108 protein-coding genes, 2 pseudogenes and 1 other annotated feature (2 of these 111 only partly in view) are annotated in these 115,343 nt (G+C 52.8%); of the genes and pseudogenes, 35 read left to right on the forward strand and 75 right to left on the reverse strand.

Annotated elements, in window-relative coordinates; all coding sequences use genetic code 11:
* A protein-coding gene (locus INT84_RS16245; protein WP_194207627.1) for an SDR family oxidoreductase crosses the window boundary here: on the forward strand, positions 1-763 show its 3' portion. The gene continues 20 nt to the left of window position 1, outside the view; the window shows 763 of its 783 coding nt (coding positions 21-783); its start codon lies off the left edge, out of view; its stop codon occupies positions 761-763.
* 44 nt (positions 764-807) lie between these two features.
* Here the strand turns inward: INT84_RS16245 and INT84_RS16250 are convergent, their stop codons facing one another.
* A complete protein-coding gene (locus tag INT84_RS16250) occupies positions 808-2,793 on the reverse strand; it encodes a ligand-gated channel protein (RefSeq protein ID WP_194207628.1) in 1,986 nt (661 codons plus the stop codon).
* Positions 2,794-3,192: 399 nt separating this feature from the next.
* On the opposite strand from INT84_RS16250, the gene INT84_RS16255 reads away from it, so the two are divergent.
* Positions 3,193-4,971 (forward strand): diguanylate cyclase, encoded by a 1,779-nt coding sequence (locus INT84_RS16255; protein ID WP_194207629.1) that lies wholly within the window; start codon positions 3,193-3,195, stop codon positions 4,969-4,971.
* Here INT84_RS16255 and INT84_RS16260 read toward each other — a convergent pair.
* Positions 4,968-6,182 (reverse strand): diguanylate phosphodiesterase, encoded by a 1,215-nt coding sequence (locus INT84_RS16260; RefSeq protein ID WP_194207630.1) that lies wholly within the window; start codon positions 6,180-6,182, stop codon positions 4,968-4,970. The two genes, INT84_RS16255 and INT84_RS16260, sit on opposite strands and share 4 nt — an antisense overlap.
* 288 nt (positions 6,183-6,470) lie before the next feature.
* Between INT84_RS16260 and INT84_RS16265 the strand changes: the two genes are divergently transcribed.
* The 3 genes from INT84_RS16265 (at position 6,471) to INT84_RS16275 (ending at position 8,330) form a co-directional block, all read left to right on the forward strand.
* Complete coding sequence (locus INT84_RS16265) at positions 6,471-6,728, forward strand: type II toxin-antitoxin system Phd/YefM family antitoxin (protein ID WP_194207631.1); 258 nt, start codon at positions 6,471-6,473, stop codon at positions 6,726-6,728.
* A gap of 10 nt (positions 6,729-6,738) precedes the next feature.
* A complete protein-coding gene (locus tag INT84_RS16270; protein ID WP_194207632.1) occupies positions 6,739-7,041 on the forward strand; it encodes a type II toxin-antitoxin system RelE/ParE family toxin in 303 nt (100 codons plus the stop codon).
* Between the two features lie 233 nt (positions 7,042-7,274).
* On the forward strand, positions 7,275-8,330 hold the full coding sequence (locus tag INT84_RS16275) for an NAD(P)-dependent alcohol dehydrogenase (RefSeq protein WP_194207633.1): 1,056 nt from the start codon (positions 7,275-7,277) through the stop codon (positions 8,328-8,330).
* Positions 8,331-8,334: 4 nt separating this feature from the next.
* Here INT84_RS16275 and INT84_RS16280 read toward each other — a convergent pair whose 3' ends face one another.
* Positions 8,335-9,225 (reverse strand): LysR family transcriptional regulator, encoded by an 891-nt coding sequence (locus INT84_RS16280; protein ID WP_194207723.1) that lies wholly within the window; start codon positions 9,223-9,225, stop codon positions 8,335-8,337.
* A gap of 148 nt (positions 9,226-9,373) precedes the next feature.
* Between INT84_RS16280 and INT84_RS16285 the strand changes: the two genes are divergently transcribed.
* The gene (locus INT84_RS16285; protein ID WP_194207634.1) at positions 9,374-9,769 is read left to right on the forward strand and encodes a cupin domain-containing protein; all 396 of its coding nucleotides are present in this window, start codon (positions 9,374-9,376) and stop codon (positions 9,767-9,769) included.
* 163 nt (positions 9,770-9,932) lie between these two features.
* Here the strand turns inward: INT84_RS16285 and INT84_RS16290 are convergent, their stop codons facing one another.
* The 6 genes from INT84_RS16290 to INT84_RS16315 form a co-directional block, all read right to left on the reverse strand.
* Entirely contained in the window at positions 9,933-10,886 is a 954-nt protein-coding gene (locus INT84_RS16290; RefSeq protein ID WP_194207724.1) for a GlxA family transcriptional regulator, read from the reverse strand.
* Positions 10,887-10,901: 15 nt separating this feature from the next.
* Positions 10,902-11,678 (reverse strand): MBL fold metallo-hydrolase, encoded by a 777-nt coding sequence (locus INT84_RS16295; protein WP_194207635.1) that lies wholly within the window; start codon positions 11,676-11,678, stop codon positions 10,902-10,904.
* A gap of 93 nt (positions 11,679-11,771) precedes the next feature.
* Positions 11,772-12,953, reverse strand: a complete 1,182-nt coding sequence (gene nhaA, locus INT84_RS16300; protein ID WP_370529681.1) for a Na+/H+ antiporter NhaA — start codon at positions 12,951-12,953, stop codon at positions 11,772-11,774.
* Positions 12,954-13,067: 114 nt separating this feature from the next.
* Entirely contained in the window at positions 13,068-13,961 is an 894-nt protein-coding gene (locus INT84_RS16305; RefSeq protein WP_194207637.1) for a manganese-dependent inorganic pyrophosphatase, read from the reverse strand.
* A 65-nt stretch (positions 13,962-14,026) separates the two neighbouring features.
* On the reverse strand, positions 14,027-14,845 hold the full coding sequence (gene nlpA, locus INT84_RS16310) for a lipoprotein NlpA (protein WP_194207638.1): 819 nt from the start codon (positions 14,843-14,845) through the stop codon (positions 14,027-14,029).
* A gap of 41 nt (positions 14,846-14,886) precedes the next feature.
* Entirely contained in the window at positions 14,887-15,345 is a 459-nt protein-coding gene (locus INT84_RS16315) for a GNAT family N-acetyltransferase (RefSeq protein WP_194207639.1), read from the reverse strand.
* 88 nt (positions 15,346-15,433) lie between these two features.
* Between INT84_RS16315 and INT84_RS16320 the strand changes: the two genes are divergently transcribed.
* The gene (locus INT84_RS16320) at positions 15,434-16,339 is read left to right on the forward strand and encodes an EamA family transporter (protein WP_194207640.1); all 906 of its coding nucleotides are present in this window, start codon (positions 15,434-15,436) and stop codon (positions 16,337-16,339) included.
* 6 nt (positions 16,340-16,345) lie between these two features.
* Here the strand turns inward: INT84_RS16320 and nepI are convergent, their stop codons facing one another.
* Both nepI and INT84_RS16330 read right to left on the reverse strand, forming a co-directional pair.
* Positions 16,346-17,524 (reverse strand): purine ribonucleoside efflux pump NepI, encoded by a 1,179-nt coding sequence (gene nepI / locus INT84_RS16325; protein WP_194207641.1) that lies wholly within the window; start codon positions 17,522-17,524, stop codon positions 16,346-16,348.
* A 91-nt stretch (positions 17,525-17,615) separates the two neighbouring features.
* Positions 17,616-18,068: a DUF1198 domain-containing protein gene (locus tag INT84_RS16330; RefSeq protein ID WP_194207642.1), complete on the reverse strand. Its 453-nt coding sequence runs from the start codon at positions 18,066-18,068 to the stop codon at positions 17,616-17,618.
* A 282-nt stretch (positions 18,069-18,350) separates the two neighbouring features.
* On the opposite strand from INT84_RS16330, the gene INT84_RS16335 reads away from it, so the two are divergent.
* From INT84_RS16335 to INT84_RS16345, 3 genes are all read left to right on the forward strand, one after another.
* On the forward strand, positions 18,351-19,250 hold the full coding sequence (locus INT84_RS16335; protein WP_194207643.1) for a dihydrodipicolinate synthase family protein: 900 nt from the start codon (positions 18,351-18,353) through the stop codon (positions 19,248-19,250).
* Positions 19,251-19,271: 21 nt separating this feature from the next.
* Positions 19,272-20,789 carry a UxaA family hydrolase gene (locus INT84_RS16340; RefSeq protein WP_176916999.1) on the forward strand — a complete coding sequence of 506 codons (1,518 nt, stop codon included), beginning with the start codon at positions 19,272-19,274 and terminating at the stop codon, positions 20,787-20,789.
* Between the two features lie 63 nt (positions 20,790-20,852).
* A complete protein-coding gene (locus INT84_RS16345; RefSeq protein WP_194207644.1) occupies positions 20,853-22,163 on the forward strand; it encodes an MFS transporter in 1,311 nt (436 codons plus the stop codon).
* 195 nt (positions 22,164-22,358) lie between these two features.
* Here INT84_RS16345 and INT84_RS16350 read toward each other — a convergent pair whose 3' ends face one another.
* Genes INT84_RS16350 through rbsK form a run of 3 tightly spaced genes read right to left on the reverse strand, consistent with a single transcriptional unit; the run spans position 22,359 to position 25,645 of the window.
* Positions 22,359-23,369 carry an aldose 1-epimerase family protein gene (locus INT84_RS16350; protein ID WP_194207645.1) on the reverse strand — a complete coding sequence of 337 codons (1,011 nt, stop codon included), beginning with the start codon at positions 23,367-23,369 and terminating at the stop codon, positions 22,359-22,361.
* Positions 23,370-23,380: 11 nt separating this feature from the next.
* Positions 23,381-24,697, reverse strand: a complete 1,317-nt coding sequence (gene fucP / locus INT84_RS16355) for an L-fucose:H+ symporter permease (RefSeq protein ID WP_194207646.1) — start codon at positions 24,695-24,697, stop codon at positions 23,381-23,383.
* Between the two features lie 27 nt (positions 24,698-24,724).
* Positions 24,725-25,645, reverse strand: a complete 921-nt coding sequence (gene rbsK / locus INT84_RS16360; protein ID WP_194207647.1) for a ribokinase — start codon at positions 25,643-25,645, stop codon at positions 24,725-24,727.
* Positions 25,646-25,969: 324 nt separating this feature from the next.
* Here rbsK and INT84_RS16365 point away from each other — a divergent pair, with 324 nt between their 5' ends.
* Positions 25,970-26,755, forward strand: coding sequence for a DeoR family transcriptional regulator (locus INT84_RS16365; RefSeq protein ID WP_194207648.1), 786 nt, complete (start codon positions 25,970-25,972; stop codon positions 26,753-26,755).
* A gap of 3 nt (positions 26,756-26,758) precedes the next feature.
* Here the strand turns inward: INT84_RS16365 and INT84_RS16370 are convergent, their stop codons facing one another.
* The 4 genes from INT84_RS16370 to ivbL form a co-directional block, all read right to left on the reverse strand.
* Complete coding sequence (locus INT84_RS16370) at positions 26,759-27,793, reverse strand: glycosyltransferase family 52 (protein WP_194207649.1); 1,035 nt, start codon at positions 27,791-27,793, stop codon at positions 26,759-26,761.
* Between the two features lie 267 nt (positions 27,794-28,060).
* Entirely contained in the window at positions 28,061-28,351 is a 291-nt protein-coding gene (gene ilvN / locus INT84_RS16375; protein WP_176918494.1) for an acetolactate synthase small subunit, read from the reverse strand.
* A 3-nt stretch (positions 28,352-28,354) separates the two neighbouring features.
* The gene (ilvB, locus tag INT84_RS16380; RefSeq protein ID WP_194207650.1) at positions 28,355-30,043 is read right to left on the reverse strand and encodes an acetolactate synthase large subunit; all 1,689 of its coding nucleotides are present in this window, start codon (positions 30,041-30,043) and stop codon (positions 28,355-28,357) included.
* Between the two features lie 103 nt (positions 30,044-30,146).
* Complete coding sequence (ivbL, locus tag INT84_RS16385; protein ID WP_176918496.1) at positions 30,147-30,245, reverse strand: ilvB operon leader peptide IvbL; 99 nt, start codon at positions 30,243-30,245, stop codon at positions 30,147-30,149.
* A 521-nt stretch (positions 30,246-30,766) separates the two neighbouring features.
* On the opposite strand from ivbL, the gene tisB reads away from it, so the two are divergent.
* Both tisB and INT84_RS16395 read left to right on the forward strand, forming a co-directional pair.
* Positions 30,767-30,856, forward strand: coding sequence for a type I toxin-antitoxin system toxin TisB (tisB, locus tag INT84_RS16390; RefSeq protein WP_103676286.1), 90 nt, complete (start codon positions 30,767-30,769; stop codon positions 30,854-30,856).
* 119 nt (positions 30,857-30,975) lie between these two features.
* Positions 30,976-31,809 (forward strand): DMT family transporter, encoded by an 834-nt coding sequence (locus INT84_RS16395; protein ID WP_194207651.1) that lies wholly within the window; start codon positions 30,976-30,978, stop codon positions 31,807-31,809.
* 11 nt (positions 31,810-31,820) lie between these two features.
* Here INT84_RS16395 and INT84_RS16400 read toward each other — a convergent pair whose 3' ends face one another.
* The 5 genes from INT84_RS16400 to INT84_RS16420 form a co-directional block, all read right to left on the reverse strand.
* The gene (locus tag INT84_RS16400) at positions 31,821-32,330 is read right to left on the reverse strand and encodes a radical SAM protein (protein ID WP_194207652.1); all 510 of its coding nucleotides are present in this window, start codon (positions 32,328-32,330) and stop codon (positions 31,821-31,823) included.
* A gap of 14 nt (positions 32,331-32,344) precedes the next feature.
* Positions 32,345-32,707, reverse strand: coding sequence for a DUF202 domain-containing protein (locus INT84_RS16405; RefSeq protein ID WP_176918501.1), 363 nt, complete (start codon positions 32,705-32,707; stop codon positions 32,345-32,347).
* The gene (locus INT84_RS16410; protein ID WP_194207725.1) at positions 32,697-33,044 is read right to left on the reverse strand and encodes a YidH family protein; all 348 of its coding nucleotides are present in this window, start codon (positions 33,042-33,044) and stop codon (positions 32,697-32,699) included. Before INT84_RS16410 ends, INT84_RS16405 begins: the two co-directional genes overlap by 11 nt.
* A 222-nt stretch (positions 33,045-33,266) precedes the next feature.
* Positions 33,267-34,760 (reverse strand): sulfatase-like hydrolase/transferase, encoded by a 1,494-nt coding sequence (locus tag INT84_RS16415; protein ID WP_194207653.1) that lies wholly within the window; start codon positions 34,758-34,760, stop codon positions 33,267-33,269.
* Positions 34,757-36,472 (reverse strand): solute:sodium symporter family transporter, encoded by a 1,716-nt coding sequence (locus INT84_RS16420; protein ID WP_194207654.1) that lies wholly within the window; start codon positions 36,470-36,472, stop codon positions 34,757-34,759. Before INT84_RS16420 ends, INT84_RS16415 begins: the two co-directional genes overlap by 4 nt.
* A gap of 170 nt (positions 36,473-36,642) precedes the next feature.
* Between INT84_RS16420 and INT84_RS16425 the strand changes: the two genes are divergently transcribed.
* Complete coding sequence (locus INT84_RS16425) at positions 36,643-37,515, forward strand: AraC family transcriptional regulator (protein ID WP_194207655.1); 873 nt, start codon at positions 36,643-36,645, stop codon at positions 37,513-37,515.
* A gap of 22 nt (positions 37,516-37,537) precedes the next feature.
* Here INT84_RS16425 and INT84_RS16430 read toward each other — a convergent pair whose 3' ends face one another.
* Together INT84_RS16430 and INT84_RS16435 are read right to left on the reverse strand one after the other, a co-directional pair.
* Positions 37,538-38,860 (reverse strand): 6-phospho-alpha-glucosidase, encoded by a 1,323-nt coding sequence (locus INT84_RS16430; RefSeq protein WP_194207656.1) that lies wholly within the window; start codon positions 38,858-38,860, stop codon positions 37,538-37,540.
* Positions 38,857-40,476, reverse strand: a complete 1,620-nt coding sequence (locus INT84_RS16435) for an alpha-glucoside-specific PTS transporter subunit IIBC (protein WP_194207657.1) — start codon at positions 40,474-40,476, stop codon at positions 38,857-38,859. Before INT84_RS16435 ends, INT84_RS16430 begins: the two co-directional genes overlap by 4 nt.
* Positions 40,477-40,750: 274 nt before the next feature.
* Between INT84_RS16435 and INT84_RS16440 the strand changes: the two genes are divergently transcribed.
* Positions 40,751-41,443 (forward strand): GntR family transcriptional regulator, encoded by a 693-nt coding sequence (locus tag INT84_RS16440; RefSeq protein ID WP_194207658.1) that lies wholly within the window; start codon positions 40,751-40,753, stop codon positions 41,441-41,443.
* A gap of 41 nt (positions 41,444-41,484) precedes the next feature.
* Here the strand turns inward: INT84_RS16440 and INT84_RS16445 are convergent, their stop codons facing one another.
* Together INT84_RS16445 and INT84_RS16450 are read right to left on the reverse strand one after the other, a co-directional pair.
* A complete protein-coding gene (locus INT84_RS16445) occupies positions 41,485-42,807 on the reverse strand; it encodes a 6-phospho-alpha-glucosidase (RefSeq protein ID WP_194207659.1) in 1,323 nt (440 codons plus the stop codon).
* The gene (locus INT84_RS16450; protein WP_194207660.1) at positions 42,804-44,423 is read right to left on the reverse strand and encodes an alpha-glucoside-specific PTS transporter subunit IIBC; all 1,620 of its coding nucleotides are present in this window, start codon (positions 44,421-44,423) and stop codon (positions 42,804-42,806) included. The genes INT84_RS16445 and INT84_RS16450 overlap by 4 nt, the downstream gene beginning before the upstream one ends.
* Before the next feature lie 274 nt (positions 44,424-44,697).
* Here INT84_RS16450 and INT84_RS16455 point away from each other — a divergent pair, with 274 nt between their 5' ends.
* The gene (locus INT84_RS16455; protein ID WP_194207661.1) at positions 44,698-45,405 is read left to right on the forward strand and encodes a GntR family transcriptional regulator; all 708 of its coding nucleotides are present in this window, start codon (positions 44,698-44,700) and stop codon (positions 45,403-45,405) included.
* Positions 45,406-45,408: 3 nt separating this feature from the next.
* On the opposite strand, the gene INT84_RS16460 is transcribed toward INT84_RS16455, so the two are convergent.
* The 5 genes from INT84_RS16460 to ibpA form a co-directional block, all read right to left on the reverse strand.
* Entirely contained in the window at positions 45,409-47,070 is a 1,662-nt protein-coding gene (locus tag INT84_RS16460) for a putative transporter (protein ID WP_194207662.1), read from the reverse strand.
* 109 nt (positions 47,071-47,179) lie between these two features.
* On the reverse strand, positions 47,180-47,641 hold the full coding sequence (locus INT84_RS16465; protein WP_194207663.1) for a PIN domain-containing protein: 462 nt from the start codon (positions 47,639-47,641) through the stop codon (positions 47,180-47,182).
* A complete protein-coding gene (locus tag INT84_RS16470) occupies positions 47,638-48,768 on the reverse strand; it encodes an AAA family ATPase (RefSeq protein ID WP_194207664.1) in 1,131 nt (376 codons plus the stop codon). The genes INT84_RS16465 and INT84_RS16470 overlap by 4 nt, the downstream gene beginning before the upstream one ends.
* Before the next feature lie 119 nt (positions 48,769-48,887).
* Positions 48,888-49,316: a small heat shock chaperone IbpB gene (ibpB, locus tag INT84_RS16475; protein ID WP_194207665.1), complete on the reverse strand. Its 429-nt coding sequence runs from the start codon at positions 49,314-49,316 to the stop codon at positions 48,888-48,890.
* 110 nt (positions 49,317-49,426) lie between these two features.
* Entirely contained in the window at positions 49,427-49,840 is a 414-nt protein-coding gene (gene ibpA, locus INT84_RS16480; RefSeq protein WP_176918515.1) for a small heat shock chaperone IbpA, read from the reverse strand.
* Positions 49,834-49,911, reverse strand: a sequence feature (ROSE (Repression Of Heat Shock gene Expression) occurs in the 5'-region of heat shock genes and acts as an RNA thermometer to modulate expression.). (Overlaps the previous gene by 7 nt.)
* A gap of 241 nt (positions 49,912-50,152) precedes the next feature.
* On the opposite strand from ibpA, the gene INT84_RS16485 reads away from it, so the two are divergent.
* Positions 50,153-50,482: a YceK/YidQ family lipoprotein gene (locus INT84_RS16485; protein WP_194207666.1), complete on the forward strand. Its 330-nt coding sequence runs from the start codon at positions 50,153-50,155 to the stop codon at positions 50,480-50,482.
* A 1-nt stretch (position 50,483) separates the two neighbouring features.
* Here INT84_RS16485 and INT84_RS16490 read toward each other — a convergent pair whose 3' ends face one another.
* A complete protein-coding gene (locus tag INT84_RS16490; protein ID WP_194207667.1) occupies positions 50,484-51,710 on the reverse strand; it encodes a DUF3748 domain-containing protein in 1,227 nt (408 codons plus the stop codon).
* Between the two features lie 114 nt (positions 51,711-51,824).
* On the opposite strand from INT84_RS16490, the gene INT84_RS16495 reads away from it, so the two are divergent.
* Positions 51,825-52,277 (forward strand): acyltransferase, encoded by a 453-nt coding sequence (locus INT84_RS16495; RefSeq protein ID WP_194207668.1) that lies wholly within the window; start codon positions 51,825-51,827, stop codon positions 52,275-52,277.
* A 58-nt stretch (positions 52,278-52,335) separates the two neighbouring features.
* On the opposite strand, the pseudogene INT84_RS16500 reads toward INT84_RS16495, so the two are convergent.
* The 5 genes and pseudogenes from INT84_RS16500 to dgoR form a co-directional block, all read right to left on the reverse strand.
* Positions 52,336-53,672: pseudogene (locus INT84_RS16500) on the reverse strand (MFS transporter).
* An 84-nt stretch (positions 53,673-53,756) separates the two neighbouring features.
* Positions 53,757-54,905 carry a galactonate dehydratase gene (dgoD, locus tag INT84_RS16505; protein WP_194207669.1) on the reverse strand — a complete coding sequence of 383 codons (1,149 nt, stop codon included), beginning with the start codon at positions 54,903-54,905 and terminating at the stop codon, positions 53,757-53,759.
* Positions 54,902-55,519 carry a 2-dehydro-3-deoxy-6-phosphogalactonate aldolase gene (locus INT84_RS16510; RefSeq protein WP_194207670.1) on the reverse strand — a complete coding sequence of 206 codons (618 nt, stop codon included), beginning with the start codon at positions 55,517-55,519 and terminating at the stop codon, positions 54,902-54,904. The genes dgoD and INT84_RS16510 overlap by 4 nt, the downstream gene beginning before the upstream one ends.
* The gene (locus INT84_RS16515) at positions 55,503-56,381 is read right to left on the reverse strand and encodes a 2-dehydro-3-deoxygalactonokinase (protein ID WP_194207671.1); all 879 of its coding nucleotides are present in this window, start codon (positions 56,379-56,381) and stop codon (positions 55,503-55,505) included. Before INT84_RS16515 ends, INT84_RS16510 begins: the two co-directional genes overlap by 17 nt.
* Entirely contained in the window at positions 56,378-57,067 is a 690-nt protein-coding gene (gene dgoR / locus INT84_RS16520; RefSeq protein ID WP_176918522.1) for a D-galactonate utilization transcriptional regulator DgoR, read from the reverse strand. Before dgoR ends, INT84_RS16515 begins: the two co-directional genes overlap by 4 nt.
* 274 nt (positions 57,068-57,341) lie before the next feature.
* On the opposite strand from dgoR, the gene INT84_RS16525 reads away from it, so the two are divergent.
* The gene (locus INT84_RS16525) at positions 57,342-58,403 is read left to right on the forward strand and encodes an FAD-binding protein (protein WP_194207672.1); all 1,062 of its coding nucleotides are present in this window, start codon (positions 57,342-57,344) and stop codon (positions 58,401-58,403) included.
* Here INT84_RS16525 and yidA read toward each other — a convergent pair.
* The 5 genes from yidA to dnaA form a co-directional block, all read right to left on the reverse strand.
* A complete protein-coding gene (yidA, locus tag INT84_RS16530) occupies positions 58,400-59,212 on the reverse strand; it encodes a sugar-phosphatase (protein ID WP_194207673.1) in 813 nt (270 codons plus the stop codon). The genes INT84_RS16525 and yidA overlap by 4 nt on opposite strands.
* A 212-nt stretch (positions 59,213-59,424) precedes the next feature.
* Entirely contained in the window at positions 59,425-61,839 is a 2,415-nt protein-coding gene (gene gyrB / locus INT84_RS16535; RefSeq protein ID WP_194207674.1) for a DNA topoisomerase (ATP-hydrolyzing) subunit B, read from the reverse strand.
* A 28-nt stretch (positions 61,840-61,867) separates the two neighbouring features.
* The gene (recF, locus tag INT84_RS16540; protein ID WP_194207675.1) at positions 61,868-62,941 is read right to left on the reverse strand and encodes a DNA replication/repair protein RecF; all 1,074 of its coding nucleotides are present in this window, start codon (positions 62,939-62,941) and stop codon (positions 61,868-61,870) included.
* Positions 62,941-64,041, reverse strand: coding sequence for a DNA polymerase III subunit beta (dnaN, locus tag INT84_RS16545; protein WP_176918527.1), 1,101 nt, complete (start codon positions 64,039-64,041; stop codon positions 62,941-62,943). The genes recF and dnaN overlap by 1 nt, the downstream gene beginning before the upstream one ends.
* A 3-nt stretch (positions 64,042-64,044) precedes the next feature.
* The gene (dnaA, locus tag INT84_RS16550) at positions 64,045-65,442 is read right to left on the reverse strand and encodes a chromosomal replication initiator protein DnaA (RefSeq protein ID WP_176918528.1); all 1,398 of its coding nucleotides are present in this window, start codon (positions 65,440-65,442) and stop codon (positions 64,045-64,047) included.
* Positions 65,443-66,033: 591 nt separating this feature from the next.
* On the opposite strand from dnaA, the gene rpmH reads away from it, so the two are divergent.
* The 8 genes and pseudogenes from rpmH (at position 66,034) to INT84_RS16590 (ending at position 73,259) form a co-directional block, all read left to right on the forward strand.
* Positions 66,034-66,174: a 50S ribosomal protein L34 gene (rpmH, locus tag INT84_RS16555; RefSeq protein WP_003023858.1), complete on the forward strand. Its 141-nt coding sequence runs from the start codon at positions 66,034-66,036 to the stop codon at positions 66,172-66,174.
* A gap of 15 nt (positions 66,175-66,189) precedes the next feature.
* Entirely contained in the window at positions 66,190-66,549 is a 360-nt protein-coding gene (rnpA, locus tag INT84_RS16560) for a ribonuclease P protein component (protein ID WP_176918529.1), read from the forward strand.
* A complete protein-coding gene (gene yidD / locus INT84_RS16565; RefSeq protein ID WP_103676252.1) occupies positions 66,513-66,770 on the forward strand; it encodes a membrane protein insertion efficiency factor YidD in 258 nt (85 codons plus the stop codon). Before rnpA ends, yidD begins: the two co-directional genes overlap by 37 nt.
* Before the next feature lie 2 nt (positions 66,771-66,772).
* The gene (gene yidC / locus INT84_RS16570; protein ID WP_194207676.1) at positions 66,773-68,416 is read left to right on the forward strand and encodes a membrane protein insertase YidC; all 1,644 of its coding nucleotides are present in this window, start codon (positions 66,773-66,775) and stop codon (positions 68,414-68,416) included.
* A gap of 109 nt (positions 68,417-68,525) precedes the next feature.
* Positions 68,526-69,890 (forward strand): tRNA uridine-5-carboxymethylaminomethyl(34) synthesis GTPase MnmE, encoded by a 1,365-nt coding sequence (gene mnmE / locus INT84_RS16575; RefSeq protein ID WP_194207677.1) that lies wholly within the window; start codon positions 68,526-68,528, stop codon positions 69,888-69,890.
* A gap of 257 nt (positions 69,891-70,147) precedes the next feature.
* A pseudogene (locus tag INT84_RS16580) lies at positions 70,148-71,367 on the forward strand (tyrosine-type recombinase/integrase).
* A 143-nt stretch (positions 71,368-71,510) separates the two neighbouring features.
* The gene (locus INT84_RS24240; RefSeq protein ID WP_228066298.1) at positions 71,511-72,128 is read left to right on the forward strand and encodes a hypothetical protein; all 618 of its coding nucleotides are present in this window, start codon (positions 71,511-71,513) and stop codon (positions 72,126-72,128) included.
* Positions 72,129-72,131: 3 nt separating this feature from the next.
* Positions 72,132-73,259 carry an ImmA/IrrE family metallo-endopeptidase gene (locus tag INT84_RS16590; RefSeq protein ID WP_194207678.1) on the forward strand — a complete coding sequence of 376 codons (1,128 nt, stop codon included), beginning with the start codon at positions 72,132-72,134 and terminating at the stop codon, positions 73,257-73,259.
* Between the two features lie 142 nt (positions 73,260-73,401).
* Here INT84_RS16590 and INT84_RS16595 read toward each other — a convergent pair whose 3' ends face one another.
* From INT84_RS16595 to INT84_RS16605, 3 genes are all read right to left on the reverse strand, one after another.
* Positions 73,402-74,547 (reverse strand): reverse transcriptase family protein, encoded by a 1,146-nt coding sequence (locus INT84_RS16595; RefSeq protein ID WP_194207679.1) that lies wholly within the window; start codon positions 74,545-74,547, stop codon positions 73,402-73,404.
* A 202-nt stretch (positions 74,548-74,749) separates the two neighbouring features.
* Entirely contained in the window at positions 74,750-75,976 is a 1,227-nt protein-coding gene (locus tag INT84_RS16600) for a hypothetical protein (protein WP_194207680.1), read from the reverse strand.
* A gap of 1,033 nt (positions 75,977-77,009) precedes the next feature.
* Positions 77,010-77,267 (reverse strand): helix-turn-helix domain-containing protein, encoded by a 258-nt coding sequence (locus INT84_RS16605; protein ID WP_194207726.1) that lies wholly within the window; start codon positions 77,265-77,267, stop codon positions 77,010-77,012.
* 163 nt (positions 77,268-77,430) lie between these two features.
* Between INT84_RS16605 and INT84_RS16610 the strand changes: the two genes are divergently transcribed.
* The 3 genes from INT84_RS16610 (at position 77,431) to INT84_RS16620 (ending at position 79,400) form a co-directional block, all read left to right on the forward strand.
* On the forward strand, positions 77,431-77,868 hold the full coding sequence (locus INT84_RS16610; RefSeq protein ID WP_194207681.1) for a hypothetical protein: 438 nt from the start codon (positions 77,431-77,433) through the stop codon (positions 77,866-77,868).
* Between the two features lie 182 nt (positions 77,869-78,050).
* Complete coding sequence (locus INT84_RS16615; protein WP_194207682.1) at positions 78,051-78,809, forward strand: 4'-phosphopantetheinyl transferase superfamily protein; 759 nt, start codon at positions 78,051-78,053, stop codon at positions 78,807-78,809.
* 24 nt (positions 78,810-78,833) lie between these two features.
* Positions 78,834-79,400: an NADPH-dependent FMN reductase gene (locus INT84_RS16620; protein ID WP_194207683.1), complete on the forward strand. Its 567-nt coding sequence runs from the start codon at positions 78,834-78,836 to the stop codon at positions 79,398-79,400.
* Positions 79,401-79,447: 47 nt separating this feature from the next.
* Here the strand turns inward: INT84_RS16620 and adeP are convergent, their stop codons facing one another.
* Complete coding sequence (adeP, locus tag INT84_RS16625; RefSeq protein WP_194207684.1) at positions 79,448-80,785, reverse strand: adenine permease AdeP; 1,338 nt, start codon at positions 80,783-80,785, stop codon at positions 79,448-79,450.
* Positions 80,786-80,952: 167 nt separating this feature from the next.
* On the opposite strand from adeP, the gene yieH reads away from it, so the two are divergent.
* The gene (yieH, locus tag INT84_RS16630) at positions 80,953-81,618 is read left to right on the forward strand and encodes a 6-phosphogluconate phosphatase (RefSeq protein WP_194207685.1); all 666 of its coding nucleotides are present in this window, start codon (positions 80,953-80,955) and stop codon (positions 81,616-81,618) included.
* Between the two features lie 114 nt (positions 81,619-81,732).
* Here the strand turns inward: yieH and INT84_RS16635 are convergent, their stop codons facing one another.
* A complete protein-coding gene (locus INT84_RS16635; protein ID WP_194207686.1) occupies positions 81,733-82,905 on the reverse strand; it encodes an esterase in 1,173 nt (390 codons plus the stop codon).
* A 148-nt stretch (positions 82,906-83,053) separates the two neighbouring features.
* On the opposite strand from INT84_RS16635, the gene cbrC reads away from it, so the two are divergent.
* Entirely contained in the window at positions 83,054-83,641 is a 588-nt protein-coding gene (gene cbrC / locus INT84_RS16640; protein ID WP_194207687.1) for a PF03691 family colicin E2 tolerance protein CbrC, read from the forward strand.
* Between the two features lie 29 nt (positions 83,642-83,670).
* Positions 83,671-84,576 (forward strand): ADP-ribosylglycohydrolase family protein, encoded by a 906-nt coding sequence (locus INT84_RS16645; RefSeq protein ID WP_194207688.1) that lies wholly within the window; start codon positions 83,671-83,673, stop codon positions 84,574-84,576.
* Between the two features lie 42 nt (positions 84,577-84,618).
* On the opposite strand, the gene phoU is transcribed toward INT84_RS16645, so the two are convergent.
* The 25 genes from phoU to asnC all read right to left on the reverse strand — a co-directional run bounded on the left by phoU (position 84,619) and on the right by asnC (position 110,820).
* Complete coding sequence (phoU, locus tag INT84_RS16650; RefSeq protein WP_176918541.1) at positions 84,619-85,344, reverse strand: phosphate signaling complex protein PhoU; 726 nt, start codon at positions 85,342-85,344, stop codon at positions 84,619-84,621.
* 14 nt (positions 85,345-85,358) lie between these two features.
* Positions 85,359-86,132 carry a phosphate ABC transporter ATP-binding protein PstB gene (gene pstB / locus INT84_RS16655; RefSeq protein WP_228066299.1) on the reverse strand — a complete coding sequence of 258 codons (774 nt, stop codon included), beginning with the start codon at positions 86,130-86,132 and terminating at the stop codon, positions 85,359-85,361.
* Positions 86,133-86,238: 106 nt separating this feature from the next.
* On the reverse strand, positions 86,239-87,129 hold the full coding sequence (gene pstA / locus INT84_RS16660) for a phosphate ABC transporter permease PstA (protein WP_176918542.1): 891 nt from the start codon (positions 87,127-87,129) through the stop codon (positions 86,239-86,241).
* On the reverse strand, positions 87,129-88,088 hold the full coding sequence (gene pstC, locus INT84_RS16665; RefSeq protein WP_176918543.1) for a phosphate ABC transporter permease PstC: 960 nt from the start codon (positions 88,086-88,088) through the stop codon (positions 87,129-87,131). The genes pstA and pstC overlap by 1 nt, the downstream gene beginning before the upstream one ends.
* A 121-nt stretch (positions 88,089-88,209) precedes the next feature.
* Entirely contained in the window at positions 88,210-89,250 is a 1,041-nt protein-coding gene (gene pstS / locus INT84_RS16670; RefSeq protein WP_194207689.1) for a phosphate ABC transporter substrate-binding protein PstS, read from the reverse strand.
* A gap of 246 nt (positions 89,251-89,496) precedes the next feature.
* Positions 89,497-90,549: a fimbrial protein gene (locus tag INT84_RS16675; protein WP_194207690.1), complete on the reverse strand. Its 1,053-nt coding sequence runs from the start codon at positions 90,547-90,549 to the stop codon at positions 89,497-89,499.
* Positions 90,550-90,558: 9 nt separating this feature from the next.
* Positions 90,559-93,030, reverse strand: coding sequence for a fimbria/pilus outer membrane usher protein (locus tag INT84_RS16680; protein WP_194207728.1), 2,472 nt, complete (start codon positions 93,028-93,030; stop codon positions 90,559-90,561).
* 41 nt (positions 93,031-93,071) lie between these two features.
* On the reverse strand, positions 93,072-93,755 hold the full coding sequence (locus INT84_RS16685) for a fimbrial chaperone (protein ID WP_194207691.1): 684 nt from the start codon (positions 93,753-93,755) through the stop codon (positions 93,072-93,074).
* Between the two features lie 97 nt (positions 93,756-93,852).
* Positions 93,853-94,377 (reverse strand): fimbrial protein, encoded by a 525-nt coding sequence (locus INT84_RS16690; protein ID WP_194207692.1) that lies wholly within the window; start codon positions 94,375-94,377, stop codon positions 93,853-93,855.
* A 337-nt stretch (positions 94,378-94,714) separates the two neighbouring features.
* Entirely contained in the window at positions 94,715-96,544 is a 1,830-nt protein-coding gene (gene glmS, locus INT84_RS16695; protein ID WP_194207693.1) for a glutamine--fructose-6-phosphate transaminase (isomerizing), read from the reverse strand.
* Between the two features lie 223 nt (positions 96,545-96,767).
* Complete coding sequence (glmU, locus tag INT84_RS16700; RefSeq protein WP_194207694.1) at positions 96,768-98,138, reverse strand: bifunctional UDP-N-acetylglucosamine diphosphorylase/glucosamine-1-phosphate N-acetyltransferase GlmU; 1,371 nt, start codon at positions 98,136-98,138, stop codon at positions 96,768-96,770.
* 275 nt (positions 98,139-98,413) lie between these two features.
* Positions 98,414-99,112, reverse strand: a complete 699-nt coding sequence (locus INT84_RS16705; RefSeq protein ID WP_176918551.1) for a Bax inhibitor-1 family protein — start codon at positions 99,110-99,112, stop codon at positions 98,414-98,416.
* A 218-nt stretch (positions 99,113-99,330) separates the two neighbouring features.
* A complete protein-coding gene (locus tag INT84_RS16710; protein WP_176918552.1) occupies positions 99,331-99,750 on the reverse strand; it encodes a F0F1 ATP synthase subunit epsilon in 420 nt (139 codons plus the stop codon).
* A gap of 20 nt (positions 99,751-99,770) precedes the next feature.
* Positions 99,771-101,153: a F0F1 ATP synthase subunit beta gene (gene atpD, locus INT84_RS16715; RefSeq protein ID WP_176918553.1), complete on the reverse strand. Its 1,383-nt coding sequence runs from the start codon at positions 101,151-101,153 to the stop codon at positions 99,771-99,773.
* A gap of 26 nt (positions 101,154-101,179) precedes the next feature.
* Positions 101,180-102,043 carry a F0F1 ATP synthase subunit gamma gene (atpG, locus tag INT84_RS16720; protein ID WP_176918554.1) on the reverse strand — a complete coding sequence of 288 codons (864 nt, stop codon included), beginning with the start codon at positions 102,041-102,043 and terminating at the stop codon, positions 101,180-101,182.
* A 50-nt stretch (positions 102,044-102,093) separates the two neighbouring features.
* Positions 102,094-103,635, reverse strand: coding sequence for a F0F1 ATP synthase subunit alpha (gene atpA / locus INT84_RS16725; RefSeq protein ID WP_176918555.1), 1,542 nt, complete (start codon positions 103,633-103,635; stop codon positions 102,094-102,096).
* 12 nt (positions 103,636-103,647) lie between these two features.
* Positions 103,648-104,181, reverse strand: a complete 534-nt coding sequence (atpH, locus tag INT84_RS16730; protein ID WP_176918556.1) for a F0F1 ATP synthase subunit delta — start codon at positions 104,179-104,181, stop codon at positions 103,648-103,650.
* Positions 104,182-104,195: 14 nt separating this feature from the next.
* Positions 104,196-104,666: a F0F1 ATP synthase subunit B gene (atpF, locus tag INT84_RS16735; RefSeq protein WP_103676215.1), complete on the reverse strand. Its 471-nt coding sequence runs from the start codon at positions 104,664-104,666 to the stop codon at positions 104,196-104,198.
* 61 nt (positions 104,667-104,727) lie between these two features.
* The gene (atpE, locus tag INT84_RS16740) at positions 104,728-104,967 is read right to left on the reverse strand and encodes a F0F1 ATP synthase subunit C (protein WP_049839447.1); all 240 of its coding nucleotides are present in this window, start codon (positions 104,965-104,967) and stop codon (positions 104,728-104,730) included.
* 47 nt (positions 104,968-105,014) lie between these two features.
* Positions 105,015-105,833 (reverse strand): F0F1 ATP synthase subunit A, encoded by an 819-nt coding sequence (gene atpB, locus INT84_RS16745; protein WP_176918557.1) that lies wholly within the window; start codon positions 105,831-105,833, stop codon positions 105,015-105,017.
* Between the two features lie 8 nt (positions 105,834-105,841).
* Entirely contained in the window at positions 105,842-106,222 is a 381-nt protein-coding gene (gene atpI, locus INT84_RS16750) for a F0F1 ATP synthase subunit I (RefSeq protein ID WP_194207729.1), read from the reverse strand.
* Between the two features lie 615 nt (positions 106,223-106,837).
* Positions 106,838-107,461, reverse strand: a complete 624-nt coding sequence (gene rsmG, locus INT84_RS16755) for a 16S rRNA (guanine(527)-N(7))-methyltransferase RsmG (protein ID WP_194207695.1) — start codon at positions 107,459-107,461, stop codon at positions 106,838-106,840.
* A 99-nt stretch (positions 107,462-107,560) separates the two neighbouring features.
* A complete protein-coding gene (mnmG, locus tag INT84_RS16760; RefSeq protein WP_194207696.1) occupies positions 107,561-109,450 on the reverse strand; it encodes a tRNA uridine-5-carboxymethylaminomethyl(34) synthesis enzyme MnmG in 1,890 nt (629 codons plus the stop codon).
* A 373-nt stretch (positions 109,451-109,823) separates the two neighbouring features.
* Positions 109,824-110,273: an FMN-binding protein MioC gene (gene mioC / locus INT84_RS16765; protein WP_194207697.1), complete on the reverse strand. Its 450-nt coding sequence runs from the start codon at positions 110,271-110,273 to the stop codon at positions 109,824-109,826.
* An 88-nt stretch (positions 110,274-110,361) separates the two neighbouring features.
* Positions 110,362-110,820, reverse strand: coding sequence for a transcriptional regulator AsnC (asnC, locus tag INT84_RS16770; RefSeq protein ID WP_194207698.1), 459 nt, complete (start codon positions 110,818-110,820; stop codon positions 110,362-110,364).
* A gap of 150 nt (positions 110,821-110,970) precedes the next feature.
* On the opposite strand from asnC, the gene asnA reads away from it, so the two are divergent.
* On the forward strand, positions 110,971-111,963 hold the full coding sequence (gene asnA, locus INT84_RS16775; RefSeq protein ID WP_194207699.1) for an aspartate--ammonia ligase: 993 nt from the start codon (positions 110,971-110,973) through the stop codon (positions 111,961-111,963).
* Position 111,964: 1 nt separating this feature from the next.
* Here the strand turns inward: asnA and viaA are convergent, their stop codons facing one another.
* Positions 111,965-113,416, reverse strand: a complete 1,452-nt coding sequence (gene viaA / locus INT84_RS16780) for an ATPase RavA stimulator ViaA (protein WP_194207700.1) — start codon at positions 113,414-113,416, stop codon at positions 111,965-111,967.
* Entirely contained in the window at positions 113,410-114,906 is a 1,497-nt protein-coding gene (ravA, locus tag INT84_RS16785; protein WP_194207701.1) for an ATPase RavA, read from the reverse strand. Before ravA ends, viaA begins: the two co-directional genes overlap by 7 nt.
* 220 nt (positions 114,907-115,126) lie before the next feature.
* Here ravA and kup point away from each other — a divergent pair, with 220 nt between their 5' ends.
* Positions 115,127-115,343 carry the 5' end (the start) of a low affinity potassium transporter Kup gene (kup, locus tag INT84_RS16790; RefSeq protein WP_194207702.1) on the forward strand. It continues 1,652 nt past the right edge of the window, so the window shows 217 of its 1,869 coding nt (coding positions 1-217); its start codon is at positions 115,127-115,129; the stop codon falls past the right edge of the window.

Here is a 115,343-nt window from a genome sequence, read left to right on the forward strand (position 1 = left end):
GATTTTAATTACCGGCGGCGGCTCCGGCATCGGGCGCGGTCTGGCAGAAAGACTGCATGCTTCAGGGAATAAGGTGATTATTGCCGGGCGCAGGAAAGCGGCGCTGGATGAGGTGGTAGCATTGAATCCCGGCATGGCCGCAGTGACGCTGGATCAACGCGATCCGCAGGCGATCGTGGAATGTGCCCAACAGACAATCCGCGATTATCCGGCGCTGAATATGATCATCAATAATGCCGGGGTTCAGCGCGTGGAAAATCTGCATCTTGGTCAGGTAGAGCGGGCGGAGGAGCAGGTTACCAGTAATTTTCTTGGCCCCGTCAGGCTTATTGCGGCGTTTATGCCGCATCTGCTGGCGCAGCCTTCTGCGACCATTATCAACGTCACCTCGGCGTTAGGGTTTGTGCCGCAGGCGATGATACCGACCTATTCAGCGACCAAAGCGGCGCTGCATGCTTATACCCTTTCGCTGCGCTATCAGTTGCAGGATACGCCTGTCAGGGTGCTGGAGATTATTCCGCCGTGGGTCCAAACCGCGCTTCAGGGGGAGCGGGGTTTTGATGAACGGGCGATGCCGCTGGAGGACTATCTCGATCAAACGATGGCTCTGCTGGCGCAGCCGCCGGAGAGTGGGGAAATCGTGGTGGACGCGGCTAAAGGACTGCGTTTTGCGGAACAGGCGCAGAAGTTTACGGCTGTGTTTACCGCGCTGAATGACGGGCGAGCGGAGGAATTTGGTAACCCGCCGCGTCGGCCGGATTAAGGCAATTCGCAGGGCGGGTGCTGTCGCTCCCGCCTTTCACCTCGTCAGAAGTTATACGTCAGCCCCACCGTATAACGACGACCGTCGAGCACCGTATCATACGTGTCATAGTCAATCTGCTTATCCAGCACGTTATACACCCCGGCGGAGACCAGCAGGTTTTTATTGGCGTTGTAACGCAGACCAAGATCGATTTGCGTATAGGACGGCGTGCCCTGGGCCATTGACGTCCGGCTCAGGTACTCCGAGGTTTTGCCGCGCAGGTTCAGACGGCTCCAGAAACCGACATCCTGCGTGGCCTGCCAGTCCAGGGTGGTGTTGAACATGTGTTTTGGCATTTTGTTCAGCGGCTGGCCGGAGAACTGACCGCTTTTCTGCTCGGACTCGGTATAGGTATAGTTCGCCGTCAGGTTAAGATCGCGCACGATTTCCCAGCCGAAGCTGGATTCCACGCCGCGCATATTTGCCTTATCGACGTTGACGCGATCGCTGACGAAGTCGTAGCTATGGTTGCCAATCGTACAGGCTGGATCGGCACTGCTGTTGCAGCGGCGAACTTCGGTGATCTTGTCTTTAAAATCGGTATTGAACAGGGTAATGCCCGCGTTGAGATTGTCGTTGTTATCCCACAGCAGCGCGATCTCTTCGCTCAGGCTTTTTTCTGGTTTGAGGTCCGGGTTGCCGACGATGATGCCGTCGAGCCGTCCGCCGCCGGTCACCTGGCCCCAGCTGGCCGAGGACTGACGCAGATCCGGTGCGCGATAGCCCGCAGAGACGCCGCCTTTCAGGGTCCACTGTTCAGCAAGATGCCAGACGCCATAGCCGCGCGGGGTCCAGTTAGTGCCGTAGTTTTCGTCCTTGTCCATGCGCAGGCCGCCGGTCAGGGTAAAGCTGTCGGTCATCGCCCACTCATCTTCGGTAAACAGCGCCCAGCTCCAGCGGGTCAGTTTATTCAGACCATCCGCCGCTTCCAGCTGGTTGCCGTTATCGTTCAGTTTTTCATAGCGATACTGCCCGCCCACCGTCAGGGTGTGATCGCCGAGGAAAATCTGGTTCTGGTTGTTAAAGGTGGTGTTGTACGACTTCATTTCACGACCGGGGTTGGTCGATTTTTCCTGCTGGAGATAACTGGTGGTGTTGAAGTCGTCGTAATAGCCGTTGTGGGTGAGCGCATAGGTCGTATGCTCATAGCGGCTGTTGCTCGGGCTGTTGGGCGTACAGGTGTTGCCGCGGCAGGTCTCCGCAGCCATCGACTTGCCCGGCGTGCTGTTACGATCCTGTAATTCACGCGCCACGTCGAGGTCAAAGTCGTTTTTCTCATCCGGGGTGAAATTCAGCGTCACGCCGCCGTTACGTAATTTCTGCTCGTTATAGCCGTTGACGATCTGGTCTTCGGCGCGGCGCGACAGCAGGCCGGTAATTTTTGCTCCCAGCAGGCCGTCGATAATCGGGCCAGAGGCATAGGCGTCGGTCTGGAATAAGTCGCCTGAATTATTATCTTCCTGGAACGTTGCGTCACCGTGCAGAGAACCGGTCCAGGCCTGCGTATTTGATACCTTTTTGGTAATGATGTTAATTACGCCACCCATCGCATCGGAACCATATAACGATGACATCGGCCCGCGAATAACCTCAATACGTTCGATGGATTCCAGCGGCGGAAGCCAGCCTTGTTCGATACCGGAATTATCGCTGTTCGGGCGCGTACCGCGGGTGCTAATACGCTTACCGTTGACAAGGAATAAGGTGTACTGGGAAGCCATGCCGCGAATACTAATATCGCTGCTGCTGGCACCGCCAGTGACCACGACACCTGGAACATCTTTTAGCGCATCGGTAACGTCGCGATAGGCTTTATCTTCTATTTGGGCTTTGGAAATAACGGAAATAGATGCGGGCGCATTCTGGATTTTTTGTTCAAAGCCGGTGGCACTGACCACCATCGTATCCTGATCGGCGGAATAGACGCTGGCTGAGAACGTGGCGAGAGAGACCGCTGCGGCAAGTAAATTAACGCGAGATATTGTCATTTTCATTCCTTAGAATAAAAAGCACTGGCAAAAGAGCGTGCTGTAAAAAAGTACAAAATTTTTATAAAAAGCATTTATGTAGAGCGAAACGGCGCGATTTTAGGCAACAAAGATGAGAATGTAAACATTAATGAGAATTGTTAGCGTTTGTAACGTGATCCAGATCACTCTTTTCCCGGGCGCGCAAATAACCACTTATTTTAACGGGGTTATTATTTGGTAACGGTTCATCGCGTAGCATTATTTAAGGGGAAATCATCTTTTACGCGCGTTTTAATAGGGTGATGCGCCCTATCTTCTTTATTTCCTTAAAAGCAGTCATCCTTCAATTCCCGTGCTTTCTCAAATTTAAAGTAAACTGATAATAATCCACTCGTTATTTGCCCCTGTGAGGCCGGTTTGCGCATCGCAACGATTACTAATTTCGCCTACATCGCCACCGTCGTGTTGACGCTCGCCTCCGGCGTGGCGTTGTTTATGGCCTCCAGTGCGGACAAGGCGGAGCGAGCCGCCGTGAAGCAAAGCCGGGATTTTGATGCGGCAACGGAACAACTGGAGAAAGATGCATTTGCGCAAACCGATCTTGCCCGCTTATCGGTCATCAAAAAAGCGCCGGAAAATATTCAGGCCTGGAAGGCCGGAATGGCACAGGAGTCCCGGCTGGAGCAGCATGTAGCGAAGTTGAATGACATAGGCGCTTCCGCGGAAGAACTTATATTGCTGCGCGACGGTATTTCTCTGCTAAAAACGCTGGAAGACGAACAACAAGAGGCGATCACCGCACTTGAACAAGGACGAAATACGGAAGCTGTTGAACTGTTATTTGGCGAGAATTATGAACAGCAATTATCGCAGGTCGAGTACCGGTTTACCCATTTTGAGAGCCTGATTACTCAGCGAACCGAAGCGACGATTGCCGAAGCAACCCACCTTTCACAGCGTCTGCGTACCCTGTCAGAAATCATGGTCGCGCTGACTGCGCTGCTGTTTCTGTTCGTGCTGGGATTTATTATCAAGCACCGGATTTTACGCCCGGTAGTGACCCTGAGCGATGTGGTTAACCGGCTGGCAACACAGGATTATGCCGTGGAAGCCCCCCTCTATGCGCAGGTCGATGAGATTGGCGATATGGCGCAGGCGATACGCATCTTTCGGGAAAATGGCATGGTCCGGCAACAACTGGAGCAGGAGCGCGATGCCGACTGGGTGACACGCAACTTACTCGCGCGGATGACGCAGCGCCTTCAGGGATGCGAATCTCACCGCAGCATCATCAAAGTTGTCAGCCTCTTCGCGCCGAAAATCGTGCCGGAGATGGGCGGACGGCTCTATATTCTCGATCCGCAAAACAATACCATGAAATGCATGGCCAGCTGGCTGTCACCGGCGGGAGAAGATACCCCTTTTCAGCCAGAGTGTTGTTGGGCGCTCAAGCGCGGACAGTTGCATAGTCCGTCCAGAGACAGTGTGGATATGCCCTGTGAACATTACCCGCCGCAGATAGCGACAAAAGCGATTTGCGTGCCGCTGATCGCGCAGAATAAAACCATCGGACTGCTGACCTTTGATAATCATATCAATGAGAAAGCGCCGCCGTATATCTACCTTGAACTGATGGCCGAGACGCTCTCGCTGGCGCTGGTGAACCAGAAACTGCGCGATACGCTGACCGAAAAAGCGATGTACGATCCGCTGACCGGCCTGCGTAATCGTCATAATCTGGAAGAGTTGCTGCGCGGCCTGATCGAACGCGCCGAGACCAAAAAAAGCTGCGTTAGCTGCCTGATGATCGATATTGATTATTTCAAAAAACTCAATGATACCTGGGGCCACGGCGCGGGCGATAAAGTGCTGCGGGAAACCGGGCGCATGATCAGCGAACTGCTGGATGAAGCCAGCGTGGCGTTTCGTTACGGTGGAGAAGAGTTTTTAATTCTGCTGCCGGATATCGACGAGGCGCAGGCCAAAAGCATCGCCGGGCAGATCCTGCATAATGTTGGTCAGCACCGGATGTTGTATGAACTTCACGATGTCGGGCCGATCTCGGTGTCTATCGGGCTGGCAACCTGGCCGACGCACGCCCGCGAAAGTAATCTGGTCAGGGCGGCGGATCTCGCCCTGTATCTGGCAAAAGAGCGCGGCAGAAATCAGATTGTGGTCGCCAAAAAAGCGTCTTAAAGCTTAAAGGTTGGCCAGTGAATATCATTGACGCCGTTCAACAGCGGGCGGGCGAACAGGAATCCCTGGAAGCGCCGGATGCCCGCAGATTCCAGCCAGCACCACTCTTCCAGCCGCTCAATGCCTTCAGCAACAATAGTAATTTCCAGCTCGGAGCAGCACTTAATAATCGAATTCACGATCGCCTGCTTGGGGCCACTGAGGTGAATGTTGCTGACGATCTCGCGGTCGATTTTGATTTTATCGGGCTGGAATTTGGTCAGCAGCGAAAGGCCCGCATAGCCGGAACCGAAATCATCGATCGCCAGACCAATGCCGGCGGCACGCAGTTTTTTTATCGCGTGAGTAAATTCCCGGACTCCTGAAATCACTTCGTTCTCGGTCACTTCCACAACCACCTGCTCCGGGCTAAGCCTGTACTCCGCGATTTTTTCCAGCAAAAACTCGACCGCGCCAGGCACATACACCAGCGACATCGGTAGCAGATTAATGGCGATCTTGTGGTTGCCAATGCCGATCTTCTCGGCCAGTGCAAACGCGTAAGCTTTGGTTTGCAGATCGACTTCGTAGATTTGATCGTCGGGGATCGCTGAAAAGAAGTGTTCCGGACTGCCGCCATTATTGCTGCGCACCAGCGCTTCCAGCGAACTGATCGTACGCCCCAGCGGCTCGACAATCGGCTGAAGCGCGAACTGACACATCTGCCCCGGCCACAGCTGCGGCGATGGCGGCTGAAACGGTGCTTTTTTCGGTTCCATTACCCAGCGGTTCGGGTCAAAACGTACTTCGGCTTGCGGTCTGTGCTCGGTAGTCGCAAATCTTTCAATAAATTTGAACACCCTGTCGTCCGCAGCAAGGTAGCTTTCCAGTTTCCCGTAGCGTAAAACGGAATCCAGAATGACTTGCGGTGACTCCAGTCGCAGGTCGAACAGTACCATTCCTACAGTGGCAAAGCGCCGCCGGGGAGCGTAATCCCGCATCAGCTCTACCACGTTTTGATGTCGGATATCCTGACTAATTTTAGAAAACAGCGCATCAAGCGTCTCTTCCGGGCCTTCCAGCACCTGTAAAAAGTGCGCACCGTCAAACAGCAGCATGCCCGTGACGTCAACCGCCGCGTTGCTCCGTTTCGCTTTCTCGACCAGCACATCAAGAGGAAACGTCTCGCAGGATAAATTTAACTGGCTTCGGTAGATGAGCGTCGTAAGCACCGTGAAGCGTCCCTGAGTAGTGTTAAAAGGTCATATAACATATTTAACACACAGCCAGAGATGTCACACGATGAATACGCGTTTTCTGCGGATTCAGGCATGGGGGGCACAAGATCCAGCGAATATTTGCGAGGCATCTTCCTGAATTCAGGTTCGGGCGTTGAACGCTACTCCAGGCAGCCCATAATCACTGCTAGTAACAGGACGGCGAGATAAAAGAGGTACAGCATGCAGGGCAACACGATTATAATAAACGAATCGAACGATTCAATCGAAAGGGCCAACCTTATGCATAGGCTTACCGCTAACGAAGCGAAAACCCAGTTTGGCGATCTACTGCTTAAAGCGCAGCGTGAGCCCGTTCAAATTAGCCGGAACGGTAAGCCCGTTGCGGTAATGATTTCTATTGAAGACTATGAACACATGGAAGCGCTAAAACGTCAGCTTTTACAGGAGAAGCTTCACCGCGCCCAACAGGATATTGCAGCCGGTAATACCGTTGATGGAGACGCTTTCTTCGCTCACCTCAGGGATCTTTCTAAGTAAGGAATCATGCGTGGGTTACAGGATCACACGAGAAGCGCAACGCGATCTCAACGGCATAGTGAGCTACACCATCGCCCACTGGGGTAAGCAAAAATCGCAGGAGTACCTCACCCGCCTCCAGCATGTTTTATCGCAACTGGCAGAAATGCCAGAAATGGGGCAGAACCGCTTTAGTGAAATGGGGGAGCGTATCTACAGTTTTCCCTGCGTCAGCCATATGATCTATTACCTCCATTCCGACGCGGATATTGTTGTACTGGCAGTTCTGCATCAGAGCCAGACGCCTGCTCATCATCTGACAACACGGCGATAGAGCCGGGCCAGTTTTTCGGGCCGGTCTCAGCCGTTAAATTCACTAAACCCAAAAAGCATGGCGCAAACAGCAAAACATCTCCCCGTCTGGCAAACTAAGATAAATACGGTCCGGACATTCATTCATGAATATCCTTCATCACCTCTTGTGGTTTTTAACGGCTTATCCCCTCGCCTGAAGGCCCTTATCCTTAACGTCTCAGGTATTCGCGTCCCTTGAAAGCAGGAGTTACTATGACGGTTACTATCCTCGGCTACGCCGCGCAGTCAGCAAAAGCGCCGCTGGCCCCTTTTCATTTTGAACGTCGCGATCGTCGTGAAGATGACGTGGTTATTGATATTCTCTACTGCGGCGTTTGCCATTCCGATCTCCACCAGGCGCGTGACGACTGGGGTTTCAGCCAATACCCGGTCGTTCCGGGTCATGAGATTGTCGGGCGTGTGGCCTCGGTGGGCGACAAGGTGACAAAATTCAAACCCGGCGATTTGGTCGGCGTTGGCTGTATGGTCGATTCCTGTCGCGAGTGTTCCCCCTGTCAGTCCGGGCTGGAACAATATTGCGAAGCGGGCTGCACGCAGACATATAACGGCATCGATCCCCACGACCATCGCCCTACCTACGGCGGCTATTCCCGCTCCATTACCTGCACCCAGGATTTCGTGTTACGCATCCCGGAAAGCCTTGATGTGAAAGCGGTCGCGCCGCTGCTCTGCGCCGGGATCACTACCTGGTCGCCGCTGATCCGCTGGGGCGTGACCAAAGGCAGTAAAGTGGCGGTAACAGGGCTGGGCGGGCTGGGGCATATGGCACTGAAACTGGCGCACGCGCTGGGCGCGGAGGTCACGCTGTTTACTCGCTCGCCGGGTAAAGAAGCCGACGCGCGGCGTCTGGGGGCGCATCATGTAGTGCTCTCTACCGACGCGCAGCAGATGGACGCGGTAAAAGGCCAGTTCGATTTAATCATCGACACCGTACCCTACGCGCATGATATCAATCCCTATATGCCAACACTGACCCTCGACGGCACGCTGGTGTTCGTTGGTTTGCTGGGCGATGTTGACCCGACGCTCAATACGCTACCGTTGATTATGGGACGCCGCTCCGTCTCCGGCTCCTGCATTGGCGGGATTGAAGAAACCCAGCAGATGCTGGATTTTTGCGGCGAGCACAATATTACGTCAGACATTGAAGTTATCCGCATGGATGAAATTAATGAGGCCTATGACCGGTTGTTGAAAAGTGATGTGAAATATCGCTTTGTGATCGACATGGCGACGCTGCAAGCGTAATCCGTTAAGGCAATCGCATAGCCTCAACGAACAGCGAAAACGCGGTGGTGTGCTGTCGGCGGCTGGGATAATAAAGATAATATCCCGGAAACGGCTCGCACCACTCGTCCAGCACGCCTACCAGCTCGCCGTTGGCGATCTCCCGTTCAACGCTATCCTCCGGAATGTAAACCAGCCCCATTCCGGCACGGGCGGCTTCGATGCGGTGGCGCAGCGCGTTGATCGTCAACTGACCTTCCACCCTCGCCTTCAGCGCTTTTCCGTCGCGTGAAAATTCCCACGGCAGCAGGCCACCCGCCGTCGGCAGCCGCATGTTGACGCAGCGATGCTGCTGAAGATCGGCAGGTGTCACGGGCGTCCCGCGCTGGCGGAGGTACGCTGGCGAACCGACGACCACCATCCGCATCGGCGGGCTGACGGGAATGGCGATCATATCCTTCGCCACCGCTTCCCCCAGCCGAATACCAGCGTCAAAGCGCTGCGTGACGATATCCATCAGCGCGTTGTCCACGGTGACCTCTACGTTAATGTCCGGCCAGCGGACCATAAAATCTCGCAGCACCGGCCACAGCACGTAATCCACCGCATGCTCGCCCGCGGTGAGACGGATATTGCCCGCCGGAATGTCACGCATGTCTTTCAGGCTGCTGAGTTCATTTTCGATATCCTGAAAATGCGGGCCGATCCGCTCAATCAGCCGTTCTCCCGCCTCCGTCGGCGAGACGCTGCGGGTGGTACGGGTCAGCAGGCGGATTCCCATTCGCTCTTCAAGGGCGCGCATGGAGTGGCTGAGGGCCGACTGGGAAAGCCCGAGTTTTGCCGCCGCGCGGGTAAAGCTCTTTTCCTGCGCTACCACCAGGAAGGCGATCAGATCGTTAAAATTTTCTTTCAGCATATTGGTTACGCAGGGCAATCGTGGGATGGGATGAGTATAACGCGCGCAGTGATGAATTAAATTCATAGGTCCATTCCCGGCCAGGCGGGTAATGCTTTGCCGCCGGAGTGCGTAAGCTTAAAGCACGAGTTTAATGCAGGAGAAACACATGAAAATTATTCGTAGCGGATCTATCGCCTCAGCACCGGGGCCAGAGGCATATTTTAGCGGACGCGTGCGTATTGATGCGCCGTTTAGCGCCGATGCGCCCGCTCGCGTTGGTGGCGCGACGGTGACCTTTGAGCCAGGCGCGCGCACCGCGTGGCATACCCATCCGCTGGGCCAGACGCTGATTGTGACGCAGGGCAAAGGCTGGATCCAGTGTGAGGGCGAGGCGATTCAGGAGATGCATCAGGGCGATATCGTCTGGATACCAGAAGGGGTGAAACACTGGCACGGCGCGACGCCGGAGAATGCGATGACGCATATCGCCATTGCCGAAGCGATAGACGGTAGCCCGGTCACGTGGATGGAGAAAGTCACCGACGAGCAGTATCGGCGGTAAGTGTGGCCGGTGGAAAGCGTGCGGCATCGGCGTGCTGGCCTGCCGGGCGGCGCTGCGCTTGCGCGGCCTACGGGTACTTAGCCGCCGTGGTACGACTGCGCTCACGCGGCCTGTGGACCGTAGGCCCGGTAAGCGAAGCGCCACCGGGCAGGTTGGTACGGTACTACGCCTGACCGCGAAAGGTTTTACGCCACTCGCCAGGGCTGACGCCAAAGTAGCGTTTAAACTGCTGGCGGAAAGTCACCGCCGACTGAAAACCAACGTGTTCCGCCACCCGCTCAACGGACAGATCGCCGCTCTCCAGCAGCAACTGGCTGCGGCGTAAACGTTCTGCACCGATCCACCCGGCGACCGTCTGCCCGGTGGCTTTCATAAAATGCCGCGTCAGCGTGCGTCGGCTCATAGACGCGAGCGCCGCCAGAGCGTCAAGATCGTAAGGCTGGCTCAGGTTATCCCGAAGGTGCTCAATCAACGCATTGATGCGTACATCCTGGGTCGTTTGCGGTACAGAGTGCTCGATAAACTGCGCCTGCCCGCCGTCGCGGTGCGGCGGCACTATCATCCGCCGGGCGATTTGATTCGCCGTCGCGCTGCCGAAACGCTGGCGAATAATATACAGGCAGCAATCCAGCGCCGCCGCCGTGCCCGCAGAGGTGATCAGCCGGTCATCATCGCGATAAAGCGCGTTGATATCTAATTGCGCCTGCGGAAAAAGCCGCTGAAAATCCTGCTCATACTCCCAGTGGGTCGCCGCATGCCGACCGTCCAGCAGCCCGGCATAGCCAAGAACAAAGGCACCGAGGCACAGTCCCACCACCTGCGCGCCGTTACGGCGCGCCGCCGCCAGGCTATCCAGAAGCGCCTGCGGCGGACGCTCGTTGACGCTATGCCAGAACGGTACGATCACAATGTCGGCCTGGGCAATGGCGTCAAAGCCGTGCGTTGCCGCCACTGAGAACCCCGAAGCCGAGTTCACCGTGCCCGGCGTTTGCGCACATATCTTCAGGTTGAACAGTTTGCGGGTGGCAATGCTATCGCCAAAAAGAATGCACGGTACGGAAAGGTGAAACGGGCTGAAATTCGGCGTAACGACAAGGGCGACAGTCAGTGCAGACATCATCAAACTCCGGCATTAGCAGGTTACGGTTTCACCATCCTGAGGGATGCTTACTGCGTCGCCAAACTGATTAATATCAACATACTCGCGCAACTGCGCACGGGTCAGCAGACAGTGGTTTACGGCCTCCATATGGCTCGCAATAATACGCGCCTGCGGCACTATCCGATGCGTTCTGAGCAGATCTTCGCTTCCCATGATAATCGCCCCCACGCCAATAATATGCGCCCATCCGGCGTTCAGCACGACAACATCCGGCTGATATTGACGCAACGCGGCTTCCACCGGCGGAACCCAGATCGTGTCGCCAGCCAGGTAAAGCGTCTTTTCCTGCGGATGCATAAAGACCAGACCGCAGGCATCGCCAAGACGCGCGGCGAGTTCCGCATTCGCATAAGCTTCATCGGGACCATGCTGCCCGTCGGTTTTGATCAGGGTGATATCGCCGAAGCGCGTCGTCTCGCCGAGCACCTTGAGCTGGCTAAATCCCTGTTCCCGCAGCAGATCCCGATCGCTTTCATTTTGCACAAAAATCAGCATTGATTTAGGGATCAGCGTGGCGGCAGCGTCATCCCAGTGATCGAGATGAGTATGGGTGACAATTATCGCATCCACATCCAGCAGCGTCGCCAGCGGAACGGGCAATGCGGTACGCGGGTTGCGCAGTTCGGCCCGCACCGAACCGGCAAAACCGGGATACGTCTCCTTTTCGGCCAGCATCGGGTCGATGAGAAAACGTTTACCGCCGTAAGCGATCAGTTGAGTGGCATTACGTATTTGTGTGAGGTTCATCTTTGCTCCAGTTTCAGGCATCTACAGGAGAAAGAATAAGCCCTCCGTCTGCGGCGTACCGCAGGCGGATGGGCATATAACGATGGAATCGGGTCAATGTGCCTTGTGCGACTCGTTTCTGGAGGATGAGAAACGCAGGATCAGCATCCCGACCAGCGCCGCCACGATGGAGCCTGCCAGCACGCCGATTTTGACCTCATCCACCAGCAGCGGTGTGCGGGCAAATGCCAGGTTGCCGATGAACAAGCTCATAGTAAAACCGATGCCGCACAGCACCGACACGCCGTAGATCTGCGACCAGGAACTGCCGTGCGGTCGCGGAGCCAGACCGGTCTTGATGGTCAACAGCGCCATGCCAAATACGCCAACCTGCTTGCCAATAAACAGCCCCAGCGCCACGCCAACTGGCACCGGCGAAAGCAGATCGTCCATCGTCAGTCCGCCCAGCGACACGCCCGCGTTGGCGAAACCAAACAGCGGCAGGATCAGGAATGTCACCCACGGTGAAAGCGCATGTTCAAGTTTGTCCAGCGGCGCGTCCTCTTGTTCGTCTTTGCCCCGCAGCGGAATAAACAACGCCAGCAGGATGCCCGCAATGGTGGCATGCACGCCGGACTGCAACATAAAGAACCACAGGACGACGCCCGCCAGCAGATACGGCGTAAGCCGTTTTACGCCCATCCGGTTCATCAGCATCAGCAGCACGACGATCCCGGCGGCGGCGGCCAGCATCATGGCGGAAAGCCCGCCAGTGTAGAACAAGGCGATGATAATTACCGCGCCCATATCATCAAGGATCGCCAGCGCGGAGAGGAAAATTTTCAGCGAGATAGGTACGCGGCTGCCGAGCAGCGCCAGCACGCCCAGCGCAAAGGCGATATCCGTGGCGGAGGGGATCGCCCAGCCAGCGACGGTCTCGCCATTGCTGATGTTAAAGCCTAAGTAAATCAGCGCCGGAACCGCCATCCCGCCGAGCGCAGCCAGGCCGGGAAGCGCGCGTTGCCCCCAGGTCGCCAGTTGGCCAATAAGCAGTTCACGTTTGATCTCCAGTCCCACCAGCAGAAAGAAGATAGCCATCAGCGCATCGTTGACCCATAGCTCAACGCTCAGGCCGGCGAAGGAGTAATGGAGCAGCCCGCGATACATCTCCGCCAGCGGAGAGTTGGCGACCACAATAGCCGCCGCCGAGGCAATGATAAGGATGATCCCTCCGGCAGAAGCCGATTTAAACAGCGCGACCAGTGCTCTGGCCTGGCGTCGTGCGGTACGGGTAATTACGTCTGGCACAAAGCCTCCTTGTTATAAATAATGCGGGGGTGAAATTTACCACAATCAGCCCGCCATGGGCCTTTCCTGGCAGTAAAAACCGGTAAAGATGAGCGTTAAACGTCAGGCCGATTCAGCACGCAGACGTTCATCCAGCCAGGGCAGCATCTGCTTTTTGCGGCTTAACATTCCCGGCACATGGCAAGGCTCAGCGTCGGCAAGGGCCGACCCGGAAAAATAGAGCATCGATCCGTTTTCACTGATTTCAGTCAGCATCAGCACGCCCAGCCCCGCGCCAGTGCGGGCTACCAGCGCGTCCATCGCCGCCAGCAGTTCAGGGAGCACAGCATCAACCTGCGCCCGTGAATACAACTCAAGCTGGGCAATATGGACAACCTGGCCGCCGAGAGTAAACGCTTTGATATCTTTGTTCAGCAATGCCTCCGCGCTGAGCCCTGTAATATCCGTTTTGGCGGCCAGCAGAGCGTGGGTAAATTCAGCCAGGTCGATTCCTGCAATGGCGACGAGCGCATCTACCGCCCGGCGGTCATCGTCGGTAGTGGTTGGCGAGCGCAACGCCACGGTATCGCTCAGGATCGCGCCGAGCATCAGCACGGCGTGGCCCACTGAAAGCATTTCAGGTTTCATTAACTGCCACAACACCGTGGCACTGCTGCCGACGGGCTTGATCCAGACTTCCGGCGGCAAGCGGGTCATCAGACCGCCAAGGCGATGATGATCGATAATCCCGACGATATTGCTTTCCAGCAGCGATTGCGGCCCCTGCGCCGGCTCGGTGAAATCCACCAGCCAGACGTCACAATCATTCAGCGCCATATCAAGCAGCGCAGGCGGCGTCAGGTTCGCACGCTGAAAAATGAACTGCGTCTCTTTATTCAGTTCGCCGATACGCCACGCGCGAGCGTCCCGCCCGTTGTGCGTCAACCAGTGTGCAGCGACAACGGCGGTACACACCGCGTCGCTGTCAGGATGAAGATGGCCAAAAACCTGTATCATTAACGTCTCCGGATAGGCTGTTTCCAGCCCCGGATTATATCACGCAGAACCGCTCCAGGCCGTTATTACCAGCCCGGCACCGCCCCGCCGTTAAAGATTTTTTCTGCGGCATTCGCCACTTCTGGCGATTGATAAGCATGGATAAAGTCGCGAACGTTTTCCGCGTCTTTATTATCTTCCCGGGTGACGATGATGTTCACGTAAGGCGAGTTTTTGTCCTCGATAAACACGCTGTCGTGCACCGGCGAAAGCCCGGTTTGCTGAAGGTAAGTCGTGCTGATGATGGCAACATCCACTTTCGGATCGTCAAGCACGCGGGGTAGCTGCGCGCCTTCCAGCTCCATAATGTTCAGGCCCAGCGGGTTAGCGGTAATATCCAACGCCGTCGGCAACAGGCCGGTATCTGGCTTGAGGGTAATCAGCTTCTCTTTTTGCAATAACAGCAGTGCGCGGCCCAGATTGGTGGGATCGTTAGGAATAGCGACGGTCGCGCCCTTTTTCAGTTCCGAAACGGTTTTGATTTTTTTCGAGTAGCCCGCCATCGGGAAGACGAAGGTGTTTCCTACTGCGACTAATTTGTAATTGTGCGCTTTGTTATCTTCCGCAAGGAAAGGACGATGCTGAAAGACGTTAGCATCCAGCTCGCCGTTCGCCGTCGGGTCGTTGGGCAGCAGCGAGCCGCTAAAGCCAACCAGCTCGACCTCGAGGCCATATTTGTCCTTCGCCACTTTTTTAGCAACCTCTGCCACATCCTGCTCCGCGCCATTAATAACGCCCACTTTGATGTGTTTATTGTCGTTTTTATTGCCGTCGCAGCCCGCCAGAACCAGGCCCGCCAGCAGCACCGCCGCCACGGTGCGCAGATGAGGTATCGCTATTTTCATTGTCCTGCCCCTTTTAAAAAATCAGATCTATATTTTCTTTTTTATCCGTTGCAATTTTTCGGCTCTGACATGTTGGTCGAATTACCCAGAGCTTTTACCAGATAGTGCCGCTGCATCCCCTTCTGCGGAAAATCCTCCAGCGTCATCTGTAGCCGAAAGCCCTTTTTCTGGTAAAACGGCAGCGCCTGGAAACTGACGGTGTCCACCAGCGCGTGCAGGCAGCCCATCTCCTGCGCCTGTTGTTCTGCCGCAGCCATAAGCCTGGTTCCCAAACCGGAACCGCGCATGGAATCGCTTACCCACAGATAGTGAATACACAGCCACTCTCCCTTCTGATCCGCGATCAATCCGCCGGTCATCTTTCCGCTCTCATCGCGGGCATAAACGCCCAACTTTCCCCAGCCGCTGACGTCAATAAACTGACTGTTATACGCCCGCAGCCCGGTAAGAAGTTCTTCCTGATCCTCAGGGGTAACAGTTTGCGTGACAGTGATTTCCATAAATCCCTCATAAATTCAGGTGAGTTTTCATGCTGAAGGCTTATGTTATGATGCGGCGCGTTAAAAAATAAACAGGCTTGAGGGAAAAATGGGATCGACCAAAAAAGGGATTATGTACGTCCTGTTCGCCGCCGTGCTGTGGGGCAGTTCCGGCGTGTGCGCGCAGTTTATTATGCAGGAGAGCCAGATCTCCGCGCCGTTCCTGACCATGATCCGACTGCTGTTCTCCGGTTTTATCCTGCTGACACTGTCGTTCATCCACGGCGATAAAATTTTCTCCATCATGAAAACGCCAAAGGATGCCATCAGCCTGCTGCTGTTTACCCTGGTCGGCGCATTAACCGTGCAGTTGACGTTCCTGGTGACGATTGAGAAATCGAACGCGGCGACGGCGACTGTCCTGCAATTTTTATCGCCGTCGATTATCGTCGCCTGGTTTGCTGCCGTGCGCAAAAAACGTCCCGGCGCGCTGGTGTTTCTGGCGATCTTTACCTCGCTGGCGGGCACTTTCCTGCTGGTTACGCATGGCGACCCGACCTCGCTGTCGATTTCTCCTGCGGCGCTAATCTGGGGGATTGTTTCGGCGTTTTCCGCCGCTTTTTATACGACGTATCCCTCTGCACTGATTGCCCGCTTCGGCACGCTAACGGTCGTCGGCTGGAGTATGCTGCTGGGCGGCGCGATGCTGCTGCCGTTCTACGCCGGAAATGAAACCGATTTTGTGGTGAACGGTGGCCTGCTGCTGGCGTTTTTCTATCTGGTGGTGATCGGCACGGCGCTGACCTTCAGCATGTATCTGAAGGGCGCGCAGATGATCGGCGGACCGAAAGCCAGCATTCTCAGCTGCGCGGAACCGCTGAGCAGCGCGTTACTCTCGCTGCTGTTACTGGGCATTACCTTTACGCTGCCGGACTGGCTTGGTACGCTGCTGATCCTCTCCTCGGTGGTGCTGATTGCGATGGATTCGCGGCGCAGGGTACGAGCCGAAAAATAGCGCCGCTTATTTTATGCGCACCTTCGCCGCCACCAGAAGCGCCGTCAGCAGCATCAGGCTGCCGGAGAGTACCAGCGGCGACAGCAGGCCGAGGTTATCAAGCGCGTAACCACCAATTGCCGCGCCGCAGGTATTGGCAAGCTGGATCACCGCCACCTGGATCGATCCGGCTTTTTCTGCCTGATCGGACAACGTGCGGGTGATCCACGTCGACCAGCCGACCGGGATCAGCGCAAAGGCCAGCCCCCAGACGACCGCCACCGTCGAGGCGACCGCTTTATCCGTTCCCCACAGTATTAATACCAGCGCACTAAGCGCGAGCACCAGCGGCGCGCAGGCGAGCGCGACCTTTACCGAGCGTTTAAGGATGGCGGCGGAGAAGGAGGTGCCGATAAAGCTGGCGATACCAAAACTCAGCAGCACCAGCGTCAGGCCATCGACGTCGAACCCCGCCAGGGTGGTGAAAATCGGGCGAATATAGGTAAAGAAGGCGAACTGTCCGGCAAAGGACATAAAGATGGCAATCATTCCCGCCAGCACGCCGGGGCGCTTCAGCAGGCCAAACATATTCTGATGATGTTCGCTCTCGCCGGGCAATGACGGCAGCGTCTTCCACACCCAAAAAATGCAGATTACGCCCATGACAGCCGCGGCGTTAAACACGTTGCGCCAGCCGATCACGCCGCCGAGAAAACTGCCCAGCGGCGCGGCAATCACCAGCGCAATAGAGACCGCGCCAAAAATGATCGACAGCGCTTTCGGCACCGTGCGCGACGGTACCAGCCGCATGGTTAACGAGGCGGACATAGCCCAGAAACCGCCCAGCGCCAGCCCAAGGCAGGCTCGGCCAAGCAACAGCAGCGTAAAGTTATTGGCAAACGAGACCAGCAGGCACGACAGCGTCAGTAGCACAGCAAAGAGGAGCACTACGTAGCGACGGTCGGCGGCGCGGATCGTCTGGGTAATAAACAGGCTGGCAAACATCGCCACAAACGCAGTCACGGTCACGGACTGACCCGCCAGACCCTCTGAAATCCCCAGATCTTCAGCCATCGGCGTCAGCAGACTCACCGGTAAAAACTCAACGGTAATCAGACAGGCGACGCAAAACGCCACGGCAAATACCGCTGCCCAGTTGGGGCGCTTTACTTCATCTTGCGGGGTTTTAAGGGTGTGTTCACTCATTATGCTTACCTGGCGTGATTTTTAACGTACAGCCGCCCAGTGTAACATTCTGAATGTGATCTACTTAACGTTTCGGCAACTATTGCCGGATTTAATGCAGCCAGTACACTCCCTCCTCCGGCATAAAGAGCGCGTTATACCGCGCCTGAAACGCATTCAGTTCATACATTTCCAGCTCCAGTTCGCGCAGAAAACCCTGCGCCAGACGGATCTGCGCGTCGGTGACTGGTGCCGCCAGCCGCGCTTTTTGCAGCAGGCGATGCCAGCGCAGCATATTTTGCTCGCTGCTATCGACCACCGATACCTGCCAGATCAGCAGCACCTGGGCGGCGTTAAGCAGATGCGACTCATCCGGGCGCTCAAGGTACTGTAAGAACTCATGGCCGGGTGTCTTACCCATCTGGTCGATCATCGACTCTACCGGCTCCGGCGTCAGCCCCAGCCGTTCGCTCAGGCGGCGGATCGCCCGCCGGGAACCGGAGGTTAATACCCGAAAACCTATAACAAAAACAACGACCACCGTTGCCAGCATTATCCAAATCATGCGTATCTCGCTTTATGTCCTTTCTATTCAACGCAGCCGGGCAATAGCCTCTCATGATATGGCTGTCGAATAAAAGCGTTTGTTCCATTAACAGTACATATCGTCCCTCTACGCCCTGGTTATAGAACACGCAGCTCCTCACCAGTACCGCCGCCAAATCTGACGCCCGTCACAATTGTTCACTTATTCCGCATAAAGCCATTGACGAAAGATTTGGTAATTTGCTGTACTCAATTCAACATACAGAATAATAGTTCCATATACAGAACAAAAGGCGAAGCAATGTTAACGATGTTTAAAGGTATCTTTCCCCCCGTCCCGACTATCGTGGATGAATCAGGCAACCTTGATAAACCCGGCATGGCGAGGATGATCGACCATGTGATCGGCAACGGCGCTGACGGCATGCTGATCCTCGGCAGCGGCGGCGAGTTTTGTCATCTTTCCACCGCGCAGCGCAAAGAGATTGCCGCGTTTTGTCTGCAACATGTCGCAGGCAGAGTGCCGGTGCTGATTGGCATCGCCTCTCCCGGAACGGCTGAGACCATCGAACTGGGACGGCACGCTCAGCAGGCCGGGGCCAACGGCGTACTGGTTGTTAACCCTTACTATGCGAAGTTGAGCGATGAGGCGCGCTTTACCCACTACCAGCGCGTTGCTGAAGCGCTGGAGACGCCCGTCTTTTTGTATAATTTCCCTGATCTGACGGGACAGGATATCGGCCTGGATATTATTATCCGGCTGGCCCGCGAAGTGCCGAATATTGTGGGTATTAAAGATACGATTGATAATATCAGCCACACCCGGGAAATCATTAACCGTGTTCACACCTTCCGGCCCGATTTTATTATTTTCAGCGGCTATGATGAATATCTGCTGGATACCTTACTGTTAGGCGGTCATGGCGGTATTCCGGCGACCTTTAATTTCGCGCCGCAGATCACCCGTGGAATTTATGACGCGTTTATCAATAACGATTTAAACCGCGCCCGCGCGTTTCAGCAGCAGCTGGCAAAACTTTCTCCTCTGTACGCGCTGGAACAGCCCTTTTTTGGCGTGATTAAAACCGCCATTAAACTGAGCGGTGTGGATATCTCTACCGCCGTCGTCCCTCCGGCGTTACCGCTTAATAACGAAAAAACAGAGCAGGTCAGAAATATTCTGGCCCATATCAATCTGTAAATCAGCAAGAGAGCAATGATAATGAACATCAACCCTGTACTCAAACTTAACCCGAAAGATGATGTCGTTATTGCAAGACAGCACGTTCCCCAGGACACCTGGCTTGCGGAAGAACAAATTAAGGTCCTCAGCGATATTCCCGCCGGGCATAAAATTGCCATTCGGGCGATAGCGGCAGGCGAGGCGGTAAAACGTTATGGCCAGATAATCGGTTTCGCCACCCAGCCGATACAGGCGGGTGAGCATATTCATATGCATAACCTGGGGATGGGCGATTTTGAACGCGACTACGCATGGGGAGTGGACAGTCATCCGGTCACCATTACCGACACGCCTGACACCTTTAACGGCATTCGCCGCGCCGATGGCCGCGCCGCTACCCGCAACTACATCGGCATTTTAAGCTCCGTTAACTGTAGCGCCACGGTGGTGCGGGCAATCGAGGACCATTTTCGTCTGCACGGGCTGGCTGACTATCCGAACGTCGACGGTGTGGTGTCTCTGCCGCAAAGTTTTGGCTGCGCAATCGGCGCAAAGAGCGAGTCGATGGAGGTCATGCGGCGCACCATGGCCGGGTACGCCACCCATGCTAATTTCGCGGGCGTGATTATCATCGGTCTCGGCTGTGAATCCAGCCAGATCAAAGACATGATGAACGCGCACGGTCTGGCGGATGGTCCGATGATGCACAGCTTCACGATTCAGGAGATTGGCGGAACGCGCAAGGCCATCCAGAAAGGGATCGAGCTGGTCAATACCATGCTGCCGCTGGCGAACCAGGTGGTGCGCGAACCGATCCCCGCTTCGGAGATTATTCTGGCGCTGGAGTGCGGCGGCTCCGACAGCTACTCCGGTATTTCCGCTAACCCGGCGCTGGGCTACGCGGTGGACAAGCTGGTACAGCAAGGCGGCACGGCCATCCTTTCTGAAACCTCAGAAATCTACGGCGCAGAACACCTGCTTACCCGCCGCGCAGTGTCACGCGAGGTCGGCGAAAAGCTAATCGCGCGTATTCACTGGTGGGAAGAGTACTGCCGTCGAACCGGCAGCGAGATGAACAATAATCCCTCCGCGGGCAATAAGGTCGGCGGGCTGACGACCATCCTTGAGAAGTCGCTGGGCGGCATTGCCAAAGCCGGGACGACTAACCTGACCGCCGTGTATGAGTATGCCGAACCCGTCACTGAAAAAGGGTTCGTGTTTATGGATACGCCCGGATATGACCCTATCGCCGTTACCGGGCAAATTGCCGGTGGTGCGAATTTACTGTGCTTCACCACCGGTCGGGGGTCCGCTTTTGGATCTAAACCGACCCCAAGTATGAAACTTGCCACCAATAACGCGCTCTGGCAGCGTCAGCAGGAGGATATGGATATCAACTGCGGAACCATTGTCGAGGGAGAAGAAACCATCGCCGAGGTCGGCGAGCGGATTTATTACATGATCCTCGAAATGGCGTCCGGCAAAAAAACAAAAAGTGAAGAATTTGGCTATGGGAGTCAGGAATTCGTCCCCTGGACGATTGGCTCCATTATGTAACGCGTCATTACGTCATTATACCTCGCACCGCCATGCTCTTATTGAGCATGGCAAGGAGTCCTTATGTCTATTGTTCATGCGCATACTGAAGAAGAAAAATTAAAAGCGACCACTGTAAGATGGCGAATATTTATCATCATGCTGATCCTGGGCGCGATAAATTATATTGACCGCACCTCGCTGTCTATCGCCATGCCCTATATTACCGATGAGTTTGGTATTACCGATACGCGCGTCGTGGGCGTTATTCACAGCGCCTTTTTCTGGGCCTATGCATTAATGCAGATTCCCAGCGGCGTGATTGCCGATAAGTTTAAAGCAAGAAATATTATCGCGCTGGCGACGATTTTATGGGGTGCCTTCCAGGCGGTTGCCGCGCTGTGTCACTCTATTTTCACCCTGTCGATTTCACGCCTCGGGCTGGGCGTGACGGAGTCGCCCATTATGCCCGCCGGGGCAAAGTTAATGGGAACATGGCTGACCCCGACGGAACGCGGGCGGGGCTCTATGCTGCTGGACGGCGGCGCGCCGCTGGGTACGGCGCTTGGCGCGGTGATCATCGCCGGGCTGATCGCTTTCTTCGACTCATGGCGGATGGCGTTTGTGGTGGCGGGCGTGGGAACGATGCTCGTCGGTTTCCTGGCCTGGTGGTATATCCGTACTTATCCCTCAGAACATCCGCGTATTAACAAAGCCGAGCTGGATCATATCGCTGCCGCCAACGGCACGGCGACCAGCAGCAAGAAATATCGTCTGGCGGATATTAAGCCCTATTTGAAGCAGCGCAATGTGCTCGCGCTGATCGGCGGATGGGTATGCTACAGCTTTGTGTTTTACGGGCTGATGACGTGGCTTCCGCTCTACTTCCAGGCCACCTACGGTTTTGATATTAAATCGATGGGTGGCGCGATGGCGCTGATTTTCCTGCTCTGCTTTGTCGGTCAGTTGACGGGCGGCTATATCATGGATAAATGGCGCAGCAAAGGCGGTAAGACCAGCCGCGTAATGCATACCATGCTGGCGATTTCCGCCACCACCGCTGGCGTGGGCATTTTCCTGTGCGCCCAGAGTTCAACGCCTGCAATTGCGATTACATTGCTGACCATCGCGCTTTTCCCGCTGCGCTGGGCCAGCGTTTACTGGTCGATTCCGGGCCTGCTCGGCGCGCAGTCCGTGGCGGGGACCATCTGCGGTACGATGAACTTTACCAGTAACCTGTTTGCCGCCATCCTGCCGATTTTCATTGGCTTCCTGGTGCAGTCCACCGGTAATTATTACGCCGCGATGATGTTCTTCGCCCTGGCGGCGGTGGGAGATCTGGTTTGTTCGCTGCTGATTAATTTTGATAAGAAAATGGTTATCGAGGAGAAGTAATGCCTCTGTTGCCGTTAATGCCGGGCAGATAACGTCGGCCACCGCGGTACGTTTGCCGGGTGGCGGCTTCGCCTTACCCCGGCCTACAAAACACGCTCCAGACCATAAGCCGTTCCACACCGTAGGCCCGGTAAGCGCAGCGCCACCGGGCAATACGATTCGCCAGCGGCCCGCGTACCGCTGGCGAATCTCTCTTCAGGCTATCCCGGTGGTGACGGTAAACGTCCGGGTCTGCTGTGGTTCAAGGTAGAGCAGCGTACCGTTGTTCTGCGCGGCGAGGAAACCTTCCGGGCGGCAGGTGGCGGGAAGCGCAAAGGCGGCAACCTGCTGATCGCCGTTATACAAAATCCAGCGGGTGACATAATTCAGCTCTGCACTGGCAAAGCGGGTAACAAACGTAGTGCCATCCGGGGCCGTCATGCTGAACTCCGGTTTGTCCGTCCAGGCACTCAGGTTATCGGCAAAGAAAACAATTTCCGGATCATAATAGTGCGGTTCGTTAAGCGTATCCAGCGACGCTTCGCCCTGCAAAATACGCTGATTGAACGCCAGCCATTGTTCCGTCGGTTTGACGTGCGCTGGCACCGATTCGCGCAGCGTCAGTGCCTCGTCCGGCACGTTCTGGCTAAACGTTGCGTCCGGTACATACGCGTAATTCATATGGCACATGTACTGTAGCGGCATCGCCACCGACGCCAGGTTGGTCACCGCCATCTTGATGTCGAACAGCGCACTGTCTTTACGCAATACCACTTCCGGCTGCGCCTGATAATGATGGCCGAATCCCATCACATATTCATAGCGACCACCGACGCGCAGGCTGTCCCCGTCAAGCTCCAGCCACGCGTCATCCATAGGCGCGCAGGCCATCTCGCCGTGCAGCGGGTGATTATCCTCCGGCGATGGGCAGCCGTTCGCCAGCAACCCGGAGTGAAAGGCGAAGCAGCCGTAGGTTTCTACCACCTCGCGAGCAGGTTTCGGCTGGCGAAACATATTGCGCATGGTCAGGTCGCGGCCATCGAATTCCGCATCCCAAATCATCTGCCCCATCCAGGGCAGAATGACCAGATGGCCGCGGGCGTTAGCGACCCGCAATCCTTCAACGCCGCTGGCGTACCGAAAAGCCGTGACGGTGAAATCCGCATTTTCCAGCAGAGTGCGCGGCTGTTCGCTGAACAGTTCGCGCCAGAGCATCAGACGTGTCATTCTCTTTCTCCTCAGGAAGCGGTGGCTTCAGTCAGGTTACGGCGGACTTTGCTCTCGCGCCAGAAGTAAACGCCAACGTAAACAAAGCACAGCATGGAGACCAGGAAGGACAGTTGCAGCGAGTGGAACATGTCTGCCACGTAGCCCTGAATCGCCGGAACCACCGCCGCGCCAACAATCGCCATCACAATCACCGCGCCCGCCATTTCAGTGTGCTCGTTATCCACCGTGTCCAGCGTTCCGGCATAAATCGTCGCCCAGCATGGTCCAAACAGCACGCTGACCAGTACCGCCACCCACACCGCGCTGAAGCTCGGTGCCAGAGAGACATAAGCGAGGAACAGCGCCCCGACAATCGAATAGAGGATCAGCACTTTCTCCGGGTTAAAGCGGGTCATCAGGATGTTGGCGATAAACTTGCCAATGAAGAAGCAGGCGAAGCTGTAGACCATAAAGGTCGAGGCATCGCGCTCGTTAATATCGCCCATCTCCAGCGCCAGTCGGATGGTGAAGGACCAGACCGCAACCTGCATGCCGACGTAGAGAAACTGGGCCAGAATGCCGCGACGGAAGCGGGCGTTGCCTGCCAGATAGCGCAGCGTATCCGCCGCAGAAGGACGCTTATGACTGGCCGTTTGCGCTACTTTACAGGTCGGGAAGCGGGTCAGCAGGAACAGCACCATCACCACGACCAGCACCATAATCATGTACTTATAGGGCTCAAGGGTGTTTTCCAGCATCAGCACTTTAAAATTGTGGATCTGCTCGGCATTCATTCCGGCCATCTGCTTTTGCAGACTGTCGCCGTCGGAGAAGACCAGATATTTACCCAGCAGAATTCCCGCTGCCGCACCAATCGGGTAAAACGTCTGGCTGATATTCAGGCGCAGCGTGGCGTGAGATTTAGGTCCAATCATCGAACTGTAGGTGTTCGCCGCGGTCTCCAGGAAGCTCAGGCCAATCGCGATAGCAAAAATCGCCGCCAGGAACATGGTGTAGGTTGCCATGTGCGAGGCGGGGAAGAACAGCATACAGCCGACAATATAGAGCGTCAGACCGGTGAGGATAGCCACTTTATAACTGGTTTTCTTAATAACCAGCGATGCCGGGATCGCAATTAAAAAATAACCGCCGTAAAACGCGCTTTGTACCAGCGCGGAGGCAAAGTTACTGAGTGAAAAAACACTTTTAAACTGCGTGATTAATATATCATTTAACGCAGCCGCGCATCCCCATAGCGGGAACAGGCAGGATAACAAAATAAACTGGAACAGAGGCGTTTTATTCAGATACCCGTCGGGCATCTGAACGATGTTTTTATCGTTCATAGTGCTACCTTTTACTGTGCAGGGTGATTATTCGTTTAATGCCAGGAATTCATTGAATTGTTCAATGCTGGGATAAGACGACTGAGTACCTTTCCCTGTGACGCTAAATGCCGCGAAGAGAGAGGCTTTTTTCATGGCGGTTTCAACGTTTCCGCTCTGGACGTAATAATGGGCAAAGCAGCCAATAAAGGCATCGCCCGCGCCGCTGGTATCAATGGCATTTACTTTATAAGAAGGAACGTGAACTTCCTGATCGCGGGTCATCCACAGCGCGCCCTTTTCGCCCATAGTGACGATAATATTATTCAGCCCTTTCTCTATCAAACTGCGGGCAGCGGCGCGAATGGCATCATGAGAATTAACCGGCATCCCGGTCAGTATTTCCAGCTCGGTTTCATTGGGCACGAAGAAATCGCATTTGCAGGCATACGACATATCCAGTTCACGCAGTGCCGGGGCCGGGTTTAATAACACTTTGATGCCGTGCTTTTTGCCGAACTCAATGGCGTGATATACCGTCTCCAGCTGAACTTCGAGCTGCAACACGATGAGCTGACATTTTTTCAGATCTTCTGCCGCGCGGTCGATATCCTCCGGGGAGAGGAATTTATTCGCCCCTTTGATGATAAGAATACTGTTGCTGGAATTCGGATTCACAAAAATAGGGGCCACACCGCTGCTGGTGCAGGGCACTTTCTCCACATAAGTGGTGTTAATGCCCCACGACTCCAGGTTACGAATGGTGTTATCGGCAAAGATATCGTCGCCGACTTTGGTCAGCATCAGCACTTTCGAATTGAGCTTGGCCGCCGCGACTGCCTGATTCGCCCCTTTACCACCGCAGCCAATCTTGAACGCTGGCGCTTCAAGGGTTTCGCCCTCTTTTGGCATCTGGTGGGTATAGGTGATCAGATCCACCATGTTTGAACCGATAACCGCGATATCCATTTTACTACCTCTCAGAAACAATCACATAACAATGATATTATCGTAACATTATCATGTTATTTTAGTATCATTTGTGACTGCGATCGCGATTATGGGATGATTTTGTTGTTTACATAACGTCCAGATAAATAGCAAAGATGGCGATAAACGAAACCGGGTAATCGCATAATTTCTTGATATAGTGGTCTTTATTGTTGTAAAAACGGGCGGATACAGGGTTTTCTTTCCGGGGCGCACACAGTATAGTAATGTGCAGTCGCCATGTTTCTGACGACATCAAAATGTTATTTAAGAAACATTACCAACCGGATGATGAGAGGGAAGATGGAGACCAAGCAAAAAGAACGTATTCGCCGCCTGATGGAATTGCTCAAGAAAACCGATCGCATCCATCTTAAGGATGCGGCGCGAATGCTTGAAGTCTCCGTCATGACCATCCGCCGTGATTTCAGCCTGGAGGATAGCGAACCGCTGCCGCTGACGCTGCTGGGCGGCTATATCGTAATGGTCAATAAACCGGCCCAGTCTGCCCCGCTGCCGCCGAAACCAGCACTCCATCATCAGGACGATATGCCGGTTGCTATCCTGGCCGCCGGGCTGGTCAGCGAAAACGATTTGGTCTTTTTTGACAATGGTCCGGAGATGCCGCTGGTCATCAGCATGATCCCTGATGACATCACGTTTACCGGCATTTGCTATTCGCACCGGGTTTTTATCGCCCTGAATGCGAAGCCCCATGCCACGGCCATTCTCTGCGGCGGCACCTATCGGGCAAAAAGCGATGCGTTCTATGACACCAATAATCCCTCCCCGCTGGATTGCCTGAATCCGCGAAAAGTGTTTATTTCCGCCAGCGGCGTACATGAACATTTTGGTGTGACCTGGTTTAATCCGGACGATCTCGCGACCAAGCGTAAAGCTATGGAGCACGGTCTGCGCAAAATTCTGCTGGCACGCCACGCGTTATTTGACGAGGTTGCGCCCGCCAGCATGGGTCCACTGTCGGCATTTGACGTCCTGATTAGCGACCGCGCGCTGCCAGTGGATTACGCCACGCATTGTCGAAACGGTTTTGTGAAGGTGATTACACCGGAATCGGAGAGTGAATGAGCGTCAGGAGAGGCTGAGAGCAGGCTCCTGAATGACGCTGGCATCGGCGTTATCCAGATCGTAAACGGTGACTTTGTCGCTATCCGAGAACAGGGCAAACGAATCGCGAATATCCGGTCGGATAAGGGAGGTCTTTAGCAACGTAAGGTGAACATTATCTAATTTCATTACGTTAAGCTGACACGTGCTGGCGAAACCATAAACGTTTACCCTCTGATACGTCGAGGACAGCTGGCAAATATAGTCTTCAGAAATCGAATTCAGCACGATTTCTTTCATGCCAAATAGCTGACTACTTTTTTCACGCGGATGTCTTAGATAAATAAAGGATTTCGCGGGTGCAGCAATGGATTTTATTTTTTTCATCAACGCCGCAAGGTTGTCATCATTCTTTTGTGACAAAATATCCTTAAACTTGGAACCGACGAAAATATTAATTTCGCCCTGCCTGCTAAGCGTCGCGTCTTCAATGTCTGAGGCTGGCGATTGATCTGCAAGAATATCAATGTAAACCAACTCACATTTTACATTCATATTCTTATTTTCATTTTTCACGATCGAATAATGCAGCTCGCTTCTTTCAGCTATCTCTTTGATATTATAAGACTTACCCAACCAGAGGCGCGTTAGCTTACGGCTAATTCCTTTGCGTAATTTTATTTGCCTGTCGAGATAGCCTACCGAGTTTATGCTTAAAATACCGTCATCAAACGTTCTGATACCGACATCTTTAGGCAACATTTTTAATATATATTGCACTGAAAGATGGCTAATATTGGCCATGTATACGTAACGAATATTTTTATGCTTAAGGAATTGCCTAATTTTAAGCATATTGATAAAGCCATAATCCATATTGGCAACTAAACCGGAATCAAAATCCCGATCAATCACCTCATATATATATGGTTTTAGCTCTACTTTAGTTTTGAGGTAGATCACATGAAAGCGCGCATTAGCATATCGTGCTTTAATTTGTGATACAATTCTAAGCTGGAGTGGAGAGCAAACGATAAAAAAATGTTCAACAATTTCCATCACTTACCCGCTCTTATCACTTCAATTTCGCTAATGATACCATTACGGCATGGTATCGTAAAGAAGCTATACTAATACCGCACTATGGTAACAATTGGCAATATTTTATTGTGTACGGAAAAGGAAACTTTTTTATTGATCAACAAAAAAGAAACCAATGATAAGAATTCCTTTGAGAAATAATTTTTGTTTTAACCCAGCAGTCACCAGAAAATAATTCAACCATAACAACTGAGCAAGGAATAGCCCTTGCCCAGTTAATTTGCCTCATTCAAAAAAGACGGAAATCTTAGTAAACATGGTCGGATCGGACTGGCTGCGGTTGATTTTTACCACATCTTCCAGTTTATCAACCTGACTTATCATCTGCTCCAGCCGCCAGTCGTCGTTGACCAGCAGCCAGATCCGGCTGAGATCGCTGTTCTGTAGCGGTAGACACAGGATACCTTCTACGTTGAACGCCCGACGGGCAAACAGGCCGCAAACATGCGTCATGACGCCAGGATGGTTGCGCACGGTGAGTTCAAGAATAACGTTATCATGAGTCGGTTGTTGCATGGCTTATTCCCCCACCATTTCAGTATTCGCCGCACCTGGCGGAACCATAGGATACACTTTTTCACCCGCATCTATACGCACATGAATGAGCGCCGGACCGGGACGGGCAATGATTTCCTGTAACGCCGTTTGCGGATCGCTCTCGGCATTGAGGTCACAGGTTTGCAGTCCGAAACCGGCCGCAATCTGCATGAAATTCACGCTGCCCGGATAAGTGGCGGCAAATACGCCCTGTTTGTAGAACAGGCTCTGTTGCTGATGCACCAGCCCCAGCGCATCGTTATTCATCAGAATGATTTTTACGTCCAGGTTATTTTCGGCGGCGGTCGCCATCTCCTGAATATTCATCATCAGACTGCCGTCACCGGAAAAGCACAGTACCTTACGGTCAGGGTTCGCCAGCGCCGCGCCAACCGCCGCTGGCAGACCAAAACCCATCGTTCCCAGACCGCCTGATGTCAGCCACTGACGCGGACGATTCAGCGGATACGCCTGCGCGGTCCACATCTGGTGCTGGCCCACATCGGTGGTCACAATCGCGCTATCGTCCACGCAAGCAGCAACGGCGTTGATCAGCCCGTAATGGCTAAGCGGATCGTCTGCCTGGGGGATCGCGCCGGGAAATTCGCGCTGTAAATCTGCCACCAGCGTGCGCCACGCTTCACGCGGCTGCCTCTCAATATGCGGGATCAGCGCGTCCAGCACCTCGCTCACATCCGCCTGAATCGCCACGTGCGGCTGTTTGATTTTCCCCAACTCGGCGCGGTCGATATCCACATGGATAATTTTCGCGTTCGGGCAGAACTCGGCGGTTTTACCAATCGCCCGGTCATCAAAACGCGCGCCGAGCACGATCAGCAGATCGGACTCCTGCAAAATAAAATTGGTGCTGCGCGCGCCGTGCATGCCTAACATACCCAGCGAAAGCGGATGCGCTTTTGGCAGCATTCCCAGCGCCAGCAGCGTCATGGTGGTTGGCAGGCTCGCCTTTTCCGCCAGCTGACGCACCTGTTCTGGCGCGTTGATCGTGCCGCCGCCCAGATAGAGCACCGGACGCGCGGCGGCGTTAATCATTGCCGCCGCCGCCAGAATACTGTGCGTTTCAAACGCTGGCGCAGGTGCGCGGCCGCCCGGCTCCGGCAGTTCGCTAAGCTCGATTTCAGCGGTCTGCACATCCTTAGGAATGTCTATCCACACCGGCCCCGGACGCCCGGACTGCGCGATGCGGAACGCGTCGCTGATCACCTGCGGCAGTTCGGCAATATTGCGCACCAGATAATTGTGTTTGGTGATGGGGATAGAGATGCCGTAGGTGTCGACTTCCTGGAAGGCGTCGGTGCCAATCATTGAGGCCGGAACCTGTCCGGTGATGCAGACCAGTGGAATGGAGTCGAGGCGCGCATCGGCAATCGCCGTCACCAGGTTGGTGGCACCCGGACCGCTACAGGCGATACAGACGCCGGGTTTGCCTTCGGTGCGGGCCATTCCCTGTGCGATAAATCCCGCGCCCTGCTCATGACGCGCCAGCACGTGACGAATGGTTTTACTTTGGCTTAATGCGTCATAGAGAGGAAGCACTGTCCCGCCGGGAATACCCGCTACCGTGGTAATGCCCTGACGCTCCAGTAAATGAACGATTAACTGCGCGCCGGTGTAGCGCGTGGTCTGCGATATTGTGCCCGAACTTGCCATGCTCCAGTCCTTTTCTTCTGGGCCGACTTTCCGGGTAGGTTCTTAAACGAAAAACCCCGCCCGGTTTGCGCCGGCGGGGTTTTGGAATCGTGTGTTCCGGACCCTACGGCGCATTGCCGACGACCACCACCACACGCACGACGACAGCCGCAGCGGGTAGCGCGGTTGTTAGTAGAGTCGTGTTCAGCATGGAAGGGTTCATTAGGGACCTGATTGCTTATGGTTTACGTGGTTTCATACAAGCACAGGAATTCGCCTGAAACAACCGCTTTTTGCGCGTCGCGGCGAAATTGGGTTGTCGATCACATTTCCGTTACAAAGTCGTTAAAACAAAAAACCCCGCCGGAGCGAGGTTTTTTCAGGGTTCTGCGGGTGGTAACCGCAGAGCACACTGTGTTACGTCAACGCGAGAAGTATACGCGATCTCGCAAGAACGCGCAATTTTCCGTTGCTATTTTGACCCGTTGAGTATGGATCAGGGACCTTTTTTTGTCCATAAAATACTGTTCATAAATACAGTATTTATCTATACTGGTTATGTTCGCAGTGTGACATTCGGGGTCCGCTCTATTATGGCGCGATAGAAGTCCTGGCTGAAACGGGTGGTGCCGTCAGTGCCTTAATCCCGAGAGAGCACACTGTGTTACGCCAACAATACGGCTGGCAACAGGCGGCGGAAAGGTACGTCAGTCGGTCGTGCTCCTTTACCCAAAGGAGAAGCGTATGGGCGAAATGGATATGGTCATTCTTATCCTGAAACTCATTGTTGCCTTGTTGCAACTGCTTGATGCTGTCCTGAAATACCTGCGGTAAATCAGGTTCAAGCCGCACCAGAGAGGGGCGGGAAACCGCCCCTCTCTCACAAATTTGCGCTGGTTTCATTCGTCGTTATTATGTTACGTTTTTGTGACAACCAATCACCATTGCATACCATGACCCTCACCGTTTTCTGTGTCCTGCTTTTCGCCGCGCTGCTGCATGCGAGCTGGAATGCCATCGTTAAAGCAGGTAGCGACAAACTCTACTCCGCAATTAGCGTAAGCGGTTCTGCGGCGCTTATCGCGCTGATCATGCTGCCCTTTTCAGCTCAACCCACGCTGGCGAGCGTGCCGTATCTGATGGCTTCCTGCGCGCTACAGGTGGTGTATACGGTACTGGTGGCGAAGACCTATCAAATCTCGGACATGAGCCAGACCTACCCATTGATGCGCGGCACGGCTCCGCTGCTGGTCGCGCTGATAAGCGTGACGCTACTCGGCGAACATCTTTCCCAACTGGCGTGGACAGGCATCGGCGTTATCTGTGTTGCCATTCTCGCGATGGCCTTTAACGGCCATTTTCGCCTGCAAAAAGGGGTCTGGCTTGCCCTGCTTAATGCGTGTTTTATTGCCGGCTATACGCTGGTTGACGGCAACGGCGTGCGCGTTTCCGGTACCGCGCTCGGCTATACCCTATGGACCTTTTTTATGAACGGAGCCTGCCTGTTGAGCTGGGCGATGCTGGCCCGTCGTCATGAGGCCACGCGCTATCTGGTGCGCCACTGGAAGAAAGGTATCCCCGGCGGCATTGGCACGATGGGATCTTACGGTCTGGCGCTGTGGGCGATGACCCAGGCACCGCTGGCCGTGGTTGCCGCGCTGCGTGAAACGTCGATTCTGTTTGGTGCGCTGATCGCTGCGATTTTTTTGAAGGAGCGGGTGACGCCGCTGCGCGTGCTGGCCGCCTGCGGAATTGCGGCCGGGGCGATACTGCTGCGGCTGGCGTGAAGGGAAATCAATCAGCGCAGCAGCGCCATCAACTCCATCGGCGAACGATGCTGCTTTAGCAAATCCCGCATCACCCGCATATACGGGGCGCTATAGGCGAAAAACTGGCGGTAGCCGCTACATAAAACGCCCTCGCTCGCTATCCGGCACCCCAGACAGAAACGTAACTGCGTACAGTTACGGCATGTCGCGGATAACGTTTCCTGCACCGCATCGTCATGCTGGCGCTCCCGCCAGACGTTAAGCGTATCCTCAAACAGCGGTATCGATACGCACCCGATATCCTCTCTCACCCAGATATCGAAGATCGCGCTTAAGAAATTCCCCCACGCCTCTCCCGTTACCGATTCTGCGCTGAGTTGCCCGTTTGCAGCCTGTTCCACCAGCGGATAAAAGTGAATGCGCGACAGGCGGCGTTCACGCAGATAGCGGTAGACCCGCTGCGGCTGTTGGCTAATGATGAGGTTAACCCGCATCTCTTCAGGCAGGCGGAGGTAAGGCTCAAAAACAGCATCGTCCATGACGTGACATCCTGTTACAGGTATTCCTGAATCAATAAGATGAGCTGACGTATATGAGTAATAGCAAACAACAATGCGAGCGACAGGACCGCGAGGGAGATCAAAAATTTATCACGTACCACGCGCGGCTGCGCGAAATCGCCGTGTTCAACGTCCATCAGGCTGCGGCTGCGGGTATAGTGCCAGATCAGCGCGGCGACCACGATCAGCACGGCAATCGAAACCCAGAATAGCGCCCCGGCTTCGTGCCAGTGATGCTTTACCGCCAGCGCCATCAGCGCGCTGTAGCCCAATAAGGTACGAAACCAGGCCAGAGAGGTGCGTTCTGGTTGCAGGCCGGGATCTGATTCGCGACGGGCTTTGCGGTTATCCGCCATACAGCACCAGCGCCATTACAATGACCACCACAAGCAGCAAAATGATGCTGATGACCAGTAAGGTGCGGGTATAGGGTAAATCCTCTTTTAGCCGCATCGCCTTCTCATTACGCAGCCAGCGCAGATAGCCATAAATCGACAGTCCCCCCGCGAACAGGCAAAGCAACAGGGCCAGCAGCTCGCGGATGGCGGGCGTGGCGAAATCCGGCGCAAGCTGATCCAGCCCGACACCCGCCGCCAGAAAGCCCAGCGCGGTGCGGATCCACGCCAGAAAAGTACGTTCGTTTGCCAGCGAGAAGCGGTAATCCGGCGCTTCTCCGAGGCGGGAAATTTTCATCACTACTTCATCCTTTTGATTCTATTCTGTGCAGACAGGATAAACGTAATAAGGGCGCAAGAGAATGTTCCACGCGTCACGGGAATTTTTCTTTTTAACGCATAATCACAGGGTATTTCATATTATTGTAGCCGGGTAAGCGCAGCGCTACCCGGCAGTTGAACAGCTACACGTTTTAAAAGAGGTTTGTCATCAACCTCTCTTTTAAAGGAAGCATCGCGGTTAAAACTTCTGCTTCTTCTCTTCCACTTTGACACCCTGCGTCGGCAGGCCGGTGTCGTAATCGCGCACCACCGGCGAATAGCCGTCTTCGGGACGCGGGCGGAAAGCCCCCATCCAGCGCGGCTGGGCGTCCTTGCGCCACGGACGCAGGCTCCATTGATAGGTGCGGAACGGATCGCGGATCTTATCCATATAATCCAGCAGCGCATCGTGCATCTGGTTGCGCACATCGGCGAGTGACGGTTCATCGATAAGGTTGCGTAGCTCGTCAGGGTCGTTGTGCCGATCGTACAGTTCATCGCTGGTAAACAGGTTGAGCACCAGTTTATAGCGATCGGTCACCCAGCAGCGTACCGGAATAAAACCGCCGAAGCTGTCGTGCTCAATCTCATAACGGTTGAACTCCACCATCACGCCGCGCGTTTCAGGCGCGTTAAGGATATTCTCACCCGGCAGAATCGCTGGCTTCTCGATGCCTGCCAGCGCCATCATCGTCGGCAGCAGATCGATATGGCTGACCGGGGTGTCCACCTGCGTCGGCTCGCCGTGCGGCGGACGCATAATTAGCGGAATGCGGGTGATATCGTCATACATCGCCGCGCCTTTACTGATGAGCTTGTGCGCGCCCATCATTTCGCCGTGATCGGAGGTATAAATGACCCAGGTATTGTCACGCTGCTCCGGCGTCAGGGCGTCGATTACCCGGCCAATCTGATCGTCGACAAAATCGTTGCAGGCAAAATACATCGGATGATGGTAGCGCCCGTCCGCTCCCACCGGCGAGGGCATCGCCTGCGCCCACAGGCGGTGGTGCTCAGGTTTGTTATGCAAATCGTCGTGCGCTTTTTCCCCGAGGTCGTAATAAAAGTCCTCGTACTTTTCCAGATACTCCACCGGGCAGGTGAAGGGGTGATGCGGCTCATCATAGGAGACTACCATCAGGAAGGGTTCATCATTGCGCGCAGGCTGTTGCAGAAAATCCACGGCACGATTGCTGATACGATGCGCCCAGGTGAATGTCTCATCGATATGATTAGCGTTTAAATCTTCAACGCTGTTCAATCCGTTGCGCCACAGGCCAATCTCCTCCTCGGTCAGATCCGCCAGGTAATTAGCCCCATCATACCAGTAATCCGCATCCCATTCCGGCGGGCAAACGCCGGTGCCGAAATAGTCGTGACCGTCCAGGTGCCATTTACCGATATAGCAGGTGTGGTAGCCCGCATCTTTAAAATAGCGCCCCATCGTCGAGATGTTTTTGCCGGGCGCAACGTTATTGGTCCACGGTCCTGACTGATTAGAATAGATGCCGGTAAACAGGCCCGCGCGGGCAGGCGTGCAAACCGGGGCGCAGGTATAAGCGGAATTAAAGCGAATACCCTCCCCCGCCAGCCGATCGATATGGTGAGTGTTGAGCGGCTTGCCGCTGTAGCAGCCCACCATATTGGTGGCCTGCGTGTCGGTCATGATGAACAAAAAATTGGGGCGACTCATGGTTTATCCTTAGCATCGGTAGCGTAAATGGCGGGCGCGCTATGGCGCTCACGCCAGGCGCTATAAATGAGGTAAATCACTACGGCGGCAACGATGGAGTAGCTGAGGATCGTCAACCACCGCGAGGCGTAGCCGCCAAACTGCGCCAGCGCGGAATAGACGCCAATCATCGCGAAAAGCACACCCACAGAGGCGATCTTCACGTTCTTCCACGGTTGCATATCCACGGCAAACGCATCGTGGAATTTAAACGGCGTGGCGCGCGGTTTGATTGCGCCGATAATCAGCATTAGCACCACGTTGATACAGAAGGTGCAGGCCAGCACATAGAGAAAATGAAAATCGAACTTCACCAGATAGTTGATGGTGATATAGCTGACGATGCCGAAAAACATCGCAGCTTTGGCAGCTATTGCCGGGATGCGCGGGAAGAAAAAGCCCATGATAACAATCGTTACCAACGGCACGTTGTAGATGCCGTTAAGCTGTTTCATCCACGAATACAGCCCCTGCGGCGCGTTGGCAATCCACGGCGCAACCAGCACTGAAATAATTGCCACAATAAAACCAAAGCGGCGACCCACGCTGACCAACTGTTCTGAGGAGGCGTTCTCGTTGATAATGCGGCGATAGATCCCGAGACTAAACAGCGTTGAAGCACTGTTTAGAAAACCGCAGAACGCGCTGATAATTGCGCCAAATAACACGGCGCTAAAGAAACCGATCAGCGGCAGCGGCATCACTTTGTTGACCAGCGCCGGATAAGCCATATCGGCTTTTGGCAGATCCTGGAACAGGTGGAAAGCAATGACCCCCGGCAGGACCAGAATCAGCGGATCGAGCATTTTCAGTACGGCGGTCAGCAGCGCGCCTTTTTGCCCTTCGGAGAGACTTTTCGAGGCCAGCGTGCGCTGAACAATGCCCTGGTTGGTGCACCAGTAAAAGGTGTTGACCAGGATCAGCCCGGTCAGCGCTGCACCAATCGGCACCGGATCGTGACTGCCACCAATGGAGTTGAGCATCTGGCTGTGATCGCTGGTCAGCCGCGCGAAACCGCGGGAAAGACTGCCGCCGCCCATCGCCAGCAGGCCGAAAAACGGCACCATCAGTCCGCCAATCACCAGACCGATGCCGTTAATGACATCGGCAATGGCGATAGCGCGCATACCACCGATCACCGCATACAGAATGCCGCAGATGCCGAGCACAATCACCATCGCCCAGATAGCGCTGTTCTGTGAAATGCCGAAGGCTTCACCTACGTGAAACATGCTGTTAAACGCCAGCGCCCCGGAGTAGAGGATGATCGGCAAAAAACAGATCCCGGTGGCGATCAAAAAGCAGCAGTCGATGATAATGCGGGTGGTTTTATCGTAACGCTCTTCGATAAAGTCGGGGATAGTGGCAATGCCGCGCTGCAAGTAGCGGGGAAGAAAAATGAGCGCCAGAAAAATGAGCGGAATGGCGGAGATGACTTCCCAGGCCATCACTGACATACCGCTACGGTACGCCTGTCCGGTCAGACCCACTAATTGTTCCGTGGAAAGGTTGGTCAGCATCAGGGAGGCGGCAATGACCGGCGCTTTAAGCGAGCGTCCTGCCAGAAAGTATCCCTGCTGCGAATCGGTGTCAGCTTTACGCAGCTTCCACCAAGTAATCACCGCTACCAGTAGAGTAAACGCGATAAAGCTCACAATTTGCTGAATGTTCATCTTATTGCCCTTATTTATGATTATGTCCGGCATGATGTACAGAGGAATAAAGTTCATGCCGGATCCAGGCTGTTCGATTTCTAAAAATACAAGCTGGGTTCCCTGAAACGAACGTTTTCTGCTAAATTTCACTTCAGGTTGTGGGCATAATTCGCTGACGGGAAATTAAAATGAATGGAAAAATTCAATTTTCGCATGTAAAAAACGAAACTACGTACAATATTCCGTTAGTTCTTGAAGAAAATGTGATCTCAAGCGGAATTTCGCTCATCTCGCTATGGCACACCCTTGCCGATGAGAGCTACCGTGTCATATGGCCTCGCGACAAGAAAAAGCCATTAATCGCGAATTCATGGGTAGCTGTTTACACCCTTCAGGGCTGCGGGAAAATCATTCTTACCGACAATTCCGAAATTATCCTTAATGGCAATTGCGTTATATTCTTAAAGCCAATGGATATAAAATCCTATCATTGCGATGGTTTAATTTGGGAACAATACTGGATGGAATTTGTCCCTACCAGCGTTATGGAGATCCCTTTATTACAGCAGGCTATTATTTATAACGGCGATGTATTTAAGAATGAACTTAATGAAGTTGCCAGACTGATTGCCAGCCGCAATCCGTTAAAAAATAATCTGGCCGTTGCCTTTCTTACCAAGATTATCTACCAGTGGATTTGCCTGATTTTTGAAAACGGCACCAAAGACCGTCAGCTTATCCAGATAGAAAAGCTGATTAGCCTGCTGCATTCTGATCTGCAAAAACAGTGGAGCGTGGCGGAGATGGCCCAGTGGATGCAGTGCAGCGAGCAGTATTTGCGCCGCCTCTTCTTGCGCTATACCGGGAAAACGCCCAAGGAGTATTATCTGGATGCGCGGCTGGATCTGGCGCTGTCGCTGCTTAAGCAGGAGGGGAATTCGGTGAGCAACGTGGCCGATATGCTGAACTTTTTTGACTCATTTCACTTCAGCAAAGCGTTTAAGCGGAAATTTGGCTATGCGCCGTCGGCGGTGCTGCGGCAGGGAAATAAAGCCGGGTAACGCAGCGCTACCCGGCAAAAGATTAGCGCAGTTCCGGCCAGTATTCCCGGTTGGCCTCAATCAAATCGTCCAGAATGGCTTTTGCCACCGACGCGCTCGGCACCGTTTTAGAGAGCGTGATCGCCTGCCACAGTTTCTGATAAGAGTGTGTTTCCCACGCATCCACCACCAGTTTTTCGACCATTACCTGCTGGCCCATCAGCCCCTTCTGGAAATGCGGAATATCGCCCACCGTCAGCGGCTCCGGCCCACTTTTACCCACCAGGCAGGGGATTTCGACCATTGCATCGGCGTCAAAGTTATGGATGGCCCCATTATTCGGCACAATCAATAGCATCCGCTCCTGCGTGTTGAAGGCGATCGCCGCGGCCAGATCCACGATGTAGGAGGCGTGCTCGTCGATCTCCAGTTCTCCGGCGGCGGAATTACCGGCGGCGGTAATGGCGCGACAGGCGTTGAAGACATGCTTCTCGCGATGATCCATCACCTCATTCGCGCGGGTGCGCTCCGGGTTCGAGTGCGCCACCACATAGTCTGGATAGAGGTAGTATTTCAGGTAGGTGTTAGGCAGCGTATCCGGGTCCAGCAGGCAAACATCTTTCATTTTTACAAATGTGTCGTTCCAGCTGGCTTCCGTCGGCGGCACGTCGGACAGCGGAACGTAGCCATGTTTTTCCGCATGGGCGCGCAGCATGGGCATCAGGTCGTTGCCGTCCAGATCTTCAATTGACGACCACCAGCCGAAATGGTTAAGGCCGTAATAGCGCGTGCGCATCTGCTTGCGGCTTTGCAGACCGGCAATCTGCGCGAAACGGCTTTCGATGCCAATCGGCATGTCGCAGATATTAAGGATTTTGGCATTCGGACGCAGGCGGTTCGTTGCTTCCGCCACAATCGCCGCCGGGTTGGAGTAGTTCAGCATCCACGCGTTCGGCGAATATTTTTCCATATAGTCCACCAGCTCCAGCACGCCGCCGATGGAGCGCATCCCGTAGGCAATCCCGCCCGGCCCGCAGGTTTCCTGGCCCAGCACGCCGTGGCGCAGCGGGATTTTTTCGTCCAACTCACGCATCGGGTATTTGCCGACGCGGATATGCGCCATCACAAAATCGACGTCGGTAAAGGCGGTTTCAGGATCGGTGGTATAGCTGAAGTCAATGTCCGGTGCCTGCTCCTGCATAATCACCTTGCAGGCTTCGGCCACAATCTCCTGGCGTGCGCCATCGTTGTCATAGAACTTCAGCGAACGCAGCGGCAAACGATCCTGGTTTGCCAGCAGCATTAATACAATACCGGGTGTAAAGGTGCTGCCGCCGCCGGCAATCACCACTGAGAATTTTTTCATGATACAGCCTCCGTCATGGATTGAGATGGTTTCGTTAAGGGGATTTTCATCAGGGATTCAAGCTGGTCGCGTACCTGTGGCACATGCAGCCCGACAATCACCTGTACCGCGTTGCCGCGCCGGACAACGCCGTGTGCGCCAAGCGCTTTGAAGATGTCGTCGCTTTCCATTTTCGTAATATCGACCACGGTAATACGCAGGCGGGTAGCGCAGTTATTGACGCTTTCAATGTTGCCCGCGCCGCCCAGCGCCTGAAGGAAGCCAGCTGCCTGCCCAAGTTTTGGGTCGGGTGTGGCCGAGGTGGTTTTTCCACGCGCTGCTTTATAATCGGCTTTGGTGTAGAGCTTCACTTCGCTATCTTCACGCCCCGGCGTTTTCAGGTTGAAGCGCAGGATCAGCCACCGGAAGACCACGAAATAAATGCCGGTAAAGATCAGACCAATGACGATTTGGGTGACGATCATTACCGTGTGGTTGTAGAACAGCGGCAACCAGACCTGCGGAATAAAGGTATCAATAAGGCCGCCGCCGAGGTTGGCCGACACGCCAGCAAGGTACATCGTGGTCGCCATCGTCGCCGCCAGTACCGCATGGAGGGCGAACAGCGGCGGGCAGATAAAGAGGAAGGTGAACTCCAGCGGCTCGGTGACGCCGACAAGAATGGCCGTTAACGTCGCGGGAATTAACAGGCCCGCAATTTTTTTACGGTTATCCGGGGCCGCCGTGTAATAGAACGCCAGCGCAATGCCCGGCGCGCCGAACACTTTTGAGTTACCGAACAGACCAAATCCACCTTCCGGGAAGAGGGTTTTGATCGACTCGGTGGTCTGGCTAAATTCATGCAGATGCTGCGCCCAGTAAACCCCAATGCCACCTTCAACCGCAGCCGGGCCGAACATAAAGGGACCATAGACAAAATGATGCAGGCCGGTGGGGATCAGAATACGTTCCAGGAAGGTATAGACCCATACGCCCAGCGCGCCGGAGGTGCGTAAAAAGTCCTGTAACGACTCAATTCCCACCTGGACTTTGGGCCAGCAGAACAACGTTAGCCAGGCGCAGGGGATCATCGCGAAGAATGCCACAATCACCACAAAGGATGTGCCCTGAAATATCCCGAGACACGTCGGCAGCGTTTTATCAAAAAAACGGTTATGTAATGCGGTAACAAAGCCGGAAATAACAATGGCACCGATAATACTGGTATCTAACGTTTTGATACCCGCCATCATGGTCAACCCGCTTCCGGCAACAGGATCAATACCAAAATCAACGCCAAAAAAGCCACCCCAGGTAGTTCCCATTGCGTTAATAAAATAATTCCAGGTCAGGAAACTCATCAAGACCGCGAGACAGGCTCGCGCCTGCGCGTTTTTTGCCAGCCCGATAGGTAAGCCAATCGCAAATACCAGCGGCATATTTTTGAAGACGGTCCAGCCGCCTTCTTCGATAATATGAATGATTTGTGCAAATAAGCAATCCGGGGATGTTAACGACTCGCCAACAAACATCGGATTTTGTAACAGAATAGCGATACCCACAACCATTCCAGAAAAAGGAAATAGCAGTACTGGCGTAAACATAGCGCCGCCAAAACGTTGTATTTGACTTAGCATTTTTTAATCCTTATATATTGTGCATACACCCTATATAATGCCGGAAGCAATAAAAACTCATCAGCACAATAAAACGAGAACGTTAAAGCACCGTCGTCAGAAAATTTTTATTTGTGATAAGGCTCAAATTTTTATTTTGCCCAACCTGTACATTTTTTTACTTTATTCTGGGCAGGTTGAGAAAGCCAAAAAATCATGTAAAAATTAAAACACTAAAAATCAATGCATTACAGCGTGTAATCAACCGTTCACTTAAAGGGAAAGAGGTCTACAGATGATCTACAAAGCCATCGCTAATACCTTACGTATTCGAATTGGCACAGCAGAATACGCCGTCGGAAGTGCGCTTCCAGGGGAGCACCGACTGGCAGAAGAGTTTGGCGTATCAAGGATGACCATTCGCAAGGCGATCGATCTTTTGGTTAGCTGGGGGTTAGTTTTCAGAAAAAACGGCAGCGGCACCTTTATCATGCATAAGAATGTTTATCCGGGAACCAAAAATTTGCCAGGATTCTTTAAGGCATTGAAAAATTTTCATGGAAAAATAACCAGTCAGGTACTTATTTTTCAAATCCAGTCGGCCTCTGACGCCGTCTCGGCCCAATTACAACTGAGTGATGATGAAAAAGTGTATTATTCAAGAAGGATTCGCTCGGTAAATAACACTCCGCTAATGATTGAAGATAGTTATATGCCAGTGCGACTCTTTCGCAGCCTGGCGATATCCCACCTGGAAGGCTCAAAGTTTAAATATATTGAAAAAGAGGCGAAGATTCAGATTGGCGGGAACTATGAGTGCCTGACGCCGATCCTGGCAGAAAATCCGATTGCCGGCCTGCTGGAGGTGAAAGAAAAGACGCCAATCTTATGCATCAGTTCCCTCACTTACAGTCGGCAAAATGAATTTATTAACTACTCGATAATGTATCGCAATACCAGCGAATATCGGGAAGATCACTACTTTTGAGACGGCTGGCAACCCACCCTCGCGGGTTGCCAGTGGGTCCCTTAGTGCAGCTCTGGCCAGTACTCCCGGTTGGCCTCGATCAAATCATCCAGAATGGCTTTCGCCACCGACGCGCTCGGCACCGTTTTAGAGAGCGTGATCGCCTGCCACAGTTTCTGATAAGAGTGTGATTCCCACGCATCGACAACCAGTTTTTCGACCATCACCTGCTGGCCCATCAATCCCTTCTGGAAATGCGGAATGTCGCCGACCGTCAGCGGCTCCGGCCCTTTTGTTCCCACCAGACAGGGGATTTCAACCATCGCATCGGCGTCAAAGTTATGGATAGCGCCATTATTCGGCACAATCAGCAGCATTCGCTCCTGCGTGTTGAAGGCGATCGCGGCGGCCAGATCCACGATGTAAGACGCATGTTCGTCGATCTCCAGCTCGCCTGCGCTGGAATGACCAGCTTCGATAATCGCACGGCAGGCGTTAAAGACCTGTTTTTCGCGGTGGTCCATCACCTCGTTAGCGCGAGTACGTTCCGGGTTGGAGTGCGCCACCACATAGTCTGGATAGAGGTAGTATTTCAGATAGGTATTCGGCATGGTATCCGGGTCCAGCGCCTGCACATCCTTCGCTTTGGCAAAGGTATCGTTCCAGCTGGCCTCGGTATGCGTATCGTTTGAGGGCGGCACATAACCGTGTCTGGCAACGTATTCACGCAGTTTCGGCATCAGATCGTTACCGTCCAGATCTTCAATCGACGTCCACCAGCCAAAATGGTTGAGACCATAGTAGCGGGTGCGCATTTGTTTACGATCCTGCAACCCGGCAATTTGCGCCATACGGCCTTCAATACCAATCGGCATATCGCAGATGTTGAGGATTTTGGCGTTCGGGCGCAGGCGACGGGTGGCCTCCGCGACGATGGCTGCCGGGTTGGAGTAGTTCAGCATCCATGCGTTCGGCGAATACTGCTCCATATAATCGACCAGTTCCAGCACGCCGCCGATAGAACGCATCCCGTAGGCAATCCCACCTGGTCCGCAGGTTTCCTGGCCCAGTACGCCGTGGCGCAGCGGAATTTTTTCGTCCTTCTCACGCATCGGGTATTTGCCGACACGAATATGCGCCATCACAAAATCGACGTCGGTAAAGGCGGTTTCAGGGTCGGTGGTGTAGCTGAAATCGATCTCAGGAGCCTGCTCCTTCATGATCACCTTGCAGGCTTCAGCCACAATCTCCTGGCGCGCACCGTCGTTGTCATAGAATTTCAGCGAGCGCAGCGGCAGGCGGTCCTGGTTTGCCAGCAACATCAATACAATACCGGGGGTAAAGGTGCTGCCGCCACCGGCGATAACCACTGAGAATTTTTTCATGATACAGCCTCTGTCAGGGTAGTTTTTTCGATTGTGAGAGAATTTTTCATCAGGGCTTCCAGCTGATCGCGGACCTGGGGAACGTGCAGCCCCACGATGACCTGAATGCCATTACCGCGACGCACCACCCCATGCGCACCGAGCGCCTTAAAGACGTCGTCGCTTTGGGTTTGCGTCATATCCACTAGTGCAATCCGCAGGCGGGTAGCGCAGTTATTAACGCTCTCGATATTGCCCGCGCCGCCAAGCGCCTGGAGGAATCCGGCGGCCTGCCCGAGCCGGGTATCCGCAGCGGCGGCGGTAGTTTGCCCACGCGCCGCCTTATAATCGGCTTTGGTGTAGAGTTTTACGTCGCTGTCTTCACGGCCCGGCGTTTTCAGGTTGAAACGCAGGATAATTGCGCGGAAAAGGACAAAATAGATGACCGAAAACAGCAAACCGATGGCGATATGGGTGAGTATCATCGCCGTATGATTATGAAATAAGGGGATCCATACCTGCGGGATCACGGTATCGATCAGTCCACCCTGTAAATTTGCTGAAACTCCGGCGATATACATGGTGGTCGACATCGTTGCCGCCAGCACCGCATGAAGGGCGAACAGCGGCGGACAAATAAACAGGAAAGTAAACTCCAGCGGTTCGGTGATCCCCACGAGCATGGCGGTTAACGCCGCAGGAATTAACAGACCCGCAACTTTCTTACGATTCGCGGGTGCAGCAGTGTAGTAAATCGCCAGGGCGATGCCGGGAGCCGCAAATACTTTCGAGTTGCCGAACATCGCGAATCCACCTTCAGGGAATAGCGTTTTCAGCGGTTGGGTTGACTGGCTAAACTCCAGAAGATGCTGCGCCCAGTACACCTGTATCCCGCCCTCGACAGCAGCAGGCCCATACATGAAAGGACCATAAACAAAGTGGTGCAATCCGGTGGGAATGAGAATACGCTCCAGAAAAATGTAGCACCACACACCGACTGCTCCAGCGTCGCGTAAAAACGCCTGTAAGGATTCAATGCCCATTTGTACTTTTGGCCAGCCCAGCAGCGTCAGCCAGGCACAGGGGATCATGGCAAGGAAAGCAACAATTACGACAAAGGAGCTGCCCTGAAATGTGCCCAGAAATACAGGTAAAGGCTTATCAAAAAAACGGTTATGTAATGCAGTAACGAATCCGGAAATAACAATGGCACCGATAATACTGGTATCCAGCGTTTTTATTCCCGCTATCATGGTAAGACCGCTTCCGGCCACGGGGTCGACACTAAAATCAACGCCGAAAAAACCGCCCCAGGTGGTCCCCATGGCATTGATAAAGTAATTCCAGGTTAAAAAACTGACCATCACCGCCAGGCACGCGCGGCCCTGAGCCTGTTTTGCCAGCCCGATAGGCAGGCCAATCGCAAATACCAGCGGCATATTTCTGAATACCGTCCAGCCGCCCTCCTCAATAATATGTACGATTTGTGCAAATAAGCTGTTTGGATCGGTTAAAGATTCGCCCACGAATAGCGGGTTCTGCAACATAAGGGTAATACCCACCACGATACCGGCAAACGGAAACAGCAGCACCGGGGTGAACATCGCACCGCCAAAGCGTTGTATTTGACTGAGCATTTTTTACATCCTCGTTAAAGAACATGTAGGGTATTTATTTTTTTCATTGCATCCTGCTGAGGTAACAATAAAAAGCGGCACGGTAAAACACATGAGAAGTTGAAATTATTTGTGATCAAACTCATGGTTTTAATTTCAACTAAGTTGTCTTATTTTTATGACAATGTTAGACATGTTCATGAATGCTCTAAAAAATCATAATTACTAACCTTTGCTTCACCTTGAAAAATCACGCCTTTTTGGGGTTCCGCAAAGGACATAAAGAGGTCCAGGGATGATCTACAAATCTATTGCTGATAAATTAAGGCTGCGGCTGAACTCGGAAAACTATAATGTCGGCAGCCCCTTACCCGGCGAGAAAAAGCTGGCGGAAGAGTATGGCGTTTCACGCATGACGATTCGTAAAGCCATTGATTTATTGATTCACTGGGGGCTGGTTGCGCGTAAACACGGCAGCGGCACCTATGTTATTCAGAAAGACGTTTATCAGGAAACGACTAACCTGACGGGATTGTGTGAGGTGATGGAGAGCCAGGGCCGAATCGTCTTCAGCAAAGTGCTGGAGTTTGTGGTAATGCCCGCTCCGCCTGCGATTGCCAGGCAGCTGCGTATCCAGACCGATGAGCGGATCTACTACTCGCGGCGTTTACGCTATGTCGATGATAAACCGATCATGCTGGAAGACAGTTATATGCCGGTGAAGCTGTTTCGCAACTTGTCGATCGCGCATCTGGAGGGGTCAAAGTTTCGTTATATTGAAAATGAGTGCGGAATAACAATAACCGGGAATTATGAGAGCCTGTCGCCCATTCTGGCGGACAGAAAAATGGCGCAGTTAATGCTGGTTGAAGAGAGTACGCCGCTATTACGTATAACGTCACTGTCCTATAGCGATAGCGGCGAATTTTTAAACTATTCCATTATGTTCCGTAACGCCAGCGAATATCAGGTGGATTACCATCTGCTTCGCGTGCATGCCTGACCGTTAACCCATTCCCCAGAATAATACCGCCAGCAATTGCGGCGTGATTATTCGCAGAAACATCACCAGCGGATAAACCGTGGCGTAGGATAACGCCGCCGCGCCGCTTGTGGCGTGGAGGTTGTTAGCAAAGGCCAGCGCCGGCGGATCGGTCATCGAGCCAGCCAGCATGCCGCAAATGGTCAGATAGTTCATCTTAGCGAATATACGCGCCAGCAAACCTGCGGTGATCAACGGAATGGCGGTAATAAAGATGCCATAGCCGACCCAGCTCAGGCCATCGCCCTGAACCAGCGTATGCACAAAATCGCCGCCGGATTTCAGCCCCACCACTGAGAGGAACAGCACGATCCCCAGCTCGCGCAGCGCCAGGTTGGCGCTCGGCGGCATGAACCAGTACAGCTTGCCGATGGTGCCGATGCGCCCCAGGATCAGCGCCATAATCAGCGGTCCCCCGGCGAGTCCCAGTTTTAAGGCCACCGGAAAGCCCGGAATAAAGAGCGGCACGGAGCCCAGCAGCACGCCCAGCCCGATGCCAATAAACACCGGCAGCATCTGCACCTGCTGGAGTTTTTGCTGCGCGTTGCCAAGCTCGGCGGCGACGGCGTCAATTGAAGCCTGGCGGCCAACCAGATTAAGAATGTCACCAAACTGCAACGCAGCGCTGCTGCTGGCAACCAGTTCCACTCCGGCGCGGTTCAGCCGTGAGATCACCACGTCATAACGCTGTTTAAAATCCAGATCGCGCAGTTTTTTGCCCAGCACTTTTTCGTTGGTCACCACCACGCGCTCCACGCAAAGGTCGGTGCCGTGGGTCGAGAGCGCGGTTTCAACCTCTCTGCCAATCACCAGTTGCGCCGCGCGTAAATCCGCCTGCTGCCCGACCAGATACAGCAGATCGCCGGACTGGATCAGCGTGCCGGGGGAAGGCACCATAAGCGTCTCGCCGCGTTTCAACCGCGAGCAGATGATTTTATCGCTGTTGAGTAGCGGAACGTCCTGGATCGCCAGGTTATGCAGGTTAGGGTTTTCGACGCACAGGTTAATGTTTTGCAGTTGCTGGTGTCCGCTACCCGCGCTGACGTCGAACTGCTCGGCTTCTTTATCCACCTTGATACGAAAGAACAGGCGAATCAGCCACATGGAAAGCAGAATGCCGCAAATACCAAATGGGTAGGCCATCGCATAGCTCATCCCCATCTGGTCAATCACATCGCCCGTTACCCCAAGATCGCGCAGCACCTGCTGCCCGGCCCCGAGCGCCGGGGTATTGGTGACCGCGCCGGAGAAGATGCCGAGCACCACCGGCAGTGGAATAGCAAACAGCTTGTGCAGGATGGCAGTGACCAGACCGCCCAGGATAACGATCAGAATGGCAAACAGGTTCAGCCGCAGACCCGATACCCGCAGCGAGGTGAAAAAGCCCGGCCCGACCTGAATACCGATGGTGTACACAAAGAGGATCAGGCCAAATTCCTGAATGAAATGCAGCATCGGGCTGCTCAGCGTGACGCCTGCCTGCTCGACAAAATGACCGACGATAATCCCGCCAAACAGCACGCCGCCGATCCCCAGTCCCACGCCACGGATTTTGATATTGCCGATCCACAGACCTACAATCGCCACCAGCGCCAGAAAGCTGATGGTCAATGCTATATCACTCATGTTTTTTCCCTGTGAATAACATTACGGGTAAGAGGGATTCTCTCAGAGATAGCGGGGGATGTATGGGTGGTAGCGCACAAAAAAGCCCCGTCGATGCGAGGCTTATAAATCAGGAAGCGATGGCTTGTTGGTAAGCCGTATGCAAGCCAGCGATTTTCGCGATATCCGTATCGTTCGAACACAGTTCAAGGCTGTTGCAGTGTGCGCTACAAAAGTGAAAAACATCAAAACGCCGTTTATCGACGTTGCGCTTTTCGTTGAGTTTTATCGCTATATCTTTGTCCAACCGGAAAAGATTTGCTGATAATTCAGAGATGTCGCGGGTGATTTCCAGTTCCGGGAATTCGTTAAGCGTCGTCTGCATGGCCTGGAAAGCGGCCTGATTTTGCCAGTTAATCCCCCTTAAAACTTCATAACGAACCAGCGGGGTAATAAAGATCACCGCATCGGGGTCGCTTAGCAAAGCTGAAAGTTTTTCGCTGGCAACGACTTTCATTTCCTCAGAGGTTGTACCGTTGGTGTCAAAGGCCGCAATCAAAAGGTTGGCATCCAGCAAAACTTTCCTTGTCATTTCTTGCTCTCCTGCTGTTTTAGTAACGCCAGCAAATGCTGTTTCGCCTTTTCCTGATCATTTACGCTGCTGTTCTCAAGCTTCATCTGATTGAGATCGACCTGAAAAACGTCTTTTAAAATATCAGCCAGCGCTGCTTTGTTTGGAGACTGAACAACGCGAGTTTTTACTATCCCGTCATTATCGCGATAGAGCGTGTACGCTTCCCCCTCTTTAAGTTGAGAGAGAACCACCGACGAGTGAGTGGTGATATAGAAAGTGGTATTAGGAAAGAGCTTCTTGAGCAGCGGAATGATAGTCGCCTGCCAGGTCAAATGGAGATGGCTTTCGATTTCATCAATTAACACAATTCCTTTTACGCTTTGAAGCTGAACTTCATTCGTAAAATAACCATATCCGGAGACAATAGCCTGTATCAGTTTCAGGATAGAGGTGAAACCGGAGCTAAGCTGGCTTAACTCGCGCTTTTGGCCTTCGATTTTCAGGCTTACGCGGTCATCGCCGCTGATTTCCAGGAATTCAGGATCGATGCGGTTGTCAATCTCATGCAACAGGCGAATAACCGTTTTGATCTCAATTTCACGGTTATCTTCTTTTTTCTGATAGGGATTTGAGGAACGGGCCAGAGTGACAAACCATTCTTCGATGCTAGTCTCCATATTCATGGAACCGAAGTCGGAACGCATTTTTTCAGCAACTGCGGATATATAACTCTTTCGACGCTGCGATAGTGCGCCTAGTGATAAGGCTGGCTTATGGCTATTACTTTTGATATCGCCCCTTTTTTGCGCTCCTAAAAATATAACCGGCTGTGAATGACCATTATCAGCGATATATTTATTAGGCGAGTGATTAATATAGTCATTTTTATTATTAATCCATACTGCATCGGTAAATTGTGTTGTTTTCTGAAACTTTTTAAATCTTAAATCATCACTTTTAAATAAAATAGTATCTTTGGTTAGCTCACAACTAAAAAACAAAACCTGAAATAGCGCTTCTAACGTTTTGGTTTTCCCAACGCCATTTGCGCCAATAAACGTATAGATATGCTGGTCCGGTACAAGATCCAGCTGGACTCGCCCTACCCCCGTAAGCCCTTCAAATTCCAGTTTTTCATCAAGCATAGCCGCCCCCAACTCCCCCGTGTTGTGTCCAGTGTATCCCGTCATAGCGTTGCGGGCAAAGAGACAAAAAAGGCTCCGCGATGGGAGCCTTTTCTTTTAGACGTGTACGGTATAAACGATTAACTATCCAGCGCCGGACGTTCGCTGATGGCGATGCGCTGCGGCGCGATGGCTTCCGGGACGTTGCGCACAATATCAATATGCAGCAGCCCGTTGATGAAGGTGGCACCCGCCACTTCCATATATTCCGCCAGCGTAAATGTCAGGCTGAAGGGTTGCATAACCAGCCCCTGATGCAGCCATTTTGGTTCGGATTCTGGTTTGACCGGAGCGCCTTTGACGGTCAGACGCGTGCCTTCAAGCTGAATATCCAGATCTTCCTGACGGAAACCGGCCAGCGCAAGGGTGATGCGATAGTGGTTATCGTCGCCTTTTTCGATGTTGTACGGCGGGAAGGCCTGGCCTTCAGTGGTGTTTTGCAGCGCGTTTGCCAGTTTATCGAAGCCGATCCACTGACGCAGTAAGGGGGATACATCGTAATTACGCATTGTCATTCTCCTTCAAAGAAGCGAGTTGATACCTGCGAATCCGTGGATTCGCCTATGCTCCCTGACGGCGAGCATGGTTTAGAGGGGCCGCCAGCGGCGACCCGGTGAAATTAGTTGATCTCGATACGGCGCGGTTTTTTCGCTTCCGGAACCACGCGTTCCAGCTCGACATACAGCAGGCCGTTAACCAGATTCGCGCCATTCACATGAATGTTTTCCGCGAGCTGGAATTTACGCTCGAAGTTACGCTCGGCGATGCCCTGGTAAAGATAGGTGCGCTCTTTCTGCTCGGTGGCGTGGGAGCCTTTGACGATCAGCAGGTTGTCCTGTGCGGTGATCTCCAGTTCGCTCTCCGCAAAACCGGCGACAGCAATGGCGATACGATAGTGGTCTTCATCCACCAGCTCGACGTTGTACGGAGGGTAGCCGCCATTACTCTGGCTCTGGTTGTTTTCCAGCAGGTTAAACAGGCGGTCAAAGCCGATAGCTGAACGGTACAGTGGAGAGAGATCGAAATTACGCATAATAAAAGCTCCTGAAATCAGCGAGAATTTTGGTACTGACCTTCCGTCATGGACAGGTCGCGGTTCCCGGAACACCCCGCAGGCGAGTCCCTCATTGGGTTACACCAGATAAATGGGTGCAAAGAAACTTCTTTCAAGAGTGGCTGTCTGATTTTTTGCACTTTCTGGTGTAGCGCATACACTGGAACCGAAGCACAAAAGGGTAAAGTGCGATTACCGCCACAGAGCAACGATTCCGGACTTTTCATTTTGAACCATGGACGTTATAACCCGGATAAGCCGTTTTTGCAGCGCCATAAAGATGATTAAAATATGATGAAAAAAGGTGTTTCCAGACTGGCATTGGTCAGTGGCGTAGTCTGCTTGTGCAGTTGTTCAAGCGTGATGTCTCACACCGGCGGAAAAGAAGGGGTTTATCCCGGCACCCGGGCCAGCAGCAATATGCTGGAAAGCAACACTAACTGGGGCACAAAATCGCTGGTATTGCTGGATATGCCTTTTACTGCGGTGGTCGATACCGTGCTGCTGCCATGGGATATGTTCCGTACCGACAGCTCGGTGAAATCCCGCGTTGAAAAAAGCGAGCAGGATTCGCAGGCAACCAACGCGGTGATCCCTCCCGCGCAGATGCCCTCCCCCTGATTCAGCGCCCGGTTTCAGTCATCCATAGCTGACGGAAGCCGTCTGTTTCCTCCATCCAGGCGATAAACGTACCGTCTGGCGAAAAGACAATGGCGTCGGCGGAAGGCGCGTTTCCATGATCGGTACTCAAAAACGTGATGTCGCCAGTGTGTGCATCGCAGCAGGCGATACGCCCCTCAAGCACAAATCCCAGCCATTGTCCTGACGGATGCCAGTTAAAGGCTGACTGAATATCGGTCGTATTATGCGTGAGCTGGTGCGGTTCGCCTCCCTCTGGCGACATCAGCCAGAGCTGAATAATGCCCTTGTCATCGCGCATCAAAAAAGCAATAGCCGTTCCCTGCGGATTAGCCCGCACCCAGTGACGCACCGCCGTTGCCAGTCCAGGATACCGGCGCTGATGGGTAAAAGTCAGACGACGCTGAACCACGCCAGCAGGCGGCGCAGGTAGCGTGTTTTCCGTCCCGGCCAGCGGCGCATCTCCGGCGTGTTGCCAGCCTGAGCGAGTCTGCGGCAGATCGACAATAAACAGCTCCGGGACTTTTTCGCTCGCCAGCGACAGCGTATCGCCGATAAATGCCAGCCGATGATCGCCCACCCAGCCCTCTTCGTAAGCCCGATTGATCTCATCGCTGCCCGGCTGTGGTACTGGCGTAGTCTGGCTCACCAGCACGCACCAGTGGCTACCGGCATATTCCCGTGGATGCTGGCCCTGAGGTGCAACCGGGCCATAAGGTGCCGCCACACCGACATTGCGCAGATCCAGCGCCGGATCGCGCTCGTGCAGCACGTGGTCGTTATAGGTAAAGCTGACGAACTGCCCGTTCGGGCTGAACACATGCACATGCGTACCGCCGCGCAGCGCGCCGGGCGTATAGGGTGCGGTAATATCCATCGCGTCGAGGTTCTCCGCAACGCCGTTTTCGACGACCACGCCGCGACGGTGATGAAAATCGTAATGCCACTGCGCATCCGGGTTTTCCGGGCCGTGGATAAAAACGTACTTTTCCGCCAGCGGACTGACGGTCACCACGCCCACATGCGCGCCCGACGTTGCACGGTAAATTACCTCAACCGCGCCGGTATGGACATTAACGCGCTCAATAGTTTCGCCAGTAAACGACGCGCCGGAGGGACGCACATCAAACGCCAGCCACTGACTGTCCGGCGTCCAGGTGTGGATATTGGTCAACTGGTGATGGCGAGGTGCGAAGGTGAGTTGTTTCATGGGCGAGATCCGGCTGCGTGAGAGGGCATCAGGGTAGCGCAAGGCGCAGCCGCCTGCCAGCGGGAGACGGTCTGCTAAGCTTATCTGTCATTGCGGTAAGAAAGGAAAAGACTAATGGAACCGATCGATTGCGCCATTCGGGACATCAAAGCGGGAAAAAACGTCAGGATAATTCGTCCGTCGAATATTTATCAGTGCGAGCTTCAGGATAATGTCTTCGTCGGACCTTTCGTCGAGATACAAAAAGGATGCGTGATTGGTCGCGACAGCCGTATCCAGTCGCACACCTTCATTTGCGAAAACGTCACCCTCGGCGAGCGCTGTTTTATCGGTCACAACGTCTCCTTTGCCAACGACCTGTTTAAAAGCGGTGCACCAGATCCTACGCCGGAAAACTGGATTAGCATAACGCTGGGCGATGATGTCACCGTGGGGAGCGGCGCGACTATCCTTGCACCGTCTATTTGTGCCGGGGCCGTCATCGGCGCGGGAAGTGTGGTGGTGAAAGCGATTACGGTAAAAGGGATTTATGCGGGCAATCCGGCGAGGTTAATTCGGACGTTGTAGGGGGCGCTCAGGAAGAACCCCGATACATCTTTCGCATCGGGGTCTTGCAACATGGAGATTAACCCACTCGCTTAACATCCCCGACCAGCAGAATGTAGGAGAGTGCGCCAAGCAGAGCGACAACGGAGATATAAACCAGCGCCGGGCCAAAACCATAGTCCTGGGCAAGGTAGCCTATGACCAGCGGAACGGTGATACCGCCCAGCCCGCCAACGAAGTTAAAGACACCGCCCGTCAGGCCGATCAGGCGCATGGGGGCCAGAGACGACACCAGCGACCAGGTAATTGATGCAAACCCGTTGCCGAAGAAAGCGAGCGCCATCAGCGACATAATCCAGATCGGATCGTTGGTGTAGTTCGCTCCCATAATGCAGGTGGAAATTAACAGCCCACAAATAATCGGCGTTTTACGCGCTATACCCAACGAGTAGCCTTTCCGAACCAGACGATCCGCTACCCAGCCGGACAACAGAACACCAAAGAAAGCCGCAAGGAACGGCACAGTGGTCATAAAGCCCGCCTTCAGCGCGGTGATCCCTTTCTCCTGCGTCAGGTAGTTCGGGAACCAGGTGAGGAAGAACCACAAGGTCGACGTCACCGCAAACTGGCCAAGATAAACCCCAACCAGCTTACGATGGAAAACCAGTTTCCAGTCCGCTTTGGTGAGTTTCTGGCGTTCTTCCTTTTTCACCGGCGCATCGCCATCCACCAGACCACCGCCGTCGCGAATGTAGTCCAGCTCCGCTTTGCTGATGCTTTTAGTCAGGCGCGGCGGTTGATAAACTTTAAACCAGACAAGTGACCAGATAATGCCGATGCCACCGGTAATAATAAATACCCAGTGCCAGCTTAGCATTTCCTGAATCCAGATCAGCAGCGGCGTAAGGAACGCCAGGCCAACAAACTGCCCGGAGGTATAAAAACCTACCGCCGAAGCGCGTTCATGTTCCGGGAACCAGCTGGTTACCATGCGGTTATTGGTCGGGAAAGCAGGCGCTTCAAAGATACCCGTGATAGCACGCAGGCCAATCAGCGACATCAGCCCGGTAGCAAATCCCTGAAACAATGTTGCCACTGACCAGCCAAAAATCGCGATGAAATAGGTCAGACGGGAACCTACCCGGTCAAGGAACCAGCCGCCGGGGATCTGGCAGAGTGTATAGAGCCAGGCAAAAGCCGAAAATACGTAACCCATTTCCGCTTTGGTAATACCAAACTCTTCCTGAATATGCGCGGACGCTACCGCCAGATTAGCGCGGTCAACATAACAAATAACAACGGTAATAAAGATCATTACCAGTGTTAAATAACGACGACGTCCGGTTTTTGCAGTAGTTACAGAAATATCCATAACGATCTGTCTCCGAATTTTGGCATGGTGAGGCCACTCACCATGCCCTGTGGTTTACAGAGGGTGTATATACTTTTTAAAAATAATGTCGTGCCTGCGACGTTTTTTATCGTCGCATTATTGGCTTATTACCACTCGGCGACAGTGCCGTCCGCATGACGCCATAACGGATTACGCCAGTCCTGAACGTTTTTGCTCAGCTCAATCACTTTCTCTTCGTCAATTTCGACGCCCAGTCCAGGCTTCATCAGCGGTTTAAAGAAGCCGCCTTCCATACTGAAGTCCTCTTTATTTTTCACAAAGTCGAGCAGCTCCGCACCTTTGTTATAGTGAATGCCCATACTCTGTTCCTGGAATACCGCGTTGTGCGACACAAAGTCGACGTGCAGACAGGCGGCCAGCGCGATGGGGCCGAGCGGGCAGTGCGGTGCCAGCGCCACATCGTAAGCTTCTGCCATGCCAGCGATTTTATAGCACTCGGTGATGCCGCCTGCGTGGGAGAGATCCGGCTGCAAAATCGCTACGCCGCCCGCTTCCAGCACCCGTTTAAATTCAAAGCGGGAGAACATACGCTCACCTGCGGCAATCGGAATATGGGTTTGCGCGGCCAGACGCGGATAATATTCTGCCTGCTCGGCTAATACCGGCTCCTCAATAAACAGCGGGCGATATTGTTCCAGCTCTTTAATTAATACTTTGGCCATTGGCGCGCTGACGCGGCCGTGGAAATCAAGACCGAACTCAATTTCAGTACCAAAGGCTTCGCGAATTTGCGCCACGGTATTTACCGCCGCGTCCACTTTACGCGAATCATCAATAATGCCTAACTCTTCGCAGCCGTTTAATTTAAAGGTATCAAAGCCAATTTTCCGCAGCGTGGTAATTCCCGCGATGGCTTCCGCCGGACGGTCGCCGCCGACCCAGCTATAGGCTTTGATTTTGTCGCGCACCAGACCGCCCATCAACTGCCAGACTGGGGCGTTATGCACTTTACCTTTGATATCCCACAGCGCCTGGTCGATACCGGCAATGGCGCTCATCAGGATCGGACCGCCGCGGTAGAAGCCCGCGCGATACATCACCTGCCATAAATCGTTAATCCGCGCCGGGTCCTGACCAATCAGGTATTCGCCCAGTTCGTGCACCGCCGCTTCCACGGTACGCGCACGGCCTTCAATCACCGGCTCGCCCCAGCCGACAACGCCTTCGTCGGTCTCTATTTTGAGGAACATCCAGCGCGGGGGTAAACGGTACGTGGTGAGTTTGGTAATTTTCATTTTACTGCCTCTCGATACGCTTTCACAAATGCGGCTGCCTGCTGCGCGGTGCGCTCGACGGGCTGTCCGGCGCGATAGAGATCGCTGCCCAGCCCGGCACCGACGCAACCGGCGTCAATCCACTGTTTTAAGTTCTCCGGCGTGACGCCGCCGACGGCGAATACCGGAATTTCTGGCGGCAGGACGGCTTTCAGCGCCTTGATATAGTCTGGACCGAACGCCGAAGACGGGAAAATTTTCAGCGACTGCGCGCCCGCGTCAATGGCATCAAAGGCTTCGGTCGCCGTGGCGCAGCCAGGGCACACCGTCATACCGTGCTCCACCGCGCGGCGGATCAGTTCCGGTTTAATGTTGGGCGTCACCATCAGCGTGCAGCCCATTTCAGCGAGCTGGTCAACCTGCTCCAGCTTAAGCACGGTACCCGCGCCGATCAGCGCTTTATCGCCAAACGCCTTAACCATCGCCGGGATGCTCTTTTCCCACTCGGGGGAGTTCAGCGGGATCTCGACGGCTTCAAATCCGGCCTCAATAACTGCGGCCACGTGGGCGTGCGCCTCGTCGGGTTTAATCCCACGAAGGATGGCGATAAGCGGAAGTTTATTTTGCCACTGCATGAGCGATGCTCCTTATTCCTGCCTGAAATGCGGCGTCGCCGCTCAGCGTCTGACTGCGACGCCCGAAAAGTTCAAATGCCCGCTGGTAGCGTGCGGTCAGTGACGGACTGGCGACAAGGGTGACGGCCTGCTGCGACGGGACATCATCGCCCATGCTGGCGACTTCACTGCCAATCAGCAGGCCGGAAAGAAATTCACTCACCTGTTCGCGAGGCCGCACACCCAGCACGTGCGAGGCGCGGACTTCGAACAGACGAGGCAGAATATCGGGTGATTGCAGGCCGCGCTCCAGCCCGGCGTTAAACGCCTCCGGCGAGTCGGTCTGCTCCGGCAGGCCCGCGCCCACCAGCGTATGCTTAAGCAGCACATGGTGAAGTTCGCCGGTCATCACCGTACGGAAATCCTCCACGCGATCATCGTTAACCCGCACCCACTTGCAGTGCGTGCCGGGCATTACGTACAACGCGGAAGGCATCAGCGTATGTGCGCCAATCAGTTGCGTCTCTTCGCCGCGCATCACGTTATGGTTGTCGTCGCGGTTGATGCTCAGGCCCGGCACGATCCAGACGTTGTCTTTTACGCGGGTGAGTTGCTCGCCGATATCGGCAAGGCGCGCCGGGCAGGAAAGGTAAGGCACGTTTACCCAGCCCGCGTTACTTCCCACCATCCCCGCCATCACAATCGGCGTATTTTCCTCAGCCCAGCCTTCGGTGACCTGCGCCAACACTGCATCAAACGTGCGGCCGTTCAGACGGGTGATCCCGGCTTCCGACTGCCGGCTCTCCAGGCAATTATCGCCTTCATAACGCCAGGCGCGGAGGTTGGTTGAACCCCAGTCGATAGCAATGTAGCGTGATGTCATGTGATGTCCTTTAGCCTTCTGGTCGAGCTGGCAATCATTGTCAGCGCTGCCTGTTCTGCTGCGTTGCCGTCCTGATGCCGTATCGCATCGAACAGCGCCTTATGTTCCTGAAGCGTTTTTGGCATATTGGCCTCATCGCCCATCCAGGTGCGTTCAAAGACCGCCCGCTGTAGCGAACTGATCGCCACGCTTAGCTGCTGCAATACCGGGTTGTGTACCGCATTGAGCACCGCTTCGTGATAGCGAATATCCGCCTCGTTGAACGCATCCCGATCCTGATTGTTGGCGATCATGTCGTTTAATGCCGCCTCAATCTGCGCCAGCTCGCTGGAGGTCGCCCGCTCTGCCGCCCAGCGGGCGATGGCAGGCTCCACCAGATTACGCACTTCACTCATCGCGCTAATCAGGCGCGGGTCGTAATCATTCTCCAGCACCCATTGCAGCACCTCGGTGTCGAGGTAGTTCCACTGGTTGCGCGCGGCGACAAATGCGCCGCGATAGCGCTTCGTTTCGATCAGCCGCTTTGCCGTCAGCGAGCGGAACACTTCGCGGATAATATTGCGCGAGGTTTCAAACTCTTCGCACAGATCCGCTTCAGAAGGCAGCGCGGCACCAGGGACATATTTGCCGCTCACAATCTGTCGCCCGAGAGTAACGATGATGCGGTCTGTCTTGGTAATGGTCATAGAAAGTCCTTAACGCGGTTTCGCTACCATTACTTTATCCCTGTTGATGTAAAAACCCCCAGCATTGACGTACAAATTTGTGTGGTCTTCATCGTTCTGTGAATGGATAGTAGTACAATCAACATGTGTAGTACTACAATTCAGATCACAAAAACGACAATTGGTAAAAAATTCGTTAAGGAATTTTTGTGTGCCGTTTTCCGCTTTTCACTTCACGCAGACTTCACCGCCGCCGGGTAACGTTGTGTCATGACAACCTAACCCAGGTGAAAAAATGGAACATTTCGACGTAGCGATTATCGGCCTCGGCCCGGCGGGCGCAGCACTGGCCCGACAACTGGCAGGCAGGATGCGGGTGATCGCACTGGATAAAAAGCGGGAACAGGGAACGGAGGGGTTTACTAAACCGTGCGGCGGATTGCTGGCTCCGGATGCGCAGCGCTCTCTGATACGCGCTGGCCTGACATTACCGGTAAGCGTAATCGCCAATCCGCAAATCTTCAGCGTGCGTACCGTGGATTGCCAGTCGGGACTGACCCGTAATTATCAACGCAGCTATATTAATGTGAATCGCCACGCGTTTGATTTATGGCTGAAGTCGCTGATCCCTTCTGATGTCCGGGTGCATCACGACACGCTGTGCCGCCGGATCTGGCGCGATGAGGGGCGCTGGCATGTGCTTTTTAGCGTCGATGGAGAGGAGCAGGAGATCACCGCCCGCTATCTGGTTGGCGCTGACGGCGCAAATTCCATGGTCCGACGCTCCTTATATCCCGATCATGAGATCCGCAAGTACGTCGCAATCCAGCAATGGTTTGCCGAGAAACACGCCCTGCCGTTTTACTCCTGCGTTTTTGATAACACCCTGACCGATTGCTATGCCTGGAGTATCAGCAAAGATGGGTACTTCATTTTTGGCGGCGCATTCCCGATGAAAGAGGGCCAGGCGCGTTATGAAGCCCTGAAAGATCAGATGCAGGAAGGCGGTTATCAATTTGGCCCGGTCATCAAAACGGAAAAATGCACCGTGCTGTACCCTTCCCGCTGGGCCGACTTTGTATGCGGTCAGGAAGATGCGTTTCTGATCGGCGAAGCGGCCGGGTTTATCAGCGCCAGTTCGCTGGAGGGGATTAGCTACGCGCTGGACAGCGCAGAGCGATTAGGCGATGTGCTTATCGCCAACCAGCCCAATGCAAATAAGCGCTACCGGTCGGCGACACGCGGGCTGCGGCTGAAGCTACTGGGGAAAATATTCAAGGCCAAATTGCTGACGCAGCCACGGCTTCGCCGGGCGATAATGCGTAGCCGCATCAGCGATATAACGGTGAGGGCTTAATTCAGCACAAACTTCTCAATAGCCCAGGCCACACCGTCATCCAGGTTGGATTTTGTGACGAAGTTAGCGATCTCTTTTACCGGGTCGATGGCGTTATCCATCGCCACGCCCATTCCGGCGTATTCAATCATCGCGATGTCGTTTTCCTGATCGCCAATCGCCATAATTTCTTCCGGTTTGATCCCCAGCGCATCGGCCAGCGATTTCACGCCGGTGCCTTTGTTCACGCGCTTATCGAGGATTTCGAGGAAGTACGGCGCGCTTTTCAGCACGGTGTACTTCTCTTTTACGTCCTGCGGGATACGGGTAATGGCTTTGTCGAGAATGGCCGGTTCGTCGATCATCATCACTTTCAGGAACTGCGTCGCCGGGTCCATTTTCTCCGCTTCACAGAACACCAGCGGAATGGTGGCAACGTAGGATTCATGGACGGTGTAGTAGCTGATATCGCGGTTGGCGGTATAGAGCGTGTTGCGATCGAGCGCGTGGAAGTGCGATCCCACGTCACGGGAGAGCTGTTCCAGATAGCGATAATCATCATAATTCAGCGCGGTTTGCGCCACGGTACTGCCGTCGCCCGCTTTCTGCACCAGCGCGCCGTTATAGGTGATGCAGTAGTCGCTTTCTTGCTCCATATGAAGCTCTTTCAGGTACTTATGCACGCCTGCATAGGGACGTCCGGTGGTAAGCACCACGTTCACGCCGCGCTCGCGTGCAGCGGCAATCGCGTTTTTAACGGCGGGAGAGATGCTATGATCCGGTAACAGCAACGTGCCGTCCATGTCGATTGCGATAAGTTTAATAGCCATGATATCCCCGATTAGATGAGTCCTGACTCATGCTAACGCGATTCCGCTCAAAAAACAGTAAAGAAAACGAGGATGGAAAAGGGAAGCCGAAGCCCCCTTTCTATGCGCATGTGCGGGTGGGGTTCTGTAGGCCTGATAAGCGCAACGCCATCAGACATTTCGCAACACCTGCCGGATGCGGCTTGCGCCTTATCCGGCAGGGCGTTTACAGGTTAAATATCAATATTCGCCGCTTTCAGCGCGTTCTCTTCGATAAACGCACGACGCGGTTCAACGGCATCGCCCATCAGGGTGGTGAACAGCTGGTCGGCGGCAATCGCATCCTTCACGGTTACGCGCAGCATACGACGGCTTTCCGGGTCCATGGTGGTTTCCCACAACTGTTCCGGGTTCATCTCGCCCAGACCTTTATAACGCTGGATAGCCAGGCCACGGCGGGACTCTTTCACCAGCCACTCCAGCGCCTGCTCGAAGCTGGCAACCGGCTGACGACGCTCGCCACGTTCGATAAAGGCGTCGTCTTCGATCAGACCGCGCAGTTTCTCGCCGAGCGTACAGAGACGGCGGTATTCCGCGCCCATCACGAATTCGTGATCCAGCGGATAGTCGGTATCCACGCCGTGAGTACGCACGCGAATAATCGGTTCGAACTGCTGCTGTTCCGCATTTTCACGGATGTCGTATTTCCATACGCTACCGTGCTGCTCGTTTTCGTTCAGAACGGTAATGAGCTGCGACACCCAGCGGGTTACGGTCTGCTCGCTGGACAAATCGCCTTCGCTCAGCGTTGGCTGATAAACCAGCTCTTTCAGCAGCGCACGCGGGAAGCGACGCTCCATACGATTGATCATCTTCTGCGCGCCGTTGTATTCCGACACCAGACGCTCCAGCGGTTCGCCTGCCAGCGCTGGCGCGTGAGCGTTAGCATGCAGAGAGGCACCGTCGAGAGCGATAGAGATCTGATACTGATCCATCGCTTCATCGTCTTTAATGTACTGTTCCTGCTTGCCTTTCTTCACTTTGTACAGCGGCGGCTGAGCGATGTAGACGTGACCACGTTCAACGATTTCCGGCATCTGACGATAGAAGAAGGTCAGCAGCAGGGTACGGATGTGCGAACCATCGACGTCCGCATCGGTCATGATGATGATGCTGTGGTAGCGCAGTTTATCTGGGTTGTACTCGTCGCGACCGATGCCGCAACCCAGCGCGGTAATCAGCGTCGCCACTTCCTGCGAGGAGAGCATCTTGTCGAAGCGCGCTTTCTCGACGTTGAGGATTTTACCCTTCAGCGGCAGGATCGCCTGATTCTTACGGTTACGCCCCTGTTTAGCAGAGCCGCCCGCCGAGTCCCCTTCCACTAAGTACAGTTCAGAGTGAGCCGGGTCGCGTTCCTGACAGTCCGCCAGTTTGCCCGGCAGGCCAGCCAGGTCCAGCGCGCCTTTACGGCGGGTCATTTCACGGGCACGACGCGCCGCTTCACGGGCACGCGCGGCGTCAATAATCTTGCCGACCACGATTTTGGCGTCGGACGGGTTTTCCAGCAGGTATTCGTTCAGCAGTTCATTCATCTGCTGCTCAACGGCAGTTTTCACCTCGGAGGAGACCAGCTTATCTTTGGTCTGCGAAGAGAATTTCGGGTCCGGCACCTTAACGGAAACCACGGCAATCAGACCTTCACGCGCATCGTCGCCGGTGGCGCTGACTTTGGCTTTTTTGCTATAGCCTTCTTTGTCCATGTAGGCGTTCAGGGTACGGGTCATCGCCGCACGGAAGCCTGCAAGGTGCGTACCGCCATCGCGCTGCGGAATGTTGTTGGTAAAGCAGTAGATGTTTTCCTGGAAACCGTCGTTCCACTGCAATGCGACTTCCACGCCGATACCGTCTTTTTCGGTAGAAAAATAGAAGATATTCGGGTGGATCGGCGTTTTGTTCTTGTTGAGATACTCAACAAACGCCTTAATACCGCCTTCGTAGTGGTAATGGTCTTCTTTGCCGTCACGCTTGTCGCGCAGACGTATAGATACGCCGGAGTTCAGGAACGACAGCTCGCGCAGACGTTTTGCCAGGATCTCATATTCGAATTCCACCACGTTGGTGAAGGTTTCATGGCTTGGCCAGAAACGGACCTGAGTCCCGGTCACGTCAGTGTCACCGGTTACCGCCAGCGGAGCCTGCGGTACACCGTGAACGTAGGTCTGCTGGTGAACTTTGCCTTCGCGACGGATGACCAGCTCCAGCTTCTGCGACAGGGCGTTAACCACTGAAACGCCCACGCCGTGCAGACCGCCGGACACTTTATAGGAGTTATCATCGAATTTGCCGCCGGCGTGCAGGACGGTCATGATCACTTCCGCCGCCGAAACGCCCTCTTCCGGGTGAATACCGGTCGGAATACCACGGCCATCGTCCGTTACGGACACGGAGTTATCGGCATGGATGGTCACGACGATATCTTTACAGTGACCTGCGAGCGCTTCGTCGATAGCGTTATCTACCACCTCGAATACCATATGGTGCAGACCGGTGCCGTCATCCGTATCGCCGATATACATACCCGGGCGCTTACGTACCGCATCCAGCCCTTTCAGGACTTTGATACTGGAGGAGTCATAAGAATTCGACATCAACGTTTCTCGCTCATTTTATCTTGGGTTAATCCGCTATTTTACCCTTTTCCACGGTGAACATCTTCGAATTTTTGTCCGACATGTCCAGAACGTGTTCAGCGCTAATGGCGCTGACGAAGACCTGCGACTGCGTGGCTTTTAAGCGGCTGGCAAGCAGTCCGCGACGCGCGTCGTCAAGTTCAGAGGCAAAATCATCTATCAGGTACAGACAGCGCCGTCCGCTTTCGCGGGTTAAAAACTCCCCCTGCGCCAGTCGTAGCGCGCACATCAGAAGTTTTAGCTGCCCGCGCGACAACGTGTCTTCCACCGGCGCGCCGTCGGCACGAATGCGGAAATCCGCCTTGTGCGGGCCGTGCGCGGTGTAGGTCAGCATTCTGTCACGCTCGAAGCTCCGCTCCAGCACCTCTGCGTAGTCGCTCTCTTTTTCCCAGCCGCGCTGGAAAGAGAAGGTGAGGGTGAACTCCGGTAAAAATTGTTTGCAGGTATCCGCCATGTCTTCGGCAATGGCGCTACTGTATTCGGCGCGCCAGCGGCTGATTTGCTCCGCCAGCGGGATCAGTTCTTTGTCCCACGGACGCAGTTGCGCATAGTGGCCCACCTGGCGCAGCGCGGCGTTGCGCTGTTTGAGCAGCCGCTTGAGGTTGCTCCAGGCGGTAAAGAAACCGGCTTCGTTATGAAAGCATCCCCAGTCGAGGAACGCTCTTCTGTATTTGGGGCCGCCGTTGAGTAAAGTAAACCCCTCTGGCGTAATAAGCTGCATCGGCATCAGGTGCGCCAGCTCTGCCACTTTATGACCGTCGGTGCCGTCAATGCGCACCTTGCTGTCGCCCAGCTTGTCTTTGGTCAGGCCAATTGAGACTTCCCGCTCTTCTCCCTGCAAACGTCCGTGCAGAATAAATGCGTCCTGCTCATGGCGGATCACGCGGCCGATTTGCAAACTGCGAAACGCCCGGCCGTGGCCGAGCGTATAGATGGCTTCCAGCACGCTGGTTTTGCCGCTGCCGTTCGCGCCCACCAGGAAGTTAAAACCGGGAGAGAGGGCGAGATCCGCGTTTTCGATATTGCGAAAATCGCGGATCAATAAACGCGAAAGGGACATTACAGTCTCATTGGCATGACGACATAAGCCGCACTCTGGCTGGCGGCATCTTCGATCTGCACGCTCGAGACGGAATCCGTCAGCATAATGCGGACGTTTTCACATTTCAGCGCGTTCAGCACGTCGAGCACGTAGCTAACGTTAAAACCGATTTCCATCTCCGTGCCGGCGTAGGTGACGTCGAGAATTTCCTCGGCTTCTTCCTGCTCCGGGTTGTTCGCGGTGATTTTAATCTGGTTCTCGCTGACATACAGACGCACGCCGCGGAACTTCTCGTTGGAGAGAATAGCCGCGCGGGCAAACGCCTGCTTGAGGATATCGCAGCCCGCTTCCAGATGTTTATCCGGATTTTTCGGCAGGACGCGGCGATAGTCCGGGAACCGACCGTCAACCAGCTTCGAGGTAAAGATAAAATCGCCAACGTGCGCGCGAATGTTGTTACTGCCGATCTGCACGCGCAGCGGAGTATCGCCGCCGTCGAGCATCCGCATCAGCTCAATGACGCCTTTACGCGGCACGATCACTGAATGGTTAGGCAGCGATTCGCCGAGCGGCATGGAGCAGACCGCCAGACGGTGTCCGTCGGTGGCTACGGTACGCAACTCTTCGCCTTCGGTTTCGAACAGCATCCCGTTCAGGTAATAGCGCACGTCCTGATGGGCCATCGAAAACTGGGTGGCTTCAATCAGGCGCTTCATGGTCGCCTGCGGCAGCGTGAATTCAACTTCACTCTGCCAGTCGTCCAGATTCGGGAAATCCGCGGCAGGCAGCGTAGAGAGCGAGAAACGGCTACGCCCGGAGCGTACCAGCATACGGTCACCCTCCAGCTTGACGTCGATTTCAGCGCCTTCCGGCAAACCACGGCAGATATCAAAAAATTTACGCGCCGGTACGGTTGTTGCGCCCGGCTCATGCGGCTGGTTTAGCGACACGCGTGCGACCATTTCCATTTCCAGGTCGGTGCCGGTTAGCGACAGCGTACCGTCCGCGACCTGCATCAGGAGATTACCCAGAATCGGCAGCGTAGGGCGTCCGCCTAAAGGACCACTCACCTGCTGTAGCGGTTTTAATAAATGTTCACGTTCAACGGTAAATTTCATAGGTCACGACGATAATGTTCGGATTAAATTAGAGAAATCTTCTTTAATATCATGGCTTTCTTCACGCAACTGCTCGATTTTACGGCAGGCGTGGAGCACGGTAGTGTGGTCGCGACCACCAAAGGCATCGCCGATCTCCGGCAAGCTATGGTTGGTCAGCTCCTTTGCCAGCGCCATCGCCATCTGGCGCGGACGGGCTACCGAACGGGAGCGGCGTTTGGACAGCAGATCCGCCACTTTAATTTTATAGTACTCCGCCACCGTCTTCTGGATGTTATCGATGGTGACCAGTTTTTCCTGAAGCGCCAGCAGATCGCGCAGCGCTTCACGCACGAAGTCGATAGTAATTGCCCGGCCAGTAAAGTTGGCGTTGGCGATCACGCGGTTCAGCGCCCCTTCCAGCTCACGCACGTTAGAGCGCAGGCGCTTGGCAATAAAGAACGCCACCTCACCCGGCAGGCGGATGTCGTTTTCGTCCGCCTTTTTCATCAGGATCGCCACGCGGGTTTCCAGCTCTGGCGGTTCGATCGCCACGGTCAGCCCCCAGCCGAAGCGGGATTTCAGACGATCTTCCACACCGTTGATCTCTTTCGGATAGCGATCTGAAGTCAGGATGATCTGCTGATTGCCTTCCAGCAGGGCGTTGAAGGTGTGGAAAAACTCTTCCTGGGATCGTTCTTTATTGGCAAAGAACTGGATGTCATCGATCAACAGCGCATCGACGGAGCGATAGTAGCGTTTAAACTCTTCGATCGCATTGTTTTGCAGGGCTTTTACCATGTCCTGAACAAAGCGCTCGGAGTGCATATAGACCACTTTGGCGTTGGGCTTACGCGCTACGATGCCATTCCCCACCGCATGCAGAAGGTGCGTTTTACCCAGACCCGTACCGCCATACAAAAACAGCGGGTTATACGCGCCGCCGGGGTTATCGGCCACCTGACGGGCCGCCGCTCGCGCCAGCTGGTTTGATTTACCTTCGACGAAGTTATCAAAGGTATGCTTGACGTTAACATTGGAGCGGTAGGTCGGTGCGGCAGGCGCGGGAACGTTATCCCAACTGGAACGCGCAACCGGGATCGGACGCGGAACGTGAACCTGCGCCGTCTGCGCGGGAGCCGCTACGCTGACCGAGCCTTTCAGGGTCTGGGAAACCGGTTTTGTGCCGACTTCAAAACGCATCTGCGGCGCGTCTGAACCGCAAAACTCATTAAGCAGTCCATTGATATTATTAAGGTATTTGTCCCTTACCCAATCGAGTACGAAACGGTTTGGCGCATACAAAGCCAGCGTGTTATCGCTCAATTCCGCCTGCAACGGGCGTATCCACATACTGAATTCTGTGGCTGGTAACTCATCCTGCAATCGGGCAAGACACTGCTGCCAAAGCGAAAGTGACACGGCGGACTCCACTCGAACAAAAGTCGATAAATGACAAAGGCTGAAACGTTCATGATTGTTGACGCACGGCGAAAAGACCCACGTAAGGGTGACGTGCGAACCGCTATCTGCGGTTTTTACCCGATCCGGATCCAGTGATCCGATCGGGAGGCGGATCATAGCGTAAACTGAGCCAGAGATCTTCTGTTTCTCACAGATTCTTCCCGATTTATCCACAGGGAGGATCGCGACCGGCTAAGTGTAAACGATCCTGGCTAACTGAGGCACGATTTAGGCCTCATATCGGAAAAATTAATGAGCAACGACAAATTTTTCCTTAAATGATCTAACGAAGATCCGGCGGGATCCTTGCGCTTTAAGTAAGAGGCCGTATAATCCTCCACCCTGCGCGTTAGCCTGTTTTCAGCCAGGGTTTTACTCATGAAAACGTGCGAAAATACGCGGGATATAAGGAAAGAGAATTGACTCCGGAGTGTACAATTATTACAATCCGGCCTCTTTAATCACCCACACTGAGGCGTAAGTCGTTCGAAGTTTGTTCGGTTATACGCAGAAGTCAGTGAATTTATTCAAGTTTAGGTAGAAATCGCCATGAAACGCACTTTTCAACCGTCTGTACTGAAGCGCAACCGTTCTCACGGCTTCCGTGCTCGTATGGCTAATAAAAATGGTCGTCAGGTTTTGGCACGTCGTCGTGCTAAAGGCCGTTCTCGTCTGACCGTTTCTAAGTAATAAAGCTAACCCTGCGTGGTTAAGCTCGCATTTCCCAGGGAGTTACGCTTGTTAACTCCCAGTCATTTCACATTCGTCTTCCAGCAGCCACAACGGGCTGGCACGCCGCAAATCACCATCCTCGGCCGCCTGAATTCGCTGGGGCATCCCCGCATCGGTCTTACGGTCGCCAAGAAAAACGTTAAGCGAGCACACGAACGCAATCGGATTAAACGTCTGACGCGTGAAAGTTTTCGTTTACGTCAACACGAACTCCCTGCAATGGATTTCGTGATAGTGGCGAAAAAAGGGGTTGCCGACCTCGATAATCGTGCCCTTACAGAAGCACTGGAAAAATTATGGCGTCGCCACTGTCGGCTGGCTCAAGGGTCCTGATAGCCCTTATCCGGGTCTACCAACGCCTGATCAGTCCGCTGCTTGGGCCACATTGCCGTTTCACCCCGACCTGTTCGCAATACGGAATTGAGGCATTGCGCAGGTTTGGAATGATAAAAGGCAGTTGGTTGACGGTGAAACGCGTATTAAAATGCCACCCTTTACACCCGGGTGGTGACGACCCCGTCCCGCCCGGACCATTTGATACCAGAGAACACTAACGATGGATTCGCAACGCAATCTTCTAGTCATCGCTTTGTTGTTCGTGTCTTTCATGATCTGGCAAGCCTGGGAGCAGGATAAAAATCCTAAACCCCAGCAGCAGATCACGCAGACTACGACCACCGCAGCGGGTAGTGCCGCAGACCAGGGCGTACCAGCCAGTGGCCAGGGTAAACTGATTACGGTTAAGACCGATGTGCTGGAGCTGACGATCAACACCCGTGGTGGTGACGTTGAGCAGGCGCACCTGTTGACCTACCCGAAAGAGCTGGGTTCTAACGAGCCGTTCCAGTTACTCGAAACCACGCCAGAGTTTATCTACCAGGCACAGAGTGGCCTGACTGGCCGCGATGGCCCGGATAACCCGGCTAACGGTTCTCGCCCGCTGTATAACGTTGACAGCGATGCGTTTGTGCTGGCTGATGGTCAGAACGAACTGACGATCCCGCTGACCTGGACCGATGCCGCTGGTAACACCTTCACCAAGACCTTCGTCCTGAAACGCGGCGAATTTGCGGTGAATGTTAACTACAACGTGCAGAACGCCAGCGCTAAGCCGCTGGAAGTGTCTACCTTTGGTCAGTTGAAGCAATCCATCGATTTGCCTGCTCATCGCGATACCGGCAGCAGCAACTTTGCACTGCATACCTTCCGCGGTGCGGCGTACTCCACGCCGGACGAGAAGTATGAAAAATACAAATTTGATAAAATTGCCGACAACGAAAACCTGAACCTGAGTTCTCAGGGCGGTTGGGTTGCCATGTTGCAGCAGTACTTCGCGACCGCGTGGGTACCGCCAGCCAACAGCACTAACAGCTTCTACACCAGCAATCTGGGCAACGGCGTTGCGGCGATTGGCTACAAGTCTCAGCCGCTGCTGGTTCAGCCGGGTCAGACGGGCAATCTGGGCAGTACCCTGTGGGTCGGCCCGGAAATTCAGGATAAAATGGCGGCCGTTGCACCGCACCTGGACTTGACCGTAGATTACGGCTGGCTGTGGTTCATCTCTCAGCCGCTGTTTAAACTGCTGAAATGGATCCACAGCTTCCTGGGCAACTGGGGCTTCTCCATCATCATTATCACCTTTATCGTTCGTGGCATCATGTACCCGCTGACCAAAGCGCAGTACACCTCCATGGCGAAGATGCGTATGCTACAGCCGAAGATTGCGGCCATGCGTGAGCGTCTGGGCGATGACAAGCAGCGTCAGAGCCAGGAGATGATGGCCCTGTACAAAGCTGAGAAGGTTAACCCGCTGGGAGGCTGCTTACCGCTGGTCATCCAGATGCCAATCTTCCTTGCGCTGTACTACATGCTGATGGGCTCCATTGAACTGCGTCATGCGCCGTTCGCCCTGTGGATCCATGACCTTTCCGCACAGGACCCGTACTACATCCTGCCGATCCTGATGGGCCTGACGATGTTCTTCATTCAGAAGATGTCGCCGACCACCGTGACCGACCCGATGCAGCAGAAGATCATGACCTTTATGCCGGTCATCTTCACCGTGTTCTTCCTGTGGTTCCCGTCAGGTCTGGTGCTGTACTATATCGTGAGTAACACCGTGACGATTATCCAGCAGCAGCTGATTTACCGTGGTCTGGAAAAACGTGGCCTGCATAGCCGCGAGAAGAAAAAATCCTGATTCGGTCCCTGTTGTAGGCCGGGTCAGCGAAGCGCCACCCGGCAAAAGGAACTGTGATAAAGGGCGGTCATCTGACCGCCTTTTTTATTGGTAAGCAAAGAGACATAACATGAGCCATAACGACACTATCGTAGCCCAGGCCACGCCTCCGGGACGCGGCGGCGTGGGCATCCTGCGCATCTCAGGCCTAAAAGCTCGTGAGGTCGCGCAGGCCGTGCTGGGGAAATTACCTAAGCCGCGCTACGCCGACTATCTGCCGTTTCAGGACGCGGACGGCACGGCGCTCGATCAGGGCATCGCGCTATGGTTCCCCGGCCCAAACTCGTTTACCGGCGAAGATGTGCTGGAGCTACAGGGACACGGCGGCCCGGTCATTCTCGATCTGCTGTTAAAACGTATCCTGACCCTTCCCGGCCTGCGCATCGCGAAACCCGGCGAGTTCTCCGAACGCGCGTTTCTCAATGACAAGCTGGATTTAGCCCAGGCAGAGGCGATTGCTGACCTGATTGACGCCAGTTCCGAACAGGCGGCACGCTCGGCGTTAAATTCGCTTCAGGGTGCCTTCTCCGCGCGGGTGAATCATCTGGTGGAAGCACTCACTCACCTGCGGATCTACGTCGAAGCGGCCATCGACTTCCCGGATGAGGAGATCGACTTTCTTTCCGACGGCAAAATCGAGGCGCAGCTTAACGGCGTCATGGCCGATCTGGACGCGGTACGCGCCGAAGCGCGTCAGGGCAGCCTGCTGCGCGAAGGGATGAAAGTGGTGATTGCCGGACGTCCCAACGCCGGTAAATCCAGCCTGCTGAACGCGCTGGCCGGGCGCGACGCGGCAATTGTTACCGACATCGCCGGCACCACGCGCGATGTACTGCGCGAGCATATTCACATCGACGGGATGCCGCTGCACATCATCGACACCGCCGGGCTGCGCGAAGCCAGCGATGAAGTTGAGCGCATTGGCATTGAGCGCGCCTGGCAGGAGATTGAACAGGCGGACCGCGTGCTGTTTATGGTCGACGGCACCACCACCGATGCGGTAGATCCGGCAGATATCTGGCCGGACTTTATCGCCCGTCTGCCCGCAAAACTGCCGATTACTGTGGTGCGTAACAAGGCCGATATCACTGGCGAGACGCTGGGCTTCAGTGAAGTGAATAATCACTCACTTGTTCGCCTCTCGGCCCGCACGGGTGAAGGCGTTGACGTCCTGCGCGACCATCTCAAGCACAGTATGGGCTTTGATACCCAAATGGAAGGCGGTTTTCTTGCCCGCCGTCGTCATTTGCAGGCGCTGGAAGACGCGGCGAACCATCTTGAGCAAGGCAAGGCGCAACTGCTCGGTGCCTGGGCTGGCGAATTGCTGGCGGAGGAGTTGCGGCTTGCTCAGCAAAGCCTGAGTGAGATCACCGGCGAGTTTACCTCGGATGACTTGCTGGGACGGATTTTCTCGAGTTTTTGTATTGGGAAATAAGTTTTAGTACATTCTCGTCCGTGAACGTTCACTAACCCGCATTAACATGCAGTTAATGCGGGTTTTTACTTTCCGTACTGGTCCATAGCCGTGCGGGTTCATCCGCGATTTTTGTGTCCATCGTTGTGCCCATAGCAAAAAAACCGCTGTGCCATTGTTCATTTTTTTGCGCTAATAATCACACCTCATGGGTATAGAAAATAGTATAAAAAAGCATCAAAATCGATATCCCATGGGCACAGCATAAGAGGTGAAAAATGGCGCTTTCAGATACTAAACTTCGCTCATTAGCTCCAAAAGATCATCCCTGGCAAATAGCTGATAGAGATGGCCTGATGATTGAAATACTTCCACAGGAAGAAAAGTATGGAGATTCCGCTTTCGCCTGAACAACAAACTTCAAAAAGTCACGCTGCGGGAATACCCATCCTTCTCCCTCGCTGAGGCTCGTATGTGGTGTGAGAAATGCCGCTCAATGTTTACCCATGACATTAACCCGGCACAAAAGAAGCAGGAAGAAAAACCCAAACAAAATGACCCTACAACAGTAAAAGCTTTCGCCAAACGCTGGCTGACCGAGATCGTTGAAAAAAGTAACCGCAATCCACGCAACGTCACTCGCGTTATCGAGAAGGACATCATTCCCATCATCGGGAAACTGGAACTGGAAGAACTCACAACTGCCCACATTCAGGTCGTTCTCGACCGCATCAAACAACGAGGTTCCGATCACGTCGCGCTGCCGACGCGAAACGTACTCAAACGCATGCTGGCCTATGCGATTTCCAGGGGAATCATCTTCAACAACCCGACAGCCGCTATTGCTGCCCTTTATATCGCACAAGCAACGAGCCGTGACGTGGCGTTAACCGCAGAAGAGATCGGCATCCTGTTACGAGGGATCTACACCTCTAACATGAACCGACGCCACAAGCTGGCTCTACACCTGCTGATTATCTGCATAGTGCTTAAATCGGAGATGATTGAAGCGACATGGAGTGAAGTTAACTTCAACGCGCTGGAATGGCGTATCCCTGGCGAAAGAATGAAGATGGATAACCCGCATATTGTTCCGCTGTCCAAGCAGGCTCTAGCGATGTTCGAAGAGCTAAAATCTCTGGCCGGAGATTCGCCTTACGTCTTCCCCAGCCGAAACGCCCACCGACGCCCGATCTCCAAAACAACGCTGAACTGCGCGGTGCGTACGCGGGATCTGAACTTCAGGAATTTTGTTATTCATGACTTCCGGCGTACTGCCAGCACATTGCTACATGAGCAGGGCTACAACTCAGACTGGGTGGAAAAATGCCTGGCACATAAGATCGGCGGCGTTCACGGCGTTTATAACCGTGCGGAGTAACTGAATCAGCGCCGGGAGATGCTTCAGTCATGGGCTGATTTTGTTGATGTGCAGATTGAGGAGGGGCGGAAGGTGGTTATCGGGAAGTTTGGGAAGGCTTATGAATCAAATAATTAAAAGAAAATTGACAAAATGGCGATAAAGTGACTTTTCCATTCAAGCTTGACAAATCCATAAAAACGCAAGATTATTAAGTTACATTTCACCTGAATCCGATCAGGATCTACACCAGCCCTACGCTACAAGGATTACTTTTAATAATGAAACAACCATGGGAACTAAACCCTGAACTTACACAAGAACGCCTAAAGAAACTGGCCTCTCTCATCCGATACGTTAGAGATGATGTGGTCGACAGACATGATGATGATTTAGGCGACTCAGCGCGCGCAACCGGTATGCGGGCATATGAATGTTGCAGAACACGGATAGCTCGTGCTTCTATGGACTCAGAAGAATGGCCCTGGCTTGGAATTGTAAAAAAAGATGGTAAATTTACGTTTTCCATCAAATCAGTACCAGTGCGACTCTATAGAGGTAAGCCAGATAGTCCTGAAGAACGTCGATTAATTCCATGTTATGAAGCTTTGAGCCAAGCTAGTTTCTTATTTGAGGAAGTTGGTGATGCAGCAGATATCATATGGTTTTTTGCTATTGAAGTAGACGAATTCAGATACGTGGATCGGGTCACATTCACTGGTTTTCTTGAAGGTGCCCAAGTTTCATGCTGGGAGATTCCACTCAATGAGAAAGTGCCTGCTATCAGCTCAATTGATGCAGAACTTCCTGAGCCTGTGAAAATCGAGAAACCAGTCGTTTCTGTTAAAAAGAAAGAAGAGAAAAAAGCAAAAAATGATGATACGAATGATGGTCAGTAAGCTATGTCCATGACATTTTATGGCGAGCGGTTAAGGCTCGCCCGTTTACTAAAAGGTTATACCCTGCAAGAATTGGGGGATGCCGTTGCGGTTACAAGACAAAGCATCCACCAGTATGAGAGTGATGCCAGAGCACCTGCACATGATATACGCAATGCTTTGGCAGAACTCTTGCAGGTATCGCCTAAATTTTTTGAATACCCTCTGGCTGGTGATGTAAAACCAGAACAGTGCCATTTTCGTAAACGCCAGACAACACCAGCGGGTGTGAAGGAAAGGGTGCAATCGTATAGCACCATTCTTGAACAATTAGTATCTGAATTATATGAACACTTAGACTTACCAGAGAACCGTTTTAATCTAATTGATAATGAGAAGATCCCTGAACTCACTGCTCCTATTATTGAAAAGATTGCAGAGGGTGCTCGAGTTCGCTGGGGATTAACAGATGATGCCCCTATAGATAATATGGTTAATGTTGTTGAAAACCAAGGAGCAATAGTTACGACTTTTGATGGGGTCTCAGATAAAGTTGACGCTCTTTCTATTAACAGGAAATACCCCATTATCATTCGTAATACTGCGAAAGAAAGCGTTTGTAGAATGCGTTTTGATATCGCACATGAATGCGGGCATCTAATCATGCATGATGGCATTGAAACTGGTTGTAAAAAAACAGAAAGAGAAGCCGATGCTTTTGCTAGTGCATTTTTATTTCCACGCAAATCTTTTGCTCGAGAATTTCCTGCTTGTATAACATCAAGAGGAACAATTGATTGGAAAAAAGTATACCACCTAAAATTAAGGTGGAAAATGAGTGCAAGAGCGATCATATATCGCGCTCACTTCTTAGGATTTATTAATGCTCAGCAGTATAGAAGTGCCAATGTTTGGTTTAGCCAGACTAGACAAGCTAAAAAAGAAAAGTATGACGACTCCATCCCAATGGAAGAACCTCACATACTTAAAGAGAGTTTATTAGTTTTAAAAGAACAACTTGGTATTTCATTCGAAATGCTTGCAGACAAACTCTGCGTAAAACCATCTTTGTTAGCTGAAATATCTGGCATTGATTATATTCAAGACCAAAGTGATGACTTTGAAAATGTAATTGTTCCCTTTAAATTCTAAGAAAGAATGGCGTAAATCGCCATTCTTTCTAAAAGGAAAAATCAATCCACAACATAACCGTTTAAAATATTACGTCATCCTACCTCTAAAAGGATGAAATTAGCGTAAACATTTTGTGAGTCACTTATACAATACCCAAAAACTAAAATGGCCAATTAATCTCATTATATTTATTGAGCATTTTTTCACCAAAGATAACATCTATAGACCGAGCATAGACAATTAGTCCATGTAAATGATTCCGAAAGCCTATAACCGAAGAAAATCCTTTAAATCTAGCATGTTGTACAGGACCGATTTTCTCGTGTAAACAAAAATGAATATGCTGCTTAATTTTATATTTAAATTCTTTATCAAGCCCGACACTATCTTTATCAACATTTAACCCTAACACTATTTTTTTTGCGCCAGGAGGAATTATTTTAGTCTTATATTTATTCGGATTGAAACCATATTTATTCAAAACCCTATAAATACTGTCTATGATATCTTGAGCATCATGCCTTGAAAAACTCGTATTGATAGATGAAATGGTAATATCGTCAGAGTATCTAGAATATCTAACTTGTAGTTTTTCACATAACAAACTTATTTCTGCGTCTAAATTTTTACATACTAAGTTTGATAAACAAGGACTAGTTGGAGCACCTTGTGGTGTGCTACCTAATTCCTGGTTACGATCGTAAAACTTATATTCTTTTAGATATTTATTTTGTAGCCTATGTAATCTTTCATTTCGAGAGCGAGGAATAGGCCAAGTACAAATCCTAGCTAATTCGAACGATATTAAATTAGAATATCCATTATATTTAAAAACATGATATGCATCTATCTCGGATATACTCTCAAAGAAGTTTGTAATATCAATTTTAATAAGCCATCTACTATTTATATGTACGTGTGCAGCATCATATATAGATGAATATGGTGTATATGCAAAGCTAGCATCATGTGGCAATATATGCTTAAGAACATTATTGTGTATAAACTTCTGTACCTTTAGTAATTGAGGTTCAGGGACAAATATTTTCCGTTTTGAAATACTTCTTTTCTTCCTAATAAGAAAAAATCTATACGGATGAAAGTGTTCTCTATTAATAACTTTGCGTAGAAAAGAATATTCAACACCAGCCATAAAAGCAAGGTGACGCAATGTCAATATTGGTATTACCTTTGGATTTAAATTTATTATTTTTTTTGTGTGTAAGAGCGCACTATCAATTATCTCCGGTTTAACACCTTGGATAAGAGCTTCTGCACGATAACGCTGAGGAGACCATTGTTTCATTTACTTTGACCCCGGAGGGGTAAGTAAAATCGCGACGATAAGAAAGACCACGATCGAGCCGACGAAGTCGGGATCGTCGTGATTTTGCTTACACTATTGCGAGTGCTAATACATGAGCACATAAAACATATGGCCCGCAGGAAAGGTATACACTTCTCCTGACAAGTAATGGTAGTTACTTGTGTTAACGCTAAATGAAACATTATGGCCTCCTCAACGTTGTAGGATAATACCCCTCTTTTATCTGTTTTGGAAGTTCTTTAGCTTTGCCTTTTTTCCTTAACTCTTCGATTAGTAACTGCCCTTCATCAGTCAGTCGATAGTTATCATCAATCCATCCCAAAAATGTTAACCGAACTAAGATATCCGAAACGATTCTTGATGATAACCCACTTCTTGAGGCTATTGCGTTTTTCGTTCTAGGTAACCGTCTTAATGATAATAAAACCAGGATATATTTTTTACCTTCATCATTAAGCTTTTGAAACTTAGCTGATGCGGCTATTCGTTTCTGATTCATAAGGTTCAAATAATTTTCAGGATCATAATCAGCATCTCCCGTGGGGAGTTCATCTTTTAAATCAATAGCTGTTCTATTTCTAAATAAAGGCTTCCATGAATTTGAGCGTTTATAAAGTATAGCAGGTGCATTATTCGGCATGCCATGACTATAACAAATAAGTGCAGCTACTCCCCCATAACCGAAAGGGGTATTTTTATTCTGATCTGGGTTGTATTTATGACATAGAGATGTTATCTTCTTCTTTTCGTCCCCTGAAAAACTATTTTCAATGGTAGGGCATATTTTATTGTAGATTATCGTTGGTTTAAAAGGATGATATTCCATTCTTTTTAAACCTTCCTGTGTCGCAGCATAGCAAACAACAAAAAATTTGATATGATGAGATGAATACCAACTTTTTAATGACGGTGTTTTCTGAAAACAATCGAGGAAATTATACATCTGATTACCAGATCCGATAGTATCAGTTAATATGACAACCTTTCTTATTTTTTTCTTTCTAAAAACCTTGGCTGCAGGATAATATAAATATTTCCTACTATCGGATCTTGATAAATTAGTTGCTATTGTATTAAGCAATCCTTCGCTTCCAATTTCCTTCCGGTTTTTTATTATATTAATTGGTTCAAATGCTTCCCCATCTGCCCTTTGTGGCTTTTTATCACTGAATTTATATACTCTTTCTTCCGGTAAAACTTCACGCTCAACAAAAATAGCTATTGCATGCTCACATTCATTTCCAATATTTTCGACCTCATTCTTTATCGTTTTTTCAAATTCGTAACTAGATACCCAATGTATCTTTTTCAATAAGAGGTTAGCATAAGGCCGATCATCTTCATCAAATTGTTCGAGCCACAGTGATGCTCTTTGGGTCTTATCTAATGTCATTTCATGAGAGCTCATTCTAAACATCCTCATAATTTATATAATATAATATTAAAGCTAAAAGCTATTTTTTTAAAGGATTATTTAGAAAAATCATTTTTGCAAACTTCGTGATATTGACAATGAAAATTGAAAATAACCTTATCTACTTCAGTTCATTGAGTGAGTAAGTTTACTAGATCTAAAGTTCCTCCCTTCCTTAAACAGCAAGTTATGTATATTGGTGTTAACTACATATACGTCAGTATATCTATTCATTATAAATAACAGTAACATAATTATAGTGATATTATCTATTACACATCTTTTTCAATAAAACCTTCAAATCCCACAAACAGTTTCCCGCAGCTTTCCCCTTCCCCCAGTTCTACCCTATCCCCAACTCATAGCAGTGCCCCTAAAAGCTTCCTGTTCTAAGACGAACTGCGACCTGTAAGAAGCGCCTTTGGCGGTCAACCCCTCAGTCAACCAGGAAACGAAGCATGGTCAGAAACTGACCTCCTGTCTTGATACAGGTGACCACACCCTTTATCGCTACTCTGTTGCAAGCGTAGCGACAGACAGAACGCTGTAGAGAAGTCGGATGGCATTGTCGAAGGCTTTGCGTCCGTACTTCCTGCTCAATGTACATAACGCGGCGTCACTTTTGAGAGCGTAAGCGAGTGAAAGTGACGCCAGCGTGCAGATCAGCTTCAACCCAGCTACTGCCTGCAAATTCACTGCAACAAACAGGCTGACCTCAAACAGATGTCAGAAATTTACTTACCAGGAGGAGAAACCAGCACTACCGAACCGATACCGGAGGACAGGTCATTTTACCTGTGTGGGGATATACCTGCCAGAGCAGGCGGCTGCATTCGTGCATCACCGTACCCCGTCATACCTCATCCGCGCATTCTCCAGCGCACCGGTATCGTTCAGCACAGCACGCTGTGCCCAACCGCGCGTCGGAGAATCGAGTGGAGAGTAGTTATGTCGAAACTTACAAGATGAAGGATATTGAGATGTCGGAGGTACCTGTAGCCATTCATATAAACATCAAGCGCAGCCATTACCACTCTTCCTTCCAAGATGATGTTCCGTTATTGTCTGCATCTGCATTTCTGGGGGAAATGGTAAGCTCTAAATTCAGTGCTGACAGGATCTTAAAGAAGGTTTCCAGTCTAGTAGAATCAGGATGTAACTCGAAGCTTGATACCGTATCCTGTCGGATGCCCACTTTGCTGGCGACTTTACCTTGTGAAAGCTTCTGCGTGGGGCGGATATCTTTCAGTAAAGAGCTACGTTGTTTAGTGTTAGTGACTTGCATCATTTTATGCTGGCGGTTGTAGGCGGTAAAATAAATATTACACGCTATGACAGGTAAAATAACGTTTACCCGCCAGAGCCGGTAAATTAAGTTAATTGCTTTTAAAATATAAGAATAATCAGTTCAGACTTACGTTTATCAGCCTACAGAAAAGGAGATCATCATGAGTATGGATTACTGGCTTCAGGCTTTTGATAACGGTGAAGGCGGCTTTTTTCCGCTGTCGGTCGTGGAGAACGCCTTCGGTAGTGCCATTGTCAGTAATGACAACAACGGGTATTTGCGCCTTGAATACCCTTCAGACCCACGATTTCTCGATTTTATAGAACTTAGGGTCCCGGTGTTTAGTACTGAAGAAGGCTTGATGACAGATGGTTTTGCCTTTGTTCATGCGCCGGGCCACAAAGCCTTCTGGCAAAGCCTGGTCGATATTCTGCGTGTCACCCCTACGGCGTTATACTGGGCCGACACTCAGGACGCTCTGGTGATCGGGCAACAAGAAACTCGCCAGCATCTGCCGCCGGATATGATTGAAACGCTGGGGGAGCCTCGTCTTATTACGTCAATCCAGGAGCTATTTGTGACCAGGCCATTCGGCTGATTGACTTATTGGTTATAAAACGTTGCCGCCCGGTTTTTCGCAAAAAGTGCCGCCCGCATCAAATGAATTGTAAAAATGAGGCTCAGGATCTTCTCATTTGCTTCGTTTGCGTTTAAAACGAAAGCGGTTAACCGGCAGTATGCTTTTCTTCTTTACCACTGACCATTATCACGGAGCGAAAAATGGCTACGCACTTTGCACGAGGGACCCTGGGCGACGGTTATCACCTTTCTACTCGCCTGTCTTCAGCCTGCCATCATCAGGCCCGCCAGTTCCCTGAACACCGACGGACGCGTTTTCTGGCCTCCAGAGCGCTGCTGGCTGAATTGATGTTTATGCTGTACGGAATTAGCGAATTGCCGGAAATCACTATTCTGACTGGCGGACGTCCCCTGTTCCGTGATAGCACCCTGCCTCGTTTTTCTATTGCTTACACCGGTAATATTGTCGGCGTGGCGCTAACGACCGAAGGCGACTGCGGACTGGCGCTTCAGCGTTCAACGCCACGTTTTCATACCGCCCAGACGACCGATCGCTATAACTTCACCAGTAATGAAGCGCTGTGGATCAATAACCAGAGCGATCCGAATGAAGCCAGCGCGCAGCTTATGGCGTTACGTCAGAGCGTGCTGAAGCTGACGGGCGAGGTTGAAAGTAATTCTCCCGATATTCTGCAACTGCTGCCCGGCTCAGGGCGTTTGCGCGCGGCCAGCGTCGCCAGGATAGAGGCGGTCTGCGATGCTGAGGACGTGCTGGTGTGGTCCGTGGCCGTCACTCCTGCCATTGAGCGCCTGAAGGTCTGGGAATATAGCGGTAAAAGTAACTGGCGCTGCCTGCCGGATACGCAGGTGCGCGCCAATGAACCTGCCGCTCGCCTGATGCGTTTTACCAGCATAGCCTCCGAAAAAGCGTTTACACTCAACGAATCCGATCAAAAGTAATCTCCATAACACGAAGGAGTCATTATGTCTGATACGTTGAACGTTGTTACGTTGTTGGGAAGTTTGCGCAAAGGGTCATTTAACGCGATGGTCGCGCGAACGCTGCCGAAAATCGCCCCGGCGAACATTCAGGTAAGCGCATTACCGTCGATTGGCGATATTCCCCTGTACGATGCGGATATTCAGCAGGAAGAGGGTTTTCCAGCGAGCGTGGAGGCGCTGGCTGAACAAATCCGCCAGGCGGACGGGGTGGTTATCGTCACGCCGGAATATAACTATTCCGTACCGGGCGGCTTAAAAAATGCTATCGACTGGCTTTCTCGCCTGCCTGAGCAGCCGCTGGCGGGCAAACCCGTGCTCATTCAGACCAGCTCGATGGGTGCCATTGGCGGCGCGCGCTGTCAGTATCATCTGCGTCAGATTCTGGTGTTTCTCGACGCGATGGTGATGAATAAGCCGGAGTTTATGGGCGGCGTGATCCAGAATAAAGTAGATCCGCAGACGGGTGAAGTGATTGACCAGAGCACGCTGGATCATCTGACCGGACAGCTAACGGCGTTTGGCGAGTATATTCAGCGGGTGAAAGCGTAATTCCCCTCACCCCATCCCTCTCCCACAGGGAGAGGGAACATCAATGCTTAATGCGCGTCAATAAACACAATCTTCAGTACAAACAGTACCGCGACGATAATCACGCACGGGCTGAGATCGCGCAGACGGCCGGTGCCGATTTTCATTACGCAGTAGGAGATAAAGCCCAGCGCGATACCTTCGGTAATGGAGAAGCTGAACGGCATCATCACCGCGGTAATAAACGCCGGTACGGATTCGGTTAAATCTTCCCACTTCACGCGCGCCAGGCTGGAGGTCATCAGCACGCCGACGTAAATCAGCGCGCCCGCCGCCGCGTAGGACGGCACCATACCCGCCAGCGGCGAGAGGAAAATCACCAGCAGGAACAGTACGCCGACAACGACAGCCGTCAGACCGGTACGGCCGCCGACGGAGACGCCGGAAGAGGATTCGATATAGGCGGTAACAGAGGATGTGCCGATGAACGAACCGGCTACGGACGAGATACTGTCCACATACAGCGCCTGCTTCATGCGCGGGAACTTGCCCTTCTCATCTGCCAGGCCCGCTTTGTCGGTCACACCGATCAGTGTGCCGGAGGAGTCAAACAGGTTGACCAGCATGAAGGAGAAAATCACGCCTGCCAGACCCAGGTTAAAGGAACCCGCCAGGTCAACATGACCAATCACCGTGCTGACGCTCGGCGGCGCGGAAACGATGCCGTTGTAGTGGACATCGCCCAGCATCCAGCCCAGCAGCGTCGTGACGACGATGGACACCAGTACCGCCGCGTGGATATTACGTGACGCCAGGATAGCGATAATGAAGAAGCCCAGCACGCCCAGCAGCACGCTGTGCGAGGTCAGGTTGCCGATGCTGACCAGCGTTTCCGGGTTGGCGACAATCACGCCCGCGTTTTTCAGGCCCATCATGCCGATAAACAGACCGATACCGCTGGTGATACCGACGCGCAGGCTTACCGGGATATTGGCAATCATCCAGTAGCGCACGCGGAAAATCGTCAGCAGCAGCAGGCCAACCGCGCCCCAGAAAATCGCCCCCATGCCCACCTGCCACGGCAGGCCCATCGCCTGAACCACGACAAAAGCAAAGAACGCGTTAAGCCCCATCGCCGGAGCCAGCGCGACCGGCAGATTAGCGAAGACGCCCATCAGGATGCTGCCAAGCGCAGCAATCAGGCAGGTGGTCACGAAGACGGCACTGGTGTCCATCCCTGCCACGCCAAGGATCTGCGGGTTAACAAAAACGATGTAAACCATCGTCAGAAAGGTGGTGAACCCGGCAATAATTTCTGTGCGTGCAGTGGTGCCGTGCGCACGTAATTTAAACACGCGCTCAAGTATTCCCTGACCAGATGCCTGGCTGTGGTGTTGTTGACTCATTATCTGTTTCCGAGAAAAGGAGGGAAAATCCGTCGCTATCCTATACCAAAATGAGACAATAGGAAGATTCAGGAGAGACTTTTTTCATTGATTTTGCTTATACGGCAACGATTGCGTGGCATAAATTTCATCAGGTAAACGTTAAACTTGTTAAAAGGGAAACAGGCATGTCCCACATTGAAGCAGTATTTTTCGATTGCGACGGTACGCTGGTCGACAGTGAAGTGATTTGTTCTCGCGCCTATGTGCATATGTTCCAGCAGTACGGCATCACCCTCGATCTGGAAACGATTTTTAAGCGTTTTAAAGGCGTTAAGCTTTACGAGATCATCGACACTATTAACGCCGAGTATGGGGTTAACCTGGCGAAAGCCGATTTAGAGGCCGTGTATCGCGCTGAGGTCGCTCGCCTGTTTGACTCTGAGTTGGTAGGTATCGCAGGCGCGAACGCGCTGCTGGATAGCGTAACGGTGCCGATGTGCGTGGTCTCTAACGGCCCGGTGAGCAAAATGCAGCACTCGTTAGGGCGCACCGGCATGCTGCACCACTTCCCGGAAAAATTGTTCAGTGGCTACGATATCCAGCGCTGGAAGCCCGATCCGGCGTTGATGTTTCACGCGGCGAAGGCGATGAACGTCAATGCGGAACATTCGGTGCTGGTGGATGATTCCGTTGCCGGGGCACAGTCCGGGATCGCCGCCGGGATGGAAGTGTTCTATTTTTGTGCCGATCCGCATAACAAGCCTATCGAACATCCGAAAGTGACGACGTTTACCGATCTGGCGCAGTTGCCAGAATTATGGAACGCCCGCGGCTGGGATATTACGCGGTAAATGCCGGGCGGCGGCTTCGCCTTGTCCGGCCTACAAAAACCAACAATATCCGCGCGTTACCGCATAACCGTAGGCCCGGTAAGCGCAGCGCCACCGGGCATCCGGTCAACGGACTTATTTAAACAGCTTCTGCACAAACTCGGCATACGCAGGACGCCACACATCCATTTCATGCCCCAGTCCCGGATAAACGGTGTAGTCGTTATGAATACCCTGTTTATCCAGTAGCGCTTTTAGCCCTTTAATGTCTTTCCCCGTCACCTCATCTTTTTCGCCAATCACCAGCGTGAAATTGCGTAGCTGTTGATTAACCGACTGCGGGTTATTAAAACGCTGGGCGACGGTTTGATCGGGCACGGTGATGGTCGTGACGCCGCTGAACAGCCCCAGCCAGCCGAAGCTTTCCGGATGTTTTAGTGCCGACAGTTCGGCCTGATAGCCTCCCTGGGAAAGCCCGGCCAGCGCCCGCCCTTCGGCATCCTTACGCACGTTATAGCGCTGAGTAATCAGCGGGATGATATCGTGCATCAATTCCCGGTCGCCAAGCGTGGCGTTGGGGAGATAAAACTGCGAGCGGATATCGGCGTAGCGATAGCTTTCTGGCGTTGTTGTGGCCGTATCCGTTTCTGTCTCAGGCAACACCACCAGCATCGGTTTGATTTTCCCCTCTGCCAGCAGGTTATCCATCATCTGCGGAATACGTCCCTGATTGATGGCTGAAAGGGTGGTATCGCCAAAGCCGTGATAGTAATACAGCACCGGCAGCGGCTCTTTTGTTGCGTTATATCCCGGCGGCGTCCAGACATAGATCTGCCGTTCGGCATTGAGTTCGCGGGAATGATAGGTCAACAAATGTAGTTCGCCGTGAGGCACATTACGCACGTCGAGCAGGCAACCCGGCACCAGCACCAGGCTGGTGTTCACCTGCCGCTGCGGCTTGGTGTAAGGCGTGCCGGAGTCAATCGTGCGCAGGCCATCGACTTCATAAAAATATTCGTACAGGTTGCCGGGCATCGCCGCGCTGGTCCATGTCCAGACGCCGTTAGCATCTTTCTGCATGGCATGCGTAACATGGCTTTCATCGGTTGCGCCGGTCACCACATTGACCGTTTTGGCCTCCGGTGCCCAGAGCCTGAAGGTGACGGTTTTATCGGGGTTAACCTGCGTAATAAACTGATTTACGGGCGCGTTTTCACCGGGTCCCGGAAGGGTTGAGGCGGCCTGAGCCTGATACATAAAAGCGCCTAAAGCGAGGGAAACCGCGAGGGTGAGAGAGATCTTTTTCATGAGCGAGTCCTTGCAGAATGATTAACTGTAGAACAATAACAAGGGTGACTATACCGTTCTGTGATGAGTGGCAAAAACCAGACTGTTAATTCAGCAAAGGTTGCTTTAACGTAGTTGTGACAAACGACGTTACTCACAGGATGTTTTTATGCCGACGACTCACAAACCGTTACCCTCTTTCAAATACCATCCACAGCCGCTGGAAACCGGTGCGTTTGAGCAGGATAAGACTGTCACCTGCGACTGCTGCGAGCAGCCGACGCCGGTTTATTACACCAGCCCCTTTTACAGCGTTGACGATATTGATCACCTCTGTCCGTGGTGTATCGCCGACGGTAAAGCCGCTGAAAAATTCGAAGGCAGTTTCCAGGATGACGCCAGCATTGAAGAAGTGAAAGCCCAGTATGATGAAGAAGGGGAATTTAATGGCGTTCAAATCCCGTATTCTGACGAGATGCTCAAAGCACTGATCGAACGCACACCGGGCTATCGCGGCTGGCAACAGGAACACTGGCTGGCGCACTGCGGTGACTTCTGCGCTTTTATCGGTTACGTCGGCTGGGAAGAGATTAAAGACCGTCTTCATGAGTTTGCCAGCCTTGAAGAAGACTGTGCGGACTTTGGTATGCATTATGATGATTTACCGAAATACCTGCATAACGATGGCGATTGCCAGGGCTATCTGTTTCGCTGCCTGGAATGTGGGAAATTACGTCTGTGGGCAGATTTTTCATGATCGGTAGTCAAATTAAGGAGTAAGCGTTTATGCCGGATTTACTGGCCCGCTATCAGGGCTGTTTACTGGGACTGGCCAGCGGCGACGCGGTGGGAACGACCGTCGAGTTCCGGGCCAAAGATTCCTTTACGCCGCTCACCACCATGCAGGGCGGCGGCCCGTTTAATCTGAAGGTCGGGCAGTGGACGGACGATACGTCAATGGCGCTGTGCCTCGCGCAAAGCCTGGTAACCTGCCAGGGTTTCGATGCGGGCGATCAGATGAACCGCTACCTCAACTGGTGGCGCTGGGGTTATTTCAGCTCAACCGGGGAGTGCTTCGACATTGGCAGCACCGTCGCCCGGGCGCTGGGGAAATTTGCGCTGGATGGCAATCCGTACGCGGGTTCTGAAGCGCCAGACACTGCCGGTAACGGCTCGCTGATGCGTCTCGCGCCAGCGGTGCTGTATTATTATCCGGATCGCCAACAGGCGCTGGAATATGCCGAAGCTTCATCGCGCACCACTCACGCCGCGCCGGAAGCCATCGCCAGTTGCCATCTCTTCGCGCAGTATTTGCTCAATGCGCTGAGCGGAAAAGACAAAGAAGAAACGCTTTCCGCACTGGAGGAACTGCCGCCGCAGGAAAACCTGCGCCAGATAGCTCTGGGCAGCTATCGCCAGAAACCGCGTTCGGCCATTCACGGCACCGGCTATTGCGTGCAAAGTCTTGAAGCGGCGCTATGGTGCTTTTATCACGGGGCGGATTTTGAAGAGACGATCCTGCTGGCGGCCAATCTTGGCGATGACGCCGACACCACTGCCGCGATAGCGGGTCAACTGGCGGGCGCATTTTATGGCGTGGAGGGTATTCCGCAGGCATGGCGCGATCGGCTGTGGCAGTATGAGGATATTGACGCGCTGGCGCGGCAACTGCTGGAGAAGCCGCAGGTATAAGATGTCTCGCCGGAGGGTTTCCATCATCCGGCGAGCACAACATCACTCTTTCGGATCGCGGCCTGCCAGCAGTTTATCCAGTTCATCACCGCCCACGTGACGGAAATCCTGCCCCTTCACGAAGTAGAAGATAAACTCACAGATGTTCTGGCAGCGGTCGCCAATACGCTCGATAGAGCGTGCGCAGAACAGCGCGGTCAGCACGCTGGGGATAGTACGCGGATCTTCCATCATGTAGGTCATCAGCTGGCGCACGATGCCTTCATACTCCTGATCCACTTTTTTATCTTCACGATAAATCCGTACCGCTTCGTCCAGATCCATACGGGCGAAGGCATCCAGCACGTCATGCAGCATCTGCACGGTGTGTCGCCCCAGCGACTCGAGGCTCACCAGCAACGGCTGATGCTGTTGGGAGAATTTCTCCAGCGCGGTGCGGCAGATTTTGTCCGCTACGTCGCCGATACGCTCCAGCTCGGCGATGGTTTTGATGATCGCCATGACCAGGCGCAGGTCGCTCGCCGTCGGCTGACGTTTGGCGATAATGCGCACGCAGGCTTCATCGATGGCGACCTCCATCATATTGACCTGCTTGTCGCCTTCCACCACCCGCTTCGCCAGCTCGCTATCCTGATTGTGCATCGCAGTGATCGCATCCGATAACTGCTGTTCCACCAGGCCGCCCATCGTCATTACTTCGGTACGAATATGTTCCAGTTCAGCGTTAAACTGGCCGGAAATGTGTTTGTTAAGGTTAAGGTTTTCCATGACGCACTCCTGAATCAACCGTAGCGGCCGGTGATATAGTCTTCAGTCTGTTTTTTGGCGGGCTTGGTAAACAGATCGTCCGTGTTGCTGAACTCGATCAGCTCGCCAAGATACATAAACGCCGTGTGATCGGAGCAACGTGCGGCCTGCTGCATGTTATGGGTCACGATCACTACGGTATAGTCCTGTTTTAATTCAGTAATCAGTTCTTCAATGCGCCCGGTAGAGATCGGGTCCAGCGCCGAACACGGCTCATCCAGCAGCAGGACGTCCGGGCGAATCGCGATCCCGCGCGCGATGCACAGACGCTGCTGCTGACCGCCGGAAAGGGAATAACCGCTCTGATGCAGCTTATCCTTGGTTTCATTCCACAAAGCGGCTTTGGTTAACGCCCACTGCACGCGCTCGTCCATATCGGCGCGGGAGAGCTTTTCAAACAGGCGTACGCCAAAAGCGATATTGTCATAAATCGACATCGGAAACGGCGTCGGCTTCTGAAAGACCATGCCGACTTTAGCGCGCAGCAGAGCGATATCCTGCGCGTGGTTAAGAATGTTTTCACCGTCCAGCAGGATTTCGCCTTCAGCGCGCTGCTCCGGATACAGTTCATACATCTTATTGAAGGTGCGCAGCAGCGTCGATTTACCGCAGCCGGACGGCCCGATGAACGCCGTCACCTGGTTTTTAGCAATCTCCAGGTTAATGTTTTTCAGGGCATGGAATTTGCCGTAGTAGAAGTTCAAATCACGAACCTGAATTTTACCCGGTGCGGTGTTAACCATACTCATCTCACTCTCTTCCTCATCATGCCTGATGGCGCTTCGCTTATCAGGCCTACAAATGTCTTCAATCGTAGGCCGAATAAGGCGTTACGCCGCCATCCGGCACTTCGTCTTAACCGTGTTTCTGTTTCGCGAAGATCACGCGCGCCAGAATGTTCAGTAACAGTACGCATAGCGTGATGATCAGCACGCCAGCCCAGGCCAGTTGCTGCCACTCCGCAAACGGGCTCATCGCAAATTTAAAGATGGTCACCGGCAGGTTGGCGATCGGCTGCATCATGTCGGTGCTCCAGAACTGGTTGGAGAGCGCGGTAAACAGCAGCGGCGCGGTCTCACCGGCGATGCGGGCAACGGCCAGCAGCACGCCGGTCATAATCCCGGAGACTGAGGCTTTCAGGGTGATCGCGGAGATCATCTTCCACTTCGGCGTCCCCAGCGCATAGGCTGCTTCACGCAGGCTATCCGGCACCAGCTTAAGCATGTTTTCGGTAGTTCGGATGACGATAGGCACCTGCAACAACGCCAGCGCGATGACGCCCGCCCAACCGGAGAAGTGCTGCATCTGCGCCACCACCACGGTATAAACAAACAGACCCACCACAATAGAAGGCGCGGAGAGCAGAATATCGTTAATAAAGCGGATCACTTCAGCCAGCCAGGATTTACGGCCATATTCCGCCAGATAAATCCCCGCCAGGATGCCGAGCGGCGTGCCCAGCACGGTAGCCCACAAAATCAGCAAGCCACTACCGGCCAGCGCATTCGCCAGCCCGCCACCTGCGGTATTCGGCGGCGGCGTCATTTCGGTGAACAGCGCCAGAGACATGCCGTCAAAGCCGCGTGTAATGGTGGACATCAGGATCCAGATCAGCCAGAACAACCCGAAAACCATCGTCGCCATGGAGAGGGTCAGGGCAATGCGGTTTTTCATGCGCCGACGCGCCTGCATCTTGCGACGGGATTCCGCCAGTGCCGCAGTGCTTTGCATTTCGAGCGTAGCCATCAGCGCGCCCCCTCGTTTTTCGCCAGGCGCATCACCATAAATTTAGAGATAGCCAGCACGATAAAAGTAATCACAAACAGGATCAGTCCCAGCTCCATCAGCGCAGCAACGTGCAGACCGGATTCCGCTTCGGCAAATTCGTTCGCCAGCGCGGAGGTGATACTGTTGCCTGGCATATACAGCGAGACGCTGTCGAGCTGGTAGGTGTTGCCGATGATAAAGGTCACCGCCATGGTTTCCCCCAGCGCACGACCCAGACCGAGCATCACGCCGCCGATAACGCCATTTTTGGTGAACGGAAGCACAATGCGCCAGATCACTTCCCAGGTGGTGCAGCCAATACCGTAGGCCGACTCTTTCATCATCACCGGGGTTTGTTCGAAGACATCGCGCATGACCGCAGCGATGTAGGGAATAATCATAATGGCGAGGATCACGCCTGCCGCCAGGATACCGATGCCGAATGCCGGACCGGAAAACAGCGCACCAACAAACGGGATGTTGGAAAGGATATTGCCGACCGGCTCCTGGAAGTAAGTGGCGAACAGCGGGGCGAAAATAAACAGCCCCCACATGCCGTAAACGATACTGGGGATCGCCGCCAGAAGCTCAATCGCAATACCGAGCGGACGCTTCAGCCACGCGGGCGACAGCTCCGTCAGGAACAGGGCAATGCCGAAGCTGACGGGAACCGCAATCAGCAGCGCGATAATGGAGGTCGCCAGGGTACCGTAAATGGGCACCAGCGCGCCGTAGATATCGTTCGGGGCATCCCACTCTTTGGTCCACAGGAATGAGAAACCGAATTTCTCAATGCTGGGCCAGGAGGAGATGATCAGGGAGACGATAATACCGCCCAACATAAATAGCACGATCAGCGCAGCCAGTTTTACCAGCGCGCTGAATATCATGTCACCTTTTTTACCCGGCGGGTTAATTACACCCCTGGTTGCAGCCATAAATCACTCTTTAGTTAACGACGCCTTACGAATATGCCCGGTGACGTTTACCGGGCCTACAGTTTGTAGCTGTAAGGCGGGCAAGCACCGTGCCACCCGCCATTTTCGTCAGTATATCTAATTAGTACAGCGCTTTACCGCTGCTGTCTTTCACATTGGTTTTCCATGCAGCACGAACCTGCTCAACCACGTTATCCGGCAGCGAAGCGTAATCCAGGTCATTAGCCTGTTTCGCGCCGTCTTTATACGCCCAGTCGAAGAACTTCAGCACTTCAGCGCCCTGCTCAGGTTTTTTCTGCTCTTTATGGATCAGAATGAAGGTGGTGGAGGTAATCGGCCACGCATCGTCACCCTTCTGGTTGGTCAGGTCCTGAGCGAAGGATTTGCTCCAGTCCACACCTTTCGCCGCGTTAGCAAAGCTGTCTTCGGTCGGGCTTACCGGTTTACCGTCCGCGGAAACCAGTTTGGTATACGCCAGGTTGTTCTGCTTGGCATAAGCATATTCTACATAGCCGATTGAGCCAGGCAGACGCTGTACGAACGCGGCGATGCCGTCGTTACCTTTACCGCCCAGACCGGTCGGCCAGTTTACGGTAGAGCCTGCGCCAACTTTCGATTTCCACTCTTCGTTCACTTTCGCCAGGTAGCTGGTGAAGACGAAAGAGGTACCGGAACCGTCTGCACGACGAACCACGGCGATGTTCTGCGAAGGCAGTTTCAGGCCCGGGTTCAGTTTAGTGATGGCGGCATCATCCCACTTCTTAATTTTACCCAGATAGATGTCGCCGAGGGTTTTACCATCCAGCACCAGCTCGCCGGATTTCAGACCTGGAATGTTTACGGCCAGCACCACGCCGCCAATAACGGTCGGGAACTGAAACAGGCCTTCCTGCTGGAGTTTTTCGTCAGACAGCGGGGCGTCAGAAGCACCGAAATCAACGGTATTCGCGATGATCTGTTTTACGCCGCCGGAGGAACCGATACCCTGGTAGTTTACTTTGCTACCGGTTTCTTTCTGATAGGTATCCGCCCATTTGGCATACACTGGCGCAGGAAAAGTTGCACCTGCACCTGTCAGGCTTGCTGCCGCGTTAACAGCGAAAGCGCTCATGGATAAGGTCGCGGTGACAACCGTTGCGACAGTGGTACGCATAACGTTCATAATGTCTCCTGCTGGGATTCGTAAATCATTGTTAAGTGGCTACGAAGAGCAAAATAGGACAATCAGGTGACAGTTATATGTAAGGTTTGTGACAGTTTGATGACAATAAAAAAGGGAGTGGTAATTTGATGAAAAATAGAGTGATTAATTCACGTAGTCTTTATTTTTTGGCATGGCCTTTGGCGAACAATCAGCTTCGGAAAGGGAAATATGACAACGGCTGTCATAAAAACAGCCGTTAGCGTATTAATTGGCGATTTCAATCGTCAACGTTGCCGTCGCACTGAACTGGCCGGGTTTCGGTCTTGCCCCGGTAGCACTGGCGGGCGCACCTGAAAAAGTAAGCGTTCCCAGGGTATCCCCCATGACATCTGGAATTTTTGTGGTATCCACCTCCAGCGCACCGCTATTCACATTTATCTCCCGGTTGCGCTTATCATAAATTTTGATACCCACATCTGGATTGTCCGTACCGATCATTGTTTCATCCGTGCCCACAGGGGATGCATGTAACGTCGCGCCCAGCGTATCGTAAAACATCATATTGGTACATTTGATATTCACCGTACGGGTTATTTTATGTGCGGACAGCGCCTGCCCTTTGGTTGACGCAAATTCTGACGCCAGAATTTTGTTGAAATCAAAAAGAATGGCCTGCCCTTCATCGATCTCGCAGGATTGCGGCACGGTTACTGTCCCCTGAACAATCACATCAGCGATAATATCGTTCGATACCGTATGGGGATCGATAGTGGCGTAGATATTTGCTATCACCGTCTGTGGAATAGTCATCACCCCGGTAAAGGGTTTTTTGACGTACAAATAAATCTGTCCTGAGCCGCCACTGTAAAAGGTTGTCGCGGAACTTACACCATTGTGACATTGATAAGAACCATCGATTTTATTAGGCAGGTGATCAAAAGGAACCGCCGTATAGCCAATGCCCAAAATATAGGTGAGCAGGCCAATATCAACATTTTCATTGAGATTGAAATAAGGGACATTGTTCTTAGTCCCCGCTGCTGCCAGCGCTGGGTTAATGCGGCTGGTGATATAAGTATGATCGTAGCTTTGATTAGGTTCCGTCAGGCAGTAGCATGTCCCCCTGAATGAAGTATTGCTGTTATTGACATCAATAAGCGTTGCGGCCCCGGCTTTATTATCAATAATACTAAACTGCTCTGTAAAATTGAGATAGTTATGATACCTACCGTTATCTGCAACGCAGTATCCTGTTGGAGATGCTTGCGTAAAAAACGCAGCGGCGCATAAGGCTAAAAGCCAGTATTGCAGTTTCATTTTTATCCTTTATTGGCAAATAACGGGCAACTGAACCAATCCTGCATCAGGCTGCTGAGAGATAACATAATTCGCCCGACACACCGCACCGTCGCTGAGTGTGAGTGTAAATTGACCTTTTTGCGGCATCCCGGCGAGGTAGAGTTCTCCGCTCTCGCCAACAATGCCCGTTACGTTGCCATTTGCCAGCGTGGCGGCCCCTATTGCGCCAAAGGGCGCTGGTTTTCCGTTCACCATCTGCACGTTGAACAATACGCGGTAACCAATGTGCGTAACGAATTCTGCTTTAACTACCGCTCCGCGCGTTGGCACCAGGGTCAGAACGTTTTTTTCCAGCTCAATATTGTCTGACGAAAAATCGTTATTTCCAACGGCGATACGATTTTCATCATAAGGTGATAGTTGTGTTTTGATGGTATAGCCACGCCAGTCTGTCGCTACGCCGTTAGCATTTTCAACGTTTAACCCTGCCGCCCCGGGTGCTTTGACCAGCGCTACGGTTTCACCCATTTCCTGCGAGAAAGTAATGCCTTCTGAGTGCAGCAAAATACCGCCGCTGATACCATAATTGAGGCTTCGGGTTTCATCGCTCCAGGCATAGTTACCCTTCATGGAACCATAAGATGCGTCCCAGGCAAGCCCTGCGTTCCCACCGTTGTTGTTACCGTTTTCGCTTACCGATTGCTGCAAATTCCAGCTCAAGTTATTACCCTGAAGCAGATTGCCGTTCAGACCGATCTGGTGGGAGGGGCTGCTATGACTGCTATTAGCAAAGTTGTAATTTGCGTAACTGTTCGGTAACCAATCAGAGAGCGGCAGCGAGAGTGAAAGCATGAAAACATGCTCATTATCGTTGTCCTGATCCTCCACGCTATCGTTCGCCGCGTCGGTATAGTTCCATGACACATTCCACATGATCTGATGCCAGCTATTGCTGTAGCCAACCTGAACCAGGCGTTCAATGTTGTCCGTTTGCCAGAACTGCTCCCGGCTGAGCGTCAGATAGATATTCCCGTATCCTTCAGCGAAAGGCTGTGTCAGGGTTCCTTCTAACCGACTTCTTCGGTTACCCGTCTGCCAGAATGTCTCACTGTCATCTCTGCGGGAAGCCCATTCATCCAGGGTGTAAAACCCCTCTGTGGAATAACGGTATCCCACGATACGCAGACTGGAGTTAGTGACGTCAAACGTCCTGGAATAAAGAAAGCGCCAGGATTGTCCCCGTTCGGTATCATCAGCGAAACGCGACTCGGCATGGGTCATATCCAGCGATATCGCTCCCAGATTGCCAAGATCTTTACCGACACCCGCCGCGATCGCAGTGTAATCCTCCGCCATCTGCGTACCGCCGTATAACGTCATCCCCCACGGCATACCCCGCAGAATCTGCGCCTGGAGCAAATCAGGAGAAAAACCATCGACATTATTGAGCTCGCCGATGCTGATATCGAAATCCGTTTGCCCTTCACGACGCAATATTGCGAGAGACGCATAAGGCTGAGTGAAATGCTGTTCGCTGCCGTCTTCTTCTTTGATTGTTACATCAAGGTCTCCACCGCTGCTGGTGGTGTTAAGATCGTTAAGCGCAAAAGGTCCCTGTGGCACAGCAGACTGATAAATGATGTAGCCATTTTGTCGAATAGTGACAACAGCATTACTTTTGGCGATACCCCGAACAACCGGTGCAAAACCATTCATACTATCCGGCAACATGTCATTATCGGTGTACAGGCGAAGGCCACGTACCTGACTGCTATCGAATAAATCATTGGCGGTCCAGGTATCACCGATCATCACCTGGCTTCGCAGGCTGGCGATGTCGTGCTGTAAGTAAGTACTCAAAGAGTGATAACTGCCGTTGCTGTTTACGGCGTTCAGTGCGCTATAATTGCGAAGCCGCCAGCCACCAAGATTAATCCCGCTGCGTAAGTTCAGATAATAGAGATCGTCGCTGTCATAGTCTGTTTTCAGCATCTGAGTGGTGGAAAAATCATAGTTCATCATCAGAGCACTGATTCCCTGATCCCAGCGGGATGGAGGAATAGCGTCACGCGCAGCGGGATCCAGATAGATCTGCGGGATAGAGACGTTAAGCGCCAGCTTTTCATCATCCAGTATCCATGTCGCTTCCGGCAGCGATGGAACAGGTTCACAGCGATCGGCATTTACTGTTGCCAGCGCTTTTATGGCGTCCACCTTAACGCCAAACGTTGCCAGCGTGTTCTTCAGATCGGGGAAGCAAGGCTGGAGGGCGCTTTCATCATTTTCTCTGAAAAAACGAACGTCCCGGCGTTCCAAAAAACGCTCGTTGATATAAATGTCTACCTGATATTCCCCCGCTGGCAGGCTATCAGGACGGTTAAACTGGCTGATATCCACATCAACGGGATGCTCAAGCTCCAGCAAACGTGAGTTAAATTTTTCACCTGCGGCGTAGCTCTGATACGGGCAACCGATCCACAGTGAGAAAAGTGACAGCAGAGATAAACGGCAAATATTCACTATTAACAACCTCAGGCGGGTTAAAGAGGCTGTCTGATAACGTCACTTATCGCGCCATAATCATTAATGCTATGCCAGGTAAGCATTTTTCCAGCAACACCTGCTGGCAACGTAAACCTGAGCGTATCAAAAGGCTTAATCATCGCTATGTCCAGCGGATGGCCGTCTACAGCCACATCAATAACATTGATGTGGATAGCAGTGGGATTATTCACCACTAGCACATTACCCTGCCGTTGCCATTTTACCTTTAGGCTTGCGGTTTCAGGTTTTTCGGTAATGTTGGCTGGACGCCAGAATAGCTTGATGCGCGTTTTAATGGCGATCTCCAGTTTGCTGTTCTGTTTATCCGACGATGGTGGAATATTCTTCACATTGAGCCAAAACACGGACTCTCTGTCAGTGGGTAAATCACCGTTAGCTTTAATAATACGCAACACACGCTCTTGCTTCGGCTCAAGTCTGGACACGGGCGGGATCGCTATAAACGGTGGTTTATTTTTATCCGTTGCCATAAAGGGGTCGACCCAAACCTGGACCAGATAAGGCAAAGAAGTATCTTTATTGATTACTGAAATAGTGGTATCGCTCCTGTTTCCGGGGAAGACAACTCGCGTCCCACCAATAATAATCCCGGACCAGCAAGTGGATACTCCAAAAGCAAAGAAGAAAAAAAGAAAGCCACCAATAAAACGCCAGCGCATATCATATCCTGTGACAGGCCTGAGCAATCTCACCATATCATAGACACGGTAAAATCGACCTTGCCAGGCCTGATTATTTTATACAGATAATTAAAAATTAATTGCTATAAGTAATGGTAAATTCAGAATCTGCATTTGCTACGCCTGCTTTTATAGTTGCAGACGTGGCGATATAGCGAGCCATGAAAGGCAGGGTAGCCTTACCCTCTCCGTCGATATCTGTCGGAGTTGACTCGTTATAGAGCTTCAGTAAATTATTATCAGCTCTGTTGTAAATGGCAATCGCGACACCCTCAGCTCCGCCAGCATTCACTTTAAGATAACCATCACCCTCTTCTGTACCATCAAAGCGAGCAGAGGCTTTCTTATAAGTATCCGGGCAGTTAACCAGATCAATCTGAAAAGCCTGAACTGATGCTGTTGTACCAACACCGGTAAAGGTTGTTTTATTTACTTTACCCAGGTCAACGATTTGATTCTGACTTCCGGCGGTAACTTCACAGGTACTGTCAATAATTTCGCCGGTAAAATGAACAGTACCGTTGCCATTTGCTGCATAGGCATGTGTTCCTAAAAACAAAGACGAAAAAACCAACGCGCTCTTTAATGCTTTTCCATTCATTATGAACCATCCAGAATTATATATAAAATCTATAAGTAATTAAGTTTCATTCCTGAAACAAATATTGTCTTAATGTTAAGACGGCGAAATGCTAAACCGTCCTTTAAAGGAACGCAAGGAGAAAAAAATTTTCTTTAATTCCTGAAAAAGGAATAATGGAATAATGGAATATTTAAAAGAAATAATAACTAATTTTAATATTGTATCCGTAAAATTAATTTTGGGTGATTTTTTTAATTTAATAAAACACCTATTATTACAGGAGCCAATATTTAGATTCTACTTATTAAGAAAAAACCCCGAAAAGTTAAACGGGGTTTTTTAATACTCTTTTCTATTATTCCACCGTTACCGACTTCGCCAGGTTACGCGGCTGGTCCACATCAGTGCCTTTAATCAGCGCGACGTGATACGCCAGCAGCTGTAACGGGATGGTGTAGAAAATCGGCGCAATCACCTCTTCCACATGCGGCATCTCAATAATATGCATATTATCGCTGCTGGCGAAGCCAGCATCACGATCGGCGAAGACATATAATTGACCGCCGCGAGCGCGCACTTCTTCAATATTAGATTTCAGCTTTTCCAGCAAATCGTTATTGGGTGCAACGACAATGACCGGCATATCCGCGTCAATCAGCGCCAGCGGACCATGTTTCAGTTCGCCTGCCGCATAGGCTTCCGCGTGAATATAGGAGATCTCTTTCAGTTTCAGCGCGCCTTCCAGCGCAATCGGATACTGATCGCCACGGCCGAGGAACAACGCGTGGTGTTTGTCGGAGAAATCTTCCGCCAGCGCTTCAATGCGCTTGTCCTGCGATAGCATCTGTTCAATACGGCTCGGTAATGCCTGGAGGCCATGAACGATGTCATGCTCAACGGAAGCGTCCAGACCTTTCAGACGCGCCAGTTTTGCCACCAGCATCAGCAGCACGGTCAGCTGGGTGGTGAACGCTTTCGTGGATGCCACGCCGATTTCCGTACCGGCATTGGTCATCATCGCCAGGTCGGATTCACGTACCAGAGAGGAGCCCGGAACGTTACAGATTGCCAGTGAGCCGAGATAACCCAGTTCTTTGGACAAGCGCAGGCCCGCGAGGGTATCCGCCGTTTCACCTGACTGAGAAAGGGTGATCATCAGGCTATTACGACGCACGGCGGATTTGCGGTAGCGGAATTCGGAGGCGATTTCCACATCGCACGGAATACCCGCCAGCGATTCGAACCAGTAGCGGGAAACCATGCCTGAGTTGTAAGAGGTGCCGCAGGCGATGATTTGAATGTGCTCCACCTGCGCCAGCAGGTCGTTGGCATTCGGGCCCAGCTCGCTTAAATCTACCTCGCCGTGGCTGATGCGTCCGGTGAGGGTGTTTTTAATCGCATTCGGCTGTTCGTAGATCTCTTTCTGCATGTAATGACGGTAAATACCTTTGTCACCCGCGTCATATTGCAGACTGGATTCGATATCCTGACGTTTCACTTCCGCGCCGGTTTTATCGAAAATGGAAACGGTACGGCGGGTCACTTCTGCAATATCGCCCTCTTCGAGGAAAATAAAGCGGCGCGTCACCGGCAGCAGCGCCAGCTGGTCAGAGGCGATAAAGTTCTCACCCATACCAAGGCCGATCACCAGCGGGCTACCTGAACGAGCCGCCAGCAGAGTATCCGGTTTACGGGTATCCATAATCACCGTGCCGTAGGCACCACGAAGCTGCGGGATGGTACGCAGCACGGCATCGCGCAGCGTGCCGCCCTGTTCCAGCTCCCAATGCACTAAGTGAGCAATCACTTCGGTATCGGTTTCGGAGACAAACGTGTAGCCGCGCGACTTCAGCGTTTCACGCAGCGGTTCATGGTTTTCGATGATGCCGTTATGCACCACCACAATGTGTTCAGAGACATGCGGGTGCGCATTCGCTTCTGACGGTTCGCCGTGGGTCGCCCAGCGGGTGTGAGCAATACCGGTGCCGCCATGCAGCGGATGATCTTCCGCCGCCTGAGAAAGCATTTGCACTTTACCGAGGCGACGCAGACGGGTCATATTCCCTTCGTTGTCGACCACTGCCAGACCGGCAGAGTCGTAGCCACGGTATTCCAGACGACGTAAACCTTCGAGAAGGATTTCCGCTACATCACGCTGCGCGATAGCGCCAACAATTCCACACATAGTTTTTGATTCCGATTTTGGCGTAATGCCATGCGTTGTCGGTCAACCTGTTATGCCCGTTGTTACGAGCGCCCCGAGCCTTGTAGAGAGTGGGGTTATTTTTATAGGTACTGCTTTTCGGGCGGGAAATATATGTTTATCTCCTCTGCCCTGGTCTGCATGCCGGATGGCGCTTCGCTTATCCGGCCTACAAAATGTCATCGAACGCGGTAAGACAACATCATTACTTTTTCTTCACCGGACGCTGCCAGCCCTGTTTATGGGTCTGCCGCACGCGGCTTAATACCAGTTCGTTATCGGCGACGTCGCGCGTTACGGTGGTGCCTGCGGCAATGGTCGCGCCGTTGCCCACGCTGACCGGGGCCACCAGCTGCGTGTCAGAACCGACAAACACATCGTTGCCAATAATCGTTTTATGCTTATTCGCGCCGTCGTAATTACAGGTGATGGTGCCTGCGCCAATATTAACGTTATCGCCAATGTCCGCGTCGCCAAGATAGGTCAGATGACCCGCCTTAGAGCCTTTACCTAAACGCGCTTTTTTCATCTCGACGAAGTTGCCGACGTGCGCGCCTTCCAGCAGTTCCGCGCCAGGACGCAGACGTGCAAACGGACCAATGGTACAGGCGGCCTCAAGGTGCGCATCTTCAACCACGCTGTACGGGCTGATCTCGCAGTCGTCGCCAATGACGCTGTTTTTGATCACGCAGCCCGCGCCGATTTTCACGCGATGGCCCAGCGTGACGTCACCCTCAAGAATAACGTTAGTATCAATTTCGACATCGCGCCCGTGTTGCAGCGTGCCGCGCAGATCAAAACGCGCCGGGTCGCGCAACATGACGCCTGCCAGCAGCAGTTTTTCCGCCTGCTCGGACTGATAAACGCGCTCCAGACGGGAGAGCTGAAGACGGTTGTTGACGCCTTCCACTTCGCTCAGGCGCTGCGGGTGGACGGCGGCGATTTCATGGCCTTCCTGCCAGGCCATCGCAATAATATCGGTGATGTAGTATTCGCCCTGGACATTATTATTGGTCAGCTTAGCCAGCCAGCGCTTCATATCCGCGCCGTTAGCGATGAGAATACCGGTATTGATTTCCTGAATTTGACGCTGCGCGTCGGTCGCGTCTTTATGCTCAACGATGCCGGTCACGTTGCCGTTTTCACGGGTAATGCGGCCATAGCCGGTCGGATCGTCAAGTTTAACGGTCAGCAACCCGATGCCGCCCTGCGGTCTGGCGTCACGCAGGCGTTGTAGGGTATCAACGGAGATCAACGGCACATCGCCGTAGAGCATCAGAATATCTTCGTCGTCCGCAAAAAATGGCGCGGCCTGCTGCATAGCATGGCCGGTGCCCAGTTGTTCCGCCTGAAGGACCCAATTCAGGTTGTCTTCACGCAGCGTTTGCTTCAGCAAATCGCCACCGTGCCCGTAAACAAGATGGACCTTCGTCGCCCCTAAATGATGAGCGGCATCAATGACATGTTGCACCATAGGCTTACCGCCCAGGGTGTGCAGCACCTTAGGAAGATCGGAATACATGCGTGTGCCTTTGCCTGCGGCAAGGATCACTACGCTCATCGCACTGTTTGCCATACGCGTCCTGACTGTAATGTAAGTAAGAAGTAGATAACTTTCCCGTTGAAAACTCTACATATTTTTCACAAGAAAATGAAGCGCCGCGAAAACACGCAGCGTAGCAGGATAACAGAGAGATTATTGGTGACAAGTCAGGTATTTACCGCATGAATTTTACTTTTCAGGCCATTATTTCCCGCAAACCGGTTGTTTTCATTGTTCTTTTTAGACACAAAGAAAGCATAATAAAAACCAGCGGCTTTGGCGCTGGCTTTTATTGCATTCGGGAGTAATTAATTGCGCGACATAAAAATACGCAGCACGTACCAGAACATAGTCGCAATGGAGGCAAACAGATGTAATGCCGCGCCTGCCGGACGATCGACCGGATAGTGATGAATGATATTAGAGGTGTCATAGAGCACAAAGCCCGCGCACAGCAATACCATCAATGCCGAAAACCAGACGCCCAGCGAGAAACCACAAATCACGCTGGCGATAATCGCACCCAGAGCGATAAAGCCTGCCATCGATAAAAACGAACGCATAAACGAAAAATCTTTTTTCGTGGTAAACGCCGTAAAGGTGAGGCCGCCCACAAGCAGCAACGTGGTAATGCCTGCCGCCCCGATAATCGCGGGATTAATATACGCCGCCAGCGTCAGCAGCGGAGCAAAGATCAGGGACTCGGCCAGCACGTAGATGCCCAGGCCAATAAGCTGGGTCTGGTTAGAGTCAGCGCCATCCGCCAGACGCGTCGCCAGCATGCTGACCAGCATAAACGCGCCAAGTACCACCAGCCAGCCGTACTTACCACCGACCATCAGCACCTCGAGCATCATGTCGCCGATTCCGGTAAACATTAATGCACCGCTGAGCACGATAAACCCCATGACCGCGGCCGCCAGATGCAGATAGGCCCGACGAATAAAAGTAGCGCGATCGGTATGTAAGCCCGGTTGCGGGCCAGCAAAAGATGGCTTGAATGACATAGTAATGATCCTTCATTTAAGGCAATAAAACTGACCGGGCAGCCCTGAGCACAGGAGAGGCCGATCTTATGGGAAAGCGTCAAGCCGCACGTGTCCGTGGGAAGAGCGTCTTTTCAACTTGACGGGTTTTTAACACAGGTAGTTTATCGAATAAAAATTGAGAGGATAAAAAAAAACCAGTCTGTTTTCAGACTGGTTTTTTGCTTTTCAAGCCGGTGTTACATCGCTTTTTTGGTCAACTCGATAACGCGCAGTTTGGCGATCGCTTTGGCCAGTTCCGCAGATGCCTGAGCGTAATCCACGTCACCATGAGAGCTTTTAATGTGCTCTTCAGCCTTACGTTTCGCTTCCAGGGCTCGCGCTTCGTCGAGGTCCTGACCGCGAATCGCGGTATCAGCCAGAACGGTCACGCTGCCAGACTGCACTTCAAGAATGCCGCCGGACAGATAGATAAACTCTTCATGACCGTGCTGTTTCACGATGCGGATCATACCAGGCTTAATGGCGGTGAGCAGCGGGGCGTGGCCCGGGTAAATACCCAGTTCACCTTCACTACCCGTTACCTGGATTTTCTCGACCAGCCCGGAGAACATTTGATGCTCCGCGCTGACGACGTCCAGGTGGTAAGTCATTGCCATATCACCCTCCGATTAAGGCGTTAAAGTTTTTTGGCTTTTTCCACGGCTTCGTCGATGGAACCGACCATGTAGAACGCCTGCTCCGGCAGGTGATCGTATTCGCCTTCCATGATGCCTTTAAAGCCACGGATGGTGTCTTTCAGGGAGACGTATTTGCCCGGCGAACCGGTAAATACTTCCGCCACGAAGAACGGCTGGGACAGGAAGCGCTGGATCTTACGAGCGCGAGCTACCACCAGTTTGTCTTCTTCTGACAGTTCATCCATACCGAGGATGGCGATGATGTCTTTCAGTTCCTGATAACGTTGCAGGATAGACTGTACGCCACGCGCGGTGTCGTAGTGTTCCTGACCTACCACCAGCGGGTCCAGCTGACGGCTGGTGGAGTCCAGCGGGTCAACGGCCGGGTAGATACCCAGAGACGCGATCTGACGGCTCAGTACCACGGTTGCATCTAAGTGCGCAAAGGTGGTGGCTGGTGACGGGTCAGTCAGGTCATCCGCCGGTACGTATACCGCCTGTACAGACGTGATTGAACCGGTTTTGGTAGAGGTGATACGTTCCTGAAGAACACCCATCTCTTCCGCCAGAGTCGGCTGGTAGCCTACCGCTGAAGGCATACGGCCCAGCAGGGCGGATACTTCCGTACCGGCCAGGGTATAACGGTAGATGTTATCGACGAACAGCAGTACGTCACGACCTTCGTCACGGAATTTCTCCGCCATGGTCAGGCCGGTCAGTGCAACGCGCAGACGGTTTCCCGGCGGCTCGTTCATCTGGCCGTACACCAGCGATACTTTGTCGATAACGTTGGAGTCGGTCATTTCGTGGTAGAAGTCGTTACCCTCACGAGTACGCTCACCCACGCCCGCAAATACAGAGTAACCGGAGTGCTCGATCGCGATGTTACGGATCAACTCCATCATGTTTACGGTTTTACCTACACCCGCACCACCGAACAGACCGACTTTACCGCCCTTGGCGAACGGACACATCAGGTCGATTACTTTGATACCGGTTTCCAGCAGTTCCTGAGAGTTTGACAGCTCTTCATAGGATGGTGCTGCACGGTGGATCGCCCAACGCTCTTCTTCACCGATGTCGCCTTTCATGTCTACCGGTTGGCCCAGTACGTTCATGATGCGGCCCAGGGTAGCTTTACCTACCGGGACTTCAATCGGGTGTTCGAGGTTAGTGACGTCCAGGCTACGACGCAGGCCATCAGAAGAACCCATCGCGATAGTACGCACGATACCACCGCCGAGCTGCTGCTGAACTTCCAGCACCAGTTTCTCATTACCATTTTGTACCTCAAGAGCGTCGTACACTTTTGGTACCGCATCCTGAGGGAACTCGACGTCAACTACAGCGCCGATTACCTGGACAATTTTTCCAGTTGCCATCTTGAATCCTCTACGTATTAACCTGGTTATACCGCAGACGCGCCACCGACGATTTCGGTGAGTTCCTGAGTAATGCTGGCCTGACGAGCTTTGTTGTATACCAACTGCAGCTCTTTAATCAGGCTGCCGCCATTATCGGTAGCGGCTTTCATCGCCACCATACGCGCGGCCTGCTCGCTGGCCAGGTTTTCTACCACACCCTGATAAACCTGAGATTCTACGTAGCGGCGCAGAAGGGTATCCAGCAGCGCTTTCGGATCGGGTTCATACAGGTAATCCCAGGATTTACGCTTCAGCTCATCATCTTCTGACGCGGGCAGCGGCAGCAGTTGAGTGATGGTCGGAACCTGAGACATGGTGTTGATAAACTTGTTATTAACAATATAAAGCTTGTCCAGACGGCCTTCATCGTAGGCCTGTAGCATCACTTTTACCGCACCGATCAGTTCGGACAGGGAAGGGTTATCTCCCATGCCGGTGACCTGCGCAACAATGTTGCCACCTACAGAGTTGAAGAACGATACGCCCTTAGAGCCGATCATTGCGATATCGCACTGAACGCCTTTATCGGACCACGCTTTCATATCCGCCAGCAGTTTTTTGAACAGGTTAATGTTCAAGCCGCCGCACAGACCACGGTCTGTAGACACCACCAGGTAGCCTACGCGCTTAACGTCGCGTTCTTCCAGGTACGGATGCTTATATTCCAGATTACCGTTTGCAAGGTGACCAATCACTTTGCGCATGGTATCTGCATAAGGACGGCTGGCCGCCATACGTTCCTGCGATTTACGCATTTTGGAAGCGGCGACCATTTCCATCGCTTTAGTGATCTTCTGCGTGTTCTGGACGCTTGCGATCTTACTACGTATCTCTTTTGCGCCGGCCATGAGCTTCTCCTCAATGCCTTGCGGCCTGTCCTAAGACAAGCCGCCAGACGTTACCAGGACTGGGTTGCTTTGAAGGAATCGAGGATGCCTTTCAGCTTGCCTTCGATTTCGTCGTTATAGCCGCCACTCTGGTTGATTTCCTGCATCAGGGAGGCATGATCACGGTCGACATAAGCCAGCAGAGCGGCTTCAAAACTACCGATTTTCGCCAGTTCGACATCCGCCAGGTAACCACGTTCAGCTGCGAACAGAACCAGAGACTGCTGTGCGACAGACATCGGCGCATACTGTTTCTGTTTCAGCAGTTCGGTCACTTTCTGACCGTGATCGAGCTGTTTACGGGTTGCATCGTCAAGGTCGGATGCAAACTGGGAGAACGCCGCCAGTTCACGATACTGTGCCAGCGCGGTACGGATACCACCGGACAGTTTTTTCATGATCTTGGTCTGCGCTGCACCACCCACACGGGATACAGAGATACCCGGGTTAACCGCAGGACGAATACCGGCGTTAAACAGGTTGGATTCCAGGAAGATCTGACCATCGGTAATCGAAATTACGTTGGTCGGAACGAACGCGGAAACGTCACCAGCTTGCGTTTCGATAATCGGCAGCGCGGTCAGAGAGCCGGTTTGCCCTTTCACTTCACCTTTAGTGAAGTTTTCAACGTATTCGGCGTTAACACGCGCAGCACGCTCCAGCAGACGGGAGTGGAGGTAGAATACGTCGCCCGGGAATGCTTCACGTCCTGGCGGACGACGGAGCAGCAGGGAAATCTGACGATAAGCGACAGCCTGTTTAGACAGGTCATCATAAATGATCAGTGCATCTTCACCACGGTCGCGGAAGTATTCGCCCATTGCGCAACCGGCATACGGAGCCAGGTATTGCAGTGCAGCGGATTCAGACGCGGTTGCCACGACAACGATGGTGTTAGCCAGCGCGCCGTGCTCTTCCAGTTTACGTACCACGTTAGAGATGGTGGACGCTTTCTGGCCGATAGCAACATAGATACATTTGATGCCGGAATCGCGCTGGTTGATGATGGCATCAATGGCCAGTGCGGTTTTACCGGTCTGACGGTCGCCGATAACCAGTTCACGCTGACCACGACCGATTGGGATCATGGCGTCAACGGATTTGTAACCGGTCTGTACCGGCTGGTCAACGGACTGACGGTCGATTACGCCCGGCGCGATAGCTTCAACGGCAGAGAAGCCGTCGTTATCAACCGGACCTTTACCGTCGATTGGCGCACCCAGCGTGTTCAGCACACGGCCCAGCAGGCCACGGCCAACCGGAACTTCCAGGATACGGCCAGTACACTTCACCTTCATACCTTCGGCGAGGTCAGCGTACGGACCCATCACCACCGCACCTACGGAGTCGCGCTCCAGGTTCAGGGCGATAGCGTAACGGTTACCCGGCAGGGAGATCATCTCACCCTGCATACAATCGGCCAGGCCGTGAATGCGGATAACACCGTCACTTACAGAAACAATAGTACCTTCGTTGTGAGCTTCGCTCACCACATTGAACTGAGCAATGCGCTGCTTGATCAGTTCGCTGATTTCGGTGGAATTCAGTTGCATGCTCCAGTCCCCTTAAGACTGCAAGACGTCTGCAAGGCGATCAAGACGGCCGCGTACGCTACCATCAATGACCATATCACCCGCACGGATGATAACTCCTGCCATTACAGACTTATCGATTTTGCAATTCAGCTTAACTTTGCGTGACAGACGTTTTTCCATCGCGGCGCTGATTTTCGTAAGCTGTTCATCACTCAATGCGGTTGCAGAAGTGACGTCTACCTCTGCGATAGCCTCACTGGCTGCACGCAGGTGAATAAACTGCTCAAGAACATCGGGGAGCGCGTTCAGACGATTGTTTTCAGCCATCACCCGGATCAGGTTCTGGCCGTTTTCGTCTAACTGCTCACCGCAGACTGCGATAAACGACTCAGCGAGCGTTTCCGGCGCAAGCGCGCCAGAGAGAAGCTCTGCCATTTGTTCGTTTCTGGTAACCTCAGCGGCAAACGCCAGCATATCCTGCCAGCGCTGTACACTTTGGTGTTCAACGGCAAAGTCAAAAGCTGCTTTGGCGTAGGGGCGAGCTACCGTTACAAATTCAGACATCGGCCCCTCCCTCCTTACAGTTCAGCGACAAGTTTATCCACGATGTCGCTGTTAGCAGCTTCATCCACGGAACGTTCGATGATCTTCTCGGCCCCGGCCACAGCCAGGATAGCCACTTGCTTACGCAGTTCTTCGCGAGCGCGTTTGCGCTCCGCATCGATTTCTGCCTGAGCCTGCGCCACGATTTTAGCTCGTTCCTGCTCTGCTTCAGTTTTCGCTTCGTCCAGGATCTGAGAACGGCGTTTGTTCGCCTGTTCAATGATTACCTGAGCTTCCGCCTTCGCTTTTTTCAGCTGGTCGGTCGCGCTGGCCTTTGCAAGGTCAAGGTCCTTATGTGCTCGTTCAGCAGAAGCAAGGCCGTCAGCAATCTCTTTTTGACGCTTTTCGATGGCAGCCATTAACGGCGGCCATACATACTTCATGCAGAACAGAACGAACAGGACAAACGCGATGGCCTGGCCGAGGATTGTTGCGTTAAGATTCACAGCACAATGCCTCTTATCTAGTTAACGTTCTGATAATTGCTTCTTGTACAAGCAATGCTTACTACGCGACAGCGAACATCACGTACAGACCCAGACCTACAGCGATCATCGGGATAGCATCCACCAGACCCATAACGATAAAGAACTGAGTACGCAGCAAAGGAATCAGATCCGGCTGACGCGCTGCGCCTTCCAGGAATTTGCCCCCGAGGATGCCGATACCGATCGCAGCACCGATTGCCGCCAGACCCATCATCACAGCGGCAGCCATGTACAGCAGATCAACATTCAGGTTTTCCATGACAATCTCCAGTTTGTTTCAGTTTAAAACATTTAGTGGTGGTAAAATTAATGCTCTTCAGACGCCATCGACAGATAGACGATCGTCAGAACCATGAAGATAAAGGCTTGCAGCGTAATAATCAGGATATGGAAAATGGCCCATGGCACATTCAGTATCCACTGTGACCACCACGGCAACAGACCAGCAATCAGAATGAAAATCAGCTCACCGGCATACATGTTGCCGAACAGTCGCAGACCAAGAGAAACCGGTTTGGACAGCAGGCTTACCCCTTCAAGGATTAAGTTGACAGGAATAAATGCCCAGTGATTGAACGGCTGTAGCGTCAACTCTTTCGTGAAGCCGCCAATGCCTTTCATTTTGATGCTGTAGAACAGAATAAGGATGAATACGCCCAGCGCCATCGACAGGGTGATGTTGACGTCAGCAGACGGCACCACGCGCAGGGCCGGCAGCCCCAGGATATGCTCAGCGATATACGGCAGCAGGTCAATTGGCAGCAAGTCCATGAAGTTCATCAGGAACACCCAGACGAAAATCGTCAGGGCCAGCGGCGCAATCAGCTTGCTCTTGCCGTGATACATGTCTTTCACGCTGCCGTGAACAAAGCCAATCACCAGCTCGATAGCCGTCTGGAATTTGCCCGGGACGCCGCTGGTAGCACGCTTTGCTACGCTGCGGAACATCACCAGGAACAACAGGCCCAATAACACCGAAAAGAACATGGAGTCGATATTGAGCGTCCAGAAGGTGGCCGGGGGGTTATGCGGATCCACCAGCGAGAAGGTACGCAGGTCCAACTGAAGGTTATTCAGGTGGTGGCCTATGTAATCCTGCGGTGTTGAGATTTCTCCTGCAGACATGATGCCTCTTACCCTTTGTTGTTAATTACAGCTGGCGCAACTATCTGAACAACCAGCGCCAAAATCCACGTGACTATCAGCGGCAAGAAAACCGCCTTTAAAACCGCCAGCGCCATCACCAGTAGAGCAAAGGTCATGAGTACCTTGAAGCCTTCGCCAAGCGCGAAGCTCCAGGCCACCCGGCCTTTTGCTGGGGTATGGACCTGATGACGCCAGGCAAAAATCATAAACACACTGTTAGGCAGTAAGACTGCCATACCTCCGCATACAGCGGAAGCGCCCCAAAAGGGGTCTTTGAGGCTAAACAGCAATCCACTTGCCATTATTGCCAGAAACTGAATGAACAGAAGCTTACGAGCAACGTTTCTACTCAAGAGCGACACAGACATCACGTTTTTACTCCTGCTCCCTAAGAGGTATGCCGCGTGTCGTATAAAACGTCCTTTGGCCCCCGGAGTCAAGCATCAAAAAGCGGTCAAATTATACGGTGCGGCCTCGTGATTTCAAACAATAAGTAGCGAAAAGGTGAATAAATGTTTAAATAATTTTCTGAAGCGCTATTTTTCACGTTTTTGCCAAAGTGTGAACAATCGAGCAAAAGTCCAAATAACGCGAAAAGCCTGATGATAAAGCGTGCACCAGATCACATAATAAACATTTCCACTTTCAGTGGCTCAACAGCGTTCATGCGGTTTTTTTGTTCAACCTTTTGATATTAATGCTTAAAAATCGTGAGATTACACAAAACAGCGCCCCTTTTATCATAAACACCACATTGACATTTATAATAAATATTTAACAAATCACGCCCGGTCTCTCTGAACATTTTTAGCAGGCTGATATTTTCCATGTTGACTATTTTTCTGGTTAACAAAAAGAGCTCAGTTAAAATCCAGAGAACAAATAGTTAAGACATAGTTAAATACAATCCAGCCTGGTACCTTTTCCCGCTAAAATTTTTAACATTATCCGGTGCGTTTTTTTTCTACTTTTTTTGATAAAAATTAAATTTTATTGTGGGTTAAAAGCACAAGATGGCGCTCGCCTTCAAGCTCAGGAACCCGCAGTTTAACCACGGATTCGACAGAAAATTCAACGGGAAGCTGAGAAATCTCATCGTCAGGTAGTTGACCTTTAAGTGCGTAAAAACGGCCCTTCTCGCCGGGCAGGTGGTGGCACCACTGCACCATATCCGTCAGTGAAGCGAACGCGCGGCTGATGACACCGTCAAAAGGCGGCTCAGCGGGGAAATCCTCTACCCTGCTCTGTACAGGCTGTACGTTGTCCAGCTTCAATTCGTGCTGCACCTGGCGCAGAAAACGGACGCGTTTACCCAGGCTGTCCAGCAATGTGAACTGCGCCTCCGGACGCACGATGGATAACGGGATCCCCGGCAGCCCTGGCCCGGTACCGACATCGATAAAGCGCGTGCCTTCGAGATAAGGTGCAACGACTAGACTGTCGAGAATATGGCGGACCAGCATCTCGTTCGGATCGCGTACCGACGTGAGGTTGTAGGCTTTATTCCACTTGTGCAGCATATCGACATAGGCAACTAACTGGTTTTTCTGGTGATCGGAGAGCGAAATCCCTGCTTTATCCAGCAGACGAGAGAGTTTGTTCAGCACGGTAAATACCTGTTATTGATCTGCCGGATAGCATCGTCATTTTATCCGGCGTGGAGAACGTGTTCCAGGCCCGGTAAGCGGTGCTTACCGGGCAATATATCAGGCGCTGCGACGCAGCATGCCCTGTTTTTTTAACCACACCAGCAGAATAGAGATAGCCGCTGGAGTGATCCCGGAGATGCGCGAAGCCTGCCCGATGGATACCGGTTTGTGATCGTTTAACTTGGCGATCACTTCGTTCGACAAACCGGAAACCTGGCGGTAATCCAGCATCGCTGGCAGAAGCGTATTCTCGTTACGCTGCTGTTTTTCAATCTCGTCCTGCTGGCGAGCAATATAACCTTCGTATTTCACCTGGATTTCAACCTGCTCAGCGGCCTGCACATCTTCCAGCGCAGGGGCGAACGGCGTCAGGGCAGTCAGCTGCTGATAGGTCATTTCCGGGCGACGCAGGAGATCTTCGCCACTCGCTTCACGAGAAAGCGGTGCGGCGAGGTGAGCGTTCACTTCAGCCGCTGAGTCAACGGCGGGCGAAACCCAGGTCGCTTTCAGACGCTGGCGTTCACGCTCAATGTTTTCCAGCTTCTCGTTGTAACGCGCCCAGCGGGCATCGTCGACCAGCCCAAGTTCGCGACCCGCTTCGGTCAGGCGCAGATCGGCGTTATCTTCACGCAGCATCAGGCGATATTCCGCTCGCGAAGTAAACATGCGGTACGGCTCTTTAGTACCCAGCGTGCACAGATCGTCAACCAGCACGCCAAGATACGCCTGATCGCGACGCGGTGCCCAGCCCTCTTTCTCGGCGGAGAAACGCGCCGCGTTAAGCCCTGCCAGCAGCCCCTGGGCCGCCGCTTCTTCGTAGCCGGTGGTGCCGTTGATCTGGCCGGCAAAGAACAATCCGGCGATAAATTTGCTTTCCAGCGTTGGCTTCAGGTCGCGCGGATCGAAGAAATCGTACTCAATGGCGTAGCCAGGGCGCACGATTTTGGCGTTTTCCATCCCCTGCATAGAGCGGACGATTTGCATCTGTACATCAAACGGCAGGCTGGTGGAGATGCCGTTCGGATAAATTTCGTTTGAGGTCAGCCCTTCCGGCTCGAGGAAGATTTGATGCTGGTTACGATCGGCAAAGCGCATCACTTTGTCTTCAATCGACGGGCAGTAGCGCGGACCAATCCCTTCAATCACGCCAGCATACATCGGGCTGCGATCGAGATTATTACGGATCACGTCATGGGTTTTTTCGTTGGTATAGGTGACGTAGCACGGCACCTGACGCGGATGTTGATCCGCAGAGCCCATAAACGAGAATACCGGCATTGGATTATCGCCGTGTTGCTGTGCCAGTACGCTGAAGTCGATAGTCCGCGCATCGATACGCGGCGGCGTCCCGGTTTTCAGGCGATTAACGCGCAGCGGCAGCTCACGCAAACGGCGGGAAAGTGAGATCGACGGCGGATCGCCAGCGCGACCGCCGCTGTAGTTATCCAGTCCGATATGGATCTTGCCGTCGAGGAAGGTCCCAACGGTAAGCACCACCGCTTTGGCGCGGAATTTAAGCCCCATCTGGGTCACTGCGCCAACAACACGATCGTTTTCGACGATCAGATCTTCAACCGCCTGCTGGAAGATCATCAGGTTGGGCTGGTTCTCCAGTGCGGTACGCACCGCCTGGCGGTAAAGCACGCGATCCGCCTGAGCGCGGGTGGCCCGAACGGCAGGACCTTTGCTCGCGTTTAGTATCCTAAACTGGATGCCTGCCTGATCGATCGCTTTCGCCATCAGTCCGCCAAGCGCATCGACTTCTTTTACCAGGTGTCCTTTCCCAATGCCGCCAATGGCCGGGTTGCAGCTCATCTGCCCCAGCGTGTCGATATTATGCGTCAAGAGAAGGGTCTGCTGACCCATACGCGCCGCGGCCATTGCGGCCTCAGTGCCTGCATGACCCCCGCCAATGATGATGACGTCAAAAGGATCCTGATAAAACATGGTAATTTGCCTCGCGTAAAGCGGTGTTGAAAAGGATTGAAGCCCGGGCCGTGGATTCTACTCAACTTTAGTCGATCGAGAAAGCACCAGGATCCTGACTATTAATTAAAGAAGATCTTTATATAGAGATCTGTTTTATTATGATCTCTTATTAGGATCGCCATCCCTTGTGGATAAGTTGGATCCTTCATTAAAGATCATGCCGTTAGAGAGGATCATTAACTGTGAATGATCGGTGATCCTGTTCAGTATAAGCTGGGATCAAAAGGGCGGGTTATACACAACTCAAAAACTGACCAACGGTTATACTTTGGATAACTACCGGTTGATCCAAGCTTTTAACCAGAGTTATCCACAATTGATCGCGTGATCTTTAAGCGTTTTTGAGTAAATTAATCCAGGATCCGAGCCAAATTTCTGCTGGATCCTCCGGAATGTCATGTTCAAGCACGTTGATCTTCAGCGTTTCGCCGATCTGTTTTGCCCCGCAGATCGTCATTTCTGCGTCCAGTTTTTCGATCGCGCCACAGAAGGTATCATATTCGCGGCTGCCGAGACCGATCGCGCCAAAACGTACCTGAGACAGATCCGGCTGCTGCGCTTTAATGTCGTCCAGGAGGGGCTGAATGTTGTCTGGTAGATCGCCTGCGCCATGCGTGGAGCAGATGACTAGCCAGATCCCCGCGGTTGGCACTTCTTCCAGCAGCGGACCATGCAGGGTTTCGGTAGAAAAACCGGCGTCTTCCAGCTTTTCAGCCAGATGTTCCGCGACATATTCCGCACCGCCAAGGGTGCTGCCGCTGATAAGAGTTATGTCTGCCATGAGAGCCCATCCTGTTAAAGAGGGGCTATTGTACGCTGTGTAGGAGCTGGGATCTACCTGTGGACAACAGGGGTATTAAAAAGAACGATCATGGACGGATGGTGCGCATGATCGGGTTTTGCAGGGAGATCAGCGTTTCAGTGGACTGAATTTCATCAATTGTTTGGATCTTGTTGATAAGTACCTGCTGTAGCGCATCAATCGATCGGCACATGACCTTTATAAAGATGCTGTAGTGCCCGGTGGTGTAATACGCTTCGGTCACTTCATCCAGGCTTTCCAGCTTCGCCAGCGCGGAGGGATAATCTTTCGCGCTCTTCAGAATGATGCCAATAAAACAGCAAACGTCGTAGCCCAGCTGTTTCGGGCTGATGTCTATGCGTGCGCCGGTGATAATCCCCGCCTGCTTCATTTTCTCAACGCGAACGTGAATGGTGCCGGGGCTGACGCCAAATTGTTTAGCCAGTTCGGCGTAAGCGGTGCGCGCATTGACCATCAGCGCTTCGAGGATGCCGCGATCCAGATTGTCGATCTGATAATTTTCCATAGCTTTTTCTTATGAAGAATAGAGATTCACTCTATTTTAGCGCTTTATTTTAACGAATCAAAAGTGAGTCAGGCTTTTTGTTATTGGATTATTGAATTATACCTGCTTTTTGTTGCTTAATCATATCCAACAGGACGCAGGAGTATAAAAATGAAAACCGCTTATATCGCAAAACAACGCCAGATCAGTTTCGTTAAATCCCACTTTTCCCGCCAGCTGGAAGAGAAGCTGGGCCTGATTGAAGTACAGGCTCCGATCTTAAGCCGCGTGGGAGACGGGACGCAGGATAACTTATCCGGCTGCGAAAAAGCGGTGCAGGTGAAAGTGAAAACGCTGCCAGACGCCCATTTCGAAGTGGTTCACTCACTGGCGAAATGGAAACGTCAAACCCTGGGACAACACGACTTCAGCGCGGGCGAAGGACTGTACACGCATATGAAAGCCCTTCGCCCCGATGAAGATCGGCTGACCGCCATTCACTCCGTTTACGTTGACCAGTGGGACTGGGAACGCGTGATGGGGGATGGCGAACGTCACCTTGCCACACTGCATTCTACCGTTGAGTCTATTTGGGCGGGGATCAAAGCGACCGAGGCCGCAGTAAGCAAAGAATTTGGTCTGACACCGTTCCTGCCGGATCAAATCCACTTTGTTCACAGTCAGGATCTGCTGACTCGCTTCCCGGATCTTGATGCCAAAGGGCGTGAGCGGGCGATCGCCAAAGAGCTGGGCGCGGTATTTCTGATCGGCATCGGCGGCAAACTTTCTGACGGCAAGCGTCACGATGTGCGCGCGCCGGATTATGACGACTGGAGTTCAGCTTCCGCGTCCGGCGCTGCCGGTCTGAACGGCGATATTCTGGTCTGGAACCCGATTCTGGAAGATGCGTTTGAACTCTCCTCTATGGGGATCCGTGTGGACGCTGAAACGCTGAAACGCCAGCTGGCGCTGACCGGTGATGAAGATCGCCTGAAGCTGGAATGGCATCAGGCGTTGCTGCGCGGTGAGATGCCGCAGACTATCGGCGGGGGAATTGGCCAGTCGCGTTTAACGATGCTGCTGCTACAGCTGCCGCATATTGGTCAAGTGCAATGCGGCGTTTGGCCCGCGCAGGTTCGTGAGAGCGTCTCCGCACTGCTGTAATTTAACGCCGCCAGCGTCGTAGCAGGCGGCTGCGCATCCCGGTATCAAAGCGCCAGATATGATCGAAAATGCGCATGATGCCGGGCTTGCCGTGAGCAGACATCGCCACCGCGTGAAACCGGTGCTGATGCACCCGCTGTAGTTCTCCCACCTTTTTTACCACCTCATCCGGCAGCCGCTGGGCGATAAAATCTGAGATCACCACCGCATCGGCATCGACCCATTCAGGACCCTGCATACGCTCGACGATGGCGCGAAAGCAGCTCGCCAGATCGGTGCCGCCGCGAAAACGCTGGCTGAGAAAGCGGATCGCCTGTTCAATCCCCTGTGGGCCGCTGAGTTCGTAGCGCACCACTTCGCTTGAGAAGAGCATGATAAAACAGCGGCGGTTATCCGCGAGGGCGACGCGCATCAGGGCCAGACAAAAGGCTTTGGCACACTGTTCGTTAAAGCCGCCCATCGATCCGGAGGTATCAACGCAGACAATAAACGGCCCGCGCGGCTGTTCATCTACATCCTGATGAATAACCGGACGCTCAGATATCTTTTCCCGCCAGGCCTCACCGTGCAGTCGGTAGGTCAGCAGTTGTTTCTCCACCAGCCGCCGGTAAAACTCATACTCCAGTTCAGTGATGCCAAGCGTGGCCAGTTCAGGCGGCAGCAGGCGAAGAATGTCGTCGCTCTGGATGATGCCATCAACCTGTTCTGGCACGGTGGACGGTTCGCGCACCAGCGTGCGGAACGTTTCCATCGGCGCGTCTTTTTTCGGTACCGATTTCGCTTCGCGTGAGCGACCAAGCTGCTCCGCCAGCTGCATTAACTCTGGCTGCTGCGCCAGAAAATCGCCGTATTTGACGATCAGCTGATAGTCGCCGCGCTTCAGGTGTCCGGCGCTCATATCCCATAGCCGTCCGGCGGCGTTATCATTTTCGACAAGAACCGGCTCAAGCTGGCCGCTCAGGGTCATCCGCTCCTGCACTTCATTAAGCAGATTGTCATGTTCTTCTTCAAGCAGCTGCTGATTCAGCGTCGTGGTCTGTACGATGAGACTCAGCCGCCAGCGCTGTAGAAATAGCGTATGCAGGGCGGGCGTAAAGGAAGGGTTCGCCTCCACCAGCTGTTTTGCCTGATCGGCATAGGGCGACCTGACTTTGCCCAGTAGCGTCAGTATTTGCGGCAGTTGAACGACAAATTGCGTGGTGGAGAGCAGCTGGCTTTGCTGATAACAAAGCACTTCTTCGGTCAGTTCCGGCGAGACGTGGGTTTCTTTCAGCCGATTTTTTAGCATTTCGCGCCAGCGCGGAATATCGTCAGTCACGGCGTTTTTCAGTCGTGGAAACTTTTCAAAAAACAGCGCCAGCACCGGGGAGGCCATTAACACGAGAATGGTCTCTTCGATCAACCCATCCTCGCCAATCGCTAACAGGACATTGAGCGTATCCAGATTCAGCATTGTTTCGCCTGTTTGATCTGTTCACCGACATCCTGCAAGCTGGCTTCAATACGCCCCAGCCAGTCAGCGGCGATAAACAGGCATTTTTGCTGTTCGCTAAAGCGGGTGTGCTGCTGGTGCCACTCATCGTCCAGCGCATCGAGCTGCTGCTTAATCTCTTCCGGCATGTTTTCCTGAGAAACGCCGGGCAGCGCCAGCCGTGTTCCCTGCAGGCTGACGTCGCGCACCACCAGATGCTGACTGGCGTCGACGTCAAGATTGATGATTTGGGCGAAACCGATGCCGTTTAATTTGGCGCGAATTTCTCCGCCTTTTTCCAGCCACGTTGCCAGCGCCGCGCGTTCGAAGGTCATATGAACGACCTCCATATCGTGCAGTTTAAGCGGCTGCTGAAGCAGTAGCGTGATGACAGCGCCTTCTATCTCTGGCGGCAATTCATAATGCGGTTTACGGCTGAACATGCCGCCCTGACGCGTCACTTTCAGCGCGGTTTTATCGCTTTGTTGTTGCTGAAGTTGAATACGGTGCTGGGTTATCGCGCCCAGGCGGGTCAGCAGGGATTGCTGCTGCCAGGCGTGCCCGGTCATCAATATTTCGAGCTGCTGCTGCATCAGATTTTTACTTTCCGCATCGTGCCACAGGCAGTCTTTCAGCAGGATCACGTCGATAGGCGCAATAGCGTCACGCCCGCTAAAAAAGGCGCTGGCCTGAAGCAAACGGATCGCTTTTTTCCAGCGGCGATCGGAGACATAGGGCGCGGCGGGCAGGTTATCAAGCTGCTGACGCAACAGATAGATGAGTTCGAAAACGGCGTCCGGCAGTTTGACGTTGCCGATATCGATTTGCCACTGGGCGAACTCTTCGTCCGTGACCTGCAAACCGGCGGCGACCGGATTCTCACCCTCTTCCTGCTGGCTGGTCAGCATGGCGCGGAAGTTGCCTTTCTCCTGGACTTTATCCAGCCACAGACGGATTAACATACGGTCGTAAAGCGCCTCAAGGCTACTGTCCGCCTCCGGCAGTTCGTTGGAGGCCGCGACCAGCAGGCGCATGGGGATTTTCTCCTCATGCGCACCGTTGCGAAAATGACGTTCGTTGATGGCGGTCAGCAGCGTATTGAGGATCGCCGGACCCGCTTTCCAGATCTCATCCAGAAAGACGATTTCCGCTTCCGGCAGATAGCCCGCAGTGAGGCGCTCGTAGCGTCCTTCATCTTTTAGCGCCTGAATGGATAGCGGACCGAAAACCTCTTCCGGCGTAGAAAAGCGAGTCATTAAATATTCAAACGCCCGCGCGTGTTGAAAGGCATATTTTAAGCGGCGCGCAATCAGGCTTTTGGCGATTCCCGGCGGGCCTAACAGGAAAACGCTTTCGCCGCTTAACGCGGCCAGCAGGCACAGGCGGATGGCGTGGCTGCGTTCATAAAGTCCTTTTTCCAGGGCATTGCTCAGGCGGGAAATTCTTTCTGCTAACAGATGTGATTGAGCCATAATCAAATTGCGTCCTTCTGCCGTGTTGCAGCGGTAAAATGCGAGTATAGCGTTTTCGTGTCAGGCCGGTAATAGACTGAACAACTGGTTCATTTTCTTTGCGCCAAGTTAACCTGAGTTCACTTAGGGGTACGATTTTGCCATTTATCATGCATACTGTGCGTTTTTTGTGGGCCAAGGGACTACGCGCACATTCCTTATTCCAACGTAAGATTTGTCTATGAGCACTGATAATAAGCAATCATTGTCTGCGATAACGCTCGCAGCCATTGGGGTTGTCTACGGTGATATCGGCACCAGCCCACTTTATACGCTGCGTGAGTGTCTTTCCGGCCAGTTTGGTTTTGGCGTAGAGCGCGACGCCGTGTTTGGTTTTTTGTCGCTGATTTTCTGGCTTCTGATTTTTGTGGTGTCGATTAAGTACCTGACCTTCGTCA

The sequence above is a fragment of the Superficieibacter sp. 1612_C1 genome (assembly GCF_015234305.1).
GTDB lineage: Bacteria > Pseudomonadota > Gammaproteobacteria > Enterobacterales > Enterobacteriaceae > Superficieibacter.

Excerpts from the sequence above, each read along its gene's own strand:
- INT84_RS16250 (WP_194207628.1), bottom strand. The coding sequence starts at position 2,793 with ATGACAATATCTCGCGTTAATTTACTTGCCGCAGCGGTCTCTCTCGCC.
- INT84_RS16265 (WP_194207631.1), top strand. The coding sequence starts at position 6,471 with ATGCATAGGCTTACCGCTAACGAAGCGAAAACCCAGTTTGGCGATCTA.
- INT84_RS16275 (WP_194207633.1), top strand. The coding sequence starts at position 7,275 with ATGACGGTTACTATCCTCGGCTACGCCGCGCAGTCAGCAAAAGCGCCG.
- INT84_RS16280 (WP_194207723.1), bottom strand. The coding sequence starts at position 9,225 with ATGCTGAAAGAAAATTTTAACGATCTGATCGCCTTCCTGGTGGTAGCG.
- INT84_RS16285 (WP_194207634.1), top strand. The coding sequence starts at position 9,374 with ATGAAAATTATTCGTAGCGGATCTATCGCCTCAGCACCGGGGCCAGAG.
- INT84_RS16290 (WP_194207724.1), bottom strand. The coding sequence starts at position 10,886 with ATGTCTGCACTGACTGTCGCCCTTGTCGTTACGCCGAATTTCAGCCCG.
- INT84_RS16295 (WP_194207635.1), bottom strand. The coding sequence starts at position 11,678 with ATGAACCTCACACAAATACGTAATGCCACTCAACTGATCGCTTACGGC.
- INT84_RS16305 (WP_194207637.1), bottom strand. The coding sequence starts at position 13,961 with ATGATACAGGTTTTTGGCCATCTTCATCCTGACAGCGACGCGGTGTGT.
- nlpA (WP_194207638.1), bottom strand. The coding sequence starts at position 14,845 with ATGAAAATAGCGATACCTCATCTGCGCACCGTGGCGGCGGTGCTGCTG.
- INT84_RS16315 (WP_194207639.1), bottom strand. The coding sequence starts at position 15,345 with ATGGAAATCACTGTCACGCAAACTGTTACCCCTGAGGATCAGGAAGAA.
- INT84_RS16320 (WP_194207640.1), top strand. The coding sequence starts at position 15,434 with ATGGGATCGACCAAAAAAGGGATTATGTACGTCCTGTTCGCCGCCGTG.
- nepI (WP_194207641.1), bottom strand. The coding sequence starts at position 17,524 with ATGAGTGAACACACCCTTAAAACCCCGCAAGATGAAGTAAAGCGCCCC.
- INT84_RS16330 (WP_194207642.1), bottom strand. The coding sequence starts at position 18,068 with ATGATTTGGATAATGCTGGCAACGGTGGTCGTTGTTTTTGTTATAGGT.
- INT84_RS16335 (WP_194207643.1), top strand. The coding sequence starts at position 18,351 with ATGTTAACGATGTTTAAAGGTATCTTTCCCCCCGTCCCGACTATCGTG.
- INT84_RS16340 (WP_176916999.1), top strand. The coding sequence starts at position 19,272 with ATGAACATCAACCCTGTACTCAAACTTAACCCGAAAGATGATGTCGTT.
- INT84_RS16345 (WP_194207644.1), top strand. The coding sequence starts at position 20,853 with ATGTCTATTGTTCATGCGCATACTGAAGAAGAAAAATTAAAAGCGACC.
- INT84_RS16350 (WP_194207645.1), bottom strand. The coding sequence starts at position 23,369 with ATGACACGTCTGATGCTCTGGCGCGAACTGTTCAGCGAACAGCCGCGC.
- fucP (WP_194207646.1), bottom strand. The coding sequence starts at position 24,697 with ATGAACGATAAAAACATCGTTCAGATGCCCGACGGGTATCTGAATAAA.
- rbsK (WP_194207647.1), bottom strand. The coding sequence starts at position 25,645 with ATGGATATCGCGGTTATCGGTTCAAACATGGTGGATCTGATCACCTAT.
- INT84_RS16365 (WP_194207648.1), top strand. The coding sequence starts at position 25,970 with ATGGAGACCAAGCAAAAAGAACGTATTCGCCGCCTGATGGAATTGCTC.
- INT84_RS16370 (WP_194207649.1), bottom strand. The coding sequence starts at position 27,793 with ATGGAAATTGTTGAACATTTTTTTATCGTTTGCTCTCCACTCCAGCTT.
- ilvN (WP_176918494.1), bottom strand. The coding sequence starts at position 28,351 with ATGCAACAACCGACTCATGATAACGTTATTCTTGAACTCACCGTGCGC.
- ilvB (WP_194207650.1), bottom strand. The coding sequence starts at position 30,043 with ATGGCAAGTTCGGGCACAATATCGCAGACCACGCGCTACACCGGCGCG.
- ivbL (WP_176918496.1), bottom strand. The coding sequence starts at position 30,245 with ATGAACCCTTCCATGCTGAACACGACTCTACTAACAACCGCGCTACCC.
- tisB (WP_103676286.1), top strand. The coding sequence starts at position 30,767 with ATGGGCGAAATGGATATGGTCATTCTTATCCTGAAACTCATTGTTGCC.
- INT84_RS16395 (WP_194207651.1), top strand. The coding sequence starts at position 30,976 with ATGACCCTCACCGTTTTCTGTGTCCTGCTTTTCGCCGCGCTGCTGCAT.
- INT84_RS16400 (WP_194207652.1), bottom strand. The coding sequence starts at position 32,330 with ATGGACGATGCTGTTTTTGAGCCTTACCTCCGCCTGCCTGAAGAGATG.
- INT84_RS16405 (WP_176918501.1), bottom strand. The coding sequence starts at position 32,707 with ATGGCGGATAACCGCAAAGCCCGTCGCGAATCAGATCCCGGCCTGCAA.
- INT84_RS16410 (WP_194207725.1), bottom strand. The coding sequence starts at position 33,044 with ATGAAAATTTCCCGCCTCGGAGAAGCGCCGGATTACCGCTTCTCGCTG.
- INT84_RS16415 (WP_194207653.1), bottom strand. The coding sequence starts at position 34,760 with ATGAGTCGCCCCAATTTTTTGTTCATCATGACCGACACGCAGGCCACC.
- INT84_RS16420 (WP_194207654.1), bottom strand. The coding sequence starts at position 36,472 with ATGAACATTCAGCAAATTGTGAGCTTTATCGCGTTTACTCTACTGGTA.
- INT84_RS16425 (WP_194207655.1), top strand. The coding sequence starts at position 36,643 with ATGAATGGAAAAATTCAATTTTCGCATGTAAAAAACGAAACTACGTAC.
- INT84_RS16430 (WP_194207656.1), bottom strand. The coding sequence starts at position 38,860 with ATGAAAAAATTCTCAGTGGTGATTGCCGGCGGCGGCAGCACCTTTACA.
- INT84_RS16435 (WP_194207657.1), bottom strand. The coding sequence starts at position 40,476 with ATGCTAAGTCAAATACAACGTTTTGGCGGCGCTATGTTTACGCCAGTA.
- INT84_RS16440 (WP_194207658.1), top strand. The coding sequence starts at position 40,751 with ATGATCTACAAAGCCATCGCTAATACCTTACGTATTCGAATTGGCACA.
- INT84_RS16445 (WP_194207659.1), bottom strand. The coding sequence starts at position 42,807 with ATGAAAAAATTCTCAGTGGTTATCGCCGGTGGCGGCAGCACCTTTACC.
- INT84_RS16450 (WP_194207660.1), bottom strand. The coding sequence starts at position 44,423 with ATGCTCAGTCAAATACAACGCTTTGGCGGTGCGATGTTCACCCCGGTG.
- INT84_RS16455 (WP_194207661.1), top strand. The coding sequence starts at position 44,698 with ATGATCTACAAATCTATTGCTGATAAATTAAGGCTGCGGCTGAACTCG.
- INT84_RS16460 (WP_194207662.1), bottom strand. The coding sequence starts at position 47,070 with ATGAGTGATATAGCATTGACCATCAGCTTTCTGGCGCTGGTGGCGATT.
- INT84_RS16465 (WP_194207663.1), bottom strand. The coding sequence starts at position 47,641 with ATGACAAGGAAAGTTTTGCTGGATGCCAACCTTTTGATTGCGGCCTTT.
- INT84_RS16470 (WP_194207664.1), bottom strand. The coding sequence starts at position 48,768 with ATGCTTGATGAAAAACTGGAATTTGAAGGGCTTACGGGGGTAGGGCGA.
- ibpB (WP_194207665.1), bottom strand. The coding sequence starts at position 49,316 with ATGCGTAATTACGATGTATCCCCCTTACTGCGTCAGTGGATCGGCTTC.
- ibpA (WP_176918515.1), bottom strand. The coding sequence starts at position 49,840 with ATGCGTAATTTCGATCTCTCTCCACTGTACCGTTCAGCTATCGGCTTT.
- INT84_RS16485 (WP_194207666.1), top strand. The coding sequence starts at position 50,153 with ATGATGAAAAAAGGTGTTTCCAGACTGGCATTGGTCAGTGGCGTAGTC.
- INT84_RS16490 (WP_194207667.1), bottom strand. The coding sequence starts at position 51,710 with ATGAAACAACTCACCTTCGCACCTCGCCATCACCAGTTGACCAATATC.
- INT84_RS16495 (WP_194207668.1), top strand. The coding sequence starts at position 51,825 with ATGGAACCGATCGATTGCGCCATTCGGGACATCAAAGCGGGAAAAAAC.
- dgoD (WP_194207669.1), bottom strand. The coding sequence starts at position 54,905 with ATGAAAATTACCAAACTCACCACGTACCGTTTACCCCCGCGCTGGATG.
- INT84_RS16510 (WP_194207670.1), bottom strand. The coding sequence starts at position 55,519 with ATGCAGTGGCAAAATAAACTTCCGCTTATCGCCATCCTTCGTGGGATT.
- INT84_RS16515 (WP_194207671.1), bottom strand. The coding sequence starts at position 56,381 with ATGACATCACGCTACATTGCTATCGACTGGGGTTCAACCAACCTCCGC.
- dgoR (WP_176918522.1), bottom strand. The coding sequence starts at position 57,067 with ATGACCATTACCAAGACAGACCGCATCATCGTTACTCTCGGGCGACAG.
- INT84_RS16525 (WP_194207672.1), top strand. The coding sequence starts at position 57,342 with ATGGAACATTTCGACGTAGCGATTATCGGCCTCGGCCCGGCGGGCGCA.
- yidA (WP_194207673.1), bottom strand. The coding sequence starts at position 59,212 with ATGGCTATTAAACTTATCGCAATCGACATGGACGGCACGTTGCTGTTA.
- gyrB (WP_194207674.1), bottom strand. The coding sequence starts at position 61,839 with ATGTCGAATTCTTATGACTCCTCCAGTATCAAAGTCCTGAAAGGGCTG.
- recF (WP_194207675.1), bottom strand. The coding sequence starts at position 62,941 with ATGTCCCTTTCGCGTTTATTGATCCGCGATTTTCGCAATATCGAAAAC.
- dnaN (WP_176918527.1), bottom strand. The coding sequence starts at position 64,041 with ATGAAATTTACCGTTGAACGTGAACATTTATTAAAACCGCTACAGCAG.
- rpmH (WP_003023858.1), top strand. The coding sequence starts at position 66,034 with ATGAAACGCACTTTTCAACCGTCTGTACTGAAGCGCAACCGTTCTCAC.
- yidD (WP_103676252.1), top strand. The coding sequence starts at position 66,513 with ATGGCGTCGCCACTGTCGGCTGGCTCAAGGGTCCTGATAGCCCTTATC.
- yidC (WP_194207676.1), top strand. The coding sequence starts at position 66,773 with ATGGATTCGCAACGCAATCTTCTAGTCATCGCTTTGTTGTTCGTGTCT.
- mnmE (WP_194207677.1), top strand. The coding sequence starts at position 68,526 with ATGAGCCATAACGACACTATCGTAGCCCAGGCCACGCCTCCGGGACGC.
- INT84_RS24240 (WP_228066298.1), top strand. The coding sequence starts at position 71,511 with ATGAAACAACCATGGGAACTAAACCCTGAACTTACACAAGAACGCCTA.
- INT84_RS16590 (WP_194207678.1), top strand. The coding sequence starts at position 72,132 with ATGTCCATGACATTTTATGGCGAGCGGTTAAGGCTCGCCCGTTTACTA.
- INT84_RS16595 (WP_194207679.1), bottom strand. The coding sequence starts at position 74,547 with ATGAAACAATGGTCTCCTCAGCGTTATCGTGCAGAAGCTCTTATCCAA.
- INT84_RS16600 (WP_194207680.1), bottom strand. The coding sequence starts at position 75,976 with ATGAGCTCTCATGAAATGACATTAGATAAGACCCAAAGAGCATCACTG.
- INT84_RS16605 (WP_194207726.1), bottom strand. The coding sequence starts at position 77,267 with ATGCAAGTCACTAACACTAAACAACGTAGCTCTTTACTGAAAGATATC.
- INT84_RS16610 (WP_194207681.1), top strand. The coding sequence starts at position 77,431 with ATGAGTATGGATTACTGGCTTCAGGCTTTTGATAACGGTGAAGGCGGC.
- INT84_RS16615 (WP_194207682.1), top strand. The coding sequence starts at position 78,051 with ATGGCTACGCACTTTGCACGAGGGACCCTGGGCGACGGTTATCACCTT.
- INT84_RS16620 (WP_194207683.1), top strand. The coding sequence starts at position 78,834 with ATGTCTGATACGTTGAACGTTGTTACGTTGTTGGGAAGTTTGCGCAAA.
- adeP (WP_194207684.1), bottom strand. The coding sequence starts at position 80,785 with ATGAGTCAACAACACCACAGCCAGGCATCTGGTCAGGGAATACTTGAG.
- yieH (WP_194207685.1), top strand. The coding sequence starts at position 80,953 with ATGTCCCACATTGAAGCAGTATTTTTCGATTGCGACGGTACGCTGGTC.
- INT84_RS16635 (WP_194207686.1), bottom strand. The coding sequence starts at position 82,905 with ATGAAAAAGATCTCTCTCACCCTCGCGGTTTCCCTCGCTTTAGGCGCT.
- cbrC (WP_194207687.1), top strand. The coding sequence starts at position 83,054 with ATGCCGACGACTCACAAACCGTTACCCTCTTTCAAATACCATCCACAG.
- INT84_RS16645 (WP_194207688.1), top strand. The coding sequence starts at position 83,671 with ATGCCGGATTTACTGGCCCGCTATCAGGGCTGTTTACTGGGACTGGCC.
- phoU (WP_176918541.1), bottom strand. The coding sequence starts at position 85,344 with ATGGAAAACCTTAACCTTAACAAACACATTTCCGGCCAGTTTAACGCT.
- pstB (WP_228066299.1), bottom strand. The coding sequence starts at position 86,132 with ATGAGTATGGTTAACACCGCACCGGGTAAAATTCAGGTTCGTGATTTG.
- pstA (WP_176918542.1), bottom strand. The coding sequence starts at position 87,129 with ATGGCTACGCTCGAAATGCAAAGCACTGCGGCACTGGCGGAATCCCGT.
- pstC (WP_176918543.1), bottom strand. The coding sequence starts at position 88,088 with ATGGCTGCAACCAGGGGTGTAATTAACCCGCCGGGTAAAAAAGGTGAC.
- pstS (WP_194207689.1), bottom strand. The coding sequence starts at position 89,250 with ATGAACGTTATGCGTACCACTGTCGCAACGGTTGTCACCGCGACCTTA.
- INT84_RS16675 (WP_194207690.1), bottom strand. The coding sequence starts at position 90,549 with ATGAAACTGCAATACTGGCTTTTAGCCTTATGCGCCGCTGCGTTTTTT.
- INT84_RS16685 (WP_194207691.1), bottom strand. The coding sequence starts at position 93,755 with ATGCGCTGGCGTTTTATTGGTGGCTTTCTTTTTTTCTTCTTTGCTTTT.
- INT84_RS16690 (WP_194207692.1), bottom strand. The coding sequence starts at position 94,377 with ATGAATGGAAAAGCATTAAAGAGCGCGTTGGTTTTTTCGTCTTTGTTT.
- glmS (WP_194207693.1), bottom strand. The coding sequence starts at position 96,544 with ATGTGTGGAATTGTTGGCGCTATCGCGCAGCGTGATGTAGCGGAAATC.
- glmU (WP_194207694.1), bottom strand. The coding sequence starts at position 98,138 with ATGGCAAACAGTGCGATGAGCGTAGTGATCCTTGCCGCAGGCAAAGGC.
- INT84_RS16705 (WP_176918551.1), bottom strand. The coding sequence starts at position 99,112 with ATGTCATTCAAGCCATCTTTTGCTGGCCCGCAACCGGGCTTACATACC.
- INT84_RS16710 (WP_176918552.1), bottom strand. The coding sequence starts at position 99,750 with ATGGCAATGACTTACCACCTGGACGTCGTCAGCGCGGAGCATCAAATG.
- atpD (WP_176918553.1), bottom strand. The coding sequence starts at position 101,153 with ATGGCAACTGGAAAAATTGTCCAGGTAATCGGCGCTGTAGTTGACGTC.
- atpG (WP_176918554.1), bottom strand. The coding sequence starts at position 102,043 with ATGGCCGGCGCAAAAGAGATACGTAGTAAGATCGCAAGCGTCCAGAAC.
- atpA (WP_176918555.1), bottom strand. The coding sequence starts at position 103,635 with ATGCAACTGAATTCCACCGAAATCAGCGAACTGATCAAGCAGCGCATT.
- atpH (WP_176918556.1), bottom strand. The coding sequence starts at position 104,181 with ATGTCTGAATTTGTAACGGTAGCTCGCCCCTACGCCAAAGCAGCTTTT.
- atpE (WP_049839447.1), bottom strand. The coding sequence starts at position 104,967 with ATGGAAAACCTGAATGTTGATCTGCTGTACATGGCTGCCGCTGTGATG.
- atpB (WP_176918557.1), bottom strand. The coding sequence starts at position 105,833 with ATGTCTGCAGGAGAAATCTCAACACCGCAGGATTACATAGGCCACCAC.
- atpI (WP_194207729.1), bottom strand. The coding sequence starts at position 106,222 with ATGTCTGTGTCGCTCTTGAGTAGAAACGTTGCTCGTAAGCTTCTGTTC.
- mnmG (WP_194207696.1), bottom strand. The coding sequence starts at position 109,450 with ATGTTTTATCAGGATCCTTTTGACGTCATCATCATTGGCGGGGGTCAT.
- mioC (WP_194207697.1), bottom strand. The coding sequence starts at position 110,273 with ATGGCAGACATAACTCTTATCAGCGGCAGCACCCTTGGCGGTGCGGAA.
- asnC (WP_194207698.1), bottom strand. The coding sequence starts at position 110,820 with ATGGAAAATTATCAGATCGACAATCTGGATCGCGGCATCCTCGAAGCG.
- asnA (WP_194207699.1), top strand. The coding sequence starts at position 110,971 with ATGAAAACCGCTTATATCGCAAAACAACGCCAGATCAGTTTCGTTAAA.
- viaA (WP_194207700.1), bottom strand. The coding sequence starts at position 113,416 with ATGCTGAATCTGGATACGCTCAATGTCCTGTTAGCGATTGGCGAGGAT.
- ravA (WP_194207701.1), bottom strand. The coding sequence starts at position 114,906 with ATGGCTCAATCACATCTGTTAGCAGAAAGAATTTCCCGCCTGAGCAAT.